Origin of the sequence: Joostella atrarenae (genome assembly GCF_021764745.1) — a bacterium.
GTDB lineage: Bacteria > Bacteroidota > Bacteroidia > Flavobacteriales > Flavobacteriaceae > Galbibacter > Galbibacter atrarenae.
Genome location: NZ_JAETXX010000004.1, coordinates 1 through 115,343, shown reverse-complemented (window position 1 = coordinate 115,343; position 115,343 = coordinate 1). Strand labels below are relative to the sequence as shown.

Below are 115,343 nucleotides of genomic sequence, written 5' to 3'. Positions count from 1 at the left end.
ACTTCTTAATGTTTCTACCCAAACAACAGGGAACATAATAAGGTTTATAATGGGGATGAAAAGTAAAATAACCCACCACCAAGGACGATTAATTATTTTCATTAAAATAACTGCATTATATACAGGAACTAGTGCTTCCCACGATTTTCTTCCAGCTTTAGCATAGAGCTTCCAAGTACCTAAAAAGTGAACCACTTGAAGGATTAGAAAGAAAATAAACCATTGTGTAATTGTCATAGTAATAAGCTTTGTTTCCTATTAGAATTATCTTTAAGACGAATCAACAGGATTTTAGTTACGGTAAAAATATATTTTTTTTGGTATGAATAGTAATCAAGAGTTCTATAATACCTTTAAAATGGGGTTTTTAACCCAAGTTTAACACATCTTTCATACTGAAAACTCCTGTTTTACCGATAATCCATTCAGCAGCAATTACAGCACCTAAAGCAAAACCTTCTCTATTATGAGCGGTATGGGTTATGTCTATAGTGTCTACATCGCTTTTGTATATAATAGTATGCGTTCCAGGAACTTCAGGTTGTCTTAATGCTTTAATTGGAATTTCGTCTGAAGTGGCATTATCTAATTTCCAAGATTTATTGTGAGAATTGTTTATGATTCCCTCCGCTAGAGTAATAGCAGTACCGCTTGGAGCATCTAATTTTTGTGTATGGTGAGTCTCTTCAATACTAACATCATATTGCGAGAGATTTTTCATCATTTTAGCAAGGTATTCATTTAGTTGAAAGAAAACATTAACCCCTAAACTGAAATTGGAGGCATAGATAAAAGCACCCTTCTTTTCCTCACAAAGATTAACAGCTTTATCATAATTTTCTAACCAACCTGTTGTACCAGAAATAACAGGAACGTTATTTTCTAAACACATAGAAATATTTTTAAAAGCAACAGATGGAATACTAAAATCGATAGCAACATCTGCTTCCTTAATATTAAAATCAGTTGTTTTTTCATCTACTCTAGCTATGATTTCATGATCTCTGGAAATTGCTATTTCTTCAATCATCTTTCCCATTTTTCCGTATCCAAGCAATGCTATTTTCATTCGTATGTATTTATAGGTGGTATATTAAAAACTCAAACTAAGCCGCATTCCGTAGTTTGGAGTGTAGTCTATTTGATTTTGTTCGTAGTAAGGGTTTAAAGAAAGCTTATCACTCACATTAAACTGTTTTAAATGTGCAGTAACATTAGCATCTATTATGTTTAACGCATACAAACCTATGGTTATAAGTAGCGAAAGATCTCTGTTCTGCTGATAATATTCTTGAGCATCTCTTAGTGCATCATCACTAACATCTGGATTTCCCGGGTCAATACCGCTATTATTAATGTCATAAAATTCATCATCATAATAACCAGCAATACGTCTTTTATAGGCGTCTCGATATTGATTGTAATAATTGGTGTTCTGAATATAGAAATATGCTCCTGTACCTATGGCTCCGTAAACAATAGGAACTTTCCAATAGGTTTTATTATAAATCTGACCTAATCCAGGTAATATTGCAGAGAAAAAGGCTGCTTTCGCTGGAGATAATGGATCTATATCAATATTTAAGCTAGCCAAACTATCTATAGTTTGTTGCTTTCTTAGTCTACGTTTTTGTTTTCTTGAAAGTGTATCCGAGGCAATGGCAGTAGTATCTGCAACTTGATATTGCTTAAGAGAATCTTGGGCTTCTTTTTCTAGTTTCTTTAATTCTCTTTTCGTCATTTCATGCGTAGCATCATTCTCAGTTTTTTTACTCACGGAGTCGGCTACTTTTTCTTGTGCTGATGAAATGAAATGAAAAAGCAATACAAATAAAACGGCAATACTTCTTTTAAACACTATTTAAAAAGTTTTGTGAGGCGTAAAAAGTCTTCTTTTGAATGAAAAGGGATAATAAACTTTCCTTTACCATTCTTAGCTACTTTAACGTCTACTTTAGAAGAAAAGTATTCAGTAAGCTCTTCTATATTTTTCGAAACATATTCTGGAACTTCTGAAGTAGTAGTTTTCTCTGTTTTTTGTTCTTTACCAGTTTGATATTCTCTAACCAATTTTTCTGTATCTCGAACAGATAAATTATTAGTAATAACTTTCTCGTAAATTTCTAATTGATCTTTTTTATTTTCAATATTTATTAAAGCTCTACCGTGCCCCATACTTACAAACCCATCTCTCATTCCAGTTTGAATGATAGGATCTAGCTTTAAAAGGCGTAAATAGTTAGTAATTGTAGATCTTTTTTTACCTACACGATCACTAAGCTGTTCTTGTGTAATATTTATTTCGTCTATTAAACGTTGGTAAGATAGAGAGATCTCGATAGGATCTAAATCCTGTCTTTGGATATTCTCTACCAAAGCCATTTCTAATGACTCTTGGTCGTTTGCAATACGAATATATGCAGGAATAGTTTTTAGACCTGCTAATTTGGAAGCTCTTAAACGTCTTTCTCCAGAAACCAATTGGTACTGGTTAAACTCCATTTTTCTAACAGTAATAGGTTGTATAACACCTAATTCTTTTATAGAAATACAAAGCTCTTTTAATGTTTCTTCATTAAAATTAGTACGCGGTTGAAATGGATTTACTTCAATGGCATCGATGTCCAACTCCACAATACTACCAACTACCTTATCAGCATTTTTATCTGATGCAGATTTAATATCATTGTCAGGATCATTCAACAAAGCAGATAATCCTCTCCCTAAAGCTTGTTTTTTTGTTGCCTTTGCCATTTAAACTGTTTGCTTATTCTTTTTAATTACTTCATGTGCTAAGCTCAGGTAGTTTGTTGCCCCTTTACTTGTAGCATCATAATTAATAATAGTTTCACCATAACTTGGTGCTTCACTTAAACGCACATTACGTTGGATAATGGTTTCAAAAACCATTTCGCTAAAGTGTTTTTGCACTTCTTCTACCACTTGATTAGAAAGTCTTAATCTAGAATCGTACATGGTTAATAATAACCCTTCGATATCTAAGTTAGGATTGTGTATTTTCTGAACACTCTTTATAGTATTCAATAATTTCCCTAGTCCTTCTAATGCAAAATATTCACATTGAATAGGAATGATAACCGAGTCTGATGCTGTTAAAGCATTTAGCGTTAATAGGCCAAGAGAGGGAGCACAATCAATTAAAATATAATCATAAGAATCCCTAAGTCTATCCATGGCTTTTGCCATCATATATTCTCTTGCATCTTTATCTACCAATTCTATTTCGATAGCAACAAGATCAATATGAGCTGGTATTAAATCAACGTTTGGGGAATTCGTTTTTATAATAGTGTCTTCTGGTTTAACAGAATGCTCTAATAATTGATATGTACCTCCTTCAACCGTTTCAACATCTATTCCAAGACCGGAAGTAGCATTCGCCTGTGGATCTGCGTCAATTAAAAGTACTTTTTTCTCTAGTACTCCCAATGAGGCAGCTAGGTTTACAGATGTTGTAGTTTTTCCAACACCACCTTTTTGATTAGCTACAGCAATTACTTTGCCCATGTTTAAAATTCGATTTTAGTAAGGTAAATTTAGTTAGGTAAAAATACAATTATTTGTGAGTTTAGAAAATGAATTTTGTTAACAGTTATCCAATACTGTATCTGATGATAGTATCTATAGAGGCTATCCATTTACAATTCAGTTGATAATTATTTAAAAGCCATTTTTAAAACAGCTAATTTACAGCATTCTTTATTTCTTTTTACTGCGAATCATAGCCTCAAGCATATCCCACATTTCTTCAGGAACGGCTTCTAATAAATTAAATTGCCCAGCACCTTTTAGCCACTCTCCACCATCTAGTGTTATTACTTCTCCGTTTAGATAAGCTCCAAAATCGGAAACCATATAGGCAGCTAGATTTGCTAATTCTTGGTGATCACCAACTCTCTTTAAAGGAACTTTCTTAGCAAGATCGAATTTTTCTTTTAAATCTCCAGGCAGTAATCTATCCCATGCTCCTTTTGTAGGGAAAGGACCAGGAGCAATTGCATTAAATCGCATTCCATATTTTGCCCATTCAACAGCTAAGCTTCTCGTTAAAGCTAGTACACCAGCTTTTGCAGTAGCAGAAGGAACAACATATGCAGATCCTGTCCACGCATAAGTAGTTACTATATTAAGTACATTGGTGTTTTCTTGTTTGGTATCTATCCAATGTTTACCAAAAGCAAGAGTACAGTTTTTTGTTCCTTTTAAAACAATATCAATAATAGTATCAAAAGCATTCGCAGAAAGTCTTTCTGTAGGTGAAATAAAGTTTCCAGCAGCATTGTTTAAAAGGACATCTACTTTTCCAAACGCTTCAATTACTTTTTCACGCATGGCTTCTACTTGGTCGTAATGACGTACATCACAAGCTACAGGTAAACAGGTTCCTCCAGTTTCTTCTGAAAGTTCTTTAGCAGTATTTTCTAATTTGTCTAAGCTTCTAGAAGTGATAGCTACTTTAGCACCTAATTCTAAAAAATATTTAGTCATTGCTTTTCCAAGACCGCTTCCTCCACCTGTAACTACTATGGTTTTCCCTTCAAGAGCTCCATCACGAAGCATTTTATCTGTATATTTCATCTTTCTGTCTTTATTAATGTTAAAAAAAGAACGTTTATCTGTATATTTAGTACTTCCTTCAAAAATACAGCTTTCAATTTTATTTCGCTTGAATATTTAATGTTAGTTTTTTCATTCTAAATGTAAAAATCTGACAAATGTCATTTTCTCCCTCTTATCTACAGCTTAAATTTGTAATAAATAAGACAAAAACATCCTAATTTAAATTACTGATTATGAAATATCTATTCAAACCTATTGTGTTTTTATCAGCAGTAGCCTTACTTTTTAGTTGCGAGTCTAAAAAAGAGAAGGTTACAGATGCAGAAAGCATTGTTGTAGAACAAGAAATGATTGCAGATTTAACTTCACCACCTAATGTACCAAAGCCTACAGCAAAGAGAAAGGCAAAGAAACTCATTGTAGACATGGAAATTTTGGAACAAGAAGGAGAGTTAAGTAATGGAGTGAGTTATGTGTATTGGACATTTGGGGGAACCGTTCCAGGAAGTTTTATAAGAACGAAAGTGGGAGATGAAGTACATTTTACATTAAAAAATCATCCAGATAATAAATTACCTCATAATATAGATTTACATGCTGTTAATGGACCTGGTGGGGGAGCGGAGTCTTCTTTTGTAGCTCCAGGGCATGAAAAAACATTTTCATTTAAGACTTTAAACCCTGGGTTGTATGTATACCATTGTGCTACTGCTCCTGTGGGAATGCATATTGCAAATGGAATGTACGGGTTAATATTGGTAGAGCCGGAAGAAGGATTACCGCCTGTTGATAAAGAGTACTATATTATGCAAGGAGACTTTTATACAAAGGGTAGAAATGGCGATAGAGGTATGCAGCCTTTCGATATGCAAAAAGCATTAGATGAAGCAGCAGAATATGTTGTATTTAATGGAAAAGTGGGAGCCTTAACTGGAGACAACGCAATTACTGCTAATGTAGGAGAAACGGTAAGACTTTTTGTTGGAAATGGAGGGCCAAATTTAGTTTCTTCTTTTCATGTTATCGGAGAGATTTTTGACCGAGTTCATGTTGAAGGTGGTAGTGTAATAAATGAAAATGTTCAAACCACGATGATCCCTGCTGGAGGAGCAGCTATTGTAGAGTTTAAAGTGGAAGTTCCTGGTACATTTATACTTGTAGATCACTCCATTTTTAGAGCCTTTAATAAAGGAGCTTTAGGAATGCTTACAGTTAATGGAGATGAGAATATGAAAGTGTATTCTGGGGAAATGAGAGAAGGGATTTACCGTCCAGAGGGGTCTGGAATCCAAGAAGTTCCTAGAGAAGATCAAACGGCTTTAAATGTTCCTGCCATGAGTTTTGAAGATCAAATGGAGTTTGGTAAGCAAACATATATGCATACTTGTTTTGCTTGTCATCAACCTGAAGGTCAGGGTATAGACGGTGTTTTTCCTCCTTTGGCAATGTCAGATTATTTAAATGCTGATGTAAATAGAGCTATCGATATTGTTTTACATGGTAAACAAGGGGAAATTACCGTAAATGGAGAAAAATATAATAGTGTGATGACAAGTCAAACACTTACCGATGAAGAAGTGGCAAATGTATTAACGTTTGTATACAATAGTTGGGGGAACTCTAAGGAAGTTGTTACCCCAGAAATGGTAGGAAAGGTTAGAAAGAAATAATTATATAACAGAATTTTTAAATGACTAGCGTAACTCGTTTATTATTAATTTTTATAGTAGCCTTTTGCGCTATACAAATTCTACCTGCTCAAGAAATGGTTACCGTTAAAAGGGGAACATATATTCCCCTTTATGGTAACGATTCTATTCCTAAAGTAGTAGAAGAGTTTCAGATTGATATGAGTCCTGTTACTTATAGCGATTATCAGAAATTTTTATTAGAAAATCCAGCATGGCAAAAAAAGAATATAAAAGGGTTGTTTGCAGATGATGCTTATTTAACGAGATGGGGAGAAGAGGCAACTTACGCTAAGGATATGAATCCTGATAGTCCAGTTACATACGTTTCTTGGTTCGCTGCTAAGAAATATTGCGAATGTCAGAACAAACGTTTGCCAACTACGGACGAATGGGAATATGTTTCGATGGCAAATGAAGATGAAATAGATGCGAGGAAACTTGAAAGTTATAATGCTGAGATTTTATCGTGGTATGAAACTTCCAATACAGAACTTAATGTAGTAAAAAGAAATCCTCAGAATTATTGGGGAGTTTATGATTTACATGGCTTGGTATGGGAATGGACGCAAGACTTTAATTCTGTTTTAATTTCTGGAGAATCTAGGAGAGATGTAAATAGCGATGCTAATTTATTTTGTGGAGGAGCCGCTGTTGGAGCTACAGATTTAATGAATTATGCGGCATTCATGAGATATGCTTTTAGAGGAAGTATAAAGGCACGATATAGTATGAAAAACTTAGGCTTTAGATGTGCTAAAGATGCAACTACTTTACCGTAAATTATAGACTTTAAGTTTATTGCTACGGAGTTGTATCACTAATAGACGAAATTAAATATAAAGTGATGAATAAATATAAATTGTTTGCTGTAATTGGATTGCTTTTCTTGGGAGCTTGTAATTCAGGAGAAAAAAGTAAGACTGAAACTAAAGATGTAGCAGTAACTACTCAAAATAGTGAAGAAGGCTATTCGGATATGTCTATTTATAACCTCCCGTCTCAATGGACAAATCAAGATGGAGAAGAGGTGGAGTTAAAAGACTTTCAGGGAAAGGTGTTGGTAACCGTTATGATTTATACTTCTTGTAAAATTGCATGCCCTAGATTGGTGGCAGATATGAGAAATATTAAGAAGCAGTTGCCTGAGGAGATGTTAGATGATGTGGAGATGGTTTTAGTAAGTATCGACCCTGAAACGGATACTCCTGAAAGGCTGAAGCAATTTGCCAAAGAGAATGTTATGGACGGACCTCCATGGACGTTTCTTCGTTCTACGGAAGCAAATACAAGAGAGTTTGCAGCTGTTTTAGCGGTGAATTACACAGAAATATCTCCGATGGATTTTTCGCACTCTAATATAATTAGTGTTTTTAATGATAAAGGGGAGTTGATTTTTCAGCAAGAAGGGTTAAATGTAAATTCTGATGCTACAGTGAAGAAAATAAAAGATGCTGTGGCAGAGATGAGTTAGTCTTATAAAAAATACACACTTTAATTGGCCTATGTTACTGCTTAGTAATGTAGGCCGATTTTTTTATACTACTTTTTTGAATTGATATGATTAAAAATATAATACCAATTACAAGAAAAAGGCTAGCTAAAAATAGTGTCAAGTAGTAATGTGGAATACTAATTCCTGTTTTAAGCATATAAAGCGATCCTTGCATGAAAAGTAAAGCTTCAGTAATAAAAATTCCTGTTAGAAATAAATAAACACCTAATTTAAAGTAGCGTTCTCTTTTTATGTTAAGTAGGTGATGAAAGTTAGCATATAGTAGGCTACTAATTACACCTAACATTATTAAATGTATAAAACCAATCACTAAGTTTTTATATGCATGCGCTTGCGTAGCTATTACTGGAACTAAAGTAAGTATTTGTATCAGTGTTTTAATCGTAAAGGTAATAATGGCAAAACGATACAAGGTTTTTACTACGGGAAGTTGTTTTTTCAGGCTTTCTGATAGTGGTTTTTTTAAGATGATAAACATATAATAAACCATTATTAGCTGTAGAATTACTCCGATTGAATTTACCCAGTACAACCATGAATAATCCAAGTACCAACTTGCGGGAAATGCATATGTTAGTAGTGTAGCAGTTACGGTAAATCCATATAATCTCTTTGTTGAAACACTATTTTTGATGTCTAATTTTCTGAATATTAATGATAAAACTGCAATTAAAAACCAACCGTTAAATTGAAAGTGTAAAAAGAATTGAATTGCTAATTGATAGAGTTCCGATGATTTTCCATATTGAACAACTGTAGGGCCTAAACACCATACTCCAATGGTAGAAAACAGCATAAAATAAATTGCCAAGCGCATAAATTTGTTGGCAGGAGTGGTTGCTTTAATCTCTTTAAAAGCATAATAAGCTAAAGTGTAGCTGCAAAATATATGAAGGGTTGAAAAGCTTATAGAAACCATAGCATACCCCTGAAAAGGGAAGCTAACCAACATTCCGATAATAGAAAGTTGAGTAATCCAGAATAGACGTTTATATTTTTTATGTGTATTATCTTTTATGTACCACTTTACTATAAATAATTGAATGGACAAATATACCCAACCTAGCATTGCAGTATGTGAATGTGCATGCGTTAGGAATCTAAAATTCATCGAATCTATAGGGAGTACGTATAGGAGTCGTAATAAAAGTCCCATTGTTGCTGCAATTAGAAAATTGCTAAAACAAATAGTGATAAATCTCTTTTCCATGTACTGATATAACGCTTGTCCTACAAAGTAATAAAATTAACTCCATAGGCGATTAGAATATCTTAGATTTTAAGTATTTTATTGCTGAATAAAAGGTATTAAAAAACCTCAAGGTTAGACTTTATTTAAAAAATACTAACCCCGAGGAATCTAACTAAAATAATAAGTGATGATTAGTATTAACTTAATACAGCCTCTAACTCCACAGCTTTAGGAAATAAAATATTATTTTCTAAGTGAATATGAGTATGTAAATCTTTTTCAAATTCATCTAGCATAGCATAAGTAATTCTATAAGTATTACACGCATCTGCTGGAGGAGTGTATTGATTTGATAAAGCTGCTATTTTTACAAATCGATCGCCTTCATTTTCGTGTTCTTGCATCATCATTGCAATTGGGTTTTTTACCGTTCCAAAACCTGGAGTAGCAACCTCCTCATTCGCAAGTTGCGCTTTTTCTAATCTTTTAATGTGAGGAAAAAGCACAAGCTCCTCTTTTTTTAGATGCTGAGAAAGCTCTCCTGCTGTATGTTTAAAATGTTCGTTTATTTCGAATAACTCTGGATGGCTACCTCCATGAACTTTACATAATTTATCTAGAAACTGAAGTAAAACTGGGATCTTCTCTTCCACATAGCGATGGTGCGTTGTTTCAATATGATCTATTAATCTACTTAGCGCCCATGTTTTATAGTCGGCATCAGTAGTACCTCCTGTATTTAAGGCACGTCTTAATTTTTCATCCAACTCGTTAACATCAATGTCTTGTTTCTCACAAACATCTTTTATAATTCTATTTCCTCGGCAACAGAAGTCTATTCCGTAGTTAGAAAATACTGCTGCAGTTCTAAAGTTTTCAGCAACTACATCTCCAATTTTTTTCTCAATTATATTTTCCATTTTTTCTAATTATTTTGATTTATAAATTTTATTTTTCAGTGTAAGGTCAAATACAAAATAGCATGATGTTACAATTCCAACAGCAAAGATTACATCTCCAATTGTTCTTAGCCATTTTAGTTTTATCATTGCAGGGTCTTGCATTAATTCTGCAGATCTAGCATACCACATACCATGTTGTATACTTTCTAGCGCTTGCCAAATTCCCATAGGAAGAAGACTTAATAGCGCCATAGCCAACAGACCAATGTTTAAACTCCAAAATGTAATTCGAAGCAATTTTTCATTCCATTTAACATCTCGATATAAGCTTCTTAAAACAAAAAGCATCAATCCTATTCCAAGCATTCCATAAACTCCAAATAGAGCGGTGTGAGCGTGTAGGGCAGTAGTGTTTAATCCTTGGATATAGTATAATGCTATCGGTGGATTTATTATAAATCCGAATACACCTGCTCCTAAAAAGTTCCAAAAAGCAACAGCAATCATATAATAAATAGGCCATTTATAATCTACAATCCATTTTGTTGATTTCGATACTTTGTAATTATGGTAAGCCTCGTAACCTATTAAAGTAAGTGGTACCACCTCTAATGCGCTAAACGTTGCTCCTAGAGCCATAACTGCTTTTGGAGTTCCTGTAAAATATAAGTGGTGAAAAGTACCAATAATACCTCCAGACATGAATATAATGGTAGCTAGAAGTACATTTAATGTAGCAGTTCTAGTTTTTAATAAACCTAATCTAACAAATAAGAAAGCGATTACAACGGTAGCAAAAACTTCAAAAAATCCTTCTACCCAAAGGTGAACAACCCACCATCTCCAATATTCTGAAATAGCTAAGTTTGTTTGTCTTCCCCACATTAATCCTGCTCCATAAAATAAAGCGATTGCAGTACAGGAAACTAGAAATAATAAGATGAGGTTTTTCTCAGCTGTTTTTTGTCTGATTACAGGAATAAGTGGTCTTACCATAAGTGCAAGCCATACAAATAACCCTACAAAGAGAAATATCTGCCAAAATCTTCCTAAGTCGACATACTCATAACCTTGGTGTCCGAACCAGAAATTATCTACTAGATTTAATTTTTGCATAACACCCATCCATTGTCCAATCATAGAACCTACAACAATTATAAGGAGAGCAATAAATAAGAAGTTAACTCCAAATTTTTGAAATTTTGGATCTTTTCCTGATACAGCAGGTGCAATATATAGACCTGTTGCTAACCAAGCGGTTGCAATCCATAAAATAGCTAACTGTGTGTGCCATGTTCTAGTAACAGAATACGGTAGTATTTGGTCTAGAGGGATGCCATAAAGTCCATTTCCTTCAACTCCATAATGCGCAGTAACAATACCAAGTAACATTTGTAATACCATAAGTAGCGATACAACCCAAAAGTATTTTTTTGTGAGACGCATAGAAGGTGTGATTCCTTGTTTTAAAAGGGGATCGCTAGCTGGTGTTAAAAGTTCATCTTCACCACCAGACCTTACATGGTAAAATACCATAAGTCCGATACATAGAATAAGTAATATAATGCTCACTCCAGACCATGCCATTAAATCTGTTGTCGCTTTGTTGCCTACTAATTCTTCAGCAGGCCAATTATGAGTATAAGAGATATCCGAGTTAGGACGCTCTGTAACCGTTGCCCATGTAGCCCAAAAGAAAAAAGCATTTAATTTCTTTATTTTTTCTGGGTCTTTTATGGAGTTCTTAGGAATCGCATAATTTTCTCTCAATTCATCAAAATCAGGATTGTCAGTAAATAGCGCTCCATAATATTGTGAAAGACTATTTACAGCTAAAGCTCTTTCTTTTGAAATAGTTATCTCCTGAGTATCTTCATTAAAAGTGTTTTTTCTAATACTTTTTTGAAGCTTAATCTTTAATCCAGCTTGTTGTTCTTCTGATAAGGATTCATAATCCGATTGATATCTTTCTTGAGCATAAGAGTTTAAAATATGTAGCGCTTCTTTATGTAGCCAATCTGCTGTCCAGTCTGGCGCAACATATGCACCATGTCCCCAAATAGAACCTACCTCTTGACCTCCGATACTCTGCCAAATATTCTGACCGTCTTTGATCTCTTGCTCCGTAAAAACTACAGTATTATCTGTTGTTTTTATAGCCTTAGGAATAGGAGGTGACTGTTGGTAAATTTCAAAGCCATAATACCCTAAAACGCCAAATGATAATACCATCACCAAGGCGAATAAGACCCATAATTTTTGTTCTTTGTTTTTCATTGCATTCTTTTAATTAAGTTAATCGGATAAATTTGTCCTATTTAGTATTAAATTTTTTTGATTATGTTTTTAAAACAGAAATTCCGTCGTCAAGTTTTAGAGCTAGTTCTTTTAAATTAGTGTTCTCTAACATTGATTTTAAGTTGTCTCTTACTATTTTAAATTTATCATGAAAAGGGCAAGGGTTATTGCTGTCACATTGTTTTAAGCCTAAGCCACAACCACTGTAAATTGTGTCGCCATCAATAGCAGAAACGATAGCAGATAGGGTAATGTCTTGTGGGTTGTATATTTCGAAACCTCCATGGGCTCCTTTTATAGAAGTGACCACTTTATTTCTAGCTAAAGCCTGTAATATTTTAGCAGTAAAAGCTACAGGAGAATCTATCTCTTCTGCAATCTCTTTAAGGCTAACTCGCTTATTATTCATAGAGCTTTGAGCTATAAAAATAGATGCCTTAATACCGTATTCACATGCTTTTGAAAACATAACTTCAATTAATTTATAGTGCAAATGTAGGTAAATATTTTTAAATAAGACAAATTTATCCTATTTATGACAAAAGTCATATAAAAGGAGGATTGTATATGATAATTTTGTGATTAAATATTAAAAATTACATCATGAATAAAATAATAAAAACTGGCTTTTTAATCGCGTGCGGATTTTTAATAAGCTGCGGAGGAGGAGAAAAAAAAGAGAAAAAATCTGTTTATGATAATCAGGTTGCAGAAAAACCTAAAGTAGAGAAAACAACAGAGAAAAAAGAGGAAACGGTACCGCCATCTAAGCGAGTTGATTTATCTACAAAGGGAGTTGGACCAATAAAGAGTATAAAAATAGCGGAAGCTATAGATCAAAAACTTGTAGCAGAGGGAGAAGCTATATTCAAACAAAACTGTACTGCTTGCCATAAAACAGATAAAAAGTTTATCGGACCAGCGCTTGCGGGAGTAACCAAAAGAAGATCTCCAGAATGGGTAATGAATATGATTTTGAATCCGCAAGAAATGCTAATGAAAGATTCTTTAGCAAAAGAATTACTTGTAGAGCATAATGGATCTCCAATGGCAAATCAAAGTTTGACAGAAGATCAGGCTAGAGCTCTTTACGAGTACTTTAGAACCTTAATGTAGGATCTAAAGACGGTTGTATAAGCACTTTATTATTAGGGAAAATAAAACGGTGCTAGGATACTTTTAAAATAATCAAACTAAAAAAAATGAGATATATTAATCTATTATTTGCGTTAATTGGAGTTGCTAGTTTTGTTAGCTGTAACTCAAATAGTTCGGAAAGAAAAGGGAATGCCTCTGGAGCAATTGCTTCAAACGTAGCCGAACGTGTATATGTGGCGCCAGGGGAACACGATGAATTTTATGCCTTTGTGTCTGGTGGATTTAGCGGACAACTTTCTGTATATGGCTTGCCTTCAGGAAGGTTATTAAAGGTGATTCCTGTTTTTTCTCAAGATCCAGAAAAAGCTTGGGGATATAATGAAGAAACAAAACCGATGTTAAATACATCATATGGTTTTATTCCTTGGGATGATGCTCACCACCCCGATATTTCTCAAACAAATGGAGAATTAGATGGAAGATGGGTATTTATAAATGGTAATAATACGCCGAGAATAGCTAGAGTAGATTTAACCACATTTGAAACTGCTGAAATCCTAGAACTTCCTAACAGTGCAGGAAACCACAGTTCGTCATTTGTAACGGAGAATACAGAATATGTAGTTGCAGGAACACGTTTTTCTGTACCAGTTCCTCAACAAGATATTTCAATAAAAGAGTACAAAGGAAAATTTAAAGGAGCTATTTCTTTTATAGATGTTGATGATGAGTCTGGGGAGATGGATCTTTCATTTCAAATTTTACTTCCAGGATTTAATTATGATTTAGCGCATCCAGGAAGAGGGAAATCTCATGGTTGGTTTTTCTTTTCTACCTATAATAGTGAAGAAGCAAATTCGCTGTTAGAAGTAAACGCTTCACAAAACGATAAAGACTTTATAGCAGCTATTAATTGGAAAAAAGCAGAAGAGTATATCAAAGCTGGTAAGTTTAAAACAATGCCTGCAAATTATGCCCATAATTTATATGATGATGAGACTCATACGGGAACTTCAACAATGAAAAAAGAAGTTAGAGTTCTTGATCCAGCAGAGTGCCCAGGATTGGTATACTTTTTACCAACACCAAAATCTCCACACGGATGTGATGTAGATCCTACGGGAGAATATATTGTTGGAAACGGAAAATTATCAGCAGATTTAACGGTTCATTCATTCAGTAAAATGTTAACTGCAATTGAAAATGAAAGTTTTGATGGGGAAGCATATGGAATACCTATTATTAAATTTGAAGATGTTCTTGGAGGTGTAGTTAAACAAGCAGGTTTAGGGCCTTTACACACAGAATTTGATGGAAAGGGAAATGCATATACATCATTCTTTATTTCTTCAGAAGTAGTAAAATGGGAAATAGGTTCTTGGGAAGTAAAAGACCGTCAGCCAACGTATTACTCAATTGGTCATATTATGATTCCAGGAGGGAACTCTAGAAAACCATTTGGAAAATATGCTTTAGCAATGAATAAAATTACTAAAGATAGATATTTACCAACAGGACCTGAGGTAACTCAATCAGCGCAATTATTTGATATAACAGGTGATAAAATGGAGCTTTTACTTGATTTTCCAACCATTGGAGAGCCACATTATGCTGCAGCCATTCCAGCTGATATCGTAGCTAAAAATTCAAGAAAAATATTTAAGCTCGAAGAAAACAAACATAAATATGCTGTTACAAGTAATTCAGACGCACGAGTAGAGCGTGATGGCAACGAAGTGCATATTTATATGACAATGATTAGAAGTCACTTTACACCAGATAATATAGAGGGTGTAAAAGTTGGAGATAAAGTGTATTTCCATGTTACAAACTTAGAGCAAGATTATGATGTGCCTCATGGTATAAGCATGATAGGAGCTAATACTTCAGAATTATTAATCATGCCAGGGCAAACAGAAACTTTTGTTTGGGAACCTGAAAACATAGGAGTTTACCCATTCTATTGTACAGATTTTTGCTCTGCATTACACCAAGAAATGCAAGGATATATTAGAGTTTCTCCAAAAAACTCTGAAAGAGAATTGTCGTGGTCTTTAGGGGATTAAATCCTAAAGAGATGGATAATTAGTGGTTGTTTATTTTTTTTAATAAGCGAGGGTTGTGCCTCGCTTATTTTCTCATAATTAGTTAGCTGAAACAGCCATAGTTCAAAATATTCAGAACAAACCCTTAAAGAATAACAAATGAAAAGTACTGCAAAATACCTGATGTTATTAGGAGTTTTATTACCACTTTTATTGTTTTTATTTCCTTTATGGAACATTACATTAGAGGCGCCTCAATATCCAATTCCATTGGGGATGGACATATTTATACATAAGTTTCATGATATGCATCCTAATGATATTCAGAATATTAATTTGATGAATCATTATGTTGGAATGAAATTTATCCCAGCTACAATTCCAGAGTTTAAAATATTCCCAATCGTAATACTTTTTATGAGTTTAATGGGGATTGCTGTTAGTGTTTTTGGTAATTATAAGTGGTATTTTATATGGTTCTTCACGATGCTTATTTTGATTACAGCTGGTTTGTATGATTTTTACTTATGGGAGTATGATTATGGACATAATTTAGATCCAAAGGCAATAATGAAGTTTACAAATGAAGATGGGAGTATTATGGGGTTCCAACCGCCATTATTCGGTTCTAAAGATATTCTAAATTTTAGAGCACATTCATACCCTAGGTTGGGTTCTTTATTCTTAGCTCTAGGAATGGTCGTAGCATTTGTAGCTTCTTTTTTAAAACGAAAAGAGAAATTAAATAAATCTGAATAATATGAAAACTAAGATTTTATTTATCGGATTCCTATTTTTTATAATAGTCAGTTGTAATGTGAGTCCGCAACCAATTAGTTACGGTAATGATGGATGTAACTATTGTTCCATGACAATAATAGAAAGAAACTATGGTGCCGAATTGGTAACCTCCAAAGGGAAAGTGTTTAAGTACGATTCTATGGAGTGCCTTATAAATAGTTCGCTAGAAGAGAATGCGGACTTAGATGAATATGCTTATGTTTTAACAAATACAAACGGAGAACAGGAGACATTGAAGAATGCTAAGGAGTGTGTTTTTATGATAAACAAAAAATTGCCAAGTCCGATGGGGGCTAATTTAACAGCTTTTAAAAATAAAGCCTTGGCGGAAAATACTCAGCAAAGTTTAGGAGGTGAATTATACACTTGGGATGAGTTATTGGCAATGTTTAAAAAAACAAGAAATTGATAGTATGAAACTGGCCTGTCTTATTTTAATGACTTTCTTTTCTTTAACAGCAGTAGGACAAATTACAGTTTGTAAAAGTTGTCCTATTACTACGTTGAAGCAAGCGTTATTAGAGGCATCTGCAGGCGATATTATTAATATACAAAAGGGGATCTATAACGAACATGAAATTATTATAGATAAACCGATTACAATCATTGGGGAAGATTATCCAGTAATTGATGGAGCTTTTAAAGGAGGGATTATTAAGGTAATGTCTGATAATGTTACAGTAGACGGACTCTTTTTAAAGAATGTTGGAGTTAGCTATACTGAAGATCATGCAGCAATAAAAGTAATAAAGAGCAATAATTTTATAATTAGAAATTTAGTATTAGAAAACCTTTTTTTTGGAATTTATATTGAAAAAAGTGACCACGGAGAAATATACCATAACAAGGTAGTAGGAGATGCGGAAGAAGAATATAATTCGGGGAACGGGATTCATCTATGGAGTTCTAATAATATTAAGATTGAAAAAAATATAGTTACAGGAGTTAGAGATGGGATATATCTTGAATTTGTAAATAACTCAACCATTAATGACAATGTCAGCTATAATAATTTGCGTTATGGTCTTCATTTTATGTTTTCTAATCACGATGCATATTCAAATAATATGTTTGAGAATAATGGCTCAGGAGTCGCAGTAATGTTTTCTAAGCACATAAAAATGTTTAAAAACACCTTTAAAAATAATTGGGGAACGGCTTCCTACGGACTCTTACTCAAAGAGATTAATGATGCTGAGATTACGAATAATATATTCACAAAAAATTCTACAGGTATAAATATAGAAGGGAGTAATAGAATTAATTATATCAATAATAGCTTCGAGAAAAATGGTTGGGCTATAAAGGTAAGGGGAGCTTGTTACACAAACACCTTTGCTAAAAACAACTTTTTATATAACAGTTTTGATGTTTCTTACAACAGTAAGATGAATGATAATGTTTTAGATGGAAATTATTGGAGTGAATATACGGGATATGATTTAGATAAAAATGGAGTAGGGGATATTCCTTATCGACCTGTAAAGTTGTTTTCATATGTAGTCAACAGAACTCCTGAAACATTGATATTAATGAGAAGTCTTTTTATAGATATTATTAATTTCTCTGAAAAGGTAAGTCCCATTTTTACTCCGGATTTATTAATTGACGCCAACCCCTCAATGAGAAAGTTATGATAGCAATAAATGGTTTAGAGAAAAAATATGGTCAGAACGAGGTCTTAAAGGGAGTTGATTTACAAGTTGATTCTGGTAAGATATATGCTCTTTTAGGGCCAAATGGATCGGGAAAAACAACACTTATTAAGTCAATTTTGGGAATGGTAGTTCCAGATAAAGGCGATATTCTCATTGAAGGTAAAAGTGTATTGAAAAAATGGAGTTACAGAGAAAATATAGATTACCTCCCACAAATAGCTAATTTTCCTTCAAATTTAACTGCGGAAGAGCTTATTGCAATGATTACTGATGTGCGAAAAGAGAATGCAGCTTCACAGCAGCTTATAGATATGTTCGCACTAGAAAAGCACATGAAAAAAAAGCTTGGAAATCTTTCAGGGGGAACGAAGCAAAAAGTAAACATAGTACTAGCCTTTATGTTTAATAGTCCTTATATCATATTAGATGAGCCTACAACGGGACTTGATCCAGTGTCGTTAATAAACTTAAAGCAGTTAATTATTTCAGAAAAGGAAAAAGGGAAAACCATTTTAATATCGTCGCATATTATCAGTTTTGTTGAAGAGATTGCAGATGAGATAATATTTATTCTTGAGGGAAAGGTCTATTTCAAAGGAAGTTGTGCTGAGTTAAAAGAAAAAACTTCTGAAGAGAAATTGGAAAATGCCATTGCAAATTTATTGAAGGATAATCATGATTAAAATATTAAAATATAGCTTTTACGATTTAATAAGAAGTAAGTGGTTTTACGTATACCTAATATTCTATTTACTCTTAGGATTTGTGTTGCTTTTTCTTAATCAAGACTTGTCTAAAGCAATAATAACACTACTTAATGTTATAGTTATTTTGGTCCCATTAATAAGTACCATTTTTGGAGTCATGTATTATTACGATTCTAAAGAGTTTACGGTGCTTTTAATGGCACAACCAATAAGGAGAAGTATCATATTTTTAGGACAATATTTTGGAGTAACGCTCTCTTTGAGCCTTAGTTTACTTTTAGGGTTAGGGATTCCGTTTCTATTTTATGGAATCACACAATCTAGCGTAAACTTTTCCTTCTTTTTGCTGATATTCTTAGGAATATTACTTTCCATGTCATTTTCTGCAATGTCTTTTTATATAGGATTATGTAACGAAAATAAAATTAAGGGATTCAGTTATGCTATTCTCTTGTGGTTGTTTTTTGCTGTTATTTATGATGGATTATTTTTAATTTCTCTGCTTGTATTTCAATCGTATCCCTTAGATAATTTTGCGTTAATAGCTACGATGTGTAATCCTATAGATTTATCGCGTATTTTGTTATTATTACAATTAGATATTTCTGCTTTGATGGGGTACACAGGAGCCGTTTTCCAACAATTTTTTGGAACATCATTAGGTTTTGTAGTTTCCTTCTTCGGATTATCACTTTGGGTAGTTACTCCTATTTTATTAATCGTAAGAAAGGCTAAAAAGAAAGACTTTTAACTATCTATCAATATTTCTAAAAGAGAAATAGCAGCCTCGCTTATTTTAGTTCCAGGACCAAAAACGGCAACAGCGCCAGCATCAAATAGATATTGATAATCTTGTTTCGGAATCACGCCACCAACAATAACCATAATATCATCTCTTCCGTATGCTTTAAGTGCTTCTATAACTTGAGGAACCAGTGTTTTGTGCCCTGCAGCCAAAGATGATACTCCAAGAATATGTACATCGTTTTCTACTGCCTGTTTAGCGGCTTCTTGTGGGGTTTGAAAAAGTGGACCTATATCTACGTCGAAACCTACATCTGCATATCCAGTAGCAACAACTTTTGCTCCACGGTCATGCCCATCTTGTCCCATTTTTGCAATAAGAATTCTAGGTCTACGTCCGTCTTTTTCCGCAAACTGATCCGCTAGTTCTTTTGCTTTTTCAAAGCTTTTATCGTTTTTCACTTCTTTTGAATATACTCCGCTAAAGGATTGAATTTTTGCTTTATACCTGCCATAAACCTCTTCCAAAGCAGAAGATATTTCTCCTAATGTAGCTCGGTTTCTAGCAGCTTCTATTGCTAAAGCTAATAAATTTCCTTCGCCTGACTTTGCAGATTGTGATAATTTTAAAAGTGAAGCTTCAACCTTTTCAGAATTGCGATCAGCCTTTGTACTTGTTAAACGTTGTATTTGCTGCTCTCTAACCGATTGATTGTCGACTTCTAAAATTTGTAATGGATCTTCTTTGTCTAATTTATATTTATTAACTCCAACAATTATATCTTGATTACTATCAATCTTAGCTTGTTTTCTGGCTGCCGCTTGTTCGATACGCATTTTTGGAATTCCAGCTTCTATGGCCTTTGTCATTCCTCCTAATTCTTCAACCTCTTCAATAAGTTTCCATGCACTTTCTGCTATTTCATGAGTTAAATTCTCCACATAATAACTTCCTGCCCATGGATCGACAGTCTTTGTAATTTGCGTTTCTTCTTGCAGGTATAATTGAGTGTTTCTTGCAATCCTAGCAGAAAAATCTGTTGGAAGTGCAATAGCTTCATCTAAGGCGTTTGTGTGTAAAGATTGTGTGCCACCAAAAGCAGCAGCAGTAGCTTCAATGCATGTACGCGCAACATTATTAAAGGGGTCTTGTTCTGTTAAACTCCATCCACTTGTTTGACAATGTGTTCTTAGCGAAAGAGATTTTTCATTTTTTGGATTGAATTGTTTTACAAGCTTTGCCCATAACATTCGTCCAGCTCGCATTTTGGCAATCTCCATAAAATGATTCATTCCAATAGCCCAAAAGAAAGATAATCTAGGGGCAAAAGTATCAATATCCATCCCCGCAGCGATTCCTGTTTTTATATATTCCAATCCATCAGCTAGGGTGTATGCTAATTCGATATCTGCAGTAGCTCCAGCTTCTTGCATATGATATCCAGAAATACTTATGCTATTAAACTTAGGCATGTTTTTACTGGTGAATTCAAAAATATCAGCAATAATTTTCATCGATGGAGTAGGCGGATAGATATACGTATTCCTAACCATAAATTCTTTTAGGATATCGTTTTGGATGGTTCCCGATAATTTATCTAATGAAACTCCTTGTTCTTCAGCAGCAACAATATAAAAAGCCATTATAGGAAGTACAGCTCCATTCATAGTCATGGAAACCGACATTTTATCTAGCGGAATCTGATCAAAGAGAATTTTCATATCCTCTACAGAATCAATAGCAACACCTGCTTTACCAACATCTCCAACTACACGCTCATGATCAGAATCATAACCGCGATGCGTAGCTAAATCAAACGCTACCGATAATCCCTTTTGCCCTGCTTCTAAATTTCTCCTATAAAAAGCATTACTCTCTTCTGCAGTAGAAAAACCAGCATATTGCCTTATAGTCCACGGTTTGCGCACATACATTGTTGTATATGGGCCGCGTAGAAAAGGAGGGAATCCAGCAGCAAAATCTAAATGCTTTAAATGCTTGGTGTCTTCCTTGCTATAAATCGATTTTATATCAATCTTTTCTGCAGTAGTAAAAACCGAATTTTCAGCTTTTTTACCTTCCGTAGAAATAGTTTTTTTTAAGGTGATATGTTGTAGGTCTTTACGCTTCATGAAGGTTCATTTTTTAATCGTTCTTGCTCTGAAGTTTCTGCCAATCGACGTTCAATAATAGGTTCGATAAGAGTTTTTCTAATTTCAGTTTTTATAAAAGGATAGAGCTCCAAATCATTTTTCATTCGATCTTCCTTATTCTGATATTTATTAGTGCCTACTAATATTTTGTTCTTCTCATTGAATTTTTCCTGTTCAAGAGTAGCATTTTCTTTTATTTTCTTCTGAATAATATGCGCTTTCAACTGCTCTAGGAATCCTCCACCGGCCTCTATTTTTTTAAATAAATCGAGTGCTTTTTTAGCTAAATCTTCAGTGATGGATTCGATATAATAACTTCCATCAGAAGGATTTTTAACCTTATCAAAATAACTCTCGTGTTTTAAAATCAGCAATTGATTTCTGGCTATTCTAGATGCAAACTCATTGTCTTTATGATAAAAGTAATCATAAGGGAGTGTGCAAATTGTATTGGCGCCACCAATAATGGCACTCATATATTCTGTGGTAGTTCGTAGCATGTTCACATTGTAATCGTACAAGGTTTTGTTACGTTTTGTAGGAATACAAAATAGGTGGCATTCTGCTGTAGAACTATATTCTGATGCTAATGTTTTCCAAAGCGTACGTAAGGCCTTTAACTTAGCGATCTCGAAAAAATAGTTGCTACTTACGGCTACTTTAAAACTAACATTAAAGGATTTTTTTTCTAAAATGGTAAAATATTCGTTTGTATGTGCAAGTGCATATGCTAATTGCTGAACCATATTTGCACCGGCATTTTGGTACAAAGTAAGATCTACAGTAATAGAAGTTTTAAACTGCGGTAAATTGCTAAGAAGACTTTGAATTTCAGAAAAAATAGCAATATCTTTTTTTAAGTTGAAATACCAATTTCCGCTTCTTGCTAGGTTTCCAATAATATCTAAATGTAAATAGATCTTCGCCTCTTTATCTTTAAAATAAGCAATAAGTTTTTTTATAAAATCCAGCGAAAGGAACTCAGTTTCCACATGAATAGACACCAAATCAAAAGGGAAATCTTTAAAAAGAGCGTTGAGGTCTACGGTTTCATCAGGAAAGATAAAAAGAATACTTTGAGCTCCTTTTTCTATGTTTTCTATAGCTTTAGCATTCGCACCAAAAGCTTTAGCAACATATATTTTTTCGCAAATATTCCATGGAGGGTTACTTCCAATTTCCATTTCAGTAGGAAGATCCTCTTGAGAATAAAAAGGCTTGATATTTATGTCTTCAAGCGTTTTTGTAACCAAAGTGGTGTTATAATCTTCACCTTTTAAATCGAATTGTATTTTCTGTTTCCATTCTTTAACAGAAATATCTCTAAACTCATTAAAAAGGGAATCTAACATAAGTCTTAGTTTTATTTTATTGGTTCTGGAGTTAATTAAGGCAGTCTTAAAGTATTAATTGCTCTCTAAACTGTCTTCATATTCAATGAGATAAATTTCTTCATTCTCTTTTTTAAGATAATATTCTTCTCTTGCAAATTTTTCAATTTCCTCTTCACTATTTAATTTCCTAAGAATAGATTTATCTTTTTCTATCGCTTCTTTTAAATGTACTTTTTGCTCTTCGAGTTTTTCAATTTCTTTATTAAGTTCTCTATGTGTAAACCACCAAGAATTTGTGTCAAAAAAGAGCATCCATATTACAAATACCGTAAGTACAAGCACATAGATATTGCTGAAAAATTTAAACCATTTAGATTTCTTTATGTCTTTGAGCTTCATTTTATAACAAGCGTTCGTTTATAATGGTTCTTACAATATCAACGGCAACAGTATTGTATCTATTGTTTGGAATAATAATATCTGCAAATTCTTTAGTCGGTTCGATAAACTGCTGATGCATTGGTTTTAACGTTGTTTGGTAACGTAGTAAAACCTCATCAATATCTCGTCCTCTTTCAGAAATATCTCTTTTTATTCTTCGGATGAGTCGCTCATCAGAATCTGCATGGACATAAATTTTAATATCAAAAAGTTCACGCACTTTAGGATTAGTAAGAATTAGAATTCCTTCTACAATCATTACCTTTCTTGGGTGTGTAATAAGCGTGTCTTTTGTACGGTTGTGTTTTACAAAAGAATATACAGGTTGCTCAATTACTTTATTTTGTTTTAGATCAACCAGATGCTCATACAAGAGGTCAAAATCTATTGCACGCGGGTGATCGAAATTTATTTTAGTACGCTCGTCATAGTTTAAATGAGAGGTTTCGTTGTAATAAGAATCTTGGGAAATAACCCCAACTTCATTCTCCGGAAGTTCATTTACAATTTGATTTACAACAGTTGTTTTCCCACAGCCGGTACCTCCAGCAATTCCAATAATGAGCATATTAGTTTTATTTTTTACAAAAATATGAATTTTAGGTGTCAATTATAACATTTAGATATTAACACTTTAGGCTTTACTTAGTAATTTACGCTTCTATATTACATTGGAAGGAATGAGTTTAAACTTTACAACTACATTGATAATCATTAACTTATAGGCTTGTGTTTTCTTTAGTTTAATGAAAATCACATTTTTAAGAAAAGTTAAAATTATATTTAACGATTCTTGTCTTGTAAGAATTATACTCTTTTTGTAGTTTTAGCCCCTGTAATGAAACTACTACTTAGATTTTTTATATCGCTCTCTATTATCCTTATAAGTGGATATAGTTTGTTGTTTGCAAATAGCAATCAGCAGCAGGGCAGTATTTCCAAAATCGATAGTATTGAAAATTCCGCACCATCTGGTGTAACTCTCATACAAAACGCTAAATTTTTTAAAGATTGCTTTTTTTCTCACTTTGAAAAGAAAGAGCATAAATTTGAGATTGTAGAGAGTGAAGTAGAAGAAGAGCTAACAGTTTATAAGAAAAATGCTGAGCTAAATACTTTTGTAGGTTCTACATTATACTCTTTAGCATTATTAGCTTTTTTCCCTTTTCCTAAGAAACATTTATTTCACTGTAAGAAATTCTCCAATTTTTTATCTTACAGATTGTATGTCATATTTCGAGTATTCCGAATTTGATTTTTTAAAATATTTGAAGAGTAATAATAGCATTGCTTTTCAACTCCTATCATTTAAAATTTAAACACAAGCTTATAGCAGTTTACATGATTGCTATGGCAAACTTCTGTGTTTTTTCAACTTTAAATATAACCTTAAATAATCCTTACGCTTTTAAAAAGCATCATTTATTATGAAGAATACTCTCATAGTGATGAGCCTGTTTGCCTTACTGAGTCATACAAGTTGTTCATCTAAAAAAGAAAAAGAAAAAAAGGAAGAAACCAAATATGCGGTTACAAATCCTAAAGTTCAAGACACTATTATTACGGAAGATTATGTGTGTCAAATCCAATCCATCAGACATATCGAATTAAGAGCCCAAGAACGTGGGTATTTACAAAAGATATATGTAGATGAAGGTCAGCATGTAAAAAAAGGACAATTGTTATTTCAGATAATGCCTAAACTCTATGAGGCAGAATTTGAGAAAGCAAAAGCAGAAGCAAATTTTGCAGAAATAGAATATAATAATACTAAGAAGTTAGCAGATAATGATATTGTTGCACCAAATGAATTGGCCATGGCAAAAGCCAAATTCGATAAGGCAAAAGCAGAGATGGCATTATCTAATGTGCATCTTCAGTTTACAGAGGTTAGAGCTCCTTATGACGGTATTATCGACCGTTTTCATGTTAGAGAAGGGAGTTTAGTAGACGAGGGAGAGTTGCTTTCTAACCTTTCTGATAATAGCGAAATGTGGGTTTATTATAATGTTCCAGAAGCTGAATATTTAAATTATACAACTAGTTTCAGTAAGGAAAATCCTATAAGTGTAGATTTATTAATGGCCAATAATCAGCTGTTTAAACACGGCGGTAAAGTGGGTACTATTGAGGCAGAATTTAATAATGAAACAGGGAATATTCCTTTTAGAGCAACATTTCCTAATCCTGAAGGTCTGTTAAGACATGGGGAAACAGGAAGTATTATGATGAAAGTTCCTTTTAAAAATGCCATGATAATTCCACAAAAAGCAACTTTTGAAGTCTTAGATAAGAAATTTGTTTTTGTAATTGATAAGGACAATGTAGTAAGACAGAGAGAGATTTTTGTAGCTGCAGAATTACCACATCTGTTTATTGTAAGCAAGGGGCTATCCGAGGATGATAAGATACTACTTGAAGGTATCAGAATGGTGAAAGATGGCGAAAAGATTGAGTACGAGCTTGAAAAACCAGACAATGTGTTGGCAAGCTTAGATATGTACGCAGAGTAATTCAAACCGATAAAATTACAACAAAATGTTTAGTAAATTTATAAAAAGACCGGTGTTGGCCATTGTCATATCCGTAGTCCTAGTTTTTACAGGATTACTGGCTATGAAGCAATTACCAATATCGCAGTTTCCACAAATTGCACCAACCACCGTTAATATATTTATAGCTTATCCTGGAGCCAGTGCCGATGTATTGGTAAATTCAACATTAATTCCTTTAGAAACTTCGATAAATGGGGTTCAGGGAATGCGTTATATAGCTTCCGATGCTACTAGTGCTGGGGAAGGAACGTTACGTATTATTTTTGAACCAGGAACCGATCCAAATCAGGCAGTAGTAAGAGTTAAAACAAGGGTCGATCAAGTGATGCCTTTACTCCCAGAATTGGTACAGAGGGAAGGGGTTGTAATTACGCCTGTGCAACCAAGTATGTTGATGTATGTTAACTTGTTTAGTAAAAACAAGAATAACGATGAGAAATTTCTTTACAATTATGCATACACAAAAATAGTTCCTGAAGTACAACGTATTAAAGGGATTGCAAGTGCCAAAATATTAGGAAGCCGTAAATATGCAATGCGTGTTTGGTTAAAACCAGACCGTATGAGAGCTTATAAAATTTCTGCTGAAGAAGTTTTAGAAGCTATGGATGAGCAGAGTATTATTGCAAGGCCAGGACGTTTAGGAAGAAGTTCTGGTAAGAAATCTCAAGCCTTAGAATATGTACTTACTTATGAAGGAAGGTATAATGAAGCCGAAGATTATAAGAATATAATAATTAAGGCGAATGAAGACGGGGAGATTTTAAAATTAAAAGATATTGCAGATGTAGAACTCGGAAGTGAGTTTTTTGATATTTATTCCAATTTAGATGGAGATCCAGCTGCTTCGATTGTATTAAAACAAACTTTTGGAAGTAATGGTAGCGACGTAATTAAGTCGGTAAAAGATAAACTTAAAGAGCTTAAAGAGGATCTCCCTCCGGGGGTAGATTACCAAATTGGGTATGATGTCTCTAACTTCTTAGATGCTTCTATTGAGCAAGTTGTTCATACACTTCGAGATGCATTTATTCTTGTTGGGATTGTTGTATTCTTGTTTTTGGGAGATTGGCGCTCTACGTTGATTCCAATTATTGCAGTACCGGTATCATTAATCGGGACTTTCTTTGTCATGCAAATGTTTGGACTCTCCATTAACTTAATAACCCTTTTTGCATTAGTATTAGCTATTGGGATTGTAGTAGATAATGCCATTGTTGTGGTAGAAGGAGTTCACGTTAAAATCCATGAGGAAAATCTCTCGCCCTACAAGGCATCTTATGCTGTGTTAGAAGAAATGGGTGGAGCCATTGTTGCAATTACTCTTGTAATGGTTTCTGTATTTATTCCAATTTCATTTATGTCTGGACCAGTGGGAGTTTTCTATCGCCAGTTTTCAATAACGATGGCAGCTGCTATTATTTTATCAGCGGTTGTGGCGCTTACATTAACTCCAGTTTTATGTGCCATTCTTTTAAAGAATAATCATGGTAAGAAACGTAAATCTCCTGTAGATAAATTTATAGATTGGTTTAATTCTAAGTTTGATAATCTGACAGGGAAATATGTAAAAGTTCTTAAACTGATTGTTAATCGTAGGGTTGTTACTTTTGGATTATTAGGAGCTTTCTGTGCAGGTATATTTTTTACCAACCAAGTATTACCAGCAGGGTTTATTCCAAATGAAGACCAAGGAATGATTTATGCGATTATACAAACACCTCCCGGAGCTACCTTAGAGCGTACTAATGAAGTAGCTAAAAAACTTCAGAAGATTTGTGAAGAAACGGAAGGAGTAAAATCTGTTTCGTCTTTAGCAGGTTACGAAATTATGACAGAAGGTAGGGGATCTAATGCAGGGACATGTCTTATTAACTTAAAACCATGGGGAGATCGTGAACATACTGTACACGAAATCATGGAGGAGTTGGAAGAAGAAACAAAAGATCTAGGAGCTGTTATCGAATATTTTGAGCCACCAGCAGTACCTGGTTTCGGTTCTTCTGGAGGTTTTGCTATGCGTTTATTAGATAAAACGAACTCTACAGATTTTCATGAATTTGAAAAAGTGAACGATAACTTTATGGATGCCCTAAGAAAGCGTCCAGAAATTACAGGGTTATTTACATTTTTTGCTGCTAACTATCCTCAATATGAGTTGAAAATTAATAACAAAGCAGCAATGCAAAAAGGGGTATCCATTGGGAAAGCTATGGAGAACCTAAATATATTGATCGGTAGTACCTATGAACAAGGGTTTATTAAATATGGTAGATTCTTCAAAGTTTATACACAATCGGCTCCAGAGTATAGAGCGATGCCTTCTGATTTAGAGAAGCTATATGTTAAAAATGAAGAAGGAGAAATGGTACCTTATTCTGCTTTCATGAAAATGGAAAAGAAATTGGGACCTAATGAGATTACTAGATATAACTTATATAATTCTGCAGCGATAAGAGGACTTCCAGCAGCTGGATATACCAGTGGAGATGCTATTAAAGCAATCCGAGAGGTAGCAGAGCAAACGCTTCCTAGAGGTTATGATATCGGTTGGGAAGGATTATCTTATGATGAAGCTTCTCGAGGAAACGAATCGTTATACATCTTTGGTGTTGTATTAATATTCGTGTATTTGGTATTAGCAGCTCAATACGAAAGTTTCTTATTACCATTGGCAGTTATTCTTTCATTACCAGTTGGTGTTTTTGGTTCTTTTTTACTACTGAAATTAACAGGATTAGCGAACGATGTTTATGCACAAATTGGTGTAATCATGCTGGTCGGGTTATTAGGTAAAAATGCCGTATTGATTGTAGAGTTTGCAGTTCAGAAGCGTAGGGAAGGAGCATCTATTGTAGATGCCGCAATTGAAGGAGCAAGAGTACGTTTTAGACCTATTTTGATGACCTCATTTGCCTTTGTTGCAGGATTAATTCCGTTAGTAATTGCAACTGGTGCTGGAGCAATTGGTAATAGAACAATTGGTAGTTCTGCCATGGGAGGAATGCTTATAGGTACGATTTTGGGAGTTTTAGTAATTCCTGGGTTGTATTATGTCTTTGCTAAAATGTCTGATGGGCGTGAGCTTATAAAAGATGAAAGTACAGAACCTGTTTCTGAAGAGTTTATGCGTACAGGAGAAGGAGAGAGAAAAACAGAAAAGAAGCTTCGCAAAATAGATAAGCTCATGAAAAAATTAATGAAAAAACCTGACGATGAACAATAAAAAGGGAATTATGTTACAGTATAAAAAAACATATCTGGTTGGGATTATTGCGATAACGACCCTTTATTCTTGTGTACCAGCTATTAAAAGTATGGAAGCGGACACTTCTGAGCTAGAGCAGTTGGAGACTCAGTCTAATGATACGCTAAATACAGCACGTGTAAAGTGGCAGGACTATTTTACAGATCCTTACCTCGATACGTTAATAGGAGAAGCACTAGAAAACAATCAAGAGTTAAATATCACTTTGCAAGAAATCCAAATCGCAAAAAGTGAAGTAAGAGCTAAGAAAGGGGAATATATGCCCTCTATTGGTTTAGGTGCTGGAGCCGGTATCGATAAAAGAGCTCGATATACAAGTTTAGGAGCAAACGATGCAACTACAGATATTAGACCAGGTGAAGAGATGCCAGACCCTTTACCAGATTTTATGCTTGGCGCTCATGCTTCTTGGGAAGTTGATATTTGGGGTAAATTACATACAGCCAAGAAAGCTGCGGTAAGTAGATATCTTTCAAGTGTAGAAGGGAAAAATTTTGTAATTACTAATCTAATTGCAGAAATAGCTAATTCCTATTATGAGTTGCTTGCTTTGGATAATCAATTAGCAATTGTAAAGCAGAATGTCGAAATCCAGTCGAATGCGTTACGTATAGTTAAGCTTCAGAAGGAAGCAGCACGAGTTACAGAATTAGCAGTTCGTAAGTTTGAAGCAGAGGTACTACATACCAAAAGTTTGCAATATGATATTCAGCAGCAAATAACAGAAACTGAAAATAAGATCAATTTCTTAGCTGGGAGATATCCTCAGACGATAGAAAGAGATTCAAAATCGTTTTCAGATTTAACACCTATAGAAGTGCATACTGGACTCCCGTCTCAATTACTAGAAAATCGTCCAGATGTTAAACAAGCAGAATTAGAGCTCGCAGCTTCAAAATTAGATGTTAAAGTAGCTAAGAAAAGGTTTTATCCGAGTTTAGATATTTCCGCAGCCATAGGTTATCAAGCTTTTGATACAAAGTATTTGTTTACATCGCCAGAATCTTTACTGTATAATATCGCAGGAGAATTAACAGCTCCTTTAATTAATAGAAGTGCTATTAAAGCAGATTATTACAGTGCAAACGCAAAGCAAATTCAAGCTGTGTACAATTATGAGCAAACGGTGTTAAACGCTTATATAGAAGTTGCAAATCAGTTAGCTAAGATTGATAATATTAAACAGAGTTATGACCTCAAATCTGAGGAAGTTGCAGCACTTAATAAATCGATAGAAATTTCTAATGTACTTTTTAAATCTGCTAGAGCGGATTATATGGAAGTGTTATTAACACAGCGTGATGCTTTAGATTCGAAGTTTGAACTTGTAGAGACTAAAATGCAACAAATGAATGCCATGGTAGATATGTACCGTGCGCTAGGAGGTGGATGGAACTAACATTCGCTTTCTTATAACGATCCATACTTTAGTGTTAAGCAAGGTTCCCTCATTCTTGCATTTAATGTTGGATTAGTTTTTTTTTGATTAGTTTTTTTGGTGCGAGCTCGCTTAACAGTGAGCTCAATCCAAAATTAAAACTTTAAAGAGCCTTCAGGATGTTTATATTCTGAAGGCTCTTTTATGATGTTAAAGAATAAATAAAGTGTGCTAAACTTATTATAAACTAACTGATAGTTATTGTGTTACGGTTTTTGGTGTGTAATTTTAAGTAATAGTAACCACGAAACTAAGATTATGAAAAAAGAAATATTAATAAAAGTATTGTATGAATGTGTAGCCACATGTAATTCCTGTGCTGATGCTTGTTTAGATGAATCTATGAATATGAGTAATTGCATTAGGTTAGATAACGTGTGTGCTACAACTTGCAACGCTCTTGCAGAAGTGCTATCTACTAATTTTAAAGAAGTATCAGGATTAATTAACTATTGCTTCTTTGTTTGTCAGCAATGTGAAAAGGAATGTGAAAAACACGATATGATACACTGCAAGGAATGTGCTGAAACATGCAAAAAATGTGCTCAAGCTTGTCAAGAATATTTACAAGAACATGAATAATTAACTCTAAAATCATTGAAACATGCCAAATCCAAGAATAAAAAATGAAGATCAATATGAAGCGCTTCGAGATAAAGGATATAGTAAGGAGAAGTCTGCAAGAATAGCAAACTCTCCCAATGCTGGAAAAAGGGGAGGAGAAGCTAAACCATATGAGGAGTGGACAAAAGATGACTTATATGATCAAGCTAAGAATGTTGGTATTTCTGGTCGTTCAAAAATGAATAAAAAGGAATTGATTAAAGCGTTGAGGAATAATTGATTTTTTAATGGAATATTAGATGGTCATTAATAAATAAAAGTTAAATCCTTTTTTGTTTCTAACTGATTGTTTAGTTTTATACTGAAATTAAATATTTATGCCGCGTACGAAGAAATATAACGAGCAAGAAGTCATAGAAAAGGCGATGAATTTATTCTGGAAAAATGGTTATGAATTAACCTCTATGCAAATGCTCGAAAAAGAAATGGGAATAAATAAATTCTCTATTTATTCAAGCTTTGGGAGTAAGGAAGGGGTTTTTTTAAAAAGTATAAATTGTTATAAGCTTAAATTAAATAGTTTACTCAATAAACTTAAATCATCCGATGAAGGTATTAGTAGTATCAAAACTTATTTTTATGATTTTATAACGTTTTCTAAGGAAAGTGAAATTAGAAAAGGATGTTTAGTGACTAATGCAGCTAACGAAATAGGAGCGCATGCAAATGAGCAGATTAAATGTGCTTTATTAGACTTTACAGAGGATGTAAGAAATACATTTGCAACAGTTCTGGCAAAAGATCTATCGAAAGATAACGCAACGATAGAGCAACAAGCTGATTATTTAATTATTTCCATGTTTGGTTTATCATCTGCTTCAAAAGTATTTACAGAATCACAATTGGATAATTATATTTTAAACATATTTAATAATATATAACTTTTTTTAACCCATAACTAACCGATTGGTTAGTTATATAAATAATAAATAAATTCTAAAATTATGAATACAACAAACACAGGAGAAAATTTACAGATTCATACAATTGAAACTGCTCCAGAAAAAAGTAAATCTTTATTAGAACAATCAAATAAATCTAATGGTTTTGTTCCTAATTTACATGGGGTACTTGCAGAGGCTCCGGGTTTATTAGAAGCTTATCAAAACATTCATGAGCTGTTTGTAAATTCATCTTTTAACAATGATGAAATAACAGTGGTTTGGCAAACTATAAATGTGGAACACGAATGCCATTACTGTGTACCAGCACATACAGCTATTGCAAAAATGATGAAAGTGGATGATGAGATAACAGAAGCATTACGTAATAAAACTGAATTGCCTACGCAGAAGTTGGAGGCTTTACGTAAGATGACATTATTAATGGTAAGGAATAGAGGAAATGTTTCAAAAGAGGAAATTCAGGCGTTTTACAATGCAGGCTTTAACCAAAGACATTTATTAGAAATTATACTTGGGATTTCTCAAAAAACAATAAGTAATTATACAAATCATATTGCAGAGACACCTTTAGATAAAGGTTTTGAGAAGTACGCTTGGAATAAATAAACTTAATAAGTAAAGGTGTTGCAAAAGAGAGTCAGCACCTTTACTTATTTTATATCTAAACATATAGGAAATTGAAAAATAACAGAAGGAGTTTTATTAAAAACTTAGGAGTTATGGGCTCTTCGTCAATTTTAATGCCCAATATTATATTAGGACAACGAAAAGAAAACAACATGGAACCAATAATAAAAGAAAGACCAAAAGTTTTATTTTTTGATGTAAATGAAACGCTTTTGGATTTGACAAAAATGAAAAATGTTGTAGCAGAAGCATTGAATGGTAGAGATGATTTACTTTCTCTGTGGTTTACTACAATGTTACAATATTCTTTAGTTACTTCAGCAAGTGGTAAATACGAGCACTTCGGAAATATTGGAGCAGCCTCTCTTCAAATGGTAGCTGCAAATAACAATATAAAAATATCAGAAAGTGATGCTCGTGAGATAATTTTAAAAGCATTACGAGGATTACCAGCCCACCCAGAGGTAAAAGGGGCGTTAAGTAAATTAAAGGAAAATGGATACAAATTAGTGTCTTTTACAAATTCTTCTAATGAAGGTGTTAAAAAACAATTTGAGAGTGCCGACTTAACAGCGTACTTTGATCAACGTTTGAGTGTAGAAGAGGTTGGTAAATTCAAGCCATTTAGAGAGACATATGAATGGGCATCAAGAAAAATGGACGTAAAACCTTCTGAAAGTTTATTGGTAGCAGCACATGGATGGGATATTGCGGGAGCATTATCTGCAGGCTGGAGAGGAGCTTTTATTAGCAGACCAGGAGCTCAATTATATCCACTTGCAGAAACACCAGAAATAAGTGAAAGTAACTTAGAATTAGTTGCTAATAAGTTAATTTCTTTAAAGTAGATAATTAAACAGAATTATAAAAAATAAACACTTATGGGAGTTAAAAATAAAGTTATCATCGTTACAGGCTCTTCTAAAGGAATAGGAAAATAAGTTGCTATTCTTTTGGCTGAAAATGGAGCAACAGTAATTGTAAATCATTCAAACAGTAAAAATGAAGCAAAGGAAACTTTAGAAACCATTATAAAAAATGGGGGGGAAGCTATGGAGATCCAAGCAGATGTTAGTAAAAAAGAGCATGTAGTTACACTCTTCGATAAGACGATAGAAACTTATGGAAAAGTAGATGTGTTAATAAATAACGCTGGTATAATGTATAATGAATTTCTAAAGGACCATACACAAGATGAGTTTTCTAAGCTTTTTGATGTTAATGTAAGAGGTGTTTTTAATACACTTCAAGAAGCAGCCCATGCCCAGCTATACCGAATATTGGCTAGTGGCAACAAAACGGAATACAACTTAAGTACAGAAGAATATAATTGGTTACAAGATTTAAATATATGGTGGTGGGATTATTCTAAAATGCCAGAAATTACTGCTCAACATGATTTTATAGTTACAAAATATGCTATTCCTATAGCTAATGCTATACGAAAATTTGATAGCTACAGATATTCTCTTGATAATTATTTATATTTCGGACGGGAAGGTTTATTTGATGAAGGTAAAAATGGAGGCTTAATTACTAGGGAAGAATTTTCTAGATACTCTACGTTAAAAGAAGTACCATTAATCGATAATTATACAATAACATGCGATTAGTTATATTAATATTAATAATTGTGTTATTCTCAAAATGTAGTGAGAATGATAAAAATGAAGTTATAACTCAGTTCTTAAATGAGCAACTGAACTCCAAAAAAGACTATAGATTTTATGTGCCCCCCCCCACCTCCCAATTTAAATGACAACACATATTATAAAGGAAAAATGAAACCTGATTCCATAATTAAGAATCTAAAACCTTTAGAAATATATATAGGAGACAGTATTCAGTATGATTCGATTTTTAAACTAAAAACGGCCATTCCCGAGAACTTTTCTTTTATTGAAAAAAAGACTTCGATTGCTTCAAGACAACCTTTTGCTATAAATTTTAGTTCAATTAATGTAAGCAGAAAAAACACCATATTACACAGTATAGAGCTTAAAGAATTTATGAAAATTTTACCTTCCATTAGGTATAATGATAATTATGATGGGCTTATTACCTTTCGTAATTTATTTTTTTCATCGAATGGGAAAAAAGCATATTTTGAAATATATTATTTTAAAGGAAAACAAAATGCTGGTTCAAGAGCAATATATGCTGAGTGGAGAAATGGAAAATGGGAATATCAATCACTACCAATATCGATTTCTTGAAAGATTTCATTAGCTATATTCTATTAAAAGAGACAGTTCAAAATTTATGTTTATTATTTGCTATGTTCCCGTGAAGGTAAGTAATGCGTTCCTGTAAGGTCTTACTGTTATCTTCCTCACCCAGATATCGGGCTTTGATAGCATCGGGAGATATAACACGGTCTTCTTGAATCAGTTCCTTATGGCATTCCAAAAGCCTATTATATACTTCATCCAAATAGGCATTTAAAGTTCTTACCGTTTCCGAACTCCCTCTGCCTCGACTTTTGTTAGGGTTCCAATCTTTTGTAGGAACACTACGTTTTAAACTGATTTCTGAACGCTTTCCGTTAATTGTAATACGCACATAAATAGAAAGTTGCTTGGGGGTGTTTCTTGATTTTCTTGTAAAGAAAATTACAGTGAAAGTGTGTTTTGTCTTCATTTTTAATGACTTTGAGTTAAAAAATAGTGTTAAATCGAAAGTCAAATCATACCCAAAAGTCCTTTAAAGATAGTACATTTCAAGTGAAATATTGCACACCTAATTGCACACCTATTATATGGTTTTAAATAAAATCAAACAAATGCATAAAAAATAAAAAACACTGAAAATCAATATATTAGCAGTGTTTTGTTTTGACCTATTTCTAGGTTCGTCGGGATGACAGGATTTGAACCTGCGACCACACGGCCCCCAGCCGTGTACGCTAACCGGACTGCGCCACATCCCGTTTTTTAACGTTCGCAAAAATATAAAAATATGTAAAATCCTCTGTCAGAAAAGAATCAAAATAATTATGAGTTGTAATACTCCGTTGGATAAGTGAACTCTAAAATGCTTTAAGCCATTGCTTATATGAGTTTCTACAGTTCTAATAGATATATTTAATTCTTTAGCTATTTCTTGATTGTTGTAATTTTCTATTTTGCTTAAATAAAATACATTACGACATTTTTTCGGGAGTTTCTCTAAGGTTTCTTTTACCTGCTTTTCTAAATCTTGATAATCTAATATGTCTTTTATATTATTCTCAGAAGGAATTTCTGCAATGATTTTTTCTTGGAAAGCAGAGTATTTACGATCGCGAAATGTATTTGCAATTTTATACTTTAACGCTTGAAAGAGGTAAGCTTTTATATTTTGAATATCTATTTTGGGTGCTTTTTCCCAAAAACTAATAAAAATTTCTTGTATGATATCTTCACAAATAAATGAATCTTCTAATATGTTATATGCATAGAGATACATTTTTTTCCAATATCTATCATAAATTAGTTTAAGGGCAATATCATTACCATCTTTTAAAGACTTAAACAAAACTTCATCTGAAACTGAATTTTTTGATTGCATCATGGTTGGTTAAGAAAGGATAAATTTATTGTGAAAAGCCATGAAAATGCTAGTTGTTACTTTACTAATTCGTTATTAAAAGGTTTTAAAATCTTTTAATATAAAACCTCCTACAAATGCAGAAGGTTTTATATATAATTAGTGTCATTTTATGAATGCTTCTATAACTATTGGAAAATGATCGGATATATAACTAGGACCTCGCTGACCATCTATAACATGATGTTTATTGATGGAGATAGCGTTGTTGAAAAAGATATAATCGATTCGTTTTTTATTTTGATCAGGTTCTAACTTGAAACCATTAAAAGTATATTCAGGACCGTATGTTTCCTTAGCTTCTAGTTTAGAGTCTTTTAGTTTAAAATTCAACTCATTTTTTGTTGTTAGAACACTATAGGCTTCTACATCAGGAGAAAAATTAAAGTCTCCCGTGATAAAGAATGGTACCTTCCCTGCTATTTCCTTAGCCTTTTTAATTAATAACTTTGCACTTTCTAAACGAGCCTTTTCTCCTTTATGATCAAAATGAGTATTGAAAAAATAAAATTCTTTATTGGTTTCTTTGTCTTTCATCTTTACCCAGGTTACAATTCTAGGTAATGCTGCATCCCAACCTTTAGAGTTCTCCATATCTGGAGTTTCGGAAAGCCAAAAGGTTTTATACTCTAATTGATCATATTTACTTTTTTTGTAAAAGACAGGACAGAATTCACCTTCATTACCGCCATTTCTTCCAATTCCTACATGGTTATAATCGGGTAGCCTAGAGACCATATCTTTTAATTGAGAATGAATGACCTCTTGTGCTCCTAAAATATCAATGTCATAAAAATTAATACTTTGACAAAGCCAATCTCTTCTATTTTCCCAAATATTAATCCCATCATTAGGGCTTGCATACCTAATGTTTGTTGTCATTACCTTAATAGGCGTTTCTCTTTGTGCATAGCAATTACTGTATAAAGTAAAAAAAATGAGGAGTAAGGCTATAGGATTATTAATGTGTTTTTTCATTTTGTAAATTTTTATTCCCAACCTGGGTTTTGTGTTAAATTAGGGTTTAGTTGTAATTCTACTCTAGGAATAGGGTAGAGGTAATCACGATTTTCATCAAAACTTCGATTGTTGAAGTCTGGCTGAGGATCGATTAAGTTATTATCATCAAGAAAGATATCAGCATTTAATTCTAAATATTGTATGCCCTCAGTCTGGTTACTAGGTTCTTGTCCTTCAAATAAATAAACATCTATATCGCCATCATCATCCATATCATACTCTCCAACACCAGGAAAATATAAACCTCTTAAAGGCTGTGTAATTGTTTGTCCTGCTTTCCAACGTACAATATCATCCCAACGATGATCTTCCATGTAAAGCTCAATTCGTCGTTCTCTTCTTATTTCTAGAATGAGTCCTTTATGGGCTCCATTTACAGAAGGATATTGATTTTCTAAAAATGTATCTGGATTGCCATCAGCATTTGCTAACATAAGATTAGGCATCCCTACACGATCTCTAAGAAGTTTTATAGATTTATCTATATCGTTTTGTGTAATGTTATTTAGCTCAGCTTTAGCTTCAGCAAAGTTTAATAGTATTTCTCCGAATCTAAAAATAGGAAGGTCAGTAATAGATTCATCATTTGTATCGTAAACAGGTTCGGTAACATATTTTGTTAGTTGATATCCTGTAGTTGTAGCTCCCAGATTAGGAGCTAAGGTTATAGTTTCCCCTTTACGAGTATAGCCTGGAGTACGAATTGTTTGGGATAAGCGTGGGTCTCTATCTGCTACTTCTTCAGTAAATAATAGTTTGTCATAATCGTTTTGGTCTGTAAAACGACTTCCGTCTTTTTTTAGGTAACTGTTTACTAAGTCTTTTGGCATTCCTGGTCTTCCGTAGGAAGAAGTTGTAGTATAGTAATTTACATTATGATCTACAGCAACAGCTTGTAAAAATTGTCTACTTAATATCATCTCACTCACTTGAGCATCATGGGAATTAAAGAGATTCATATAATCATTTTCAGTATTCCCAGTACTATAAATCGAATATGGAGAGTTGTCTATTAAAGATAAAGAAGCGTCTATAGAAACTTGTAAATACTTTTCATAACCATCTATTTTTCTATACTTTTCATATGTTCCTTCATAAAGACCAACACGAGATTTTAAAGCTAGTGCAGTATATTTTGTAATGCGATATGCCTGTACTTCGTCATTAATATTTGTAATTGCATAGTCTAAATCTTCTAAAATTCTATCTGTAATAAATTGTCTAGAATCTCTAGCTTTTTGCAAGCTTTCGGTATCAGTAGGATCTATTGTATGCTCATACCAAGGTACATCTCCAAAGCGCTTTAGTTTGTTAAAATAAAAGTATGCTCTAAAGAAATGGGCAATTCCGCCATAGTGTTTTTTAGCATTATCATCTTCACACTTTTCATAATGTTCTAAGAAGTAATTGATATCTCTTAGATCTCCCCAATCCCAGCCTCCGCCAGATGTTGGAATGAGCCGTGTTCCTCGCATTTCGTCACTTAAAGTAGTCGAAATAATATTGTCTACAACAGCATCTCCATTATAAATAGATGTAGATGGAAACATACGGTAAAAGCCGTTAGTATAGAGTTCTAAATCGCTGGCTTTAAGAAAGAAGTTTTCTTCTGTAACATCAGAAAGAGGTTCTTTGTTAAGATATTCGTCACTGCAGCTTAATAGCATCAAACTGCATATAAATGTTGTAATATATAGTTTTAGTTTCATATTTTCTTTTTTAAAATTGAAGTGAAAGCCCTAATGAATAAACTTCTGAAAAAGGAACTGTTTGTGCAGTACTTCTATTTGTTGAGGTAGATGGTGCATTTAAATTCACAGAATTGCTTGCTGCTTCAGGATCAATATAATCGGTTAAACTGGTAAAGGTTAAGAGATTTTCTCCACTGAAATATATTCTAAGTTTAGAAAGCGGTAATTTATCTATGACCTTAGCTGGTAGTGTATATCCAAAAGTTAAATTTTTAAGGCGTAAATAGGAAACATCTTGAAGGTAACGATTGTTTACAGCACCTAGTGCGTCATTGTCTGAAAGAGCTATATATCCAAATAATCTAGGATAGTATCCATCAGGATTTTCAGGAGTCCATATATTATTAGCTAGATCCTTTCTGATAAAAGAATCATATGGGCGGTTATACATAGCCCAGAAAGTCCTAGAATCTCTGTTTGGATACCAATCTTGCTTTCCTACTCCTTGAAAAAATGCAGATAAATCAAATCCCTTCCAGGAAGTACTTAACTTAAAGCTATATAAATATTGTGGAGCAGTATTTCCTATAATGCTTCTATCTCCAGAATCATCAACGGTGTTTTCTCCTTCATCAATAACTCCATCGTTATTCATATCAACATACCTTACATCTCCAGGTTGTAAACCTCCAGCTGCCATAATTCTATTAGAAACTCTTGTTTGATCCGCATGACCTATAATTTCTTCCTCCGATTGAAATAATCCATCTACATTATAGCCCCATAACTCTCCAATAGTCATTCCTTCATAATAATCTAAAAGGCTGTTGTTAGGATTGTCAAAGCGTGTAATTACTGTTTCAGAGTTTGAAAGAGTTCCTGTGATAGCAAAATTAAAAGGTGACTTTCCTAGTTGGAAAGTTTTATTATATCCCAAAGAAAGCTCAAAACCTCGTGTTCTTAAATCAGCTGCATTTTCTTGAGGAGAAGAAGTTCCTAAAACACTAGGAAGTGTAGCACCTTGAGTTAACATTCCATCTGTATTTCTTTGGTACCAATCGAAACTAGCGTTTAAGCTATTATTAAAAAAGCCTACATCTACACCTAAGTTTAAAGTTTTAACCTCTTCCCAAGTAATCTCATTGGGGTTTAATCCAGGAGCTTCGATATATCCTAGAGTAGAGCCATCGATGGCATAACCTTGGTCGATATCTTTGTTTAGCGTAGGAATGTATGCGTAATCGGATATGTTTTGATTTCCTAAAGTACCATAAGATGCGCGTAATTTAAATAGACTGAAAGTGTTTTTTATGGGATCAAAGAAATCTTCATTACTTATAATCCATCCCCCAGAAATAGAAGGAAAGAATCCCCAACGGTATTCTGAAGGAAATCTTGAAGAACCATCATAACGGCCATTAAACTCTATTAAGTATTTTTTCTTGTAATCATAAGAAAATCTATAAAAAACTCCTTGTAAGGCCCATTCTGATGCACTTCCAGTAGTTTCAGCATTAGAGGTTGCTAATCCTAAAGAATTTAAATCATCTGAAATACTGTTAGATTTACTAGCCTCAATTCTTTTAATCTCATAGTTCTCTTGGTTAAAACCAACCATTCCACTTATTTTATGGTTTCCAAGTTGTTTTTTATATTCAGAAAAAATATTAAATGCATTATAGCTAGAAGTATTATTATATTCTGTAAGCTTGTCGTTACCAAAAGTACTTACCTCCCCTGTGAAAATAGAATATGGAATTCTTGTAGAGCGTTGATACCTATTGTAGTTCATTTTTCTTAGCGCATAGCTCGCTGTAATATCGAGTCCCGGAATTGGATTCATTTTTGCAGTAGCTATATTTGAAAATTCAGACTCAGAAGTAATCTGCTTTGACTTACCTTGTAGTAGTGATGCATAAACACCATCTCCTACAGTGTAATTGTTTAACTCTGTTCTCCAAAGAGCGGAACCATCAGGGTTAGTAGGGACATAAGAGGGTAATGCATGTACCCAAATTAAACTTCCCCATATACTTCCCCAGCCGTATTGACTTCCCCCATGCTCAGTATCATTTGAGTCGTTGTACTGCATGTTATTAGAAAAGGATAACCAGTCGTTAATTTCTACATCTATTTTACCTCTTAGGTTATATTGCTTATAGAGATCATCTTGAACTTTTAAGATTCCTGTAGATTGAAAATTTCTATATGAAAAATAGGTTTTAACCTTTTCGGAGCCTCCAGAAACAGATACATTTGTAATATTTGAAGGAGATGATTTTCTAAAGAATGTATCCCACCAATCTGTTGCTCCATAGTGGATATATTGTTCTTTTCCATTTCTAATATCTGTAATTACTCGTGCTTTAGATGGATCTTGAGAGACTTCTAAAAGCGCAGCATAATCTTTTTCTGTATACCCAGTATAAGACCTGCCAACAGCAGTTCTAAAAGCTTCGTCAACAAGATTTACAGCTTGGTAAGGATCCGTAACATAATCGGTATTCATTGTAGGGGAGCTAAAAGCTGTAGTATTACTAAAGTCGACTGTAATATTTCCCTTTTTTGCTTTTTTTGTTGTAACAAGAACAACTCCAAAGGCTCCTCTAGCACCATAAATAGCAGAAGCTCCAGCGTCTTTTAAAACACTAATTGACTCGATGTCATTAGGATTCAAACTATTTATGTCTCCTTCGGCTCCATCAACAATAATTAAAGGTGAACCTCCATTTATGGAAGTAAAGCCCCTTATGTTAATTCTAGGATCTGTTCCTGCTTTACCACTAGATTGAGTAATGTTTAAACCAGGACTAACTCCTTGTAATGCATTTGCAGCATTAGATAGAGGACGCTCTTCAATAGATTTTGGGTCAACTTTATTTACAGCATCTATTAACGTTTCTTTACTTGTTTCTCCATATCCAATTACTACTACTTCATCAAGCATTTCTTGATCAGGACTTAAAGTAATTGTAAGAGTTGTTGTCTTAGTCGTAACTTCTACAGTTTTAGTTTCCATTCCGATGTAAGTAAACTCCAATGTGTTACCGACATTGGTTTCTATAGAGAAATTCCCATCAAAATCTGTAGTTATTCCTTTAGAAGTTCCACGAACCATAACATTTACTCCCATTAGAGGGATTCCATCTTCATCAATCACAGTTCCAGATACTGTTTTTTTCTGTTGAATAATCTCTTTTTCTGTGATTGCTATAGTATTGTTAGTCATTTTATATGAGATACCATATGCAACTGAAAGCTCTTCCAATACCTTTGAAAGTTTTTCATCTGTATACCTAAACGATTTTCTTATTTCTAATTCTTTAATACTTTGGGTGTAAACAAAAGTAACTTCCGATTGCTTCTCTATTTTGGAAAGAATCTCTATTAATGTTTCATTATAAGTATTTAAACTAACTACTGTTTCGAGTGCTTTTATACTTTTAGTTTTACCATATATGTTATTTGGTATTGCAGCAACTGTAAAGGTTATACATAAAAGATGCCTTATAAATATGAGCATTATGTTTTTTTGTATTTTTGATTTCATTTTAATTTTTCTAATTAGTTGTTTTTAGACTTTTAGATTAGTTATTCGCCTTTTCTGTTCCAGCAGGAAAGGCTTTTTTAGTTACGTTCTATTTTTCCATTTCTTTTTTTATTTCTATTTGTTTTTCAGTTATAAATCGGTAATCTATTTTGGCCAAAAACTGTAGACTCTCCAACACTTCTTCTAATGAAGGGTTGTTGAATTTTCCAGTGATTTTTTTAGAGATTAAGGTGTCATCATCAATTTTAACTTTAATATCAAACCACTTTTCAATTACCTTCGTAGTGGCTTCTAAACTTAAATCGTTTATGAGCATGATGTTATCCTTCCAAGCAATATCATTCACAGAAACTTCCTTTCCTTTTATTACTGTTTGGTCTAGATAATTGTATGTTATTTGTTCATTTTTAATGAGATGCTCATTAATTTTCTTGTTGTTATATACTTTTACTTTTCCGCTTGTCACACTTATTTTAGTAGTCTTTTGTTCTTCATAAGCGTTTATGTTAAACGAAGTTCCTAGTACTTTGGTGATGAGATGTTTTGTATGTACTTCAAAAGGTTTTTCTTTATTATGAAAAACATCAAAAAAACCTTCTCCTTTTAAAGAAACGATTCTTATACCATCATTAAACTCGGAAGGATAGGTAATGCTACTTCCTGCATTTAATGTAACAATACTCCCGTCTGGTAGGTTAATTTCTTTTCTTTCTCCTAATGCTGTGTTTACAATTAGCTTTTCAGGATTATTTACTTTGTTATATAGTAAACCGCAACTAACGATTATGAAAAGGCTAGCAGCAATTTTTAGAAATGTATGCTTCTTTCCTTTATAATTATCCTTTCTTTTCTTTACAGAAATTGCATTTTTAATTTTGCTGTATATTTTGGAACTCAAAATCTTTTCATTGGACTCTATATCGATGTTTCTATTCTGCATTCTTCTAAAAAACAATTCAATTTGTTTTTTTTCCGTAGTAGAGCATTCTCCTCTGCTATATTTTTCAATTAGTAAACTAAACGTATCTTTTTTCAATTAAATAGAGTTAACTGTTTCTATCTGTAAGTCACATGAAAATGAGTTTACACGTAAATAAATTTTTTAAAAAGGGTGTTATTAACGTTTTCTTTATATTTAAGAAATTGGTTAACTCTCTATTAACCTTCAAGCCACATTAGCCTCACAATTTCACTTTTTGACATCCATAATAATATTACTATGGATATTTAATACTATCTTTATAATGTCAGAAAAAACAACAAAATGAGACTGCTGTTATCACTGTTAATTTTATTAATAGTAAATGTTATGTCTGCTCAAGAGGAGTCAGGTTTTAGGTTATTTAAGGAAATGTTTATAAAAGGATCTGCTAAGACTATTGGAAATAATATCGTGAGTTTAGATTCTAAAGAACCCTATAATAAGGTGGGGTATCATGCTGAAAAAAATGACCGACTTTCAATGGTGTATGTTGATATCGATGAGGATCCAAATACGTTTAGCTCTAGTACCGCTATGTTAATTTCTCCAAAAAATTATACTAGAGTAGCTTATGCAGGATTGTTTTGGTCTGCAGTATATGAATATGAGGAAGGCAAGATTAAAAAAGTAAGGGGAGATTATGAGTATATTGTTCAAGAAGAAAGACAAGAAGATTTTAATACAATATTATTCAAGGGACCTAGTAATAACTATAATAGCATTTTAGGAACTGTTTTAGAAGATCATAAAGATAGTATAGGGCGACCTTATTTATGTTACGCAGATGTAACAAAAGTTTTAAATTCGAATTCAGAAATCTCAGGGAATTATACCGTTGCTAATATGAGAGCAACTCAAGGACACGTTTTAGGTGGGAGTTCTGGGGGTTGGTTATTATATGTTGTTTTTGAAAACCCTGCTGATCCTCTGCAAAAATTTATGCTTTATAATGGTTTTCGATCTGTTGAAAAAGAATCATATAGTATTGAATTTTCAGGTTTTAATCCATCGAAAAGTGAAATTAGAAAAGCGAATTTATCATTAGGGGTATTAGAGGGAGATGAAAGATTGAAAACAGACATGCTTTCTATTTCTTCTTCCATAGCTACCGTACCTAAAGAATTGAGTTCTAAAGAGAGATTAAGAAACAACTTTTTTAATAGTACCATTTCTAATAATGGTGATATTTCTATGGATCGAATTCCTAATAGCATTAATACACTGGGGTTAGATATTGCTTCTTTTGACCTTGAAGACAATCAGTTAATTACGTCATCTACAGAAAGTGTAAGATTAGATTTTGAAACTGTGCGAGATAAGTTTTTAATTTTCTTTTTAGGATTTCAGATAGAAGTAGCCACTAAAGATGCTTTAGTAAATAATGAGGTGAGTATAGTAAAAGATACAATAGCTTCTCTTGGTATTGGAGTGGATAAAATAGAAGTCCGTGAGACCCTACAAATTTCAAATCTAGAAAAGGGATATTACTTGATAACTAATATTTTTTCTAATTCCGATTTAGCTAATAACTGGAAGGATTTTTTAAGAGAAAAAGGTTATAACCCCATGTCTTTTATTAATCCTAAAAATGACTGGGAGTATGTTTATGTGGTAAAGGGTGATGAAATTAGCGATTGCTATGAGTACTATATGGAGTTGAAAGGTAAGAAAGATTTTGAAGAGGTATGGGTATTGGAGTTAATAAATTAATGACTTTATTATTCGATTTTGAAAGTCAAAACAACTGTAATTAATGCTTATTTTTTTTTTAAAAAAAGTATTAACAAACCGCTATAAACCTTCTAAAATCATTTTTATATCTGCACGTTGGTAAGGTGTGTTTTTTTCTAATGGCACTTCTATAAAGCCATACTTATGATATAAATAAATAGCATTCTCAAGTTTTCTGTTGGAATAGAGGAGTACTTCTTTAAAGTTTTTCTCTTTAGCAAAGTTAATACTGAATTTTAATAATTGCTGACCTATTTTTTTACCTTGAAACGCTGCAGAAACTGCCATTTTAGTAAGTTCATATACTCCGTCTTTAATCTTCATAAAGGCAAAACAACCAACTATTGTTTCCTCAATTTTAGCAAAAAATATATAGCCGCCTGTATCAATTATATTTTTCTTGCAATTAGCAAGTACTTCTTTATCATGTGGTTCAACAACAAAAAATTTCTCTAGCCAAGCAACATTTAAGGCTTTAAATTGAGGAGCATAAGCTTCCTCAAATGGAATAATATCAATATTCATTTATTTTCTAATAAAATCGGATACTAAATAGGCTATAGATTTGCCTACTTTCATTTTTTCAACTTCATTATCTAAATTTGGAGCACCTTCACAAATGTGTAGATAAGAAATGTTTTTAGATTTTTTACATTTAAAAATCATCTCTCTAACAGTGTTTATAGACAATCCAGAGCTTGTAATTGCACTACTTGGCATCCCTTCAATAGCATCTAAATCTATTTCAAGTCCAAATTTATCAGCTTTAACAAAATCAATAGCTTCTTTTATTTCAAAGTCGAAACCTCTTTCTTTACGCACATACAACTCCTCAAATGTGTTGTATTTAATTCGAAGTTCTTTTTCTAAAAGCTTAAATATTTTTTTTGAAGTATAATTTTCATGAAGTCCAAAAATGAAATAATTTTCAAGAAATCCTTCATGAAATGCGTAAGAAAATCCATTTCCGCTATGTCTCCCTTCTCTTTTTCTAAAATCGGTATGAGCATCAACATTCAAGCTATTTATAGACTTTCCTATAGCCAAAGAAGTGCCTTTTATAATTCCGTAGGCATTATTATGTCCGCCACCAATAACAATTGGTTTCTTACCGCTAGCAACAATTTTATGGATGATGTTGGTAACTTCAACATCTATAAGAGCTGTTATATTACGAGCTTCTTCAATTTGATTCTCTCCTTTAAGCGCATCGATTTTTTTTAATTCAGCAGAAAAATCTAAGTGGCCTAAAAGTAATATTTTATTCCCTTTAGTATGTTGATTATGCTGAATGTTTAAGATATAAGGGAGAGCTGTTTCCCAGGCATTTCGCGCTCCAGGTTTTCCATGGTTCCCAATAACACCAATATCTTCTTGGATCCCTAACAAAACATATTTTGCATCAGAATCTAAAAGTTGTGCCTCTAAGGAGTCACCTTGATGAAGCAAACCGATGTGTTCTCCAAGTTTTTCCTCTCCTTTTCTAGTGGAGAGGTATGGAGTTACCTTTTTAAGATCATAAATAACCAAATTTTCGGTCATAAAATTATTTTTATTGAATGATTATCTCTTTAAAGTACCTATAAATTAGATATATGTAAATGTTAAAAAAAAAGTGATAGAATGCAATAAAATAGCTATAAATGATCTATTTTTAATTTTTATTCGTATATACATTTGTGAAGCGATTTAAAAAAAAGAATACTTAAATTGCTAAACCAAATTTTTTAAAAAACAACTTATGACAGAAACAAAATCTAATAATGGTTTAAAAGTTATAGCGGGACTACTAGCTGCAGCTTTAATTGGGACTCTTATTTATACTGCAAACTTATACAACAGCAAGAAAGAGACCAACGAGAAATTAAATAAAGAGAAGAATCTTGTTATTGAAGATTTAAATAATTTAAAATCTGATTACGATAGAGCGATTTCTGAAAGTGAATCTGCAAATGCAGAACTTGTAGAAGCTCGTAATAAAATTGCTACTTATATAGACTCTGTAAGTCAGATGAAAGCAGATATAAGTACTCTTTCTCGTTACAGAAGACAAGTACAACAATTAACTAAAGAAAGAGAGTTTTTATTAGTTCAAAACGATTCGTTAAGAGCTTCGAATACGTTGTTGGCTATGCAAAGAGACAGTACAAATACTGCTTTACAACAACAATCTATGTTTACAGATTCTTTAATTATGCAAAACACACAACTTTCTAAAGTTGTACAAACAGGAGCATCTTTAGGATTGGCAAAATTTTCTGCTGAAGCTGTAAAAGAGCGTAATAGTGGTAAAATTGTATCTGTAAATAACAATAGAAGAGCAGATAAATTGAAAATTTGCTATACAGTAGGAGCAAATAAAATTACGAAGCCTGGAGCTAAGCAATTTTATATTCAAGTTACAGATCCTTCTGGAAATATAATGGGAGAACGTGCTGTAGCTGCTAAAGAAGCAGACGAAATTAACGAAGCAGCAAGTATTACATACAGTAAAGCATCTAGCTTTTATTATGAAAATACAGTTTTAGATGTATGTGATTTCATTAATAAAGAAGGAGACGACTTTGCAGAAGGAAAGTATGGCGTTATTGTATACGATCAAAACTTAAAAGAACTGGGTTCTACGGAATTCGAATTAAAATAAGCTGACGATATTAAGTCGATAGCATATAATACTCAACTAACCAATTAATTAGAAAAAGCATCGGGAAATCCTGATGCTTTTTTTATGATAATTGCACAATAATTTCAGCGACAATCTCTTCGGGGGTGTCGCCAATATCTACAGTTATAGCTTCTTTTGGAGGCTGTAGTGTATCAAATTGCGACTTTAGTAAAGAAATAGGAAGAAAATGATCGGTTCTATTAGCGAGTCGCTCTTCTATAAGTTTAAAATCGCCCAATAGATATACGAACTCTATATTTTTATGGAGGTCATTTCTTAGAATCTTCCGGTAGGAGCTTTTTAAAGCAGAACAAGCAATAATGCAGCTAGTGCCAGATTTTATTTTCTGAATGCAAAACTCATTTATTTTCTGTAGCCACCCAAGTCGATCGACATCATTTAGTGGAATTCCTGCCGACATTTTTTTAATATTTGACGCAGGATGAAAATCATCACCATCAAAAAAGGAAATATTAGTTTCTTTAGAAAGTAATTTCCCAATAGTTGTTTTTCCAGATCCTGATACGCCCATAATAATTATGGCTTTTGCTTTTTGTAACATAGGTAGAATTGTATATCATAAATATATAATTTTATTTGTAGTGAGTGATTTTGACCATCGTAAAAAGTGAAAAAACCAAATGTTTAGATGGTCTAGAAAAAGTAGTTTTATAAAATGGAAAAATCTAAAGCACTTCCCTTTGTAATATTAATCGGAATTCTTGGCGTTGTTTTGTTTTCTGCGAAAGCAGTGATGGTAAAATTGGCATATCAATATAATGTAAGCCCTGTAAATCTGCTTATGTTTAGAATGCTATTTGCACTTCCTTTTTATATTTTGGTACTTCTTTTTACTAAAAAATCAACAGTAAAGCATACCAAGAAAGATTATCTATGGTTGGTTTTCTTTGGGTTTATAGGTTATTATTTAGCCAGTTATTTTGATTTTTTAGGACTTCAATATATAAAAGCTAGCTTGGAGCGTATTATCTTATTTATATATCCTACAATTGTATTGATATTATCTCGAATATTTTTGAAGCGACCAATAACAAAGATTCAGTTAATAGCAATTTTAATTAGTTATTTAGGGATTCTTGTAGCTTTTTGGGATGAAGTAGCACTCGATGGAACAGAATTTTTAATGGGAGCAGGGTTTATATTTTTAAGCGCATTGACATACGCGTCTTATTTAACGGGCAGCGATTGGTTAATTCCAAAATTTGGAGTAGTACGTTTTACATCATACGCAATTATTATTTCTTGCTTGAGTGTAGTAATTCACTACGCGCTAACAGAGCACACATCCTTGCTAGGATATCATCAAAATGTATATTGGTTAGCCATATTAATGGCTATATTTTCAACCGTAATTCCTTCTTACTTAGTTTCCTATTGTATAAAAGAGATAGGGGCATCAAATTTTGCAATCATTGCAGGTTTAGGACCTATTTCTACTATAATCTTGGCGTCTATTTTCTTAGGGGAAAGTTTAACATTGCTTCAGTTTGGAGGGACGATTTTGGTTATTGTAGGAATAGTTCTAGTGTCTTTAAATAAATCAACTTACAAAAAATCAGGTTCTTAACAATTTTCAGTTAAAGCTTGTTAATTACTTTACTCGTAGAGGGTTTCATTTTAACGCGCGAAACATTATATTAGCAACGAAACCCTCTCTAATATTTTTATGTCGGAAGAAACTACTAAGTATACAGAAGATAATATACGTTCCCTAGACTGGAAGGAACATATTCGTATGCGTCCTGGAATGTATATTGGTAAATTGGGTGACGGTTCCTCAGCAGACGATGGTATCTATATCCTGATAAAAGAAGTGCTCGATAACTGTATCGATGAATTTGTTATGGGCGCGGGTAAAACTATCGAAGTATCCATTCAAGGAAATAAAGTAATAGTCCGCGATTACGGTCGTGGAATTCCACTTGGGAAAGTGGTAGATGTTGTTTCTAAAATGAATACTGGAGGTAAGTATGATTCTCGAGCTTTTAAAAAATCAGTTGGTTTAAATGGAGTTGGTACAAAAGCCGTTAATGCACTTTCACATTATTTTAGAGTAGAATCCAATCGTGATAATAAGTCTAGAGCCGCAGAGTTTGAACAAGGGAATCTTGTAAATGAAGAGGAATTAGACGAAACTAGTAGACGTAGAGGAACAAAAGTATCTTTTATTCCTGATGATACCATTTTTAAAAACTATAAATTCAGAAATGAATATATAGAGAAAATGGTAAGAAACTATGTGTATCTTAATCCAGGACTTACCATTATTTTTAATGGAGAAAAGTTTTATTCAGAAAATGGATTAAAAGATTTATTAGAGGATACCAACAATGTGGAAGATATGTTATATCCTATCATACACTTACGTGGCCATGATATAGAGATAGCAATTACCCATAGTAGAACTCAGTATAGCGAAGAATATCATTCTTTTGTAAACGGACAAAATACAACGCAAGGGGGAACGCATTTAGCAGCTTTTCGAGAGGCGATTGTAAAAACAATACGTGATTTCTACGGAAAAAACTACGATTCTTCAGATGTTAGAAAATCTGTAATCGCAGCCGTTTCTATTAAGGTAATGGAACCTGTTTTTGAGAGTCAGACAAAAACAAAGTTAGGTTCTACAGATATGGGAGGAGATCTACCGACCGTAAGAACTTATATTAATGATTTTGTAGGAACGCAACTTGATAATTTTCTTCATAAGAATCCAGAGGTCGCTGATAAAATTCAACGTAAAATTCTTGCAGCGGAACGTGAGCGTAAAGAACTTTCTGGAATTAGAAAATTAGCAAAAGATAGAGCAAAAAAAGCGAGCTTACATAATAAGAAACTTCGTGATTGCCGTGTTCATTTAGGAGATACTAAAAATCAACGATCGCTAGAAACAACCCTTTTTATTACGGAGGGAGACTCTGCATCTGGATCTATTACAAAATCTAGAGATGTAAATACACAGGCAGTATTCAGTTTACGAGGAAAGCCCTTAAATACTTACGGGATGTCTAAGAAGATTGTGTACGAAAATGAAGAATTTAATTTATTACAAGCAGCTTTAAATATAGAAGAGTCTATGGAAGACCTTCGTTATAATAATATTGTAATTGCAACCGATGCCGATGTAGATGGGATGCATATTAGATTGTTATTAATAACATTTTTCTTACAGTTTTTCCCAGAATTAATAAAAGAAGGACATCTTTATATTCTTCAGACACCATTATTTAGAGTGCGTAATAAAAAAGATACGTATTATTGTTATAGTGAAGAGGAGCGTAAAGAAGCCATTGAAAAATTAAGCGGAAAGCCAGAAATTACTCGATTTAAAGGTTTAGGTGAGATTTCTCCAGATGAGTTTCAGCACTTTATTGGAGATGATATTCGTTTAGATCCAGTAATGCTTGATAAAGCTACTTCAATAGAAAGTTTATTAGAATTTTACATGGGGAAAAATACTCCTGATCGTCAAAAATTTATTATCAATAACCTTCGAGTAGAACTTGATGTTATAGAAGAATAATAAATAGATTTTGGAGCAGCGTTTTCCTAAAAATATAAAAAGAATATCACAAAAGCGATTAAATACCCTACTAGCCTTTTATGGAAGAGAATACAGAATTAAATCCGGAAGATAATAACAGTCAAGAAACCATTACGCGTGTTGGTGGTATGTACAAAGACTGGTTTCTGGATTATGCTTCGTATGTAATTTTAGAACGTGCTGTGCCAGCTATTGAAGATGGATTTAAGCCTGTACAGCGTAGAATTATGCATTCTTTAAAAGAATTAGACGATGGACGCTACAATAAAGTGGCAAATATCGTTGGGCATACCATGCAGTATCACCCACACGGAGATGCAAGTATTGCAGATGCTATGGTGCAAATTGGTCAGAAAGACCTTTTAATAGATACGCAAGGAAACTGGGGGAATATATTAACAGGAGATAGCGCTGCTGCCTCTCGTTATATAGAAGCTAGGATTTCTAAATTCGGAATGGAAGTTGTTTACAGTCCCAAAATTACCGACTGGCAGCTTAGTTACGATGGTAGAAAAAAAGAACCTATTAATCTTCCTGTAAAGTTCCCTTTACTATTAGCGCAAGGGGCAGAGGGGATTGCTGTTGGTCTTTCTACAAAAGTTTTACCACATAATTTTGTGGAACTTATAGAGGGTTCTATAAAGCACTTAAAAGGAAAAAAATTCACTTTATATCCAGACTTTCCTACTGCAGGAATTATGGATGTTTCCAATTATAACGACGGACTTAGGGGTGGGAAAATCCGAGTACGAGCAAAAATATCTCAGTACGATAAAAATACCCTTGTAATTAGTGAGATTCCTTATGGAACGAATACTTCTAGCTTAATAGATTCTATTCTGAAAGCAAATGATAAGGGGAAAATAAAAATAAAAAAGATTGAAGATAATACGGCTGCTGATGTTGAGATTTTAGTGCATCTGCCACCGGGAATATCTCCAGATAAAACTATAGATGCTTTATATGCATTTACAGCATGTGAGAGTTCTATTTCTCCTTTAGCATGTGTAATTGAAGATAATAAACCGTTATTTATCGGGGTAACCGAAATGCTTAGGCGTTCTACGGATAAAACTCTTCAGTTACTTAAACAAGAGCTCGAAATTCAACTTCATGAGTTAGAAGAGCAGTGGCACTTTGCTTCTTTAGAGCGTATCTTTATTGAAAAGAGAATCTATCGTGATATTGAAGAAGAGGAAACTTGGGAAGGGGTTATAAAAGCAATTGATAAAGGTTTACAACCACATATTAAGCACCTTAAAAGAGCTATTACAGAAGAAGATATTGTTCGACTTACTGAAATTCGTATTAAGAGAATTTCGAAGTTTGATATAGATAAAGCTCAACAGAAAATAGATGCTTTAGAAGCGGATATCGCTCAAGTAAAACATCATTTGGAGCATCTTGTAGATTTTGCAATTGATTATTTTACAAAACTTAAAACAACATACGGTAAAGGAAGAGAACGAAAAACGGAGATTCGTATTTTTGATGATATTGAAGCTTCTAAAGTAGTTATTCGTAATACAAAACTCTATGTAAATCGTAAAGAAGGATTTATAGGAACTTCCTTAAAGAAAGATGAGTATGTAGGAGATTGTAGTGATATTGACGATATAATTGTATTTACTGCTACAGGTAAAATGATGGTTACAAAAGTGGATACAAAAACCTTTATAGGAAAAGATATTATTCACGCAGCTGTATTTAAGAAAAAAGATAAACGTACCATTTATAACCTTATTTATAAAGATGGAAAAGGTGGTGCGACTTACGTAAAACGATTCTTTGTGGCTAGTATCACTAGAGATAAAGAATACGATCTTACTAATGGAAAACCAGGATCTTTTGTTCATTATTTTTCAGCTAATCCAAATGGAGAAGCAGAGGTAGTGACTGTCTTTTTACGACAAGTAGGAAGTATCAAAAAGCTTAAATGGGATTTAGATTTTTCAGGAATAAATATTAAAGGAAGGACTTCTAAGGGGAATATCGTTAGTAAATATGCTGTAAAACGTATAGAACTAAAAGAAAAAGGAGTTTCTACTCTAAAACCTAGAAAGATTTGGTTTGATGACACAGTGCAACGTCTCAATGTAGATGGAAGAGGAGAATTACTAGGAGCTTTTAAAGGGGAAGATCGTTTGCTTATTATTAATCAGGATGGAGTAGCAAAAACGGTAGTTCCTGAGTTAACGATGCATTTTGAAAATAATATGATTGTTTTAGAGAAATGGAATCCTGAAAAGCCTATTTCTGCAATTTATTATAATGGAGAAAAGGAACTGTATTATGTAAAACGTTTTTTAATCGAAACAGAAGGAAAAGAAGAATCTTTTATTCCTGAAGATTCAAATTCTAGATTAGAGATTGTCTCAACAGATTGGCGACCGCTAGCAGATATAGAGTTTACAAAAGAGCGTGGTAAAGACAGAAAGCCAAATTTGGAAGTTGATGTTGAAGAGTTTATTTCTATTAAAGGAATTAATGCTATTGGAAACCAATTGACCAAAGAGAAAGTAAATCAGATTAGTTTGCTAGAACCGTTGCCTTTTGAAGAGCCTGAGGAGGAAAATCCTATAGATATGGATGCATTAGACAATGAAAATGAAGATTCAAAAGCAAAGGATGATGATGGACCAACGCTATTTGATGTTGAATAAATTAGGCTGTTAGTTTTTAAGGCTTAATTATTAGATGCTTCTAATAGTAGTTTTAAGTGAATGTTTTTTTATTAGGGCACTGATATTTAGCATCGTGTAAGTGGTGGCGAAAGCCGAAATTTATATTTCCTGACGCAACTAACTAATAAGCTATACGTCTATTAAGAAAAGCAGCTATGAGAAAAGTGTTTTTATTAATTCTATTAGGAATATTAGTTTCAAGTTGCTCAAATGACGATGATAATAGTATTGATTGTTCCCTTTATGATCCTGCATTTCCTGAATTATATATAAAGCTGGTGGATGATAAAGGTAGAAATCTAATCGATGTAGGTGCAGTAGATCCTGATGATATTACTGTCGATGCTGACTTTTCATATCCAAATTTTAGATACAATCCACCTGATGAATATGCTGAACCAGATGCGTCAATTAGAAAGTATGACAATACCCTTCTTCTGTTAATACCCAGAGAGTCAAAATTTGAGTATACCATTAATATCAATGAAACATCTTCTTTTGTTTTGAATTTCAAAGCAGAATTAACTGAAATTCCTTGTGGATTGTCATATTATATACCTACAGACGTTACTTTTAAAAATAAAAAGCTAGAATTAGAAAAAGAAGAATCTGATATTAGATTTTTAACGGTAGTCGAGTTAACAGTTTCGCTTTAGGGAGACTCAGTTTATTTTTTCGTTTAATTATTTTTTTACTTATCAAAAAAGTGTCTTAACTTTTCACTGTAATTATAAAAATAAAGGATGAGTAATTATTTTAAAAAATATCCAGATAGCGAAGGCTTTTTTGAAGGCTATGGAGGGGCGTTTATTCCACCTTCATTAGAAGTGGAAATGAAAAAGATTACAGATGCATACCACACAATAAGTAAATCGCACAATTTTATTCAAGAGTTACGTAGTATTCGTAAACATTACCAAGGACGTCCAACACCTGTTTATTATTGTTCTCGTTTATCAGAGAAATATGGAGGTCGTATATACTTAAAGCGTGAAGACTTAAATCACACAGGAGCGCATAAGCTTAACCACTGTATGGGAGAAGCTTTGTTAGCAAAACACTTAGGAAAAAAGAAGCTAATTGCAGAGACTGGAGCGGGGCAGCATGGAGTTGCTTTAGCTACTGCTGCAGCTTATTTTGGTTTGGAATGTGAAATACATATGGGAGAGATTGATATTAAAAAGCAATACCCAAATGTAGTAAGGATGAAAATACTTGGAGCAGAAGTGGTCTCAGTAACACATGGTTTAAAAACATTAAAAGAGGCTGTAGATTCCGCTTTTGAAGCATATCTTAAAGATCCTGAAAATACTATTTATTGTATAGGTTCTGTAGTTGGACCACACCCTTTTCCAATGATGGTTAGAGATTTTCAACGCGTTGTAGGAATCGAAGCTCGAGAGCAATTTATGGATATGACAGGAGAATTACCAGATAACGTGGTGGCTTGTGTTGGAGGAGGAAGTAATGCTATGGGAATATTCTCAGCATTCTTGGATGATGAAGAGTGTAAACTATATGGAGTAGAACCTGGAGGCCGCTCCTTAGAGTTAGGAGAACATGCAGCAACTATGACTTTTGGTACACCTGCTGTAATCCACGGTTTTAAATGCTATACATTACAAGATGAAAATGGAGAGCCAGCACCAGTTTATTCTGTGGCAAGTGGACTCGATTATCCTGGAGTTGGACCAGAGCATAGTATGCTTAAAGACATGAACTCTGCTACGTATGATATTATAAATGACGAAGAGGCTATTGAAGCTTTTTATGAATTGAGTCGTTTAGAAGGAATTATTCCTGCATTAGAAAGTTCTCATGCCGTAGCCTATGCAATAAAGCTAGCTAAAGAGCAACCTCAAAAATCCATTTTGGTTAATTTAAGTGGTAGAGGAGATAAAGATATTGATTATGTTGTAGACACTTATGGACTGCCTAAATAAGGCTATTTGATTAGATTATAAAATTATAGAAATTGAAAACAAGAGGAACCATAGTACGGTTCCTCTTGTTTTTTTATAATAGTTGGTTTTATTGTTCATTTTTTTAATGAAATTTCTTCATTACTGATCTCTTCTCCATTTAAGGTGTAAGTTTTCTATTTATAAAATTGCTCTTTAATCATTGTAATAGTTATTTCATAATGATTATAAATTCCGAAAAAAGATCTTATTTATTAAGAGTATTTACTATATTTCACTGAAAATAAAAGATACTTAAGATGAGTGAAAAAGATAAAAAGGTTTGGCATAGGGTTCTTATTAATAAGAAAGAATTGCAAGAAGGAAGAGTGGCAACAGTTGTTGCTGGCAATAAAACCTTGTGTTTGACTCACTTTGAAGGAAAAATATCGGCTTTAGATAATAAGTGTCCGCATCAAGGTGGACCTTTAGGTGAGGGAAGTATTGAAAAAGGATGGCTTAGGTGTCCTTGGCATGGTTGGGATTACCATCCGTGTACGGGGAATTCTCCAGGAGGTTTTGATGATGGAGTTGATACTTTTGAAGTTGAAGAGAAAGAGGATGGAATATATGTAGGTTTAGAAAAAGAACCACCTCATGAAACTACAATTACAGACGTAATGGTAGAAACGATGGTAAACTGGGGAGTAACAAGTGTTTTTGGAATGGTAGGGCATTCTAATCTCGGTTTGGCAGATGCTATGCGTAGAAAAGAAGAAAAGGGATTATTAAAATTTTATGGAATTCGCCACGAAGGGGCAGCTTCTTTTGCCGCTTCGGCATATGGTAAGCTCACGGGGAAACCCGCTGCATGTTTCGCTATTGCGGGACCTGGAGCTACAAATTTATACACTGGACTGTGGGATGCTAAAGTGGATCGAGCTCCAATATTGGCATTAACCGGTCAAGTGGCAAGTCAAGTTGTTGGAACAGGAAATTTTCAAGAGTTAGATTTGGTGCAAGCTTTCAGTTCTGTGGCAGATTTTAACCATCGCGTTCTTCATAATAGTAAACACTCAGAATTAATTTCATTAGCAGTAAAGAATTCAATTTTAAAGAGAGAGGTGTCACATCTTACATTCCCGGATGATGTACAGACCCTAAAAGCTAGTGATAGTTTAAAAGCGCAAACTCCTAAAAACAGAATAACACCGCTACAGATAACACCTCCGAAAGAGAGCTTAGACAAAGCATTGAAATTAATGGAAGCTGCAGAGCGACCAACTATTATAGTGGGACATGGAGCACGTTTTCATATGGATAAGGTGATTGCTTTAGCCGAGAAATTAAACTGTCCTGTTTTAACTACTTTTAAAGGTAAAGGATTGATTTCAGATTTCCATCCGTTGGGTTGTGGTGTGCTTGGTAGAAGTGGTACTCCAATCGCTTCTTATTTTATGAACGAATCAGATTTATTGCTTGTTATAGGAGCTTCATTTTCTAACCATACAGGAATTACTCCAAAAATTCCTACCATACAAATAGATTTTGATCCACTAGCTTTAAGTAAATTTCATGAAGTGGAGGCAGCTGTTTGGGGAGAAATTTCCGTAACAGTAGATCTTTTAAGAGATAAGATAGAAGCCTTAGCTAATAAAGTTAATAGAAAAGAAGAAATAGCAGAGCGCTGGGGAATATGGAGAGCCGAGAAGCAAAAAAGACTTCTAGAGTCTCGAGGCATGGGATTAAGTGCTGTTTCTGTTTTTGATCAGCTAACAAAGCAAGCTCCAGAAAATGCAGTTATGACCGTTGATGTTGGAAATAATGCATATTCTTTTGGGCGCTATTTTGAAACGAAAAAGCAGTCCTTTTTAATGTCAGGATATTTAGGATCTATAGGTTTTGCTCTTCCAGCTTCAATGGGTGCATTTGCAGCTGTTGAAAACACACGTCCGATTGTTGCAGTTGCTGGAGACGGTGGCTTATGTCAGTATTTATCAGAAATTACAACGTTGGTAAAGTATGATATGCCCGTAAAATTAATTGTTATTAATAATAATGAATTAGGGAAAATTTCCAAAGAGCAACGTGCAGGTAGTTTTGATGTTTGGAAGACTGATCTTGTAAATCCCGATTTTGCTGAATTTGCAAGAAGTTGTGGGGCATGGGGGAAAAGAATAACGGAAGAAACAGAATTAACTGAGGCGATGTCTGAATTGTTTGCCCAGAAAGGGCCGGCAGTATTAGAGGTTTGCTCTGATGTAGGATTGATCTAGCATCTTATTTAATAAGTATATATAAAATGGCTTTTTAGTTCACTACAAAAGGGTAAGTTCTTTTCATCTTACCCTTTTGTAGATTTTAAGAAGTTTTCCCCTATTTAGTTTTTTAATAATCTCTCTTGTTTGAATTATCTATGAATTACTTCAATAAAATATGATAATTCATTTAAGAATATAACAATGCTATTATTTTACGGATAGGCATTTAATTTTTTTAAACATAAATAAGTATCTTTAGTGTAGTTAGTTAGGAAAGAATCTATCATAATTACAGAATAGTATGAAGTTAATACGCTATTTTTTTTCTATTATCTTTTGTTGTACATTTTTTCAGTCATGTTCATTGCTAAGAATCGAGAGTGCACAAGAGCCACTGTCTAAACGTCAATTAAACTCTAGATTGATGACTCAGAGTTTTATTGCAGATGCATCTGAACGGGTAGAATGGGCCGCAGATAGTATTATTTATGAGGAGTCTAATTTTGAAATTCAGAAAAATGCTTATCAATGGAAATTAAATACACTAACATCATATAGAGAAGTAGGATTTCAAACAATGCCACAATTAGCACTTATTGATAGTTGGGCTTTGAGTTTAGTGATTCAGAATTTTTTAGAATCCGATAAAGCGAAACCTCTATTTGGAAAATGGCAGTATTATGCTCTTAGTGTAGCTAGAAACAATAGCCTTATTGCAGAAAGAAATGCACATAGTTTATTAGATGGTAAAGAATTTGATAGTTTAAAAGAACTGGTTACGCAATATGCTGAAGAAAACCCTGTTTATGGACTTAATTTTAAGCATAAATCTATTAGAGATGCATATTTAGATTCAAAAAATATCCCAGACAGTACTGCTATACAAACTGTAGGAACGCTCTCCGAGGTGATGACAAATTTTTCTAATAGATTGGTATATACTTCAGAATCTACAGGAAAGCAACTAAATTGGAGTACGGAGTTATTATTACGAGAGCAGGGGTTAGATTCCGCACGTATTCAGCAGGTTTTTAATAGTATGAATGGGAGCTTAGATCGCCTAGTTACAACAGCAGAAACGACTCCAGAAATGATCGATCAATCTGTAAAAGATTTTAGGGCAGACATGCAAGTTTTATTTCTTGGATTGCACAGGGATATTGAGAGTTCTAAAGAGTTTTTTAAGGAAGAACGCATTGCGATAGACACAATTATAGAGCGAGAGCGCATAGCAATAGATAGTATTATTTTGAGGGAGCGTAAAGCATTAAGTATTGAAACAAAGGATATTGCAAAAGAGATCATAAACGATACAATGACTCATTTTAAAGATATATTAAATGATGTCTTGTTTTATTTTGTTTTGTTTTTTATTGTGATATTATTTTTACCTTTTGGTTTAGGATTTTTAGCAGGTAAGATTCTTCAAAAAAATCAATCTAAAGACGAAGATGAGTCTTGATTCTTTGAATTATTTCTGTAAGTAAAATCTTAATAATTAAGCTAAAGATTGTATCTTTCGAGAGTAGAAGATAACAATAAGTCTACACTAAAAACCATTAAAATCTAATTTGGTACTAATGAAACTACAAGTAGCAGCCTTGGTGCTCTTATCAATTATAGGATGTAAGCAAAAGGAAGAAAAGGAAAATACTCAAAAATCAGTAAATATTGAAAGTAGCGTAGCTATGGAAAGTGAAAAAACATTCTTTTATGTTGGCACATATACGGATGGAGCCAGTGAAGGAATCTATAAATACTCCTTAGGGGCAGACGGGAAATTAGCTAAAGATAAACTTGTAGCGAAAACAGAAAGTCCTTCCTTTTTAACTTTTTCAGAAGATAAAAAATATTTATTAGCGGTAAATGAATTAACAGAAGGAACAGTTTCTTCGTTTAAAATATCACAAGATTCATTACAGTTTTTAAATAAGAAACCTTCTGGGGGGATGCATCCTTGTTTTGTAGTAAGTAATGAAGAGGGATTTGTGCTTACAGCGAATTATTCGAGTGGAAATTTAGGATTATTGAAGCTGAAAGAAGATGGGAATCTTACGGATTTGTTAGACACACATCAACATAAGGGAAAAGGTGCTCATGAAAGGCAAGATGGTCCACATGCACATTCTGTATGGTTAGAGCCAACTCAAAACGATATAATAGAAGTAGATTTAGGAACGAATGAGTTATGGTTTTCTGAAATTGACGCTGCTTTAAAAAAAATCAAACCTAAATCTGTACCTAATTTAGCTTTTGAAGATGGGACTGGACCTAGACATATGGCATTTAATCCAAATGGAAAATGGGCTTATGTATATGGAGAATTAAATAATACAATTACAGTTCTTTCAATCGGTGAAAAAGGAAATTATAAAGTAGAAAATACATATTCTACTCTTCCAGAAGATTTTGAAGGAGAAAATACAGGAGCAGATATTCATATTTCTTCCGATGGAAAGTTTTTATATGCTTCAAATCGCGGGCATAATTCTATAGTTATTTATAAAGTAAATGAAGATGGGTCTTTAAATACTATTGGTTATGAATCTGTTCGTGGTGATGGGCCTCGTAATTTTTCTTTATCTCCAGATGGCAGCTACCTTTTAGTGGCCAATCAATACACAGATAATATAATATCATTTAAGAGAGATACCAATACAGGGCTGTTAACTTTTGTTGATGAAATAGAAGCACCATCTCCTGTATGTATCTTATTTTAAAGATAGATTTTACATACACCTAATAAGCTTCAAGAGTATTCTTGGAGCTTTTTTAGTATTAATATAAAACAAATCAGCCTACCAAAAGAGGTAGGCTGAACAAACAACAAATCACGGCGGTACTATTTAAGCGAATTATAAAATGCTTATTTGTGGAAAATCATGGTGCTATCTATTGCTTTATAGGCTGTTTCGTCTGCTTTTCTATAAGTAACTTCTACATCATTCCAGTCAGATGCCCATCCTTTTATAACATTGTTTAAATACAGTATTTCTAATTTATGTAATCCCTTTTTTAAAGCGATTGTTCCCTCTAATGGAAATCTTTTTAAGGTATATTCTGGGTCTATTATTAAAGAATCAGCTATTCTTACTTTTTCCTGCTTACTAGCAAAATAGTAAACTCCATCTTCAGGAATGTTTATATATCCATCTATAAAGGCAGCTTTAAATTGAGTGGTGTCTATTTCTTTCCCCCAATCGTAAGTAACATTAGCATCTTTTATATTTTTTATGACTTTTTCATTGCTTGGAGTTCCAGTAACATCAGATGCATCTGTAAAATGACCTTTTATAGTTTTTAGTGTTAATCCTGGCTTTAATCCATCAACTGGTGCAGGTTCTTTATAATTTACTTTTTTCACTTGTAATTTTCTTACAGTACTAACTTTTCCTGTAGGAAGTACTGAAGCGATGTTAATTTCAGTATCAGTAGTAAAAGAAAGTGGACTTTTATATACATCACTATTTTCAGAAGGAGTACTTCCATCTAATGTATACACCATTTTTATAGGATGCGTAGTGTTAAAATCTAGTGTAACACTGTCAGTAAAAGCGATATTATTAGCCGTAGGCCCTTCAGGTAAAGGGATGTGGTAATTTATATTATAATAATCTAGAATAGGATAGAGCTTATCTAAACGAGTTAAGAAATCTTCGAAATTCTTGGTTTTTTCTCCACTCCATGTAAGTTCTGCTATGGCTATTATTCTTGGATATGCATAGTACTCAATATCTTTGCCTTCATATGCATACTCTGTCCAATGGTTTCCTTGCATTCCAAGAATGTGCTTTTCATTACCTTCTTTTATAGCTTCAGGAATGGGGTTATAGTTATAAGCTTTCTCTAGCGGAATGTATCCGCCATGTGCCATTGGCTCCACACGGTAATCTCCTTGGTGAAAATTAAGATATGAGTAGCTCGTAGGAGTCATTATTACATCATGACCTGCATTTGCCGCTTTAATTCCTCCTTCTTCTCCTTGCCAAGACATAATATTGGTAGTTGGGGTAATTCCTCCTTCTAAGATTTCATCCCAACCAATCATTTTTTTATCATGCTGTTGTAGTATTTTTTCAACTCGGGCAATAAAATAGCTTTGCAATTCAGCTTCGTCTGTAAGATTATTTTCTTTCATTCCTTGCTGGCATAAATCGCATGATTCCCATCTTTCTTTTGGAGCTTCATCACCACCAACATGGTAATATTCATATGGAAATAGAGGAATTATTTCATTAAAAACATCTTCTATAAAGGCAAATACATTTTCTTTTCCAGCACAGAAAATATTGTAGTCAATTCCCCATAATTCTCTTGGAGTATAAGTTACGTCATCATTACAAGCAAATTCAGGATAGGCAGATAGAGCGGCAACAGCGTGGCCAGGGGTTTCAATTTCTGGTATTACATCAATATAACGCTCTTGAGCATAGGCTACAACATCTTTTATTTGATCTTGAGTGTAAAATTCTTTGTGGTCTGAAGTTCCATCAATTCTCACTCCTTTTTCTGTAAGCTCTGGGTATTTTTTTATTTCAATACGCCAACCTTGGTCATCTGTTAAATGCCAATGGAACTTATTAATTTTAAATAGAGCTAATACGTCTAATTGCTTTTTTATTTCTTCTACGGAAAAGAAATGACGAGATACATCTAAGTGAATTCCTCTCCATGAAAATGTAGGTTCATCTACAACTTCTATAGCAGGAATAGATGCAGCAGTGATAGTGTTTTTATCTTCTGAAGAAACTAAAGGTACTAATTGAAGCAGTGATTGCATTCCATAAAACAACCCACGATTCGTTTTAGCTTCAATAGTAATATCACTTTTCGTAATAACTAACTTATAGCCTTCAATATTATCCGTTAATGCATCATTAATAGATAATTTGATTGTATTTTGTTCTTTTTCTTTGTCAGAAACTAAAATATCGATTCCTGTATATCCTTTTAATTTATCAGCAAAAAAGGAGGCAATAGCTTTTGTTTTTTCATCTGAATATAAAAAAGTAGTTTCATTAGAAATAACAAATGAACCTTCCTTCTTAATTAACTCTTGGGGTTTTGGTGTGATATAACTATTGGTATTTATTGCCTGTTGCGAATCAGAATTTTTACAGCTTACGCATGCAAACAGGAAGATGAGGAGATACTTTAGATTCATAATTTTAGAGTTTATGCTTGAATATTCTGACTTGCAATATATTTAACAAGTCTATCGATTGGTTTTCTTACAAATGTGCTTGCTCTATACCCTTTTTCATTTAATTGTTTTGTAATAATATCTTGGGCATAAAATGCTATAGATCCTACAAAATGGATAGGGTGTTGTTGTAATTCCTCATGATAATGAGTAAGGTAAGTTTTTATAAAGCTTGCAATAGTATAGTTTAAAATGTTTTGAATATAAGGATCGTTTTTATGTGTAAAAGCAAAACGAGCAAAAGAAGCTAGGTATTTATTTGGATTCTGATTGTGGTATAGCTGCTGAAAAACTTGATTCATATCGGTATTATGAGCTTTTTCAAAAGCAGTAACCAAGTGTTGTGGCATTAGTTTATGATAATAGCCACGAAGTAATTCTTTACCTATGAAGTTACCACTTCCTTCGTCTGAAAGTACGTAACCTAGTGATGGTATTTTTTGAATGATATTAGATCCGTCGTAATAACAGCAATTAGAACCAGTTCCTAAAATACAGATTACTCCAGCTTTTTTAGTAGTTGCATGTATCGCAGCAACAACATCTTCTTTTATACTGATATGAGATGCGTTTTCGAACATGTTTTCGAGAAGGAGCTTCATTTTTTGATCAGCACTTTTAGTTCCACAACCAGCGCCATAGAAATGAATCTGAGAGACGAGCGTTTTGTATGGTTCTAAATCTTTGTTATTGTGAATAATGGATATGATTGCTTTATCCGACAATGCCATTGGATTGATACCCTCTGTTTGTGAAGAAAGTAATTGTTCTCCATTTTTATCAGCAAGTATCCAATCACATTTTGTCGAACCGCTATCAGCAACTAAAATCATAGTATTTTGTATTTTTAATTAGGGAAAAATTGAAATTTCAAGATAATCATTTTTTGTTAAAATTTTGTCGTTAGTTTGAATAGCTCCTCATGAAGAAAGGAGCTATTCTTTAAACTAACTCACAAGCTAACTAACTATAACTATTAAAAATGATATCTCTTAAAAGCTTCTATGGCTTCATATTCTGCTAACCCTAAATTGTCGTATAAAACAGCGGTATTTCTATTTCTCTCTTGGGCTCTTACCCAGAATTCTCGAGCATCTTCTCCTTGAAACATAACGCGATCTTTTTGTGATTGATGAAAGAGAATTGCATTAATTTTCTTGCTCATTTCATCAGGACTCAACGGAACTGCCATTTCAATATCTGCAATATCCCATTCATGCCAAGCTCCACGATATAACCACACCCAGCAATCGTCCATAAAAGGTTGATTTTTTATAAGCTCAAGTGTTTCAAATATCGCATCTAAACATAATTTATGCGTTCCGTGAGGATCTGCAAGGTCTCCTGCAGCATATATTTGATGAGGCTTAATACTTGTAATTAGATCTGAAATTATTTGAATATCTTCACTACCAATTGGGTTCTTTTTTACTTTTCCAGTTTCATAGAAAGGCAAGTCTAAAAAGTGTACTTTAGAATCATCTAAACCAACATAACGAGTAGCGCCATAAGACTCCATTCTTCTGATTAATCCTTTTAAGCTTCTTGTCTCTAAACTATCTTCATAGGCAGTAGTTTTAGAGTTTAAAAAGGATATTATCTTATCGAAATTATTTGCCCCTTTAGAAATATCAATGTTTTTAGCTACTTCAGCAAATTTTAGAGCTTCTTCATCTGTAACAGCAATATTTCCTGATGTTTGGTAAGCAACATGAACTTCATGTCCTTGGTCTATTAATCTAGAAAATGTACCTCCCATAGAAATAACATCGTCATCTGGATGCGGACTGAAAATTATAATTCTCTTTTTGGCAGGTGTAGAACGCTCAGGTCTATTTTTATCATCTGCATTTGGTTTTCCTCCTGGCCAACCAGTAATGGTACGTTGTATTTTATTAAAGATTTTAATATTCAAATTATATGCAGAACCCTCAATAGTTAATAGTCCAGACATACCATGTTCATTATAATCTTTATCGGTAAGTTTTAAAATTGGTTTTTTTAATTCTTCGCTCAACCAAGTAACAGCTTTCACTTTTAAATCTTCATTCCATATACATTGTGTAACAATCCATGGCGTTTTAATACGAGTAAGATCCGATGCTGCTTCTGCATCTAAAATCATAGTAACATTGTCGTGATTTTGAAGAAATGTTGCTGGGATTGTAGAAGTAACTTGTCCTTCAATAGTTTCTTTTACAATGGAAGATTTTTTATGCCCCCAAGCAAGCATAATAATACGTTTCGCTTTCATAATGGTACTTACACCCATTGTGATTGCTTTTTTAGGAACATTTTCAATTCCGTTAAAATCGGAAGCGGCATCTCGTCTTGTTACATGGTCTAAAGTAATTATTCTTGTACCAGAGTTTTTATGAGATCCAGGTTCGTTAAAACCAATGTGACCAGTTCTTCCAATTCCTAATAATTGAAAATCTAATCCTCCTAATTGTTTTATTTTAAGATCGTAATCTATACAATACTGATCTAATTCTTCTGAAGTAACTTCTCCGGAAGGAATATTTACATTCTCAGGATTTATGTCAACATGATCAAATAGATATTGATGCATGAAGTAATAGTAGCTTTGGCGATTTTCAGGTTCCATTGGGTAATATTCATCTAAGTTGAATGTAATTACATTATGAAAACTGAGCTCCCCATTTTTATGAAGGTTAACTAACTCCTCATATACTTTAATAGGCGAAGAACCTGTTGCGAGGCCAAGAACGCAAGGCTTACCTTGTTGCTGTTTTTCTTTGATAAGATCAGCGATTTCGTGAGCTACCAGGACCGAAGCATAGTTAGAGTCTTCAAAGATTTCGTTGTGAATCTTCTCGAATTTGGTATCTTCAAACTTACCAACCTGTTTGTATTTAATTTCTTGTATCATTTTATAATAGCCTTTTATTTTCTTCTTCCTCGTTCTATTTTTTCCCCGTTAGATAGGGTAGTGATCGGTGTTAATGATCGTGTGTTTAATCTCTGTTCAATTAGAAACTTATGTGTAATCTTGCGTGGGATTACTATTTCTAAAATTTTATTTTTAAAAGATAGGCTCAGCTAAGAGCCTATCTTTATATTAGTTTTAATGCTTAGATAATCTTTAAAGATTATTAGCACCAGTATCCCACCATAAACGAGTTCCACCATTGTCTGCTCCTTTTAATAAAGAAGTAGCTTGGTCTACGTTTTCTCCATTGGTGTTTTTCTCTGTGTCTACAAAGTTTATTCTTCGGATTTGAACATCTGTATCAATAGTTCCACCGCTGTTATTAATTACAACAGGGAATATTTTAGGATATCCAGTACGACGAAATTCACTCCATGCTTCTTGCCCATCAGGGAACATAGCAATCCATTTCTGAGTAATAATTTGCTCTAATTGCGCTTCTTTTGAAGCAGACGCATCGTAAGCTATTTTAACATCAGAAGAATAGGAAATATTATTAGCAGCATTTACAGCATCTACATAATCTGCAGGAGTACTAGTAGCATCAGCAATATATTCTTCAACTCCAGTAGCGCCGTGTTGAGCAAAAGAAGCTCTGATTCCACTTTCATAATTTGCTTGTGCATCTCCAGCTCCAGCCCACCCTCTTAAGGCAGCTTCAGCTTTTAAGAAATATACTTCTGCAGTTGTCATCCAATCTTTAGAAGTAAGATCTCCTAAATAAGAACCTAGTCTAGAGTGATCTCCATAATCAGACTTAGCTTCAATAGCAACACCCATTCTAATTCCTTTATAATCTCCAGAAACATTATTTCCTAGCGCAGGTTGGAAGTAGCTTTGTAAGCGTCCGTCGTTAAAACCTTTAAGTATAGATTCCATTTCTGCAGACATACGGATATCTCCCCATCCATCACTAATAGTAAATAGCGGATGTACAAACCCTTGCATATCTACGGCCATGTTTTCAGACTCTAATAAACCAGCATCACTAGAAAGAGATTTTTCTCCTTCTGTTTGCGCTAATGCAGGTTCTACATTAGAGATTCTGATTGCTAGACGTAAGCGTAATGAATTAGCAAAAGTTCTCCATTTTGCGATATCACCTCCAAATTCTGATAAATCGAAAGCAGCAAATTGAGGTTCTCCTTCATAAGCTTTTAATTGGTCGATAGCATTTCCTAAATCATTAAAGAAAGCAGTATAAGCCTCTTTTTGGGAATCGTATTCTCCAGTAGTTGCATAATCGTTATACTTAGAGTAGCGAATAGGACCAAAAACATCAGAGATACGGTGCATAGCCATTACTTTGATGATATCTGATAACGAAGAAAACATTTTGCTTCCTTCATCTCCAGCTAACTCTACTTGCTCATCGATACCTCTAGCGTATGGCATCACACCATTTCCGCCATTTGCATCATAGGCATCTGTCCAGATAAACTGGTTCCACCCACTAACTAAACTATAGGTTTGGTTGTTTATATTTCCTGCGAATGGAGTAGGAGAGGTCATATATCCTGAGAACACATCTGAATTTAGATTGTGTTGTAGTTGGTAATTCCAAGCTGGTTCCACACGGATAACGTTCGCAAACATTGGAGGGAATTTAGCTCCAATATTATTAAAGCGTTGTTGTAAGCTCTCATCGGAAATTCCGTGAGGATCTGTGTTTATATCTGCAAAGTCTTCGGTACAATTAGTAAGACCTAAAGCCAAAACAGAAGCGAGTGTATATGTTATTAGTTTTTTCATTTTTCTTAGAAATTTACGTTAATGTTTAAACCAATACTTCTAGTTGAAGGCTGGTTATAAATGTCTACTCCTTGTAATCCTAAACCTGTACTGGCAGCAATATTAGGATCGAATGGCGCATCTTTGTAGAAAAAGAAAAGGTTGTTTGCAATAAGTGAAAAGTTGATTCTTTGGATAAAGCTATCACTAAATAACAATCTGTATCCAACTGAAAACTCTCTTAAACTTACGTTAGTAGCATCGTAAACATATTCTCCAAGCATTCCTGATCTACCACCAACAGCAGTATAATATTCTTGAGCAGTTATTTGAGAAGCAGCACCATTTTCGTCTACAACATTAATCATTCCTCCATTAGCATTTCTAGCATCTGCTGTAGCTTGAGAAACACCATAATAGTCATTAATAGCTTCAGTAACACTAACTACATCACCACCAAACTTACCATCAATTAAAAAGTTAACAGTAACATTTCCTATATCAAAAGAGTTGTTCCACCCAAGAGTAAAATCTGGTTGTGCATGCGCAACAGTTTCAAAATCTGTAGACATTAAAGTACCTGTAGAACTTATAACTGGAGTGCCTTCTTCATCTCTAATAAGAGAACGCGCTTTAATACTACCAAAATCTTCACCTTCAATTAAAGAATATTCATATCCATTAACCCCACGTGCAGTAATAATAGCTTCTCCGTCTTGTAAAGAAGGGTGTACAGAGATTACTTTATTGTCATTCTTAGCAAAGTTAAATGCAGAGTTCCAAGTAAAGTTTTCATTTGCTACAGGCTTACCGTTTAATACAATTTCAAAACCTTTGTTAGAAATCTCTCCCGCATTTACAATGTTTTGAGAATATCCATAAGGATTTGGTTCCGCTTGGATATAAAATATCTGATCAGAAGTTTTTGTGTCATAATACGTGAAATCAAAACCTAAACGTCTTTGGAAAAATCTCCATTCTGTACCAATCTCAAAAGATTTTTGTCTTTCTGGTCTCAAAGTTTCTCCTTCAATAGGAGCAAAAACTGGAGAACCTACATTAGGTCCAGTTGTAGAGATTTGATTTAAAGGAATTGTTGCGTATACAGGAATATCTTTACCAACTTCAGCATAAGAAGCTCTTACTTTAGCAAAAGAGATAGCTTCTGGCATTGTAAACATTTCTGATAAAACACCAGTTAAACCAACAGAAGGGTAAAAGAAAGAATAGCTATCTGTATTTGCAAGCGTAGAAGACCAGTCTGTTCTTCCTGTTACATCTAAATAAAGCATTCCTTTGTACTCAAAGTTAGCAGAACCAAAAATAGATTGCACTTCTCTGTTACCAACAGATTGTCTCATGTTGTTTGTAGTTGTAACATTTGCAAGTGTAAAAATATTAGGGTAGTTTAAACCAACACCATCTCTACCAGAATCAATAAATAATTGATCTCCAATTTGATATTTAGTTAAACTAGTACCTAGTAATGCAGTAATACCAAAGTCTTCAGTTATTTTTTTATTATAGTTGGCAATTAAATCAATATACTGTTGTGTGTTTTCAGTTTTTTCATAGATATAACGTCCATTTTCACCTGAATTATTAGTGTCTGTTCCAGCATACATTCTTTTGTCATAAGTAAAGAAAGACTTATCATAACTTCCTCTTGACTGTAATGAAAAAGCGTCTGTAATCTGATATTTTACAGAAAGATTTGCTAATACACGTTGTGCTATATCTTTACTTGGGTTACGATGAATTAACCAATATGGATTCTGCTGAATAGTCTCATCAAAAGAAGTAGCATATTGATCCATCATATTAGTATTAGAATTGAAATACTCGTACTTATTTTTGTACATGTCTCTACTGATACCAACAGGGTGTAAATAAACTCCCGTAAGCGGGTTTGAGTATAGACCGTTTGTAGGTCTGTTCCAGATTCTTTGGTCAGAAAGATTAATACTTGCAGAAACATCTATTTTTTCATCTAAAAACTTAGCAGTTTCTCTTAGTGTAAGATTATTTCTGTTTAAACGGTTTTCTGGGATAACACCTTCTGCAGTTGTATTAGCATAAGAAAAGTAAGTCTGAGCTTTTTGGTTTCCAGCAGTTAAAGACATAGAATTAATAGAAGTAAAACCTGTATTAAAGAAGTCTTTTGCGTCGTTATCAATACCGTCAGCTTTTGCTCCCCATGATTTAGGATCTGTAACTCTACCATTTTCTGCTATCGGTTGCCCAACAGAATTAGATTGATATTCCGATTGTAATTCAGGTAAAGACATTACATTATCTACTGTAAAACTCGTATTAAAGTTAACAGCTAGAGAACCTTCTTTTCCTTTTTTGGTAGTAATTAATATAACTCCATTTGCACCTTGACTCCCGTATAATGCAGATGCAGAAGCACCTTTTAAAACAGTCATACTTGCAATATCGTCTGGGTTAATCATAGACATAGCGTCTCCACCATCTCTATTTCCTGTTTGACCTCCAAAAATATCAGTTCCAGGTTCAGCACCATTAGAGCCATTTCCACTATTTAGCATTGGCACCCCGTCGATAACATATAGAGGATCGTTATTAGAAGTAGAAGAGTTACCTCTTAAAACCACTTTTGCAGCTCCACCCAAACCAGAAGAACTTCTACTAATAGTAACCCCGGCAGATTTACCAGATAAACTATTTATTGGGTTGGTTTGTTTTACCTTAGTAAGTTCATCTCCACTTACTTCTTGAGCAGCATAGGTCAGTGCTTTTTCTTCTTTTTCAATACCTAATGCAGTAACGATAACCGCATCCAATTGCTCGCTGTCTTCCTCTAGTGCTACATTAATAGTAGTATTAGCCCCAACAGTTACTTCTTTAGCTTTCATACCCACATATGAAAACTTAATTACATCGCCTGGATTGGCGTCGATGGTGTAGTTTCCATCAAAATCAGTTTGTGTTCCTTTAGATGTTCCAACAATCATAATGTTAACCCCAGGAAGAGGTACATCGTCGAAACTACTCTTTACCACTCCAGTGATTTGAACTTCTTGTCCAAACACTCCATACATACATATGAATGATAAGAGAATTACTAATAGCTTTTTGTGTTTCATATTATCAATTTGTTAATTAATGGTTAAAAAGTACTCCATTGTGACTTTTCCAAAAATCTTTTTATACGAACAACAGCATTCAGCCAACAAACGACATTCAATTTTCGATGACGGTTTTTATGAATCACATATCATTAAATTTTTTTTGGTTATTCTAGTGAATAGTTATATTTTTTCACAGAATTTTGAATAAAATGACCAAAACGATGAAGAATATTTAATATGTCTGTAAATGAAGTCTTTGTAAAGAAAACGATTGCGTTGAAGTATCATTTATACTTTTGGGGGATCTATTTTTTTATAAATTTTATAAGGTGGGGGAGTTATTTTAATGATTATTCATATTCATTTGCTTCGAATTTGGTAGAATTTCCTCTTCATATTGTTATTGTTTACCTTAATATTTACGTTTTAATTCCTAAATTCGTATTCAAAAGAAAGTATTTCTATTACGTTATCGCATTAATTATATTATTAGGAGTACATTATATTATAAGAAGCGGATTAAATTATTGGTTGGTCACTAAAAATTTGTGGCCAGAATCTCAAGGAACACAGGAAGCTTTTGGGTTTAATCATATTTTGGCTGTTACCATTGGAGAACTATATGTAGTAGGAATTACAGCGGCGATTAAATTTACTGTGGATTTTGTAAATGTTAAAAATCAAAATCAACAACTTCAAGAGCTTCAGTATAAAACCGAGTTAAAGTATCTTAAGGCGCAAATGCAGCCTCATTTTTTCTTTAATACGTTGAATAATTTATACGCTCTTACATTAAAGAAATCTCCAAAAGCGTCGGATGTTGTTCTTCGCTTGTCAGACATTATGAAATATATAATTTATGATGCTAGTAAAAAGAGGTTGTCATTAATCCAAGAGATAAACTATATAGATAATTATGTAGAGCTCGAGAAGTTACGATATGAAGAAAATATTGAATCGGAAATAAGCATTGAAGGAAATTTAGATGGGATTCAAGTTCCCTCTTTACTATTCCTTCCTTTTATAGAGAATTGTTTTAAGCATGGTGTTAAGAACGACGAAAAGCTGAAGTTAGAAGTTTCTTTTGAAAAGATAGCTCAGGAATTAGTTTTTAAGGCAGTGAATAATTTTAATTATCATGAAAAAGATTCACACGGTGGAATTGGATTAAAAAATATGCGAAGGAGATTAGAAATTTTATATAAAGATAAGTTTGACTTGACGACTGACGTAATTAATGATATGTTTGTAGTTGTTCTAAAAATTCCGATACAATGATAATAAAAAGCTTAATTATAGACGATGAACCATTGGCTGTTGAGATTATTGAATCATATATTAGTGAATTTAAGAATGTAGAAGTAGTTGGGGTTTTTAATAATCCAATTGAAGCATTACATATATTAGATCAAGAAGAAATAGATGTTATTTTTTTGGATATAAATATGCCAAAAATGAATGGTTTGGAATTTCTTAGGAATCTAAATAAACATCCGTTAATCGTAATAACAACCGCTTATAGAGAATATGCTATTGAAAGTTATGAGTTAGAGGTTTTAGATTATTTGGTTAAACCTATTCCTTTCAATAGATTTCTAAAGTCTATTAATAAGCTTACTGCCCGATTAATGACTTTAAATGGAATAAAGCAAGCGGTAGATTTTGATCAAGATCCACATATTTTTCTTAAAGTAGATAAGAAGCTTATAAAAATATTTTTACACGATATACTATATATTGAAAGCTTAAAAGATTATATAAAACTTCATAGTAGAGAAGGTACTTATATGTCTCATAAGTCGCTTTCTAGTATTAGTGAGGAACTTCCTTCGGAAAATTTTGTAAGAGTGCATAAGTCTTATACAATAGCTATTGATAAGGTGAAGTCTCTAGAGGGAAATTTAATTGAAATAGATAATAAAAAGATTCCTATAGGAAGGAATTATGCTAAATATACAAAAGACAAGATTTTAAGGGATAAAGGGAATTTCTTAAATGAGTAATGATTAATTGATATATTAACTTAAGTTGAATTTTACACTATGACTACAACCTCCCAGAAGAACAACACATTAGTTCCAATTATTATTATAGCTGGACTTTTCTTTATTTTTGGTTTTGTTACCTGGATAAATGGAGCGCTAATTCCATTTATGAAAACCATTAACGAATTAACAGACGCCCAATCTTACTTAGTAGCTTCCGCTTCTTATATTTCTTTTGTATTGATGGCTTTGCCGTCCTCTTATATTATCCGTAAAGTAGGGTATAAAAAAGGAATGTCTTTAGGACTTGCAATAATGGGAATAGGAGCCTTGGTTTTTATACCTGCTGCAGAAGCTAGAACCTATTGGGTGTTCTTAACAGGAATATTTATTCAAGGAGTAGGGATGACAATCTTACAAACAGCTTCTAATCCTTACATAACCATATTAGGACCTATGGAAAGTGCTGCTAAGCGTATCGCTATTATGGGAATTGCAAACAAAACTGCAGGAGCATTAGGTTCATTAATATTTGGTGCTTTATTACTTTCTGGAATAGATGAGATACAAGAAAAATTAACACAAGTATCTCTTGATGAGAAGAATACTTTATTAAATGAAATGGCAGATAGCGTTGTAATGCCTTATGTTGTAATGGCAATAGTGTTATTTATTTTAGCAGCATTAATTACAAAAGCACCTTTACCAGAAGTAGAAGCAGCTCCAAGCGAAGAGGAAACAAATGGAACAGCAGTTACTAAAGAAAAGAGTATTTTTCAATTTCCACACTTATGGTTAGGTGTACTTGCTTTATTTGTTTACGTTGGAGTAGAGGTGATTGCAGGTGATACAATAATATCTTATGGTTTAGCACTAGGTATGCCTGGAGAAGAAGCTAAATCTTTTACTTTAATGACATTGATGGCAATGGTAGGAACTTATGCATTAGGGGTGTTTTTAATTCCTAAATATATGAGTCAGACTTTTGCATTAAGAGCAAGTGCCATATTAGGAATTTTATTTGGAATAGGAATTATATCTACTACTGGATTTACATCGATACTTTTTGTAGCAGCATTAGGAATTGCAAACGCTTTAGTATGGCCTGCAATTTGGCCTTTAGCGTTAAATGGATTAGGAAAACATACAAAAACAGGAGGAGCATTATTAGTAATGGCTATTTCTGGGGGAGCGATTATCCCACCATTATACGGAACTATTGTAGATCTTAAAAAAGAAGAATTAATTAGTAGTGGCGTAGAAGCAGCTGTTGCTACTGGAGAAGCTGCAACAGCAGGGTATTGGATATTATTTCCATGCTATGCTATTATACTTTACTATGCAGTATATGGACATAAAGTTGGATTGAAAAAAAAGTAATTCAAGATTAAATAATCAATAAAAATCCCTCTAAGAAGTAATTTACTTTTAGAGGGATTTTTTTATTCTATAATAATCTTATATTTATTTAATAGTAACAGCGCTCCTTCAGCAGAAAATTTAGCCTTTTTAAGGTTGTTTCGCTCTGGGTCTATATTAAAATTAGAAGCAGTGCTGAAATCGGCATCTTGAAGATTTGTGTTTTCAAAAATAGTATTGGTAAGATTACTACCGCTAAAATCTCCCATGCTAAGGTTGCATTCTGAAAAATCTACTTGCTCTAAGTTGCAATCCTCAAACTTAATTTTTATCAATTTTAGTTTATGAAAAGAGGAGAAATTAAGGACGCAATTATTAAAATAAAAGGACATCAAAAAAGAATTACATTCATTAAATAAGAGTCCTAATAGTTTACAATTATAGAATTCTACCTCACTAAAAGAGGAATTTATAATACTAGCCATACTAAAATCACAATCTCTAAAAGTTGTTGCTGTAAAGCTAATATTTGTTAAGTCACTATTTTTAAAATTGCAATTTGTAAATGTACAATTGTCATACTCTCCTTTAGGTAGCGGATTTTCATGGAAATCTGCTCCGTTATAATTTTGATCTTCAACAAATGGAGTGCTCATAAATAAGAGAAATATTAATTACATTTTTATTTATGATTGAACAACTCCGAGTGTATATAATTGCTCCATAGTTGGAGTTTCGCTTCCACCTGCAGGCTCTAAAGTAATTCCAAATGCTTGAGATTCATTTATGTTTTCTAATTCAAAAACTTTATTATCATCGTCAATAAAATCATCTAATAAACCTATACTAGTAGGAGTTAAAGGACTTAATTCTAAAGACCAAACTTGATATACTTTCCCTGGAGGAGGTTCTGGAAGTCCTAAGGCGTCAATATAAACCACATTCTCGTCTTTCTTCCAGTATACTTTAGCATAAGACTGTGGAGCTACATTTTGCCCATTCAAATTAATGGTAGTAATATTTTTATCTCTAATTATAGAAACCAATTCTTCTGCTTTCTCTAAATCTTGATTAGCTTCAGCAATTTTGTTCTCTAAAACAGCATTTTTAGCATCAGACGATTGCAGTTGGTAATTTAAATCGTTATTTTGATTTGCCATATAATATAATCCACCAGCCAAAATTATGGTGGCAGCCCAACCAGTGTATGCAGCCCAATTAGTTTTTCTAGTAGGGATGGTAATTACTTTAGGCTCTTCTTTAAGCACATTGGCTTTTATCTTATCGTATAGTTTTTGCGCATCTTTAGGCGCAACTGCAGCTGTTAGTTTTAAAATAGCAGATTCTATATCTTCAACAACACCTCTAACTTCTAGATGTTCTTTAATTGCTTTTGATACTTCTTCATTTTCTTTTTCTGATAGTACCCCTGCAACATAAAGTTCTAGTATTCCAGATTCTATGTATTCTTTTATATCCATTATTTAAGTAGCATTTGCCTTAAGTTTGCAATACAGTTTCTATTTCTAGTTTTTACAGTTCCAATAGGAATACTAAGTTCTTCTGATGCTTCTTTTTGAGTGAAACCTTTAAAGTATAACAACTCGATCAAAGCGATACAAGTTTTCTTTAGTTTTTTTACGTATTTAGAAATACCGATTGCGTCTGTCTTATCATTTAAATTATCATGCGCATTTAAAATATCTACGAAATTATCTGTGCTGAGGTTTTTCTTATCTTTATTAAAATCCTTAGATCTTGTTTTATCTATGGCTGCATTTCTAGCAATATTAAGCATCCAAGTAAAAATCCTTCCTTTGGATGGCGTATAAGTGTCTGCCTTATTCCAAATCTTTATAAAGACATCTTGAAGAATCTCTTCAGCAACCTCTTCATTGCGGACAATATTAAAAATAATACCTAAAAGACTTTTAGAATAATTGTTATATAATATATCGAAAGCCTTGGGGTCTTTCTTTACTATTTGCTCAATAAGTAGTTCTTGCTCCATAAAGATATAAGGATTAATTCCTTAAAGGAACAAATTTGTTTTTTAATAGGCAAAAAAATAAGCTGTCTTTTCAGACAGCTTATGTATTATTTTTCTCTAAAGTTATTACTGGGTAATAGCTCCACAACTTACACGAGTACCTGCTGCACCACTTGGTTGAGAGGTGAAATCATCTGCTCCTTCATGTAAAATAATTCCTTTACCGATGATATCTTTCTTCGGATCGCCGCAATCTATACACCATTTATCAGTTTCAAAAGTAATTGTACCATTACCGTTTTCATCAGCAGTAAAATTACCTATATCTCCTTTATGGTATCCATCTTGGCTTCCCCATTTTCCGTGTTTATCAGAAGTTGGATTCCAGTGTCCGTTAGCAGATTTACCATCTTTGGAGCTGCAATCTGCTTTTTCATGTAAATGAATTGCATGAACTCCCGGATTTAATCCGTCGAATACTGCTGTCATAGTAACAACTCCATCTTCTTCTTTAAAGACAACATTTCCGCTAGCATTAGAATCACTTTTAGATTCCATAGAAACTTTAATTTTCTTAGCTTCTGGTTTGCTAACTTCTTTTTTGACTTCTGTTGTAGTTTGCTTTTCTACAGTAGTTTCTTTATTCTCTTTTTTCTTACAACTCATGGCTACTACTAAAGTCAAAGCCATAATTGAAATTCCTATTTTTTTCATTTTTGAACTTTTTTAATTAAACTTAATTTAAGAGTAGGCCTTATTAGAGGAATAAGTGACGTTATTTAGCTATTGTAACATCAATATTAACGTCTGTCCAAGTTTTATCTTGGTGTAATACTTTACAAGCTTCATGGATTGCTTTAAACGCCTCATTAGCAGAAAAGTCTTCGATCATATCGATACTTCCAGATAACAGCACATCATTTTCAGTAGCATTAAGCTCAAATGGAATGTCTTTTTCTACATCATTCATTTTAATAGTAACTATAGCTTCATTTCCATTAAAACTTTTAAATGTACCTGTAATCTTTTGAGAAGCTAAATTATCAAAGAAAAATTCTTTTAATTTTATATCTCTTCCAGCATCTTTTGTAGAAATAGAACTCGTATTTATTTCAAAATTGGCACCAGTTAAAATATCTTTGATAGCATTTTCATCCTCTTGGATATTAGTAAGATTTATTTCTGTAAAAGTACCTTTAACACCAACTTTTTCTGGTGTTTTAAAAGCAGTAAATTGAAGTGAATTACGAAGTTTTAAAGGCTCTTTAGCAACTGCCTCAACGTTTTCTTTTACTTCAGTTTTACTTTCTTTTTTCTTACAGCTAACAGCCATAACCATGGCTAATGCTATAAATGTGATACCTATTTTTTTCATGTTGTTTGAATTTTTTTAGTTGAAACTAAATTAAGAAGATATCAGTCAATAGCAAAGGATATGTTTGGAATTAACGAAGTTTTCACGTATTCACAGGGAATATAAATCGGTTATAAATAATAAACCTTGTTTTTGTTGAGCTGTAATGTAGTTTTAAAACTTGGTTTTGCTATGGAATTAATTCTTTTTTAATGCATTAGCTATAAAATCTGTTTTGAAGGCAACAGTTAAAGATATGCGATCAAAGTTCTTGTCTATAAAGTGATTTTTTAAATAACCAAGTTGGAAAGCTATGTAATTTCTAGGTATGTAAGCGAAGCCTGCAAAAAACCGATTTTGATTGAATAAGTCTGGTTCGAAATTGATCATTATTTCATCAAAAACAATTAATTTCCATTTATCTGCTATAGGGTAAGTTACTTGTAGATTGTAACGAAACCTATTGAAAAGACTAGTGCTTCCGGAGGAACTTATCCAGCGTTGTTCTAATCTATAGCGATGTCTAAAACTAAATTTCCCTAAGTTGTTCCTTAAGATAAACTGTTCGTAAATTCTATTTTCTGTAGACTTTAGAAGATCGTTTACTCTATTGTATGGCGCTGTATCTATATATGCATATCCAGCAGTAACACTAGATTTTTTTGAAAAGTGATAATTAATTCCAGTTCGTAATAATGTCTGATTAAATTTATCTACAAACTCAAAATACCGAAACTGAGCTTCTGTATGCCAACTGAACTTTTTGGAAATCATATTTGTTCCATTGAGAGCAAACCAGCTCCCAAGATTATCAGTGCCATTTTGAGCAGAAATGTTAAATATGTTTAAAATGAAGAGTAGGAGGAAGGTTTTTTTTAATGTAAATATTCCTTTTTGCATTATTACTTTTTAAGTTTTCGCTATATTTTTTGTGCAATAGCTTTTTTCTCAACGAATTGCAAAATTAAGAAAACTTGTATAATTATTATAGATTACCCTTTGTTGATGTGTTAAATTTGGTATTCTGTAGAATTTATAATTAGTACTGAAATATATTCATTATTTACGCCCGAAAGTTAGTATTCTAATAATGGTAATGGTGGTGTTGGAAATTATTATTAGCTTTATATCTATAAAGGAAATTTATTTCTATGAAATTCGACCTCAAACTCTATAGAGGCTATGCTAATGAAGAGCAAATAATATTATTTGGACATGTTTTTAAATCATTAGCTCCAGAATACTTGTTAACCGATAAAAGAGGTTATAGACATGCAAAAGGTGTGTATGAAATGTATACCATAAAAACATTGGAAAATGCATTAGTAACCATATTTTTTAAAGACCAAAAGGTTACAACAAGAACTTCAGAAGATGGTTACTTTAGGGTTTGTGTACCTTGTAGTAATATGGAAGCTGGTTGGCATGACTATCGGGTGGAGGCAAGTTATTTGGGGAATGTTGTAAAGCGTGAAAGTGAGTTTTTAAAGCCATACCCTGGTAAAATTGGTCTTATATCGGATATCGATGATACTTTTTTACTTTCTCATACAGGGAATTTTTTTAAAAAAATATACGTACTCCTCACAAGAAATGTAAAAAGAAGAAAGATTTTTGAGGATGTTGTAACTCATTATTCCTTACTGAGTAAAGCAGGAAAAGAAGATACTGTAGAAACAAATACCTTTTTTTATGTGTCTAGTAGCGAATGGAATTTATATAGCTTTATTCTAGATTTTACCCGTATCCACGAATTACCAAAAGCAGTTTTTAAATTGAAAAAGATAAAAACGGGATTGTTAGATTTATTTTTTTCAGGAAGAGGAAATCACAACCATAAATTCGAAAAGATAAAAGACATTTTAGAGTTCTATCCTGAAATGAGATTTGTATTGATGGGAGATGACTCTCAACGAGACCCTTTTTTATATACTAAAATAGTAAAGTATTTTCCTAGAAATGTAGCTGCAATTTATGTGAGGCAGACAAAAAGTAAGCAAAATAGCAAGACGGTTAAAGAGCTTCAAGATATGGAAGAATTTAAGATTCCAACTTGCTATTTTAAACATAGTTCTGTGGCAATAGAGCATTCTAAAAAAATAGGTTTACTTAAAAGTGAAGCCTAGATTTTATAGTTTACTGCTTTTAATATAAAAATCTTGATCTACTTCAAAGCTCTTAATAGGAGCTTTAGTTTTTATTTCTTTCCACGTATTAGTTGGGTAAATCCACTGCTCAGAATCGTTTATTTTTACCTGAATTGGCATGTCAAAATCCGCTACAATTTCTGTGTATTTAAATTTAAGTGTATTTTTAGAAATCTTATATTCAAGATTAGGAATCTTTGTAGTTCTTAAATACTGATTAAAGAAAGCATGGAGGTCGATACCTGTTTTTTCTGACAAATAATCTTCAATTTGCTTAGTTGTTACCGTTTGGTGGTAAAAATCTTTATTTAAACCTCTTAGTATAGAACGCCATTTCTCATCATCTTCTACTAATTGCCTAAGCGTGTGGAGCATATTTGATCCTTTGTAATACATATCACCAGAACCTTCAGAATTCACATCGTATTGTCCAATAATAGGTTTGTTATTGTTAATACTTTTTCTTGTTCCGATTACATATGCTGAGGCAGCTTCTTTTCCGTAGTAATAATTTAAATAAAGCGATTCAGAATATGCTGTAAAGCTTTCGTGAATCCACATATCTGCAATGTCCTTATTTGTAATATTATTGGCAAACCATTCGTGTCCAGTTTCATGAATAATGATAAAATCGAACTTAAGACCCCATCCAGAACCTGATAAATCTCTTCCTAAGTATCCGTTTTCATATTTATTTCCATAAGTAACCGAACTTTGGTGCTCCATTCCTAAATATGGAACTTCAACTAATTTATAGCTATCTTCATAAAATGGATATGGCCCAAACCAATGTTCAAAAGCTTCCATCATTTTAGGCGCTTGTTGGAACTGTTTCTTAGCCTTTTCAAGGTTATAACTTAGCACATAATAATCCATATCTAAGCTTCCTTTTTCACCATCATATTTCTCTCCAAAGTGAACATAATCACCAATGTTTACATTTACGCCATAGTTGTTTATAGGGTTGCTTACAAACCAATGATATGTAGCTGTGTTCTCATTCTTCTCCACTTTTAAGAGTCGGCCGTTAGACACTTCTTTTAAGTTCTTTGGAACGGTAACACTAATTTTCATGCTATCTACTTCATCGTACATATGGTCTTTATTAGGCCACCATACACTAGCTCCTAGACCTTGGCAAGAAGTAGCTATAAAATCATTTCCATTGTCATCTTTTTCCCAGGTAAAACCACCATCCCATGGAGCTCTAACAGCTTCTTTTGGATGACCTGAATAAAAAACAACGATTTCGTTATAGCTTCCTACTTTCTGCTGTTCCTTTAATTTTACAAAATGTGCATTTCCTTCTGAAGTAAAAGCTAACTCTTGATCATTCTGAGTAACTTTTTCAATTTTTAATGGAGGTTGTAAGTCAACTTGAAGCGTTTGGTTTTCAGTAAGTACTTTGTAGTGAATAGTATTTTTACCTGAAATAAATTTATCTTTTGGTTTAACCTCAATATCTAAATGGTAATAATTTAAGTCCCACCAAGCTCGCTCAGGAGTAATACTACCGCGAAGGGTATCTTGTCTTGAAAAAGTGTTTTCATTATTGAATAAGCTTGTGTCTTGAGCTTCTGCATTAAAACAAAGGCACAGAAAAATTAATAGTAGTAAGTTTCTCATAGCGAGGTTTATTATTAAGAAGCTACAAAGCTAAATAAAATCTATTATAGCTTATGAGATGAGCGCCTATATTTTTGGTAGCTTATAACAACTTATAATGAATAATTTATAGATAGATTAGTGTTTTGAAGAGTTATTCTTCATCTAAAATAGATAACAATTCACCCCATGCAGCATCTTTAGCTCTTTTATTTGGATCGTTAGCGCTTGCTTCAGCTCCTTGTCTCATAAATGCATGGCCAGCTCCATCATAGATGGTAGTTTCATATTTTTTATTATATTTTTCCATAGCATCTTTTGTGTCGTGAATAGTTGCATTTACACGGTTGTCATTTCCTCCATAAAAGCCATAAACAGGAGCAGAAATAGACTCTAATGTAGCGTAGTCTTTAGGAGCGGTTCCATAAAAAACCAAGGCTTTCTTAATTTCTTGATTATTTGTTGCATATCTAAAACTCTGAGAGCCACCCCAACAAAAACCTATTACAGAAACATTTCCGTTACTAGAAGGTTCATTAACAATGTATTGAAATGTAGTGTTTAAGTCCTTTGTAACTTGCATTGGGTCTAATGCATATATAGCTTCACGAGCTTTGTCAGTATTTTCAAAATCTGTTGTTTTTTCAACCCCTTCTACGGTATTAGAAATAAGGTCAGGGGCAATTACTAGAAATCCTTTTGAAGCTAATTGGTCTGCAAAAGAACGAGCCCAATCATTCAGCCCTCTATTTTCATGAATTACAATAACAGCATCGGTAGCTACATTACTTTCTGGGTAGACTACAAAAGCTTTAAAAGTGCCATTCTCTCTTTCTAGATCAATCCATTCATGGTGCCTTTGGGATTCCGATAATTCGTTACTAATTTCAGAAACTACTTTTTTAACAGGATCTTTTTCTTCTTTTTTAGAATCTGTTTTACAAGAAAAGCAACATAGAATTAATGCTGCAATAGTTAATAGATTAGCTTTCATAACGGTAAATGTTTTTTATGTTTTAAAAACGAATTTGTTATAAAATTAAGGTTTTAGTCTCTAATAATCGCATTTGGAAAAGTAACAACACTCTCATGGCCATTTTCACCAACTGTAGAAACACCAAAAAAGTAATTATCAATAACAATCCCTTCTAAAGTAAATGATGTAATGTCTTCTACATATCGAGAATGATCCCAAGTAGGGGAAGTAGTATCTCTCCAATATATTTTATATCCCTTTGCTCCAGGTACTTCATCCCACTTTAATTTAGCAGAAGCCTCTACAATACCTCCAATTGCTACTTTTTTTGGTGCTGGTGGCGCCCAAGCGATTGCTGCAAGGTTAATAGCATTTACAGCAGTTAATTTGGCTGCATAATCAAAATTTACATGTTTAAGTACATCTCCATATTCAATGCCATTCTCTGTTCTGATATCTTGGTGTTGTTGCGTATAATTTTCATGAGCTTCCATGATTCTAATTCCAGCAAATCCAGCATCGTTAAATGGACGGTGATGCCCACCGCGACCAAAACGATCCAAACGATAAATCATCATCGGATTCATTTCTGGCATATATGTTTTTACATTTTTATGAATATAGCGTGCTAATTGTCTAGAAATTCCATCTACTTCACCACCATAAAATCTTCGCATTGTTCTCTCACGTTCTGTTTCAGTTGGAGGTGTTGGTTCTGAAAAAATTCTGAAGTCGGTATTGCTAATAATCCCATCTACACCCTTTATATTACCGATCATATCATTATTAAAGATTCCGATGACCTCCCAGTTGTATTCTTTGGCATAATTAGCCAATCCTTTTCCTCCAAATAAGCCTTGTTCTTCTCCAGAGAGTCCAACATAAATAATACTATTTTCAAACTTATATTTTGAAAGTACTCTTGCTGCTTCTATCGTTCCAGCCATTCCGCTGGCATTATCATTAGCTCCAGGAGATATAGAAGTATAATTGTTTGCATCCGATACTCTAGAATCGATATCTCCACTCATTATAATGTAGCGATTTGGGTATTTGGTTCCTTTTTGAATAGCTACCACATTTACAATGTTTACATCTTTGGTGATACGTTCGTTGGCCCCTTTTTCTACAAAATTATTTTGAAAAGAAACTTTCAAGCAGTTATTACAATCTTTAGAGATATTTTCAAATTCACTTTTAATCCATCTTCTGGCGGCTCCAATTCCTGTAGTTGTAGATATGGTATCACTCAGTGTATGTCGTGTTCCAAAGCTGACAAGCTTGGTGATGTCCTTTTCAATATTATCAGAAGAGACATTATTTATAATATCATAGATACGTTGATCTGTTTGAGCTGATATAATTGAACTCGCACAGAGTATAACTGCAAAAAATATTTTTTTCATTTATAAGAGGGGTTGTTTATCGGTAAAGGTATTAAAGTTCATTAAATTATTTATGAATCGATGAATTTTTTAAGCACGTCTCGAACTTCAAAAGTATCTTTTACGTAATATTTAGCCTTTGTTTTTTTGAATCCGACTTTAACGGTATAAGAACCTTCTGGTACTTCTTCAAACATATATTCATCTGTCCAATCATCTCCAATTGTAAAGATAAAATCGTAGCCTTTAGTTGCCAATAGTCTGGAAACTGCGCGTCCTTTATTTACGCTACTGCTTTTAATTTCTATCACTTTATTACCCTGTAAAACAGTTAGATCGTTATTAGAAATAAGGCTAGTTAATACCGTATTTAGCTCCATAGTTCTAATCTGTGCTAACTCAGGATCTGCTTTACGGTAATGCCAAGCTAATGAGTATTTCTTTTCTTCGATAAATGTTCCAGGAGTACGATCTACGAAAGTCTCTAATATTGGTCGGATATTTTCCATCCAATCACTTTTTAAACGTTCTAAAGGCTCCCAATCGGTACTTTTCTTTTTCAACCAAACTCCATGATCTGTAATCAGAGAGTAATCTTTATTGGCAAACCAATCTTCAAAGGTTTCTTTATCACGACCACTAATAATAACCATATCTGTATTTGGTTTATTATTTAGTTGGTCTAATAATTTAAACAAATCTTCATCTGGCTTTGCATTCTTAGGATTGTCTTGGAAACCAGCAAGCGTTCCGTCATAATCAAGTAAAATAAGGCTGCTTTCTGCATCTTTATACTCACTTATCATTTGCTCCTGAAGCGTATTTTTTAATCTTTCAGCAACAATAACTTGCCCTAAATTTTTAGTAGCATTTAATGATTTCATAAATTCATGAGCCCATTTTTCTACGCTATAACGCTCCAAACGCTCTTGAAGAATTTTGTTTCTAGCTATTTGCTCTTCAACAGGCATTATTAATGCTTGCTTTATAGCATCTGCAATCTCTTCAAAGTTATTTGGATTTATTAATAGCGCCTCATTCATTTCTTTTGAAGCTCCAGCCATTTCACTTAAAATAAGAACTCCATCTTGCTTAGTTCTTGTAGCTATATATTCTTTGGCAACCAAATTCATTCCGTCTCTAACGGGAGTAATAAGGGCCACATCAGAAGAAGTGTATAAATCGATTAGATTATCAAATGGCATAGAACGATAGAAATACCAAATTGGAGTCCAACTTACCGTTGCAAACTTCCCATTTATTCTCCCTACCAGCTCATCGGTTTCTTTTTTTAATAATTGATATTGCGGCACATCGGAACGCGATGGTACAGACAACATTATAAGACGAACCTTTTCTTTGAATTCAGGATATTTATTTAAAAAATACTCGAAAGCACGAATTCTATTAGGAATTCCTTTTGTGTAATCCAGTCTATCTATGGAAAGTATAAGTTTTGTGTCTTCTGAAGACTGCATATGGTCGTCAAGTCTTTTTTGTAGCTCAGACCTATCTTTTGTTTTTAATTGAGTGTGATTAAGCGCTGCATCATGAAATTTTTTGTAATCAATTCCCATTGGGAACGAATCAACTTTTACAATCCGATCATGATATATTACCTCGTTGAACTTAACATCCAATCTTAAGATTCTTTTTACTGAACTTAAAAAATGACGTTCATAATCATAGGTGTGGAAACCGATAAGATCTGCTCCCAGCATGCCTGTTAAAAGTTCTTCTCTCCAAGGGAATGTTCTGAAAATCTCATAGGAAGGAAAGGGAATATGAAGGAAAAAACCAATAGAAACATCAGGTCTCTTCTCTTTAATAAGTTGTGGGAGTAGTAGTAATTGATAATCATGAACCCAGACTTTATCTCCTTCTTCTAGGTTTTCTATAACTACTTCAGCAAATTTTTCATTTACTTTTTTATAAGACTCCCAATAATCTTTTTCAAACTCTGTATATTCCGTAAAATAATGAAAAAGGGGCCACAGTGTTCTGTTGCTAAACCCAAAGTAATAATTGTCAATGTCTTTTTGAGTTAGATTTACCGCAGCGCAGTTTTCATCTGCAACAGCTTTATCTACCTTTTTTATTAGGGTATCGTCTAATTCTTCGTCGGTAAGTCCAGACCAACCAATCCAAATTCCATCGCCATCTTTATGAACAGATTTCATTCCAGTGGCAAGTCCTCCAATACTAGGAGTTATTTCTAGTTCACTATCGTTAAGTTTAATTTGTAATGGTAGTCGGTTGGAAACAATGATTGTTTTACTCATAATTAAGATCTAGTTTTCTTTTTCTATGTTGATTGTTTTTTAGTACTAAATTTATCAAAATAATATTTTTAGCCTCTTTGTTTTATCAATATATAAATGCGTCTTATTATTAACTTTCATTTATTAATTGGATCTTGGTTTAAAGCTAAGATTTTCGTTAATTTAAGGAAATATTACTTTTTAAACGTTATAAAATTTATAATTAATGAATAATTTAGAATACGGAATTATTGGAAATTGCAGAAGCGCTGCTATAATATCAAAAACGGGTTCTATTGATTGGTGCTGTTTGCCCGAATTTGATTCTTCTTCTGTATTCGCTAAAATATTAGATGATGAAATAGGAGGTTACTTCGGTTTTAAAGTAGATGAGAGCTACACTATTTCTCAAGAATACTACAAGAATACAAGTGTTTTAGTAACAACTTTTTCTAACGGAAAAGATGCTTTTGCCATTTGGGATTTTATGCCTCGTTATTACGAAGAAGATGGTGGATATAATTCCCCGCCAGATGTAATAAGATATGTAGAGCATAAAAGTGGAACTCCAAAATTTAAAGTAGACTATAACCCGAAGTTAGAATATGCTTTAGGGGTTACCAATACTTATGTAAAGGAAGATTTTATTGTTAGTTTAACTGATAAAGAAAAATTTGACACACTTTTTCTCTACACGAGTTATGATAAAGATAAAGTAGCAAAAGGGGAAGAACTTGAAATTACTGAAGATGGTTATTTTTTAGTTGGTTATAATGAAAAAATATTTGTTCCAACCGTAAATAAAGCCTTTTTAGAGCTTACGCGAACTAAAACATACTGGTTAAATTGGTCCGATAGAACACCAACTTACGAGAAGTATAACGAAGAGATTATAAGAAGTGCCCTTACTTTAAAGATGTTGAGTTATGATAAATCGGGAGCTGTTTTAGCTGCTGCAACAACTTCTTTACCAGAAACAATAGGGGAAGTTAGAAATTGGGATTACCGTTTCTGCTGGATTCGAGATGCTTCAATGGTTATAAAAGTTGTTTCTGAATTAGGACATAAAAATATGGCGAAGCGTTTTCTTCAGTTTATTATTGATTTAATTCCTGATAAAGATGAGAAGCTCCAAATTATGTATGGAATTAATAAGGAGAAGATGCTTACAGAAGAGACTTTAGACCATTTAAGTGGTTATAAAGGATCTAAACCCGTTAGAATTGGAAATGCTGCTTATGAACAGCGACAAAATGATATCTATGGAATTTTAATGGATGTTATTTACGAGCAGTTTATGAAATTTAGCACTCAAATTGAAAATAGTGAGGACTTATGGACTATAACTAAAGGGATTGTTTGGGTGGTTAACAAGCATTGGAAAGAAACTGATAAAGGAATATGGGAATTCCGTACAGAAGAGAAACATTTTACATTTTCTAAAGTATTATGTTGGGTAGCTGTAGATAGAGCTTTACGAGTTGCTAAAATGCTAAATAAAACACGTAAAATTGATAAATGGTCTGCCTTAGAAAAGGAAATTAAAGATGACATTCATGAAAATGCATGGAACGGAGAGGTAAATGCATTTACGCAATCTTACGGTTCTAAAGATTTAGACGCATCAGTTTTATTGATGGAACCTTATGGGTTTATAGACGCTAAAGATGAAAGGTATGTTGGGACTGTTAAGGCTATAGAAAAAGAGCTTAGCAATGACGGACTTTTATATAGATATAAAAATCAAGATGATTTCGGATTGCCATCTTCATCGTTTACAATATGTACATTCTGGTTTATTAATGCGTTAAATAAAATTGGAGAGCACGATAAGGCTGTTAAGCTATTCGATCAATTACTTTCCTATAGCAATCACTTAGGCTTGTTTAGCGAAGATATAGATTTTAAAACGAAGAGACTTCTGGGTAATTTTCCGCAGGCATATTCTCACTTAGCGCTAATAGAAACGGCTATAAACCTTTCTAATTATAAGACTGAAGAAGAGCAGATTATTGGAAATGTAAGGCAAGATTAATAATAAAAAAATCCAAGATAGGTATGTAAAACCTATCTTGGATTAAAGCAAAATCTGAATAAATGTATTTTTTCTAAACTATTAAAACTGGTAAGTTTTGATAGCATTAGTTCTGAATATTTTTTCTAAAACTTCTTCTGGTAATTCTAAGCCTTTAAAAGTTCCTTTAAATTCTGGAGCTGTTAATGTTTTATCTGTAGCGAAGAAATCCCAATGGTTTAACCAAAGTGTTTCAAACTTATTGGTAAGTGTTTCATCATCCATGCTACCATCGTCAATTACATCTGTTCCATAGATAATTCGATCTTGATATTTTATAAAAAAGTCTCTCACTTTTTTATGATCATCTTTAGCCTGTAGTTGCACATGGCATATTCTTTCTGCTAAATCTGTCATTGTATTAGGATAAGCATCCAAACGTTTTGCAACCTCGTCTATGCTCCATTCCATGCTAAATAAATGTAATCCTACATATTTTAAATCAGGGAATTTCTTTAAAACATTATCACGAGCTTCCATTTGCGCTTCATAAGAAGGGTATTCTGGTAATAAGTGCATATGATATTCTGGATGCTCAGAAAAATAATTTCTATCAGAATCTACAGTCATTTCTTCAAGAGGAAGCCAGCAGTTTCTAGGTTCTCCTTGATGTCCAATTAGTAAAATATCATTATCAACTAAATATTGATAAATTGGATCAAAACGCTCATCATCTAGTAAAACAAAGTTTCCGTCTTTGTCTTTAATATCTGGATCCATCCCGATATTCTTCCATATTTTAACACCAACAGCGCCATTTTCTAATCCAGTTTTTATGAGCTGTAATGCACGCGGAAGCCATTTGTCTGTATTCCAATATTTAGTGTCAAAGCTTGTAATAAACTTTGTCATATTTGGAAATTTAGCTTCTAAATCATGAATCACTTGTTGTTGATCTTCAACACTTTCAAAAAAAGGAATTTCGGTGTTGATAGATAAAAACGAAACATTGTATTTTTTCGCTAATTTCATCTTTGCTTCAGAGCGCGTATTTAAATGTACATGCGCATCAATAAATGGGTTTAGCATAACTTTAATTTTTTACCATTACTAATTTTGTTTTCACTAAATCGGTAACTTTATTTGTTGCTTTAGGGAAAACTTTTCTTAAATCGATTTCCTCATTATTTGTAAGCTCTTGCTGAAGAGTTTTCATAAACATATTCTTAATTTCAGTAGCAAGATTTACTTTGCAAATACCATTGCTAATAGCTTCTTGTACCTGGCTATGAGGGACACCAGAACTACCGTGAAGAACAAGAGTGGCATTGGTTACTTCTTTTATAGCTTTTAGCAACTCGATATCCAAATTAGGCTCTTCTTTATAAAAACCATGAGCTGTACCAATTGCTACAGCAAGTGCATCTACACCAGTTGCATCTACAAATTCTTTTGCTTCTGATGGTTGTGTAAATCCTTGTTTCCCGTGAGATTGTCCAAGTTTTGCAACATATCCTAATTCTGCCTCTACATGAGCTCCATAATCTTTAGCACGTTTTACAACTTCTTGTGTCATTTTGATATTTTCTTCAAAAGGAAGCTCGCTACCATCTATCATTACAGAATCAAAACCAGCATCTAAACACTGCTGAACAAGTTCTACAGAACCACCATGATCTAAGTGAATCCAACCTTCAACACCAAATTGCTCTAAACCAGCTCTTCCTAGTTTTACAGCTGAATCTAATCCCATATAATCTATAGAGCTCTTTGTAAGTTGTAATATAATCGGTTCATTTAATTCTGAAGCAGCTCCTAAAACTCCGTGTAGCGTTTCAAGATTATAAAAATTAGTTGCTAATAATCCTCTTTTCTCACTGCTAAATTGTTCTAATTTATCTTTTAATTTCATAGCTCTTTTTTATAATTCAGAATTAAACTTTGATTTTATTGTTTCTTTAATCGATTCTAGGTTTGTAAAAGCAGTAGTTCCGCCAGCAGCTGTTGTATTTAAAGCTCCCATTAGATTTCCTACTCTTAAGCACTCTTTTAAAGGTGCTTTTTCAATATATTTTTTTATAAATCCAGCATTAAACGAATCTCCAGCGCCAATAGAATCAACTAGTTCTGGATTGTTAAATACTGTTGCTTTATATTCTTCCTTGTTTTTGAAGGCAATACTTCCTTCTTCGCCCATTTTAACAACTATAACATTTGCATATTCTTCGATGCAGCTTACAGCTTCTTTAATGGTATTCTTTTTTGTTAATGCGAAGATTTCTTCCTTGTTTGGCATAAAGACATCTACAAAAGGTAAACACTCTTTATAGTCAAAATCCCATTTATTCTCTGGGTCCCATTGTAAGTCTAAAGAAGTCGTTAATCCACATTCTTTAGCTTTTTTAAAGATTTCGGTAATATCTTTTCTGATTCCTTTCTGAATAAAAAAGTTAGAAAGGTGAAAGTGCTTAAAACCCTTGATGTCATTCCAAGGAATAAGATCTATTGTAAGTGCTTCCATAGCGCCACAATAGGTAACATTAGCGCGGTCTTGATCGTAATTCATTACAATTGTAATTCCCGACTGATGCTCGTTAGTTTTTTTTATAAATTCAGCACTAACTTGTTTCTTTTCTAATTCAGCTTCAATAAATGTTCCGTAATCATCATTCCCAACAACACCACAAAAAGCTGTGTTTATCCCAATTGCAGAGGCGTTGGCAGCCATTATTGCAGAAGAACTCCCTAGCGTTAGGTTCATTTTATCAGCAATAATCTCTGTTCCGATTTTAGGAAACCCTTGAATCTGATTTAAAATTAGATCTACATTTAATTCTCCTACAACAAGTAGTTCTTTATGCTGCATATGTATTTTCTTTTATTTTGACTTTAGGTAATAAGTTTTCTACGTCCTCTAATTTAAGAATTCCTAGATCTTCATTCAAGCAATTTGCGGCACCACAAGCAACACCATATTTAGCTATATCTTCAATGTTCATATTGTTATTAACAGCGTATGCAATACCAGCTGTTAGGCAATCGCCACTTCCAACTGTACTAATAACTTGATCGATAACAACGTTTGCATGTACAAATTTACCATTATAATAAAGCCATAGACCTTCTTTTCCTTTTGTTATAGCAATAAGGTTAATTTTAGGACTAAGTTCTTTTACAATAGCTTCAATAGGAGCGTTGTTATAAATAGATTTTAATTCGTCTTCATTAATATGGATCCCAAAGAAAGATTTAGTAAGCGCATTTTTAAGTTGTGCACCAGAACAATCTATAATAATTCTTTTATCTATAGTGTTGCAAATATCAATTAATTTGCTGTATGCATCTTCTGGAGCGCCTTTAGGCCAAGATCCGGAGACACATATAAGAGAGCTTTTAGAAGCTTCTGTCTTAAATATTTCTAAGAATGGATTCCAGTCTTCTTCTTTAAAGGTAGGGCCTGGTTCTAATAATTCTGTATTATTAAACGAACTTATTGGAGAACGAAATGTGTAACATTTTCTGTTTTGCCCTTCAAGTTCGATACCTGATATATTAATATCCCTAAGTTGACATTCTTGCTTGATCCATGTTCCGCTTGTGCCAGCCCAATTTCCTAGCAAAGTATTTTCTTGCTTTAACTCGCTTAGTGCCATGGCAATATGAGTTGCTTTTCCTCCAGGGTATTGTTTCAATTCTGAAATCCTGTTAGGAAGTCCACTTTCTATGGTATCTAGCCACGCATAAGTGTCTATTGACGGATTAGGACAAACACTTAATATCATATTTCTATCTTTTATAAATATTTACACCTTGTACAACTCTATTAATAGCACCAGAAATAGATGGATTATCTGGACTAAGCCCCAATTCTAAGGACTTGTAAAAGCCTAGTAACTGAGCCAATATTGTTGTTGGTACAGCTTGTAATGAATTATTTGGTGTGTTCTTTATATATATATTGGTAGCATTTTTAAGTTTAAAATCTGCTGGTGCACCAATAGTTAACGATTGTATATTTCTTGAATCTTTTGCTATATCTTCTACCAAATCCTTTTCATACTTAAATGTATGTGCGTCGTTAGAGAATAGGTAAACAAGTAATGTGTTTGCATTTACAACTGCTCTCGGACCGTGTCTAAAACCTAAAAAGGAGTCATGTTTACAAATCACCTGACCATCTGTTAGTTCTTGAAGTTTTAAATGAGACTCTCTAGCAATTCCTAACATCTCTCCAGATCCTAGAAAAACAACTCTTTCGAAACTTCTTTTTGCGATCTCAGCAATAGTTTCATGAGCATCTAAAATAGTTTGTCCTTGTTCGCAAACTGTACTAACCAAATCTTTTTCTGTTTCAATGTTATTAATATCAGAAACAAGAATAGCAGTTAATAACATAGAAGTAAAGCTACTTGTCATAGCTAAACTTTTATCATTTGTTTCTTCAGGAAGAATAATGCTATAGCATGGGTTTTCTGTTTCTGAAGAATAAGAAGCTAATTTTCCTTCTTTATTACACGTAATAATAAGGTGATATATATCTTCACAATGCTCATCGGCTAATCTTACAGCTTCAATACTCTCAGGACTATTCCCTGATCTTGCGAATGAAACTAACAATGTAGGATTGTTTTTAGTTAAAAAGGAATCAGTGTGAGTTACTATGTCTGTAGTTGCGACAGCTTGTGTTACTATTTTTGTTTTCTTTTGAATTATTCCTTGAGCAGCCTCTCCTATGAAAGCAGAAGAACCTGCACCAGTTAATATGATTCTAAGTCCTTCTTTTTTTAATATTGGATTAAGGAAGTCTTTAATGCTCTCTTTATTAGCTATTAGCATTAAAAAAGTTTCCATCCATAATCTTGGTTGCGCTTTAATTTCACGCTCTGTATGTAAATCTTTATTTATGATTTCTTGATTCATGATCTTGTTTTGAATTTTTTAATTGGGTGCTGGCTAGTTTTAAACTAAACTAGTGATATGCAAATTAAACAATAAATCGAAAATAAAAAAAATTTCGTTACCTTTTTATTTATGTTGATAAATGTTTGATTTCATATATAATTTTTGTTTGACCTGTTTTAATAGTTGATTTTACTTTTAATAAGTATACGAAAGTTAAATTTTTGTTATTCTTTGCTTAATTAAAAATTATATCTAAATTAGCAAACGATATGAAAACATATTTTTTGCGTATACAACATATTTATAGTTTATAACCTATACGCAAGCAGCTATTTTCGCTTTTATAAGTAGTAGTTGTATTGTTAATTACTAACTAATATTTAAACCATTCTTATGAAGAAACTCTTATTTACTTTAGTTACTTTCATATACTGCCTGTCTTCTTTCGCTCAAGAGAAAGAAATTACAGGGGTTGTAACTGATTCAGAAACAGGGATGCCAATTCCCGGAGCAAATATATTGGTGAAGAACACTACAAAAGGAGTTGTTACCGATTTTGACGGAAATTACTCTATCTCAGCAGAAGAAGGAGCTACTTTAAAATTTACTTATATAGGTTTTAAAGAAGAGGAAATTGTAGTAGGAAGTGATTCAGAAATAAATGTTGCTATGCAAGTATCGGCATCACAGCTTGATGAAGTGGTTGTAGTAGCGTATGGAACGCAAACGAAAGAAGAAGTTACGGCTTCTGTTTCTACAATAGATGCTAAAGAACTTACAGATGTTACTTCTCCAGATGTATCTACAATGTTACAAGGTAAAGTTTCTGGGGTACAAGTAATCCAGGGGTCTGGACAACCTGGTTCTGTACCAGATATTAGAATTAGAGGGATGTCTTCTATCGATGGAAGTGTAAGTCCTCTTTGGGTCGTAGACGGTGTGATTATGCACGGAACTCCAAACTTAAATCCTAATGAAATTGAATCTCTTTCAGTCTTAAAAGATGCTTCCGCTACTTCTCTTTATGGTTCTCGTGGAGCTAATGGAGTAGTAGTTGTTACAACTAAACAGGCAAAAGTTGGTAGAAGCGAACTTACTGTTAGTACAAGAACTGGTTTTTCTGAATTTAATCAGGGGAACTTTGAAATAATGAACTCTCAACAGTTGTATAACTATTATGAAGGGTTTGGAGATACATTCAATCAGAATGATAATGAGTGGTATAACCCTAGCTTATTAAATCGCGATTTTGATTGGTTTGATAATGGTACACAAACAGGATTTGTACAAGATCATAATTTAGTTTTTACCGCAGGAACAGAGAAATCTAAAACTTATATTTCTTTAGGATATTATGATGAAACGGGTTCTATTAAAGGGTATGAGTTTGATAAATTAAGTTTCCGTATCAATCAAGATTATAAGTTTGGAGAGCGATTAACTTTAAAGCCAAAGATTGGTCTTAACTATAGTACAATTGATGACAGACAACATTCTTTATATTCAATGCTTACGTATATGCCATGGGATTCTCCGTATAACGAAAGTGGAGAGTTGGTAAATCCACAAGAAAATGGAGTGTCATGGATAGGAAGAGACAAGAGTAACTATTTATATGATTTACAGTGGAATAACTCTCAGTCTCAGGAATTTAATTTATATGCAAATTTTGATTTAGAATTTAAAATAACAGACCATCTTAAATTCATCTCTACAAATGGTTATACTTTATATAGAAATGATGGTAAATCATATGTAGACCCTGCTTCAAATAGTGGTTTAGCAGATAACGGAAGATTATCTCAATCTACAGCAAGAAGAATAACAAGGTTCACCAATCAAATGCTTAAATATTCTAACCTTTGGGGAGATCATAGTTTTACTGCTTTGGCTGCATATGAATATAACGATTATGTATATGATGATTTTTCTGCAACAGGACAAGGAATTGTTGCTGGAACAGATATATTAAATAATGCTGCGAATCCTAATTCTGTGGGAGGTTTTAAAAATGAATATGCTTTACAGTCATTTTTATTCAATACTAATTATGGATTCGATAATAGATATTTAGTTCAATTGTCTATCCGTAGAGATGGGGCTTCTAACTTTGGAGAAGATAATCAATATGGAACTTTTTATTCTGCAAGTGCTGGATGGAATATTCATAATGAAGATTTCTTCAACATAGATGCAATAAATGAACTTAAATTAAGAGCTAGTTATGGTGCTGTAGGAAACAGACCAAGTTCTTTATACCCTCAATATGATTTATATAGTTTAGATAACACATATAATGGTGTGCCAGTAACAACGCCTTCTCAATTAGGAAATGAAGATGTAGGTTGGGAAAAATCTTTTCAATCAAACTTTGGTTTAGATCTTCGTCTTTTTAATAGAGTAGGGTTGACATTCGACTACTATATTAAAGATACTTCAGACTTATTATATTTTGTTTCTATCCCAGATGTAACAGGATATAGCGGGTATTGGGAAAATATTGGAGGTGTTAAAAACACTGGGTTCGAAGTTTTCTTAGATGCAGATGTAATCCGTAATGAAGATTTCTTATGGTCTGTTAATTTTAATATTGGTGTAAATACTAATGAAGTTACAGAACTTTTAGAAGATCAAGCAATCATTAAAGGTAATAAGAGATTAAACATAGGTCAAGATATTAATACTTGGTATATGCGTGAATGGGCTGGAGTAGATCCAGAAAATGGAGATCCTTTATGGGAAGTTGTAGACCAAGATACTGGGGAAGTTACAACAACTAATAACTGGAATGATGCTACACAACAAGAAGTTGGAACTTCTACACCAGATTATTATGGAGGTTTCGGAACTGCATTTAGCTACAAAGGTTTATCTCTTTCTGCGAATTTTGCTTTCACTAGTGGTAATCTAATTTACAATTATAGTAGAGAGTTGTATGATGCAGATGGAGCTTATCCAACATATAACCAACAAGTATTAGCTGATGGATGGAGCAGATGGGAAGAACCAGGAGATATTGCAACACATCCTAAGTTAGTAAACGGTGGAAATAGTTTATCTAATAAAGTGTCTTCAAGATATTTAGAAGATGGTAGCTATTTAAGAATGAGAAACTTAAGATTAGGGTATACTTTACCTTCTGAGTGGGTGACTACAATGGGAATGAGTAACTTAAACATCTACTTATCTGGTGATAACTTATGGACATTAACTGATTTTTCTGGAATGGATCCAGAGGTAGGAGTTGATGGTACATATAACGCATTGTATCCAGTTTCTAAGCGAATTACGCTAGGGTTATCATTATCATTTTAATATCAAAAAACTATAAAAATGAAAAAAATACTATATATAATATTAGCAGCAGCAAGTTTTACAGCTTGTGAACTAGATAGATTCCCTTACGATTCTGTTGCTTCAGACGAATTGTTTGAAAGTGAAGGAGGATTGGAAGCCGTAACGGGAGGTTCATACTCTTTATTAAAAGGAGATGGAGATGGAAATGGATTCTCTCCGCAGTTGCATAGAGCAGCAGAGTTTTCTGGAGATAATGTATCTTTAAGTGGTAATACTACGGATGCCTTATTCTACACATACAATTATAATAATATTACAACTAGTGGTAGAATTAATGATGTATGGAGTTCTGGTTATAAAGCAATTGTAAGTTGTAATAAAGTTATTGAACTTGCAGTAGAGGGAGAATCTGTAGAAACTGATCAATTAATTGGGGAAAATTATTTTTTAAGAGCTTATACCTATTTCGAATTGGTTAACGTTTTTGGAAGGCCATACAATCAAGGGACTTCAAATTTAGGAGTTCCATTAAAGTTAACATCAGATGTTTCTGATGTTCCAGATAGAAATACAGTTGGAGAAGTATATGATCAGGTAGTAAAAGATCTTTTAAAAGCAGAATCTTTAATGAGTGTAAATAAAACCAACTCTTACGCTACAAAAGAAGCAGCGCAAGCACTTTTATCTAGAGTATATCTGTATATGGGAGTTAATGATCAGGCAATTACATATGCTGATAAAGTGATTAACTCAGGAAGATTTCAGTTGTTGCCAACTTCAGAACTTGGAGATTATTTTCAAAAAGTACCTGAAGATAATACAGAAACGATTTTTTGTTTCCGTTTTGTTGAAGAATCAGATTACAACGAAAGTGGAGCTCCAGGATGGTATACTGTAGGATCTCTTTACGCAAATATTGAAGGAACAGGTTGGGGAGAAATGTATGCTTCTAGTTCTTATTTAGATCTTATAAATGAAAACCCTAATGATGCTAGAAAAGAGTTTATAGATCCACAATTCGAACTAGATGAAGATGGAAATAAAATTCCTGCTGTTTATTGGATTAATGATAATTATACATACCAATTCCGAAGAACTACAGAGAAAAATGGTAAAATTTACTTTACAGAAGATGGAAGTAAAGTTGAAGTAATGACAGAAGAAGGAGATGATGAAACTTTATATTACTTTAATAATGGAGGTTCTAAAACATATGTTACTTATGGTTACGACATGTTTAAGAGAAATGGATTTCCTAAATTTTACGTGTTGAAAGCGTCGTTACAAGAAGGGGTTCCTCATTTATGGTCTCCTGTAGTTTCTCGTCTAGCAGAAATGTATCTTAACAGAGCAGAAGCTTACGCTAAAATGAGTAACGAGTCTCAAGCGCTAAGCAATATAAATATATTAAGAGAGAGAGCAGGAATAGACGCTTACGATAGTGCTTCAGACTTTCCAGCTGGGAAAAACTTATTGGATGTAGTTTTAGATGAAAGAAGATTAGAGCTAGCATATGAAGGGCATAGAAAATTCGATGTTTTTAGAAATAATGACACAATGGATAGAAAGTACCCAGGAACTCATTTATCAGGAAGCAATCCTTATTATGAGATTTTACCAACAGATGATAGAGTTATAGAATACATACCAGAAGTTCAAATTAATGTGCAGCCAACGTTAATTCAAAACGATTAAATAATATTAATATACAGCTGAATCATAATTTATGATTCAGCTGTAATTTTTTATATATGAAAACAAAAAACTTTCAAATAATTTTAGGATTACTTTTCGTAGTAATGTATCTAAATGGATGCAATACTAAAAGTTCTAATTCTAACGAAGAACTAGCTTTATCTATAGAAATCCCAACGGAAGGAAATAGTTGGGCTATAGATGATTTTTCAAAAAATAAAAATTTGGTATCAGAAAAAGGGATCACTAATTGGTCTAGTTTAGATACTAAAATTAGAACTTACTTTAAAGTAGATACTATTGGAGAGATTCATGTGGGTTTAAATGCGAAATCTTTAGAAGGTACTTCTGTAGTTAAAGTAACTTTAGGGGGGAATAGTAAAGAAGTAACTATTTCTAATCCTGATTTTGAAGTTGTTAATGTTGGAGTTTTTAATATAGAAAAGGCAGGCTATAATTTTATTGAAATCCAAGGAGTTAATAAAGAAGGAGAAGAGATTGCCGCTGTAAAAGATCTTCGTATTGGTGGTCCAGCAACCAAAGGGGAAGTAACTTTTGTAAAAGAAGATTTTTACTGGGGGAGAAGAGGTCCTTCTGTACATTTAAATTATACACCTCCAAAAGACAAAGATATCTTATGGTTTTATAATGAAATCACAGTTCCAGAAGGTCAAGATGTATTAGGCTCATATTTTATGGCAAATGGTTTTGGAGAAGGCTATTTTGGGATGCAAGTAAATTCTGAATCTGAAAGAAGGGTTCTTTTTTCTGTTTGGAGTCCATTTAAAACTCAAAATCCAGACGAAATTCCAGATGATTATAAGATAATCTTATTAGGAAAAGGAGAGGGTGTTACTACTGGAGAGTTTGGAAATGAAGGCTCTGGAGGGCAAAGCTATAAAGTTTTTAACTGGAAAGCAGCAAACACATATAAGTTTTTACTTAAAGGGGAGCCTTCTGTAAATAACTCTACAGATTATACAGCATATTTCTTTGATCCAGAAGCGGGAGAATGGAATCTTATAGCAAGTTTTAGAAGACCACATACTTCTACCTACTTAAAGCGCCAGCATTCTTTCTTAGAAAATTTTATTACTGGAACAGGATTTAAAACACGAATGGGTGTTTATGGGAATCAATGGGTACAGGATACCGATGGAGTTTGGCATGAGCTTACAGAAGCTAAGTTTACTGCGGATGCTACTGCTAGAAAAGGATCCCGATTGGATTATGCAGGAGGAGCAAAAGGAAATACATTTTTTATGAAAAATTGTGGATTCTTTAGTGAGCAAACAGAAATGAATACCATGCATACAAGAACTGCTAATGGAAAAGCTCCAGAGATTGATTTCTCAAAACTGGAAACACCTAACTAGTATTTATGAACTAGTTAGTAATGATATTTAAAGTAAATGAAATAGATTTTATATTGTTGAGTTAGCTTTCAAATTAAGAAATCTAAATTTTGTTTAATAGTTAGTTTGTGTGAACACCGTTGATATTTTTATCGACGGTGTTTTTTTTTATAAAAATGTAATACCCTAATTTTCTTTCCTTAAAATGAAAGGCTAATTAAATCTTAACATGTTCATATTGTATATAAAAATCCTTAATTTTATGGAGCTATGAATAAAACAAGAAGAAAAGGATTTGTATTCACAAAATATGAAGCTCCCGATATATCTCCATTCGATAAGTTATTCGAAATTTTTAAAGAGTTGATAACTCACACTTCTGGAGATTTTGATGAGGCGATCGATTGGCTTCGGGAACTCGATGTTGAATACAGTTTAACAGATGAGAACTATACTATAGACGACTTTATAGAGGAGCTAAAGCGTAAAGGGTTTATACAAGAGGAAATTGATCCTGAAGGTGGTGATGGTAGTGGCGGAGATGGCGAAGGCAAGTTTTCTATCACTGCAAAAACAGAACAGCTTATCCGAAAGCACGCCTTAGATCAGATTTTTGGTAAACTTAAAAAAGGAACTAGTGGAAATCACCGTAGCAAACATACTGGTCGTGGTGATGAGCATACTGGTGACTTCAGAGATTATCAGTTTGGAGATCCTTTAGAGCGAATTTCTATGACAGAAAGTATCCGAAATGCACAAGTAAATCATGGATTAGGGAATTTTATGCTCAATGAAAATGACCTTGTCGTGGAGGAAACCCATCATAAGGCACAAATGAGTACCGTTCTAATGATAGATATTAGTCATAGTATGATTTTATATGGAGAAGATAGAATTACTCCAGCTAAAAAAGTAGCCATGGCGTTGGCAGAGCTTATTACAACGAGATATCCAAAAGACACCTTAGATATATTGGTTTTTGGAAACGATGCTTGGCCAATTTCTATAAAAGATCTTCCATTTCTAAAAGTAGGTCCTTATCATACTAATACGGTGGCTGGACTTCAACTCGCTATGGATATTTTAAGACGTAAGCGGAATACTAATAAACAGATTTTTATGATTACCGATGGGAAACCTAGTTGTATTAGGGAACCCAATGGAGAATACTATATGAATAGTGCTGGCTTAGATACATATATAGTTGATAAGTGTTATAATATGGCGCGTCAGGCTAGAAAACTCCACATTCCAATTACCACATTCATGATTGCAAAAGATCCTTATCTGATGCAGTTCATAAGGCATTTTACAGAGGCGAATAAAGGAAAAGCATTTTTTACAGGACTTCAAGGTCTTGGAGAGATGATTTTTGAAGATTATGAGGCCAATAGAAAAAAGAGAATCAGGTAAAAATAGATATCGATAGTTTTGATTGACTTCTATAATAGAATACATAAAGTTTAAAAGATACGAAATGCAAATACAAAAGATAAAAACGCTTGGAACACTGGTTGCTTCAGGATATAAATCTAAATCTATAAAAGACGAATTAAGAGATAATCTTATTCAGAAAATAAAAAATAACGAAACTACTTTTGAAGGGATTCACGGTTATGAAAATACAGTAATTCCAGAATTAGAGCGTGCGATACTATCACGTCATAATATTAATTTTCTTGGTTTACGCGGACAAGCAAAAACAAGATTGGCTAGAATGATGGTTAATTTGCTTGATGAATGGATTCCTGTGGTGAAAGGATCAGAGATAAATGATGACCCATTAAATCCAATATCTAGATTCGCTAAGAAAGCTATTGAAGAGCACGCAGACGATACCAGAATTGTATGGGTGCATAGAGAAGAGCGTTTCTTTGAAAAACTGGCTACACCAGATGTAACGGTGGCCGATTTAATTGGGGATGTAGATCCTATTAAAGCTGCTAATTTAAAGTTATCATACGCCGATGATCGTGTGATTCACTACGGAATGATTCCTAGAGCTAATAGGAGTATTTTTGTTATTAATGAACTTCCAGATTTACAGGCTAGAATACAAGTAGCATTATTCAATATTTTACAAGAAGGTGATATTCAGATTAGAGGTTTTAAATTGAGACTTCCTTTAGATATGCAGTTTATATTTACAGCAAATCCTGAGGATTATACAAATAGAGGTAGTATTGTAACACCTTTAAAGGATAGAATAGGTTCTCAGATTTTAACTCATTACCCAGAAACTATTGAGACCGCTAAAAAAATCACTAAGCAAGAGGCTAAGTTAGAAGCAGCTCAAAAAGATAATATTTACGTTCCAGAATTGGTTTACGACCTTTTAGAGCAAATAGGATTTGAAGCTCGAAACAGCGAATATGTAGATGCCAAGAGTGGTGTAAGTGCTAGGTTAAGTATTAGTGCTTTTGAAAATATAATGAGTACCGCAGAACGAAGAATGCTTAAAAGTGGTAAGGATAAAACGAGTGTTCGGCTAAGCGATTTTATGGGAGTGATTCCTGCAATTACTGGAAAAATAGAATTAGTATATGAAGGAGAACTGGAGGGGGCAGCTTTTGTAGCAGAACAATTATTTGGAGCTGCAATAAAAACATTATTCCCAGAATATTTCCCTAAAATAGATAAATTAGAACGTCCAGATGCTCCAAGTGCTTATGATGAAATAGTAACTTGGTTTTTTGAAGGAAGTGGTTTTGAGCTATTAGATGATGTTTCTGATGAAGATTATAAAAAGCAATTGGATGAAATTGCACCATTAAATAATCTTATAAAAAAGCATCAACCAGAAATTAAACCAGAAGATGCATATTTTTTAAAAGAGTTTCTTTTATGGGGATTAGTAGCTTATAAAAAACTTAGTAAGCATCGCTTTACTGAAGGATATCAATTTAAAGATCCTTACGGAAGTTACATAAGCGGATTGTAAACTATTCGAGATTTATAAATATAAACCTCTGTGTATAAAATTATATGCAGGGGTTCTTTTTTGGTTGTTACTTCTTGTCTTTATCAATAAATTGAAGCCATTCATCAAGTAGTTTAGGCCATGCTTTTAAGTGCGGATACTCTAACGCTAATCCAAATCCATGTCCTCCTGTTGGGTAAAGATGTATTTCGACAGGGACATTATTTTCTTTTAGCGCTTTGTAAAATAGCAAGCTATTTTCAACGGGAACAGCATTATCATCGGTGCTATGAACTATAAAAGTTGGAGGTGTATCTTCTGTAACTTGGAGTTCATTAGAGTAAAAAGTAATTTTTTCTTCAGAAGGATTTTTTCCAAGAAGAGCATTTCTTGATCCCATATGCGTATACTTTTCTTTCATGGTTACTACTGGGTACATCAAAATCATAAAATCAGGGCGTGCACTAACCGATTTATAAGAATCGCCTTTTATATTCGTATCTATATTAAAATGAGTTCCGAGTGTGGATGCTAAATGACCTCCAGCCGAAAATCCCATAATTCCAATATTATTTTCATCGAGCCCCCATAAAGATGCATTTTTACGTACTATTTGTATCGCCCTTTTAGCATCTTGCAAAGGGACTTCATCTTTATTAGTAACCGTTTTTGCAATTGGAAGTCTATACTTTAATACAAATGCAGTATATCCTTTAGAATTAAACCATTGTGCAATTTCCGTACCTTCCCAATCATAAGCTAATATTCCGTATCCTCCGCCAGGACAGATAACAACAGACTTTCCATTATTATTTCTTTTAGAAGGGAAAAAGGTTTCTAATGTAGGAATTTGAACATTTGAAATTTGCTTTATATTCGAAATTTCTATCTTCTCTTTTTCCTTATCATTTGAAATGCTATTTGGAATCTCACCTTCGTATAGAGGGATAATTTTATCCTGACAAGCAGCTATATTTATAGATAGGAAGGTAGACATTAGCATAGCAATGCTAAGAATGTTGATTTTCATAATCAAGTGGTGTTAGTTGGATACAGAAAGTGGCACGGTAGATAAAGAGTCTGGATTTTCTTTAATACATTCTTCAATAAAATCGACATAAGTGTTTTTGCCGTTAGCAAGAATACCACGAGGAATGCGTTCGTTTTCACTGTGGATATTATCAAGGTAACTCATTTCGATATTCACAGGTACTGTACAGAAAGTAGCTATTCCTTTTGCTCTAAAAAGACCAGCATCACTTGTATTAGGAAGTAAAATAGTTATTACATCTGTTTCGGTGTGGTTTTTAAGAATGGCTTTCTTTAAGTTCTTATAATAAATGCTTTCATCATCCGAAGATTTCATTTCAGGCATTGAATATATCGTAGAAACTTCAATATCGTCATTATCAAGACGCTTCTTTATGTTTTCTAAGAATTCATCTTTAGAAGAGTTAGGAAGCAGTCTACAGTCTAAAAGAGCAGTAACCTCGCTTGGAATAACATTTACAACATCATTCATGCTGTCTACGCTGGTTAGCGTAATAGTATTAGAGAAAATAGAAAAAAGCTCAGGTTGCTGTCTTAATTTCGGAGTAATAAACATTCTAAAAAGCTTAGGATGGCGCATAGCAAAACCAGTAAGTCCTTTTTCTAATTGTCCCATTTCTTTAAGCATTTTTACATTTAAATCTGTATAGATAGCTTTTTGCTTTTTTCCAAGGAGATTATCTAATGCCTCAACCATTTCTTTATTTGCATAGCGTAATGGAGTAACAGAACCATGGGCAGAAGTGTTTATATTTAATTTTAACTTAATCCATAAAGCTCTTTTATGAGCCACAGAAATAGGGAAAACAGACTTATTAGGTTTCGTTTGTAATGCTCCTTTTATCGCTGGAGGACCTTCTCCTAAAACAACTGCGGGATTAAGTTCATCTAGATAATTATTTATCACATATTCTGCACCACCACGGCATTGTGTTTCTTCACAAGAAACAGCTAAAAAAGTAACATTAAAAGGTAATTGTTTGCCTTTATATTTATTTAAAATTTCTACAACACTAAATAGCTGCATAATAGCATTACCCTTGTTGTCCCATGCTCCTCGGCCCCAAATATCTGTTTCTGTTATTTTACCAGAAAAGGGAGGTTCTATCCATTTTGATAGATCCCCAGCAGGAACTACATCAATGTGATTTAATAATACTATGTTTGGTAGCTTAGAAGAAAGAGGATAGATAGAAGCAGTAAAGTTATACTCTCCATCTGTATCGCCCATTTGTTTTATATGAAGCCCATTTTCTATGCAAATATTCTTAATCCATTCTCCAGCTTCTTTTTCATGACCACTAATAGACTCAAACTTCACATATTCACTTAAATAGGTGTCTATGTTTTCATTGGTAAGTGGCCCTAAATTTTGTGTTGTAGATTCGCTATTTACAACTTGAGAATAGGAGGATATTGCAATTATGAATATGAAGAAGAAGCTTAAAAAAGCCTTTATTTTACTTAGCATAAAATTCTATATAGTTTGATTCAATATATTGATAAAATTTGGGTTTATATAAACTATTTCAAGTTTAATAGGAAAATTTAAAAAAACCATTAAATTTATAGAACAATTACTCATCTTTGAAGTATAATTTTATGGGTGCCATTAATATAATTTATGCATAGCCGAATTTAGGTATTAAATTACAAATTCTAGAGCGGATTTCTAAAACAGTTTTTATTTTGTATACAAAGTCATTTCCAATACAGCCACATCCTTTTATCTCTTATATTAGAGTAGGGAGGTTATTGTATATGTCTTTGATTCTTTTCATATTAGAATCATGGATTTATTGGAAGTATTTAAGCGCGTCATTAGACGAAGGTTCCTTATTACCGATACTGTTTTGGGCTTGGTGTTTTCTTTTTTCATTTATACATATCTATTTAGTTATGATGGATGGATGGTCTCGTTATCAGAATTATAAAAGGGCAAAAGATCAATTTTATATGTATGGTTTTAAAAAAAGAATAGCAGCTACTTATATGAATTCTAAATGCCAACGGATGGCAGCAGAAGTTGCCGCTGAAGAATTAGGACTAGAAAACAAACTTAAGAGCTATTATAAATCTTGCGGTGTACGCTGGTACCATTATATACCTTATTTTATGGTAAAGGATCCTCTTTTCCTTTTTAAGAAAAGCTTCTGGTCGCGAACCTTTTTGGAGAAAAATTATCAAGCAAAAATAGATTTTAGAAACCTAGAATTAGAGTCGTCCATATGATTATTGCTGCTGAAGAAATCACCAAAAAATATGGTGGTGTTACCGCTCTAAAAGAAGTAAGTATATCTTGTAATTCAGGTGAAATTGTAGGCCTATTGGGTAAAAATGGAGCTGGGAAAACTACACTTTTTAAAATTTTATTCGGATTGATACATCCAGATTCTGGTCGGTTGAAAATAAATTCTGAAAAAGTAAAACCTCTTGGAGGAATTATAGAAAAACCTGCTTTATATGAATATTTAAATGCAAAGGAGAATATAAAAGTGTTTTCAAAAATCCAAGGTTTAGATTTCAATACACAGCAGATAGAAGATAGCTTGCTTAAAGTGGGGCTCCCATTAGATAGAAATGATCCCGTTAAGAATTTTTCTATGGGGATGAAACAGCGATTAGGGATTGCAATCGCTTTATTAAATAACCCTGCTTGTTTAGTTTTAGATGAACCTTTCTCTGGATTGGATCCAATTGGAATCAAAGCAATAAGGAAATTGATTTTAGAATTAGTTTCTAAAGAAAAAATCGGAATTATTATATCATCACATATTACAGAAGAACTTAGTAAAATCTGTGATGTTCTATATGTTATCAATAAGGGAACAATAATTAGTAAAGGAGAAACTCAAAAGATAATCGCAGAAAACACCACTTCTTTTAGTATCTATGCTTCTGGAATAGAAAATTCTATATCGATAAAAAAATACCCAGCAATTATAAAAAAAAATAGTGCTGAGGTGACTATTTCTCAGCAAGAGATTCCAGAATTACTTCAGCAATTAACAGAAGAGAAGATTTTTATCACAGCTTGTGTGCCAGAAATAAATTTCGATAAATTATTTGAATCGCCAAGTCTATGAAAAATTTAATAGCAATAGAGGTATTCAAACTCTTTAAGCAAAGTAAAACCTATTATGCGCTAGCTGCAATTTGCATTATAGAGTTCTTAATTCTTATAGGAGCTTATTTTCAAGGGAATGCTATTATAGATATATTATTGAGTAACCTTCGAGATTCGTTTTATTTTGAGGGATCTCTTTTAAATGGGAATCTTTTAATTTACCTTATTTTAAATACACTTTGGTTTCATCTGCCGCTTATATTGATGATTGTAATATCGGGAATGTTAACTTCAGAATATAAAGATAATACCATACAAACGGTAATGTTGCAACCAATAGTAAAATGGAAATTTATACTCAGTAAATATATAATAGCTATATTTTTCACTTTGGGAGTAGTTATTATTACTGCGATATCTTCCTTTTTATTATCGTATTTACTTTTTGGGAAGGGAGATTTAATTGTTTATTTGGGGAGTCTAAACTTTTTTCAATCAGAAGATGCTCAATATAGATTGCAATTAGCATTTCTCTCTGGAATGGTTTCCATGGTATTTTTCTCTGTAGTAAGTTTAACGCTAGCTGTAATTTTTAAGGAAGCTACAAAAACATGGATTGTAGCCGCATTATTTCTTATAATCACAAATTTATTTCTGAAATTTGAAATCGAAAGTACCTTTTTTAACGAATGGTTTTTTCCGAAGTTGAACAATACATGGCAATACTTTTTCTATCAAGAAATCCCTTGGAATACTATTTACCATAACAATATTGTACTTACACTTTATACGTTGCTTTTTCTTGGAGTTGGAGTTTTAATTTTTAATAAGAGAGATATAGGATAATGCAGAAGTTCACAATTTTAATATGCCTATTGCTAGGGCTTAATTGTATGCTGGCTCAAGAAATTAATAGTGATCTATTGGTTGTTAAAAATCGTCTTGATAGTATTCATGGGTTTGAAGCTAATATGGAACTAAATGTAGACATTAGTTTTATTAATATGCCTACAAAATTTGCAGCTATAAAATACCAAAAGGACACTCCAATGGAATTTGAATCTGAAGATTTTATTATGATTCCAAAGCGTGGCCTTGATTTTTCTATGCAAGAACTTTTCAGATACCCTTTTATAACTGTAGATCGAGGATCAGAAGAAGTGGAGGGAGTAATTCTAAAAAAAATAAATATTATTCCAACGGATAAAAAAGCAGACTTTGCGCTCGCTACTTTATGGTTGGATACAAATCTGAAACGTATAGAAATGTCTGAAATAAATACAAAGAAAGATGGCACTTTTACCGTTTCTATGGACTATAACTCCTCTCAAGCGATCATGCCAAGTGAAGTGATTATCAGTTTTGAAATTGAAAAAATAAAGCTTCCAATTCAATATTTAGCAAAAGATGTGGATGTAGATAGAAAAGAAATGCGAAATCAAGATGTAAAAACCGGAAGGATTATTTTAAAGATTGATAATTATAAAATCGATTATAAATAAAAATGCCCTCCCTAATAAAAGAGAGGACATCTTCATTCACCTAAAACGGATTCTTATTTTTCTATCCATTCACCACTTTCATTGGCGAATAGGTTTCCAGTTTGGTCACCCATTTTTACTTCTAGCTTATATTCGTTTTCTTCATTAACGAAAGCCTTTGTAATTTCTGCTCCTGGGTAATCAGCCTGTAGTGATTCTAAAATTGCTTGTGGAAGCTCTGCTACTGCAATTTCTTTATAATTGTCTTGCATTACAACTACTTTTACGTCGTTGTTTGCTGTTGCAGGCACTGCTGCAAACGCTGTTAAACTTCCTAATGCCATTGCTGCTACTAATACTATCTTTTTCATGATCTTTATATTTTGAAATTAAACTTATTGTTGTTGATTTTTATGATTGGTTAGTCAAAAGAGCTCTTATTGCTCAATCCATTCACCATTTTCGTTAGCGTAAAGATTTCCAGTTTGGTCTCCCATGGCAACTTCAAGCTTGTATGTTTTTTCTTCATTTACAAAAGCTTTAGTAATTGTTGCTCCCGGATAATCTGCTTTTAAAGCATCTTGAATCGCCGTTGGCAGTTCTGTTACTGCAATCTCTTTATAATCGTCTTGCATTACAACTACTTTTACATCGTTGTTTGCTGTTGCAGGCACTGCTGCAAATGCTGTTAAACTTCCTAATGCCATTGCTGCTACTAATACTATCTTTTTCATGATTTTTATATTTTGAAATTATACTTATTGTTGTTGATTTTTATGATTGGTTAGTCAAAAGAGCTCTTATTGCTCAATCCATTCACCATTTTCGTTAGCGTAAAGATTTCCAGTTTGGTCTCCCATGGCAACTTCAAGCTTGTATGTTTTTTCTTCATTTACAAAAGCTTTAGTAATTGTTGCTCCTGGATAATCTGCTTTCAAAGCATCTTGAATCGCTGTTGGCAGTTCTGTTACTGCAATCTCTTTATAATCGTCTTGCATTACAACTACTTTTACATCGTTGTTTGCTGTTGCAGGCACTGCTGCAAATGCTGTTAAACTTCCTAATGCCATTGCTGCTACTAATACTATCTTTTTCATGATCTTTATATTTTAAAAATTAATGTTATTGTTTATTGGTGTTTATAGTTGGTTGGTTGTAAGGTTTTTTATTGCTCAATCCATTTCCCGTTTTCATCGGCGTAAAGGATTCCATTTTGTTCTCCCATGGCAACTTCTATCTTATATGTTTTCTCTTCATTTATATAAGCTTTAGAAATTGTTGCTTCAGGATAATCAGCTCTAAGTGCTTCTTGAATCGCTGTAGGAACTTCTCCAACTGCAATCTCTTTGTAATCGTCTTGCATAACAACAATTTTAGTGTCGTTGTTTAAAGTTGTTGGAACAGTTGCAAATGCTGTTAAACTTCCTAATGCTAATGCTGCTACTAATACTATCTTTTTCATAATTCTAATATTTGTGGTTATACTTTGTTTTCGTTATTTGTATTGTATAGTGCTATTTTCATACCAATAGGAAACTAGTAAAGTCAAACACGTGTAAACGTCTGTTTATTAGGTAATTAATTTATTTTGTAAAAAATAGGAAGTGGGAAAAACTGTGTAAAGTAGCTAAACAGTGTGTAACGAATACACAGTTTTAGTGTGTAAAAGTTTTAATATTGATAAATAGTAGTCGGATTTATTGTAGAAATATCATTTTTATATATAATTATTCGATATTTTAATACAATTGGATCCTCTGTAGATACATAAATAGGTTTTTGTCCTGGGTAAGCAGCATTTTGCATACTATTTTTAGACCTTAAAATCCATTCATTATTTGGAGAAGGATTCTCTTTACTTGCAATTATTATAAGCCCGCTCTTTTTATTATTGTTGAAAGAGCCACTTATAACCACATTCCTTTCCGCTTTAATAGCTTCATTTATAGGGGTGATATTTTTTTCACTGGAAGAAAATAAAATGTCTTCTGGTAATTTTAATCTCGCAGAGAATCCACTATATCCTTTAATATCATCAGAACCTCCAATTTTTAAATTATCAGCTAAAGCCAAAAGGGAGATTTCAAAATCTATAACACGGTAGTTTTCTTCTGAAGGATGAATTGTTATTGCTGTCTCTTCTTTCACAAAAGAAGCACGCCCACTTTTCTCCTTATATATAGAGGAATTCCAAAAAACTGTAGTATTCAATTGAAGCGAGCCGTCGTTATTCGCAGTGGTAGTTATGTTTTTTACATCCCAAGAGATGTTTTTACATTCCCAGCCATCTCCAATAGAGACATTATTAACCAATAACTGGTGCCACGCCCAGAAAATCCCTCGGTGATGCAAATGGTCTTCAGGAAAATCTTCTGTAAGTATAGCGCCATCCATATCGTAAAGTGGATGGATATAATTTGCCCTTGGGTACTTTCCGTCAAGCGCTTTAGTTTCTTTCTGAAAAAACAATACTTTCTTTTCTCCTTCAGATATAAGAACTCCCGCTGGCGATGTTTCAAAAGTCAGGCTTTGAGACATTCCATAAAAACAAAATAGGAAACTTATATATGTAATACGTTCAGAAAGTAACATCATAGAAAATGATAGAATTATTCAACCATAAAAAGGGCATTTACAAAAAACAACTTTCCATTTTCCCAGAAGCCTCTAAAAAGAGGATTGTCTACCATGTAAATAACTTTTCCTTTTCCCATATTTTCAGAACCTAAAACAAGACTGTTGGCCTGTTGTTTTTGAGCATCGCTACCCGCAAATCCAGCAAGAGGCTTCGCATTGTTTTCAATATAAACAGCATTTTTACTCTTTAAGAATTTATAGGCATTGCCACTAAGCTTTAGAGTGTAATATGTGTCTTCATAACCGTAAGACAAAGGGTGGGTGTTATCTACTTTCGCTTTATAAATAGCTCCGGTAATCATTTTTTTAATGTATTCACGTTTGCTAGAGATATAGCTTTCTGGTTTCTGTATGCTATCATTTTCTTCCTCAGCTTTATTAGCGGAAATATCAAAATCGTCATCGTTATCAAGCACTTTAATAGCGTCTCCAATAGCAATTAGTTTTCCTCCGTTATGAGTCCATTTCTTAATCTTCTCCAATTTTCCTTTTTCTAACTTACTAAGCTCAGGTATAATTAAAACATCATATTTCGAGAGGTCGGTGCTATTTATATAGTCATTATCAATAACAGTAATCGGGTAGTGGAGTTGTTGCTCAAAAAAGTGCCATACTTCTCCAAAATTAAGTGTAGCAACGCTGCCACCAGATAAAGCAGCAACCTTAATATTCGGAATAATATGTACAGCGCTAGAACCAAAATCTTTCCCTCCACTCACAAAACCAGTAGTCGTTGAGGTTAATATTTTATGGTGCTTTGTAGCTGCATTTTTCATAATCGTATTAAAATCTTTAACCTTAGTATTATCACTCTTTGTAATAATTAAACTCCCACGACCATAAGATTTCTCATCAATAGTAAAAGGCTCAGAAGCATAACGAATCTGTATCTTTTGAGATAGTAACTCCGTTAAAAAACGAGCATCATCCATACTATTCCAATCGGTAACATACGCATAAGAATCGCTGTTATAATCTAAAGAAGGATATTCTAAGCTTTCCGAATTAGTATTAATCGTATTTTTAGAAGCCACAGCCTCTAAACCATATGCATAAGGTAATGACCATGCTGTAATATCGTAGGTAAGCGAGTCTGTTAACTTTGTTTCAGGCTCAAATAAAACTGTTACTAATGTCGATTTCGGCTGATTAGTACTTACCACCAATTTTGGATTATCACCCTTTAAAGAGCCATTTTCTTTAGTATTGTAATGTAAACCCTTTACCGTTTCCGTAGTAAAACCATATTTTATTTTATGAACATCCAGAAGGCTGGTAAGCGCTTTTATCTTATCAATATCCCCAGAAAGGGCATAACTATTATAGGTAAAATCTTTATTTGCATAGAACGCACTAAACTGCTTGTTTAGCTTATCGGTATTTTTAGAAGCCATTTCTAACGTAGATATTCCCGTTGTAAAATGGTGAGCAATACGGTCTTTTAAAGTCAAGGTATCTCCACTTTTTATTTTCACTCCAAGCCCAGCACGTCCGCTACCGCCTTGTTCATAGGTCATTCCAATAGAACCGCTGTAAATAGGGTAGGTGTCTCCATAACTAGGGTAGAGTAAATCGAACACCTCTTTAGTAAAATAAAACCATCCGTTTTCATCAAAATATTTAGCGTGGTTTTTTCCAATTGCAACTTGGAAATCGCGCTGCCATTTGGTAATCACTTCGTGCATAGGTTCCGCAGCAGGCGCAAAATAATATGGGTTATCCATGCTTTGCTCATGGAAATCAACATGGATATGCGGCAACCACTCGTTATAAACAGCCAAACGTTGCTTGCTCTCCTTTTGTGTAACCCATGCCCAATCGCGATTTAGATCAAACATATAATGATTTGGGCGACCAGAAAGCCAAGGCTCATGGTGCTCCTTAGAATTTACATCTATATTATAAGGTGTGTTTTTATAACTATTGTACCAATTTACATAGCGATCGCGACCATCAGGATTCACACTCGGATCCATAATAACAACTGTATTCGTTAGATATTCCTTTTTAGAAGTAAGAATTTCATAGATCGTTTTCATGGAAGCTTCCGAGCTCACACTTTCATTACCATGTACATTATAGCTAAACCAAACCAAGGCTTTTTTAGATTCAGAATTACCATCCAAAGCCTTTAAATGCTCGAGTCTAATGTTTTCTAGGTTGCTTAGGTTTTCTGCAGTAGAAACAAAAGCAAGTAGTAATTCTCTCCCCTCATTGGTAGAACCATAAGATTTTAATTGCACCATTTCTGGAACTGCATCCTCCAAATATTTATAGTAAGAAACTACTTGGTGGTGTCTAGAAAAGCGAGTCCCCAATTCGTATCCTAAAAATTCTGAAGGCGATTTTATCTGCTGAGCAGTTGCAAAAAGGGATATAAATATAAAAGCAATTAGAAATCTAAACTTCATGGTCGTTATTTTGAATTAGCCTGCCAAAACTACTAATATAATTTATTAGCAGCACATCTTAACTAATTTTTTAGATACAAAAACCTGAAAGAATTTTATATTTACTGATTATGAGAAATTTTATTTGGGCGCTCCCATAAATTATGTTTCCATAATTATAGGTCGGGCTTTTCGCTGTATCTATTTTGTTATATTTAGAACATAAAAAAATAGTTCTAACAAGTAAGGTCACGGTTTTCAACCGACAGATTGCAATAGCAAAATAGGATGCCGCTACAATCCCTAGCGCAAAAAGTATTAAGTAATCAGAAATAAAATATTACACTTTAAAAATACTATTTTCGCTTTTTGAAATTTATAAAGAGATCTGTACAAGATTACAGTTTTTATAACGCTAAACTTGTAATGGAGGGCGAGTAGAAACTAAATAAATATTTCATTTTATACCTAGAAAGTGTATTTCGAGGTAACTGACGCTGAAAAAATAACTATGCCAACAAATTATATATCATTTAAAGAAACTGGATATTTTTCTAAACTGATGTGCGATTATATCAGTCAGAAAGAAGAATTAAAACCTTTCTATAACCGTTTCCCTACTTTAGAAAATTTCAAAGCACAAATAGAAGAAAAGAAAGCCTCTTTTCCGATGGAAAATAGAAAAGTGTTGGCATCTGTATTGCAATCGCAATATAAAAATATAGATACTTCTAGTGCTACACAGGCACATATTACAGCATTAGCAAATGAAAATACATTTACAGTAGTAACGGGGCATCAGCTTAATTTATTTACCGGACCTCTTTACTTTTTATATAAAATTGTTTCTACTATCAACTTGGCGAAGCAACTCCAAGAAACATATCCAAACAATCATTTTGTGCCTATTTATTGGATGGCAACAGAAGATCATGATTTTGAGGAAATCAATTACTTTAATTTCAATGGCAAGAAATTTCAATGGAAAGGTCCAGAGACGAAAGAAACTGGCGGTGCTGTTGGAGAACTTCCAAATAATGGACTAGAAGATGTTTACGAGTTATTTAGTCAAGAATTGGGTGTAGGGAAAGATGCAGAAACATTAAAAAACTGGTTTAAAGAAGCCTATTTAGAGCACGATAACCTTACCGATGCCACAAGGTATCTAGCAAATAGAATTTTTGGTAACGAAGGACTCGTAATTATAGATGGTGCAGATAAGAATCTGAAGCAACTTTTTGTTCCCTATATGGAGACAGAAATGTTCCAACAAGACTCCCAGAAAGCAGTAACAGAAACTATAGAAGCGTTAAATAATGTAGACGCTTCTTATAAAATCCAAGTCAATCCACGAGAAATAAATTTATTCTACTTATCGGAAGGCCTCCGAGAGCGAATTATAGAAGTAGATGGGAAATATGCAGTAAACGAAACTGATATTTCTTGGACTAAAGAGGAGCTTAAAAAACATTTGCAGGAGCATCCAGAGCTATTTTCTCCAAATGTAATGACGCGACCTTTATATCAAGAGGTGATTTTACCAAACCTATGCTACATCGGTGGAGGTGGAGAGATTGCATATTGGTTGGAACTAAAAAGCTTTTTTCAAATAGCAGCCGTTCCATTCCCAATGTTATTATTGCGTAATTCTGCTTTGATTATCAATAAAAAGCAAGTAAAAAAATTAGAGAAGCTAAATATAAGTTTCGAGCAACTTTTCTTAAAGCGACATACTTTTATAAATAGAAAGGTAAGAGAAATTAGTAATATTAATATAAACTTCGACGAGCAGAAAGCACATTTGGTAGCACAATTCCAAGAGATGTATCGCTTGGCAGAATTAACAGACAAATCTTTCTTAGGAGCGGTAAAAGCGCAAGAAGTAAAGCAATTAAAAGGACTAGCTAATTTAGAAAAGCGATTATTAAAAGCACAGAAAAAGAAGCTCTCCGACCATGTTTCGAGAATCGTAGAAATACAAAATGACCTCTTTCCAAATGAATCATTACAAGAGCGCACCGATAATTTTGCCAATAGCTATGAAGAATATGGTAATGAATTTATAAAGCTATTATTATCTGAACTCGATCCGTTGAGGCAAGATTTTGTAATACTTACAGTTTAAAAAACTACTGAATAGCGCATTTGCAAATCTGCGAATGCGTAAATTTGTAAAACACACTTTATGTGTTTTTTCTATTCTCTTTTTTTCTCATATTGTAGATTCCCGTATGTAATTTATTTTTTGAAAGTGTATATTTATAAAAAATAAGCGCA

Annotated in this window: 97 protein-coding genes and 1 tRNA gene (1 of these 98 running past the window's edge); 46 read left to right on the top strand and 52 right to left on the bottom strand. The window is 33.2% G+C overall.

The window, feature by feature from the left end; all coding sequences use genetic code 11:
- The 6 genes from lepB to JM658_RS08330 form a co-directional block, all read right to left on the bottom strand.
- Window positions 1-237, bottom strand: the start of a protein-coding gene (gene lepB, locus JM658_RS08355; RefSeq protein WP_236958802.1) for a signal peptidase I. The gene continues 1,320 nt to the left of window position 1, outside the view; 237 of the gene's 1,557 nt are visible here — the first part of the coding sequence; its start codon is at window positions 235-237; its stop codon lies beyond the left edge, outside the window.
- A 130-nt stretch (window positions 238-367) separates the two neighbouring features.
- Complete coding sequence (gene dapB, locus JM658_RS08350; protein ID WP_236958801.1) at window positions 368-1,069, bottom strand: 4-hydroxy-tetrahydrodipicolinate reductase; 702 nt, start codon at window positions 1,067-1,069, stop codon at window positions 368-370.
- Between the two features lie 24 nt (window positions 1,070-1,093).
- Window positions 1,094-1,858, bottom strand: coding sequence for a DUF5683 domain-containing protein (locus JM658_RS08345; RefSeq protein ID WP_236958800.1), 765 nt, complete (start codon window positions 1,856-1,858; stop codon window positions 1,094-1,096).
- A complete protein-coding gene (locus tag JM658_RS08340; protein ID WP_236958799.1) occupies window positions 1,858-2,754 on the bottom strand; it encodes a ParB/RepB/Spo0J family partition protein in 897 nt (298 codons plus the stop codon). Before JM658_RS08340 ends, JM658_RS08345 begins: the two co-directional genes overlap by 1 nt.
- Window positions 2,755-3,528 carry a ParA family protein gene (locus JM658_RS08335; protein ID WP_236958798.1) on the bottom strand — a complete coding sequence of 258 codons (774 nt, stop codon included), beginning with the start codon at window positions 3,526-3,528 and terminating at the stop codon, window positions 2,755-2,757.
- A 192-nt stretch (window positions 3,529-3,720) separates the two neighbouring features.
- Window positions 3,721-4,599 carry an SDR family oxidoreductase gene (locus JM658_RS08330; RefSeq protein WP_236958797.1) on the bottom strand — a complete coding sequence of 293 codons (879 nt, stop codon included), beginning with the start codon at window positions 4,597-4,599 and terminating at the stop codon, window positions 3,721-3,723.
- 215 nt (window positions 4,600-4,814) lie between these two features.
- Here JM658_RS08330 and nirK point away from each other — a divergent pair, with 215 nt between their 5' ends.
- The 3 genes from nirK (at window position 4,815) to JM658_RS08315 (ending at window position 7,743) form a co-directional block, all read left to right on the top strand.
- Window positions 4,815-6,251 (top strand): copper-containing nitrite reductase, encoded by a 1,437-nt coding sequence (gene nirK, locus JM658_RS08325; RefSeq protein WP_236958796.1) that lies wholly within the window; start codon window positions 4,815-4,817, stop codon window positions 6,249-6,251.
- A 20-nt stretch (window positions 6,252-6,271) separates the two neighbouring features.
- Window positions 6,272-7,051, top strand: a complete 780-nt coding sequence (locus JM658_RS08320) for a formylglycine-generating enzyme family protein (RefSeq protein ID WP_236958795.1) — start codon at window positions 6,272-6,274, stop codon at window positions 7,049-7,051.
- Window positions 7,052-7,116: 65 nt separating this feature from the next.
- Complete coding sequence (locus JM658_RS08315; RefSeq protein WP_236958794.1) at window positions 7,117-7,743, top strand: SCO family protein; 627 nt, start codon at window positions 7,117-7,119, stop codon at window positions 7,741-7,743.
- Window positions 7,744-7,777: 34 nt separating this feature from the next.
- On the opposite strand, the gene JM658_RS08310 is transcribed toward JM658_RS08315, so the two are convergent.
- The 4 genes from JM658_RS08310 to JM658_RS08295 all read right to left on the bottom strand — a co-directional run bounded on the left by JM658_RS08310 (window position 7,778) and on the right by JM658_RS08295 (window position 12,646).
- The gene (locus tag JM658_RS08310; protein ID WP_236958793.1) at window positions 7,778-8,995 is read right to left on the bottom strand and encodes a hypothetical protein; all 1,218 of its coding nucleotides are present in this window, start codon (window positions 8,993-8,995) and stop codon (window positions 7,778-7,780) included.
- A gap of 179 nt (window positions 8,996-9,174) precedes the next feature.
- A complete protein-coding gene (gene ric, locus JM658_RS08305; protein ID WP_236958792.1) occupies window positions 9,175-9,897 on the bottom strand; it encodes an iron-sulfur cluster repair di-iron protein in 723 nt (240 codons plus the stop codon).
- Window positions 9,898-9,906: 9 nt separating this feature from the next.
- On the bottom strand, window positions 9,907-12,156 hold the full coding sequence (locus JM658_RS08300) for a nitric-oxide reductase large subunit (RefSeq protein WP_236958791.1): 2,250 nt from the start codon (window positions 12,154-12,156) through the stop codon (window positions 9,907-9,909).
- Window positions 12,157-12,217: 61 nt separating this feature from the next.
- Entirely contained in the window at window positions 12,218-12,646 is a 429-nt protein-coding gene (locus JM658_RS08295; RefSeq protein WP_236958790.1) for an RrF2 family transcriptional regulator, read from the bottom strand.
- A 134-nt stretch (window positions 12,647-12,780) separates the two neighbouring features.
- On the opposite strand from JM658_RS08295, the gene JM658_RS08290 reads away from it, so the two are divergent.
- The 7 genes from JM658_RS08290 to JM658_RS08260 all read left to right on the top strand — a co-directional run bounded on the left by JM658_RS08290 (window position 12,781) and on the right by JM658_RS08260 (window position 19,237).
- Complete coding sequence (locus JM658_RS08290; protein ID WP_236958789.1) at window positions 12,781-13,293, top strand: c-type cytochrome; 513 nt, start codon at window positions 12,781-12,783, stop codon at window positions 13,291-13,293.
- An 86-nt stretch (window positions 13,294-13,379) separates the two neighbouring features.
- Entirely contained in the window at window positions 13,380-15,341 is a 1,962-nt protein-coding gene (gene nosZ, locus JM658_RS08285) for a Sec-dependent nitrous-oxide reductase (RefSeq protein WP_236958788.1), read from the top strand.
- Between the two features lie 138 nt (window positions 15,342-15,479).
- Window positions 15,480-16,079: a hypothetical protein gene (locus JM658_RS08280; protein WP_236958787.1), complete on the top strand. Its 600-nt coding sequence runs from the start codon at window positions 15,480-15,482 to the stop codon at window positions 16,077-16,079.
- A 1-nt stretch (window position 16,080) separates the two neighbouring features.
- Window positions 16,081-16,530, top strand: coding sequence for a nitrous oxide reductase accessory protein NosL (locus JM658_RS08275; RefSeq protein WP_236958786.1), 450 nt, complete (start codon window positions 16,081-16,083; stop codon window positions 16,528-16,530).
- Between the two features lie 4 nt (window positions 16,531-16,534).
- Complete coding sequence (gene nosD / locus JM658_RS08270) at window positions 16,535-17,758, top strand: nitrous oxide reductase family maturation protein NosD (RefSeq protein WP_236958785.1); 1,224 nt, start codon at window positions 16,535-16,537, stop codon at window positions 17,756-17,758.
- On the top strand, window positions 17,755-18,462 hold the full coding sequence (locus JM658_RS08265; protein ID WP_236958784.1) for an ABC transporter ATP-binding protein: 708 nt from the start codon (window positions 17,755-17,757) through the stop codon (window positions 18,460-18,462). The genes nosD and JM658_RS08265 overlap by 4 nt, the downstream gene beginning before the upstream one ends.
- Window positions 18,455-19,237, top strand: a complete 783-nt coding sequence (locus JM658_RS08260) for an ABC transporter permease (protein ID WP_236958783.1) — start codon at window positions 18,455-18,457, stop codon at window positions 19,235-19,237. The genes JM658_RS08265 and JM658_RS08260 overlap by 8 nt, the downstream gene beginning before the upstream one ends.
- On the opposite strand, the gene scpA is transcribed toward JM658_RS08260, so the two are convergent.
- The 4 genes from scpA to udk are packed head-to-tail and all read right to left on the bottom strand — an operon-like array spanning window position 19,234 to window position 23,727.
- Window positions 19,234-21,363 carry a methylmalonyl-CoA mutase gene (gene scpA, locus JM658_RS08255; RefSeq protein ID WP_236958782.1) on the bottom strand — a complete coding sequence of 710 codons (2,130 nt, stop codon included), beginning with the start codon at window positions 21,361-21,363 and terminating at the stop codon, window positions 19,234-19,236. The two genes, JM658_RS08260 and scpA, sit on opposite strands and share 4 nt — an antisense overlap.
- The gene (locus JM658_RS08250; protein ID WP_236958781.1) at window positions 21,360-22,736 is read right to left on the bottom strand and encodes a methylmalonyl-CoA mutase subunit beta; all 1,377 of its coding nucleotides are present in this window, start codon (window positions 22,734-22,736) and stop codon (window positions 21,360-21,362) included. The genes scpA and JM658_RS08250 overlap by 4 nt, the downstream gene beginning before the upstream one ends.
- A gap of 54 nt (window positions 22,737-22,790) precedes the next feature.
- Window positions 22,791-23,117, bottom strand: coding sequence for an FtsB family cell division protein (locus JM658_RS08245; RefSeq protein WP_236958780.1), 327 nt, complete (start codon window positions 23,115-23,117; stop codon window positions 22,791-22,793).
- Window position 23,118: 1 nt separating this feature from the next.
- Entirely contained in the window at window positions 23,119-23,727 is a 609-nt protein-coding gene (gene udk / locus JM658_RS08240; RefSeq protein WP_236958779.1) for a uridine kinase, read from the bottom strand.
- A gap of 270 nt (window positions 23,728-23,997) precedes the next feature.
- On the opposite strand from udk, the gene JM658_RS08235 reads away from it, so the two are divergent.
- From JM658_RS08235 to JM658_RS08185, 11 genes are all read left to right on the top strand, one after another.
- On the top strand, window positions 23,998-24,414 hold the full coding sequence (locus tag JM658_RS08235) for a hypothetical protein (RefSeq protein ID WP_236958778.1): 417 nt from the start codon (window positions 23,998-24,000) through the stop codon (window positions 24,412-24,414).
- 172 nt (window positions 24,415-24,586) lie between these two features.
- On the top strand, window positions 24,587-25,672 hold the full coding sequence (locus tag JM658_RS08230; protein WP_236958777.1) for an efflux RND transporter periplasmic adaptor subunit: 1,086 nt from the start codon (window positions 24,587-24,589) through the stop codon (window positions 25,670-25,672).
- 25 nt (window positions 25,673-25,697) lie between these two features.
- Complete coding sequence (locus tag JM658_RS08225) at window positions 25,698-28,940, top strand: efflux RND transporter permease subunit (RefSeq protein WP_236958776.1); 3,243 nt, start codon at window positions 25,698-25,700, stop codon at window positions 28,938-28,940.
- Window positions 28,930-30,381: a TolC family protein gene (locus JM658_RS08220; protein ID WP_236958775.1), complete on the top strand. Its 1,452-nt coding sequence runs from the start codon at window positions 28,930-28,932 to the stop codon at window positions 30,379-30,381. Before JM658_RS08225 ends, JM658_RS08220 begins: the two co-directional genes overlap by 11 nt.
- Window positions 30,382-30,678: 297 nt before the next feature.
- Window positions 30,679-31,002, top strand: a complete 324-nt coding sequence (locus tag JM658_RS08215; RefSeq protein ID WP_236958774.1) for a four-helix bundle copper-binding protein — start codon at window positions 30,679-30,681, stop codon at window positions 31,000-31,002.
- A gap of 22 nt (window positions 31,003-31,024) precedes the next feature.
- A complete protein-coding gene (locus JM658_RS08210; protein WP_236958773.1) occupies window positions 31,025-31,264 on the top strand; it encodes a DUF7218 family protein in 240 nt (79 codons plus the stop codon).
- A gap of 97 nt (window positions 31,265-31,361) precedes the next feature.
- The gene (locus tag JM658_RS08205) at window positions 31,362-31,925 is read left to right on the top strand and encodes a TetR/AcrR family transcriptional regulator (protein ID WP_236958772.1); all 564 of its coding nucleotides are present in this window, start codon (window positions 31,362-31,364) and stop codon (window positions 31,923-31,925) included.
- A gap of 63 nt (window positions 31,926-31,988) precedes the next feature.
- Window positions 31,989-32,555 carry a carboxymuconolactone decarboxylase family protein gene (locus JM658_RS08200; protein ID WP_236958771.1) on the top strand — a complete coding sequence of 189 codons (567 nt, stop codon included), beginning with the start codon at window positions 31,989-31,991 and terminating at the stop codon, window positions 32,553-32,555.
- Window positions 32,556-32,626: 71 nt separating this feature from the next.
- Window positions 32,627-33,424: a haloacid dehalogenase type II gene (locus JM658_RS08195; protein WP_236958770.1), complete on the top strand. Its 798-nt coding sequence runs from the start codon at window positions 32,627-32,629 to the stop codon at window positions 33,422-33,424.
- 105 nt (window positions 33,425-33,529) lie between these two features.
- Window positions 33,530-34,189: an SDR family NAD(P)-dependent oxidoreductase gene (locus JM658_RS08190; protein ID WP_236958769.1), complete on the top strand. Its 660-nt coding sequence runs from the start codon at window positions 33,530-33,532 to the stop codon at window positions 34,187-34,189.
- Window positions 34,190-34,357: 168 nt separating this feature from the next.
- The gene (locus JM658_RS08185) at window positions 34,358-34,792 is read left to right on the top strand and encodes a hypothetical protein (RefSeq protein WP_236958768.1); all 435 of its coding nucleotides are present in this window, start codon (window positions 34,358-34,360) and stop codon (window positions 34,790-34,792) included.
- A gap of 37 nt (window positions 34,793-34,829) precedes the next feature.
- Here JM658_RS08185 and JM658_RS08180 read toward each other — a convergent pair whose 3' ends face one another.
- The 7 genes from JM658_RS08180 to JM658_RS08150 form a co-directional block, all read right to left on the bottom strand.
- Window positions 34,830-35,216 carry an Arm DNA-binding domain-containing protein gene (locus JM658_RS08180; RefSeq protein WP_236958767.1) on the bottom strand — a complete coding sequence of 129 codons (387 nt, stop codon included), beginning with the start codon at window positions 35,214-35,216 and terminating at the stop codon, window positions 34,830-34,832.
- A gap of 214 nt (window positions 35,217-35,430) precedes the next feature.
- Window positions 35,431-35,505: transfer RNA gene (locus JM658_RS08175), tRNA-Pro, on the bottom strand.
- 44 nt (window positions 35,506-35,549) lie between these two features.
- Complete coding sequence (locus tag JM658_RS08170; RefSeq protein WP_236958766.1) at window positions 35,550-36,128, bottom strand: RNA polymerase sigma factor; 579 nt, start codon at window positions 36,126-36,128, stop codon at window positions 35,550-35,552.
- A 141-nt stretch (window positions 36,129-36,269) separates the two neighbouring features.
- The gene (locus JM658_RS08165) at window positions 36,270-37,142 is read right to left on the bottom strand and encodes an endonuclease/exonuclease/phosphatase family protein (RefSeq protein WP_236958765.1); all 873 of its coding nucleotides are present in this window, start codon (window positions 37,140-37,142) and stop codon (window positions 36,270-36,272) included.
- An 11-nt stretch (window positions 37,143-37,153) separates the two neighbouring features.
- Window positions 37,154-38,893 (bottom strand): RagB/SusD family nutrient uptake outer membrane protein, encoded by a 1,740-nt coding sequence (locus JM658_RS08160; RefSeq protein ID WP_236958764.1) that lies wholly within the window; start codon window positions 38,891-38,893, stop codon window positions 37,154-37,156.
- Window positions 38,894-38,903: 10 nt separating this feature from the next.
- Window positions 38,904-42,425, bottom strand: coding sequence for a SusC/RagA family TonB-linked outer membrane protein (locus tag JM658_RS08155; RefSeq protein ID WP_236958763.1), 3,522 nt, complete (start codon window positions 42,423-42,425; stop codon window positions 38,904-38,906).
- An 88-nt stretch (window positions 42,426-42,513) separates the two neighbouring features.
- Entirely contained in the window at window positions 42,514-43,461 is a 948-nt protein-coding gene (locus JM658_RS08150) for a FecR family protein (RefSeq protein WP_236958762.1), read from the bottom strand.
- A gap of 273 nt (window positions 43,462-43,734) precedes the next feature.
- Here JM658_RS08150 and JM658_RS08145 point away from each other — a divergent pair, with 273 nt between their 5' ends.
- Entirely contained in the window at window positions 43,735-45,117 is a 1,383-nt protein-coding gene (locus tag JM658_RS08145) for a hypothetical protein (RefSeq protein ID WP_236958761.1), read from the top strand.
- Window positions 45,118-45,198: 81 nt separating this feature from the next.
- On the opposite strand, the gene JM658_RS08140 is transcribed toward JM658_RS08145, so the two are convergent.
- Window positions 45,199-45,663, bottom strand: a complete 465-nt coding sequence (locus JM658_RS08140) for a GNAT family N-acetyltransferase (protein WP_236958760.1) — start codon at window positions 45,661-45,663, stop codon at window positions 45,199-45,201.
- The gene (locus JM658_RS08135; RefSeq protein WP_236958759.1) at window positions 45,664-46,680 is read right to left on the bottom strand and encodes a formimidoylglutamase; all 1,017 of its coding nucleotides are present in this window, start codon (window positions 46,678-46,680) and stop codon (window positions 45,664-45,666) included.
- Window positions 46,681-46,879: 199 nt separating this feature from the next.
- On the opposite strand from JM658_RS08135, the gene JM658_RS08130 reads away from it, so the two are divergent.
- Window positions 46,880-47,782 carry a hypothetical protein gene (locus JM658_RS08130; protein ID WP_236958758.1) on the top strand — a complete coding sequence of 301 codons (903 nt, stop codon included), beginning with the start codon at window positions 46,880-46,882 and terminating at the stop codon, window positions 47,780-47,782.
- A gap of 82 nt (window positions 47,783-47,864) precedes the next feature.
- On the opposite strand, the gene JM658_RS08125 is transcribed toward JM658_RS08130, so the two are convergent.
- Window positions 47,865-48,365, bottom strand: a complete 501-nt coding sequence (locus JM658_RS08125; RefSeq protein ID WP_236958757.1) for a gluconokinase — start codon at window positions 48,363-48,365, stop codon at window positions 47,865-47,867.
- Between the two features lie 114 nt (window positions 48,366-48,479).
- Here JM658_RS08125 and JM658_RS08120 point away from each other — a divergent pair, with 114 nt between their 5' ends.
- The 8 genes from JM658_RS08120 to JM658_RS08085 all read left to right on the top strand — a co-directional run bounded on the left by JM658_RS08120 (window position 48,480) and on the right by JM658_RS08085 (window position 60,934).
- Entirely contained in the window at window positions 48,480-49,391 is a 912-nt protein-coding gene (locus tag JM658_RS08120) for a DMT family transporter (RefSeq protein ID WP_236958756.1), read from the top strand.
- A gap of 99 nt (window positions 49,392-49,490) precedes the next feature.
- Window positions 49,491-51,347 (top strand): DNA topoisomerase IV subunit B, encoded by a 1,857-nt coding sequence (locus JM658_RS08115; protein ID WP_236958755.1) that lies wholly within the window; start codon window positions 49,491-49,493, stop codon window positions 51,345-51,347.
- Between the two features lie 80 nt (window positions 51,348-51,427).
- The gene (locus JM658_RS08110; protein WP_236958754.1) at window positions 51,428-54,031 is read left to right on the top strand and encodes a DNA gyrase/topoisomerase IV subunit A; all 2,604 of its coding nucleotides are present in this window, start codon (window positions 51,428-51,430) and stop codon (window positions 54,029-54,031) included.
- A gap of 176 nt (window positions 54,032-54,207) precedes the next feature.
- Window positions 54,208-54,708 (top strand): hypothetical protein, encoded by a 501-nt coding sequence (locus JM658_RS08105; RefSeq protein ID WP_236958753.1) that lies wholly within the window; start codon window positions 54,208-54,210, stop codon window positions 54,706-54,708.
- 87 nt (window positions 54,709-54,795) lie between these two features.
- Complete coding sequence (gene trpB, locus JM658_RS08100) at window positions 54,796-55,995, top strand: tryptophan synthase subunit beta (protein WP_236958752.1); 1,200 nt, start codon at window positions 54,796-54,798, stop codon at window positions 55,993-55,995.
- Between the two features lie 278 nt (window positions 55,996-56,273).
- Window positions 56,274-58,229, top strand: a complete 1,956-nt coding sequence (locus JM658_RS08095) for a thiamine pyrophosphate-dependent enzyme (protein ID WP_236958751.1) — start codon at window positions 56,274-56,276, stop codon at window positions 58,227-58,229.
- 409 nt (window positions 58,230-58,638) lie between these two features.
- Window positions 58,639-59,676: a hypothetical protein gene (locus tag JM658_RS08090; protein WP_236958750.1), complete on the top strand. Its 1,038-nt coding sequence runs from the start codon at window positions 58,639-58,641 to the stop codon at window positions 59,674-59,676.
- Window positions 59,677-59,794: 118 nt separating this feature from the next.
- A complete protein-coding gene (locus JM658_RS08085) occupies window positions 59,795-60,934 on the top strand; it encodes a lactonase family protein (protein WP_236958749.1) in 1,140 nt (379 codons plus the stop codon).
- 146 nt (window positions 60,935-61,080) lie between these two features.
- Here the strand turns inward: JM658_RS08085 and JM658_RS08080 are convergent, their stop codons facing one another.
- From JM658_RS08080 to JM658_RS08060, 5 genes are all read right to left on the bottom strand, one after another.
- Window positions 61,081-63,378 (bottom strand): family 20 glycosylhydrolase, encoded by a 2,298-nt coding sequence (locus tag JM658_RS08080; RefSeq protein WP_236958748.1) that lies wholly within the window; start codon window positions 63,376-63,378, stop codon window positions 61,081-61,083.
- Between the two features lie 11 nt (window positions 63,379-63,389).
- The gene (locus JM658_RS08075) at window positions 63,390-64,250 is read right to left on the bottom strand and encodes a BadF/BadG/BcrA/BcrD ATPase family protein (RefSeq protein WP_236958747.1); all 861 of its coding nucleotides are present in this window, start codon (window positions 64,248-64,250) and stop codon (window positions 63,390-63,392) included.
- Window positions 64,251-64,393: 143 nt separating this feature from the next.
- Window positions 64,394-66,310, bottom strand: coding sequence for a glucosamine-6-phosphate deaminase (gene nagB / locus JM658_RS08070; protein WP_236958746.1), 1,917 nt, complete (start codon window positions 66,308-66,310; stop codon window positions 64,394-64,396).
- Window positions 66,311-66,523: 213 nt separating this feature from the next.
- On the bottom strand, window positions 66,524-68,122 hold the full coding sequence (locus JM658_RS08065; RefSeq protein WP_236958745.1) for a RagB/SusD family nutrient uptake outer membrane protein: 1,599 nt from the start codon (window positions 68,120-68,122) through the stop codon (window positions 66,524-66,526).
- 5 nt (window positions 68,123-68,127) lie between these two features.
- Entirely contained in the window at window positions 68,128-71,211 is a 3,084-nt protein-coding gene (locus tag JM658_RS08060; protein ID WP_236958744.1) for a SusC/RagA family TonB-linked outer membrane protein, read from the bottom strand.
- Window positions 71,212-71,433: 222 nt separating this feature from the next.
- Between JM658_RS08060 and JM658_RS08055 the strand changes: the two genes are divergently transcribed.
- Genes JM658_RS08055 through JM658_RS08045 form a run of 3 tightly spaced genes read left to right on the top strand, consistent with a single transcriptional unit; the run spans window position 71,434 to window position 74,561 of the window.
- Complete coding sequence (locus tag JM658_RS08055) at window positions 71,434-72,474, top strand: sensor histidine kinase (RefSeq protein ID WP_236958743.1); 1,041 nt, start codon at window positions 71,434-71,436, stop codon at window positions 72,472-72,474.
- Window positions 72,471-73,199, top strand: a complete 729-nt coding sequence (locus tag JM658_RS08050) for a LytR/AlgR family response regulator transcription factor (RefSeq protein WP_236958742.1) — start codon at window positions 72,471-72,473, stop codon at window positions 73,197-73,199. The genes JM658_RS08055 and JM658_RS08050 overlap by 4 nt, the downstream gene beginning before the upstream one ends.
- A 39-nt stretch (window positions 73,200-73,238) precedes the next feature.
- Complete coding sequence (locus JM658_RS08045; protein ID WP_236958741.1) at window positions 73,239-74,561, top strand: sugar MFS transporter; 1,323 nt, start codon at window positions 73,239-73,241, stop codon at window positions 74,559-74,561.
- Between the two features lie 62 nt (window positions 74,562-74,623).
- Here the strand turns inward: JM658_RS08045 and JM658_RS08040 are convergent, their stop codons facing one another.
- From JM658_RS08040 to JM658_RS08015, 6 genes are all read right to left on the bottom strand, one after another.
- Window positions 74,624-75,196 (bottom strand): pentapeptide repeat-containing protein, encoded by a 573-nt coding sequence (locus JM658_RS08040; protein ID WP_236958740.1) that lies wholly within the window; start codon window positions 75,194-75,196, stop codon window positions 74,624-74,626.
- A 30-nt stretch (window positions 75,197-75,226) separates the two neighbouring features.
- Window positions 75,227-76,021: an anti-sigma factor gene (locus JM658_RS08035; protein WP_236958739.1), complete on the bottom strand. Its 795-nt coding sequence runs from the start codon at window positions 76,019-76,021 to the stop codon at window positions 75,227-75,229.
- On the bottom strand, window positions 76,021-76,551 hold the full coding sequence (locus tag JM658_RS08030; protein ID WP_236958738.1) for an RNA polymerase sigma factor: 531 nt from the start codon (window positions 76,549-76,551) through the stop codon (window positions 76,021-76,023). The genes JM658_RS08035 and JM658_RS08030 overlap by 1 nt, the downstream gene beginning before the upstream one ends.
- Window positions 76,552-76,656: 105 nt before the next feature.
- A complete protein-coding gene (locus tag JM658_RS08025; RefSeq protein WP_236958737.1) occupies window positions 76,657-77,244 on the bottom strand; it encodes a superoxide dismutase family protein in 588 nt (195 codons plus the stop codon).
- Between the two features lie 61 nt (window positions 77,245-77,305).
- Entirely contained in the window at window positions 77,306-77,905 is a 600-nt protein-coding gene (locus tag JM658_RS08020) for a YceI family protein (RefSeq protein WP_236958736.1), read from the bottom strand.
- 177 nt (window positions 77,906-78,082) lie between these two features.
- Window positions 78,083-78,784, bottom strand: a complete 702-nt coding sequence (locus JM658_RS08015; protein WP_236958735.1) for a DUF2490 domain-containing protein — start codon at window positions 78,782-78,784, stop codon at window positions 78,083-78,085.
- A 251-nt stretch (window positions 78,785-79,035) separates the two neighbouring features.
- Here JM658_RS08015 and JM658_RS08010 point away from each other — a divergent pair, with 251 nt between their 5' ends.
- Complete coding sequence (locus tag JM658_RS08010) at window positions 79,036-80,010, top strand: App1 family protein (RefSeq protein WP_236958734.1); 975 nt, start codon at window positions 79,036-79,038, stop codon at window positions 80,008-80,010.
- Between the two features lie 3 nt (window positions 80,011-80,013).
- Here JM658_RS08010 and JM658_RS08005 read toward each other — a convergent pair whose 3' ends face one another.
- The 4 genes from JM658_RS08005 to JM658_RS07990 form a co-directional block, all read right to left on the bottom strand.
- Window positions 80,014-81,657: a M1 family metallopeptidase gene (locus JM658_RS08005; RefSeq protein ID WP_236958733.1), complete on the bottom strand. Its 1,644-nt coding sequence runs from the start codon at window positions 81,655-81,657 to the stop codon at window positions 80,014-80,016.
- Between the two features lie 133 nt (window positions 81,658-81,790).
- On the bottom strand, window positions 81,791-82,630 hold the full coding sequence (locus JM658_RS08000) for a dienelactone hydrolase family protein (protein WP_236958732.1): 840 nt from the start codon (window positions 82,628-82,630) through the stop codon (window positions 81,791-81,793).
- 53 nt (window positions 82,631-82,683) lie between these two features.
- On the bottom strand, window positions 82,684-84,018 hold the full coding sequence (locus JM658_RS07995; protein ID WP_236958731.1) for a M28 family peptidase: 1,335 nt from the start codon (window positions 84,016-84,018) through the stop codon (window positions 82,684-82,686).
- Between the two features lie 50 nt (window positions 84,019-84,068).
- Window positions 84,069-86,279, bottom strand: coding sequence for a bifunctional alpha,alpha-trehalose-phosphate synthase (UDP-forming)/trehalose-phosphatase (locus tag JM658_RS07990; protein ID WP_236958730.1), 2,211 nt, complete (start codon window positions 86,277-86,279; stop codon window positions 84,069-84,071).
- Between the two features lie 205 nt (window positions 86,280-86,484).
- Here JM658_RS07990 and JM658_RS07985 point away from each other — a divergent pair, with 205 nt between their 5' ends.
- Window positions 86,485-88,293 carry a glycoside hydrolase family 15 protein gene (locus JM658_RS07985; protein WP_236958729.1) on the top strand — a complete coding sequence of 603 codons (1,809 nt, stop codon included), beginning with the start codon at window positions 86,485-86,487 and terminating at the stop codon, window positions 88,291-88,293.
- An 81-nt stretch (window positions 88,294-88,374) separates the two neighbouring features.
- On the opposite strand, the gene JM658_RS07980 is transcribed toward JM658_RS07985, so the two are convergent.
- The 5 genes from JM658_RS07980 to JM658_RS07960 are packed head-to-tail and all read right to left on the bottom strand — an operon-like array spanning window position 88,375 to window position 93,192.
- The gene (locus JM658_RS07980; protein WP_236958728.1) at window positions 88,375-89,361 is read right to left on the bottom strand and encodes an amidohydrolase family protein; all 987 of its coding nucleotides are present in this window, start codon (window positions 89,359-89,361) and stop codon (window positions 88,375-88,377) included.
- Between the two features lie 4 nt (window positions 89,362-89,365).
- Window positions 89,366-90,184 carry a class II fructose-bisphosphate aldolase gene (locus JM658_RS07975; RefSeq protein ID WP_236958727.1) on the bottom strand — a complete coding sequence of 273 codons (819 nt, stop codon included), beginning with the start codon at window positions 90,182-90,184 and terminating at the stop codon, window positions 89,366-89,368.
- Window positions 90,185-90,193: 9 nt separating this feature from the next.
- A complete protein-coding gene (locus JM658_RS07970; protein ID WP_236958726.1) occupies window positions 90,194-91,138 on the bottom strand; it encodes a carbohydrate kinase family protein in 945 nt (314 codons plus the stop codon).
- Complete coding sequence (locus tag JM658_RS07965) at window positions 91,128-92,054, bottom strand: 1-phosphofructokinase family hexose kinase (RefSeq protein WP_236958725.1); 927 nt, start codon at window positions 92,052-92,054, stop codon at window positions 91,128-91,130. The genes JM658_RS07970 and JM658_RS07965 overlap by 11 nt, the downstream gene beginning before the upstream one ends.
- A gap of 4 nt (window positions 92,055-92,058) precedes the next feature.
- The gene (locus JM658_RS07960) at window positions 92,059-93,192 is read right to left on the bottom strand and encodes an SIS domain-containing protein (RefSeq protein ID WP_236958724.1); all 1,134 of its coding nucleotides are present in this window, start codon (window positions 93,190-93,192) and stop codon (window positions 92,059-92,061) included.
- A gap of 375 nt (window positions 93,193-93,567) precedes the next feature.
- Between JM658_RS07960 and JM658_RS07955 the strand changes: the two genes are divergently transcribed.
- From JM658_RS07955 to JM658_RS07935, 5 genes are all read left to right on the top strand, one after another.
- Complete coding sequence (locus tag JM658_RS07955; RefSeq protein ID WP_236958723.1) at window positions 93,568-96,489, top strand: SusC/RagA family TonB-linked outer membrane protein; 2,922 nt, start codon at window positions 93,568-93,570, stop codon at window positions 96,487-96,489.
- 18 nt (window positions 96,490-96,507) lie between these two features.
- Complete coding sequence (locus JM658_RS07950; protein ID WP_236958722.1) at window positions 96,508-98,166, top strand: RagB/SusD family nutrient uptake outer membrane protein; 1,659 nt, start codon at window positions 96,508-96,510, stop codon at window positions 98,164-98,166.
- A gap of 56 nt (window positions 98,167-98,222) precedes the next feature.
- Window positions 98,223-99,542: a DUF3472 domain-containing protein gene (locus tag JM658_RS07945; protein ID WP_236958721.1), complete on the top strand. Its 1,320-nt coding sequence runs from the start codon at window positions 98,223-98,225 to the stop codon at window positions 99,540-99,542.
- Between the two features lie 249 nt (window positions 99,543-99,791).
- Entirely contained in the window at window positions 99,792-100,934 is a 1,143-nt protein-coding gene (locus tag JM658_RS07940; protein ID WP_236958720.1) for a vWA domain-containing protein, read from the top strand.
- A 64-nt stretch (window positions 100,935-100,998) separates the two neighbouring features.
- Complete coding sequence (locus JM658_RS07935; protein WP_236958719.1) at window positions 100,999-102,462, top strand: sigma 54-interacting transcriptional regulator; 1,464 nt, start codon at window positions 100,999-101,001, stop codon at window positions 102,460-102,462.
- Between the two features lie 67 nt (window positions 102,463-102,529).
- Here the strand turns inward: JM658_RS07935 and JM658_RS07930 are convergent, their stop codons facing one another.
- Window positions 102,530-103,471 (bottom strand): alpha/beta hydrolase, encoded by a 942-nt coding sequence (locus tag JM658_RS07930; protein ID WP_236958718.1) that lies wholly within the window; start codon window positions 103,469-103,471, stop codon window positions 102,530-102,532.
- A 12-nt stretch (window positions 103,472-103,483) separates the two neighbouring features.
- Window positions 103,484-104,962, bottom strand: a complete 1,479-nt coding sequence (locus JM658_RS07925; protein ID WP_236958717.1) for a M20/M25/M40 family metallo-hydrolase — start codon at window positions 104,960-104,962, stop codon at window positions 103,484-103,486.
- 218 nt (window positions 104,963-105,180) lie between these two features.
- Here JM658_RS07925 and JM658_RS07920 point away from each other — a divergent pair, with 218 nt between their 5' ends.
- The 4 genes from JM658_RS07920 to JM658_RS07905 are packed head-to-tail and all read left to right on the top strand — an operon-like array spanning window position 105,181 to window position 108,060.
- Window positions 105,181-105,723, top strand: coding sequence for a hypothetical protein (locus JM658_RS07920; protein WP_236958716.1), 543 nt, complete (start codon window positions 105,181-105,183; stop codon window positions 105,721-105,723).
- Entirely contained in the window at window positions 105,720-106,577 is an 858-nt protein-coding gene (locus JM658_RS07915; protein WP_236958715.1) for an ABC transporter ATP-binding protein, read from the top strand. The genes JM658_RS07920 and JM658_RS07915 overlap by 4 nt, the downstream gene beginning before the upstream one ends.
- Window positions 106,574-107,404, top strand: coding sequence for an ABC transporter permease (locus tag JM658_RS07910; protein ID WP_236958714.1), 831 nt, complete (start codon window positions 106,574-106,576; stop codon window positions 107,402-107,404). Before JM658_RS07915 ends, JM658_RS07910 begins: the two co-directional genes overlap by 4 nt.
- Window positions 107,404-108,060 carry a hypothetical protein gene (locus JM658_RS07905; protein ID WP_236958713.1) on the top strand — a complete coding sequence of 219 codons (657 nt, stop codon included), beginning with the start codon at window positions 107,404-107,406 and terminating at the stop codon, window positions 108,058-108,060. The genes JM658_RS07910 and JM658_RS07905 overlap by 1 nt, the downstream gene beginning before the upstream one ends.
- 53 nt (window positions 108,061-108,113) lie before the next feature.
- Here JM658_RS07905 and JM658_RS07900 read toward each other — a convergent pair whose 3' ends face one another.
- The 6 genes from JM658_RS07900 to JM658_RS07875 form a co-directional block, all read right to left on the bottom strand.
- The gene (locus JM658_RS07900; RefSeq protein ID WP_236958712.1) at window positions 108,114-108,410 is read right to left on the bottom strand and encodes a hypothetical protein; all 297 of its coding nucleotides are present in this window, start codon (window positions 108,408-108,410) and stop codon (window positions 108,114-108,116) included.
- Between the two features lie 66 nt (window positions 108,411-108,476).
- Window positions 108,477-108,773, bottom strand: a complete 297-nt coding sequence (locus JM658_RS07895) for a hypothetical protein (RefSeq protein WP_236958711.1) — start codon at window positions 108,771-108,773, stop codon at window positions 108,477-108,479.
- Between the two features lie 66 nt (window positions 108,774-108,839).
- Entirely contained in the window at window positions 108,840-109,136 is a 297-nt protein-coding gene (locus JM658_RS07890) for a hypothetical protein (protein WP_236958711.1), read from the bottom strand.
- A 68-nt stretch (window positions 109,137-109,204) separates the two neighbouring features.
- Window positions 109,205-109,501 carry a hypothetical protein gene (locus tag JM658_RS07885; protein WP_236958710.1) on the bottom strand — a complete coding sequence of 99 codons (297 nt, stop codon included), beginning with the start codon at window positions 109,499-109,501 and terminating at the stop codon, window positions 109,205-109,207.
- Between the two features lie 209 nt (window positions 109,502-109,710).
- Complete coding sequence (locus JM658_RS07880) at window positions 109,711-110,634, bottom strand: DUF6807 family protein (RefSeq protein ID WP_236958709.1); 924 nt, start codon at window positions 110,632-110,634, stop codon at window positions 109,711-109,713.
- 14 nt (window positions 110,635-110,648) lie between these two features.
- Window positions 110,649-113,087: a M14 family metallopeptidase gene (locus JM658_RS07875; protein ID WP_236958708.1), complete on the bottom strand. Its 2,439-nt coding sequence runs from the start codon at window positions 113,085-113,087 to the stop codon at window positions 110,649-110,651.
- Window positions 113,088-113,577: 490 nt separating this feature from the next.
- Between JM658_RS07875 and bshC the strand changes: the two genes are divergently transcribed.
- Window positions 113,578-115,191 (top strand): bacillithiol biosynthesis cysteine-adding enzyme BshC, encoded by a 1,614-nt coding sequence (gene bshC, locus JM658_RS07870; RefSeq protein ID WP_236958707.1) that lies wholly within the window; start codon window positions 113,578-113,580, stop codon window positions 115,189-115,191.
- Window positions 115,192-115,343 lie beyond the last annotated feature (152 nt).

Bases quoted from the DNA above. Each gene is read 5' to 3' on its own strand.
- JM658_RS08060 (WP_236958744.1), bottom strand. From the start codon at position 71,211: ATGAAACACAAAAAGCTATTAGTAATTCTCTTATCATTCATATGTATG.
- JM658_RS08170 (WP_236958766.1), bottom strand. From the start codon at position 36,128: ATGATGCAATCAAAAAATTCAGTTTCAGATGAAGTTTTGTTTAAGTCT.
- JM658_RS07905 (WP_236958713.1), top strand. From the start codon at position 107,404: ATGCAGAAGTTCACAATTTTAATATGCCTATTGCTAGGGCTTAATTGT.
- JM658_RS08210 (WP_236958773.1), top strand. From the start codon at position 31,025: ATGCCAAATCCAAGAATAAAAAATGAAGATCAATATGAAGCGCTTCGA.
- JM658_RS08265 (WP_236958784.1), top strand. From the start codon at position 17,755: ATGATAGCAATAAATGGTTTAGAGAAAAAATATGGTCAGAACGAGGTC.
- JM658_RS07980 (WP_236958728.1), bottom strand. From the start codon at position 89,361: ATGCTAAACCCATTTATTGATGCGCATGTACATTTAAATACGCGCTCT.
- JM658_RS08340 (WP_236958799.1), bottom strand. From the start codon at position 2,754: ATGGCAAAGGCAACAAAAAAACAAGCTTTAGGGAGAGGATTATCTGCT.
- JM658_RS07895 (WP_236958711.1), bottom strand. From the start codon at position 108,773: ATGAAAAAGATAGTATTAGTAGCAGCAATGGCATTAGGAAGTTTAACA.
- JM658_RS07990 (WP_236958730.1), bottom strand. From the start codon at position 86,279: ATGAGTAAAACAATCATTGTTTCCAACCGACTACCATTACAAATTAAA.
- JM658_RS08315 (WP_236958794.1), top strand. From the start codon at position 7,117: ATGAATAAATATAAATTGTTTGCTGTAATTGGATTGCTTTTCTTGGGA.
- JM658_RS07950 (WP_236958722.1), top strand. From the start codon at position 96,508: ATGAAAAAAATACTATATATAATATTAGCAGCAGCAAGTTTTACAGCT.
- JM658_RS08125 (WP_236958757.1), bottom strand. From the start codon at position 48,365: ATGTTACAAAAAGCAAAAGCCATAATTATTATGGGCGTATCAGGATCT.
- nirK (WP_236958796.1), top strand. From the start codon at position 4,815: ATGAAATATCTATTCAAACCTATTGTGTTTTTATCAGCAGTAGCCTTA.
- JM658_RS08055 (WP_236958743.1), top strand. From the start codon at position 71,434: ATGTCTGTAAATGAAGTCTTTGTAAAGAAAACGATTGCGTTGAAGTAT.
- JM658_RS07880 (WP_236958709.1), bottom strand. From the start codon at position 110,634: ATGATGTTACTTTCTGAACGTATTACATATATAAGTTTCCTATTTTGT.
- JM658_RS07940 (WP_236958720.1), top strand. From the start codon at position 99,792: ATGAATAAAACAAGAAGAAAAGGATTTGTATTCACAAAATATGAAGCT.
- JM658_RS08115 (WP_236958755.1), top strand. From the start codon at position 49,491: ATGTCGGAAGAAACTACTAAGTATACAGAAGATAATATACGTTCCCTA.
- JM658_RS07985 (WP_236958729.1), top strand. From the start codon at position 86,485: ATGAATAATTTAGAATACGGAATTATTGGAAATTGCAGAAGCGCTGCT.
- JM658_RS07955 (WP_236958723.1), top strand. From the start codon at position 93,568: ATGAAGAAACTCTTATTTACTTTAGTTACTTTCATATACTGCCTGTCT.
- JM658_RS07975 (WP_236958727.1), bottom strand. From the start codon at position 90,184: ATGAAATTAAAAGATAAATTAGAACAATTTAGCAGTGAGAAAAGAGGA.
- JM658_RS08155 (WP_236958763.1), bottom strand. From the start codon at position 42,425: ATGAAATCAAAAATACAAAAAAACATAATGCTCATATTTATAAGGCAT.
- JM658_RS08280 (WP_236958787.1), top strand. From the start codon at position 15,480: ATGAAAAGTACTGCAAAATACCTGATGTTATTAGGAGTTTTATTACCA.
- JM658_RS08295 (WP_236958790.1), bottom strand. From the start codon at position 12,646: ATGTTTTCAAAAGCATGTGAATACGGTATTAAGGCATCTATTTTTATA.
- nosZ (WP_236958788.1), top strand. From the start codon at position 13,380: ATGAGATATATTAATCTATTATTTGCGTTAATTGGAGTTGCTAGTTTT.
- JM658_RS07945 (WP_236958721.1), top strand. From the start codon at position 98,223: ATGAAAACAAAAAACTTTCAAATAATTTTAGGATTACTTTTCGTAGTA.
- ric (WP_236958792.1), bottom strand. From the start codon at position 9,897: ATGGAAAATATAATTGAGAAAAAAATTGGAGATGTAGTTGCTGAAAAC.
- JM658_RS08005 (WP_236958733.1), bottom strand. From the start codon at position 81,657: ATGAGAAACTTACTACTATTAATTTTTCTGTGCCTTTGTTTTAATGCA.
- JM658_RS08025 (WP_236958737.1), bottom strand. From the start codon at position 77,244: ATGAAAAAAATAGGAATTTCAATTATGGCTTTGACTTTAGTAGTAGCC.
- JM658_RS07900 (WP_236958712.1), bottom strand. From the start codon at position 108,410: ATGAAAAAGATAGTATTAGTAGCAGCAATGGCATTAGGAAGTTTAACA.
- JM658_RS08300 (WP_236958791.1), bottom strand. From the start codon at position 12,156: ATGAAAAACAAAGAACAAAAATTATGGGTCTTATTCGCCTTGGTGATG.
- JM658_RS07935 (WP_236958719.1), top strand. From the start codon at position 100,999: ATGCAAATACAAAAGATAAAAACGCTTGGAACACTGGTTGCTTCAGGA.
- JM658_RS07875 (WP_236958708.1), bottom strand. From the start codon at position 113,087: ATGAAGTTTAGATTTCTAATTGCTTTTATATTTATATCCCTTTTTGCA.
- JM658_RS08020 (WP_236958736.1), bottom strand. From the start codon at position 77,905: ATGAAAAAAATAGGTATCACATTTATAGCATTAGCCATGGTTATGGCT.
- JM658_RS08015 (WP_236958735.1), bottom strand. From the start codon at position 78,784: ATGCAAAAAGGAATATTTACATTAAAAAAAACCTTCCTCCTACTCTTC.
- JM658_RS08180 (WP_236958767.1), bottom strand. From the start codon at position 35,216: ATGAAGACAAAACACACTTTCACTGTAATTTTCTTTACAAGAAAATCA.
- JM658_RS08085 (WP_236958749.1), top strand. From the start codon at position 59,795: ATGAAACTACAAGTAGCAGCCTTGGTGCTCTTATCAATTATAGGATGT.
- JM658_RS08065 (WP_236958745.1), bottom strand. From the start codon at position 68,122: ATGAAAAAACTAATAACATATACACTCGCTTCTGTTTTGGCTTTAGGT.
- JM658_RS07925 (WP_236958717.1), bottom strand. From the start codon at position 104,962: ATGCTAAGTAAAATAAAGGCTTTTTTAAGCTTCTTCTTCATATTCATA.
- JM658_RS08185 (WP_236958768.1), top strand. From the start codon at position 34,358: ATGAAACCTGATTCCATAATTAAGAATCTAAAACCTTTAGAAATATAT.
- JM658_RS08275 (WP_236958786.1), top strand. From the start codon at position 16,081: ATGAAAACTAAGATTTTATTTATCGGATTCCTATTTTTTATAATAGTC.
- JM658_RS08225 (WP_236958776.1), top strand. From the start codon at position 25,698: ATGTTTAGTAAATTTATAAAAAGACCGGTGTTGGCCATTGTCATATCC.
- JM658_RS08105 (WP_236958753.1), top strand. From the start codon at position 54,208: ATGAGAAAAGTGTTTTTATTAATTCTATTAGGAATATTAGTTTCAAGT.
- JM658_RS08110 (WP_236958754.1), top strand. From the start codon at position 51,428: ATGGAAGAGAATACAGAATTAAATCCGGAAGATAATAACAGTCAAGAA.
- JM658_RS08140 (WP_236958760.1), bottom strand. From the start codon at position 45,663: ATGAATATTGATATTATTCCATTTGAGGAAGCTTATGCTCCTCAATTT.
- JM658_RS08010 (WP_236958734.1), top strand. From the start codon at position 79,036: ATGAAATTCGACCTCAAACTCTATAGAGGCTATGCTAATGAAGAGCAA.
- JM658_RS07995 (WP_236958731.1), bottom strand. From the start codon at position 84,018: ATGAAAAAAATATTTTTTGCAGTTATACTCTGTGCGAGTTCAATTATA.
- JM658_RS08120 (WP_236958756.1), top strand. From the start codon at position 48,480: ATGGAAAAATCTAAAGCACTTCCCTTTGTAATATTAATCGGAATTCTT.
- JM658_RS08135 (WP_236958759.1), bottom strand. From the start codon at position 46,680: ATGACCGAAAATTTGGTTATTTATGATCTTAAAAAGGTAACTCCATAC.
- JM658_RS08335 (WP_236958798.1), bottom strand. From the start codon at position 3,528: ATGGGCAAAGTAATTGCTGTAGCTAATCAAAAAGGTGGTGTTGGAAAA.
- JM658_RS08230 (WP_236958777.1), top strand. From the start codon at position 24,587: ATGAAGAATACTCTCATAGTGATGAGCCTGTTTGCCTTACTGAGTCAT.
- JM658_RS07885 (WP_236958710.1), bottom strand. From the start codon at position 109,501: ATGAAAAAGATAGTATTAGTAGCAGCATTAGCATTAGGAAGTTTAACA.
- JM658_RS08330 (WP_236958797.1), bottom strand. From the start codon at position 4,599: ATGAAATATACAGATAAAATGCTTCGTGATGGAGCTCTTGAAGGGAAA.
- JM658_RS08145 (WP_236958761.1), top strand. From the start codon at position 43,735: ATGTCTGCTCAAGAGGAGTCAGGTTTTAGGTTATTTAAGGAAATGTTT.
- JM658_RS07890 (WP_236958711.1), bottom strand. From the start codon at position 109,136: ATGAAAAAGATAGTATTAGTAGCAGCAATGGCATTAGGAAGTTTAACA.
- JM658_RS07960 (WP_236958724.1), bottom strand. From the start codon at position 93,192: ATGAATCAAGAAATCATAAATAAAGATTTACATACAGAGCGTGAAATT.
- bshC (WP_236958707.1), top strand. From the start codon at position 113,578: ATGCCAACAAATTATATATCATTTAAAGAAACTGGATATTTTTCTAAA.
- JM658_RS08050 (WP_236958742.1), top strand. From the start codon at position 72,471: ATGATAATAAAAAGCTTAATTATAGACGATGAACCATTGGCTGTTGAG.
- JM658_RS07970 (WP_236958726.1), bottom strand. From the start codon at position 91,138: ATGCAGCATAAAGAACTACTTGTTGTAGGAGAATTAAATGTAGATCTA.
- JM658_RS08245 (WP_236958780.1), bottom strand. From the start codon at position 23,117: ATGAAGCTCAAAGACATAAAGAAATCTAAATGGTTTAAATTTTTCAGC.
- JM658_RS08075 (WP_236958747.1), bottom strand. From the start codon at position 64,250: ATGATTTTAGTTGCTGATAGCGGTTCGACAAAATGTGATTGGATACTT.
- JM658_RS07910 (WP_236958714.1), top strand. From the start codon at position 106,574: ATGAAAAATTTAATAGCAATAGAGGTATTCAAACTCTTTAAGCAAAGT.
- dapB (WP_236958801.1), bottom strand. From the start codon at position 1,069: ATGAAAATAGCATTGCTTGGATACGGAAAAATGGGAAAGATGATTGAA.
- scpA (WP_236958782.1), bottom strand. From the start codon at position 21,363: ATGAAGCGTAAAGACCTACAACATATCACCTTAAAAAAAACTATTTCT.
- JM658_RS08095 (WP_236958751.1), top strand. From the start codon at position 56,274: ATGAGTGAAAAAGATAAAAAGGTTTGGCATAGGGTTCTTATTAATAAG.
- JM658_RS08260 (WP_236958783.1), top strand. From the start codon at position 18,455: ATGATTAAAATATTAAAATATAGCTTTTACGATTTAATAAGAAGTAAG.
- JM658_RS08090 (WP_236958750.1), top strand. From the start codon at position 58,639: ATGACTCAGAGTTTTATTGCAGATGCATCTGAACGGGTAGAATGGGCC.
- JM658_RS08000 (WP_236958732.1), bottom strand. From the start codon at position 82,630: ATGAAAGCTAATCTATTAACTATTGCAGCATTAATTCTATGTTGCTTT.
- udk (WP_236958779.1), bottom strand. From the start codon at position 23,727: ATGCTCATTATTGGAATTGCTGGAGGTACCGGCTGTGGGAAAACAACT.
- JM658_RS08320 (WP_236958795.1), top strand. From the start codon at position 6,272: ATGACTAGCGTAACTCGTTTATTATTAATTTTTATAGTAGCCTTTTGC.
- JM658_RS08215 (WP_236958774.1), top strand. From the start codon at position 30,679: ATGAAAAAAGAAATATTAATAAAAGTATTGTATGAATGTGTAGCCACA.
- JM658_RS08220 (WP_236958775.1), top strand. From the start codon at position 28,930: ATGAACAATAAAAAGGGAATTATGTTACAGTATAAAAAAACATATCTG.
- JM658_RS07930 (WP_236958718.1), bottom strand. From the start codon at position 103,471: ATGAAAATCAACATTCTTAGCATTGCTATGCTAATGTCTACCTTCCTA.
- JM658_RS08250 (WP_236958781.1), bottom strand. From the start codon at position 22,736: ATGTTAGATTCCCTTTTTAATGAGTTTAGAGATATTTCTGTTAAAGAA.
- trpB (WP_236958752.1), top strand. From the start codon at position 54,796: ATGAGTAATTATTTTAAAAAATATCCAGATAGCGAAGGCTTTTTTGAA.
- JM658_RS08030 (WP_236958738.1), bottom strand. From the start codon at position 76,551: ATGGAGCAAGAACTACTTATTGAGCAAATAGTAAAGAAAGACCCCAAG.
- JM658_RS08160 (WP_236958764.1), bottom strand. From the start codon at position 38,893: ATGAAACTAAAACTATATATTACAACATTTATATGCAGTTTGATGCTA.
- JM658_RS07965 (WP_236958725.1), bottom strand. From the start codon at position 92,054: ATGATATTAAGTGTTTGTCCTAATCCGTCAATAGACACTTATGCGTGG.
- JM658_RS08045 (WP_236958741.1), top strand. From the start codon at position 73,239: ATGACTACAACCTCCCAGAAGAACAACACATTAGTTCCAATTATTATT.
- JM658_RS08130 (WP_236958758.1), top strand. From the start codon at position 46,880: ATGACAGAAACAAAATCTAATAATGGTTTAAAAGTTATAGCGGGACTA.
- JM658_RS07915 (WP_236958715.1), top strand. From the start codon at position 105,720: ATGATTATTGCTGCTGAAGAAATCACCAAAAAATATGGTGGTGTTACC.
- JM658_RS08165 (WP_236958765.1), bottom strand. From the start codon at position 37,142: ATGAAAAAACACATTAATAATCCTATAGCCTTACTCCTCATTTTTTTT.
- JM658_RS08310 (WP_236958793.1), bottom strand. From the start codon at position 8,995: ATGGAAAAGAGATTTATCACTATTTGTTTTAGCAATTTTCTAATTGCA.
- JM658_RS08035 (WP_236958739.1), bottom strand. From the start codon at position 76,021: ATGGATATAAAAGAATACATAGAATCTGGAATACTAGAACTTTATGTT.
- JM658_RS08040 (WP_236958740.1), bottom strand. From the start codon at position 75,196: ATGAGCACTCCATTTGTTGAAGATCAAAATTATAACGGAGCAGATTTC.
- JM658_RS08205 (WP_236958772.1), top strand. From the start codon at position 31,362: ATGCCGCGTACGAAGAAATATAACGAGCAAGAAGTCATAGAAAAGGCG.
- nosD (WP_236958785.1), top strand. From the start codon at position 16,535: ATGAAACTGGCCTGTCTTATTTTAATGACTTTCTTTTCTTTAACAGCA.
- JM658_RS08290 (WP_236958789.1), top strand. From the start codon at position 12,781: ATGAATAAAATAATAAAAACTGGCTTTTTAATCGCGTGCGGATTTTTA.
- JM658_RS08080 (WP_236958748.1), bottom strand. From the start codon at position 63,378: ATGAATCTAAAGTATCTCCTCATCTTCCTGTTTGCATGCGTAAGCTGT.
- nagB (WP_236958746.1), bottom strand. From the start codon at position 66,310: ATGATACAAGAAATTAAATACAAACAGGTTGGTAAGTTTGAAGATACC.
- JM658_RS08235 (WP_236958778.1), top strand. From the start codon at position 23,998: ATGAAACTACTACTTAGATTTTTTATATCGCTCTCTATTATCCTTATA.
- JM658_RS08200 (WP_236958771.1), top strand. From the start codon at position 31,989: ATGAATACAACAAACACAGGAGAAAATTTACAGATTCATACAATTGAA.